This window comes from Gimesia sp. (assembly GCF_048262075.1).
GTDB lineage: Bacteria > Planctomycetota > Planctomycetia > Planctomycetales > Planctomycetaceae > Gimesia.
The window spans coordinates 1-115,343 of sequence record NZ_JBLXFK010000003.1 but is presented as its reverse complement, the minus strand read 5'-3'; the positions used below and the strand labels follow the sequence as shown (position 1 = coordinate 115,343).

Here is a 115,343-nt window from a genome sequence, read left to right as displayed (position 1 = left end):
TACCTGTTGATATCGGCTCCATTGGTAAACCTGTTTCTCTTCCCCGGGCTGAGATGACTGTGCTTCGACGGGAATTTCACGTACGTAGACGCGCCCGTTTCCTTTGTAGGCCTGGAACAGCAGAAATGCACCACCGGCGACCATCAAGATTGTCCAGATGAGTGTTGATTGCTTCATTGATGCAGTCCCTGTTTTCGTTCCCAGAAATAAATCACATTACCTAAGAATATCAGGCTGATGAGCAGGACATGTGCTACCAACTGAGGTCCCATGCGAACCAGGCCTTCCTTGGCATTTGGGTTACTCGCCAGTTCGGGGTAGGCATTGATTATGGCTTGTTCGTATTCGGCGGCTCCTTTGATGGCGGCAAGCATGCCAGTCAACTGATCAGGAATGTAAGGCAACATGATCGGGGCCTGAACTCCAGTGCAACCGACGACCGTCGGTATGTCAAAGGGAGAGGAGCCATAAAGAACCCACTCCTGTGAACCGGGATATCCGGCGCTGACATTACATAACAGGTCGACCTGCTGAATGTTTTTGAGATTCTTTGTGAGGGGGATATTATCCAGGTTCGTTCCATGAATGTCTGTAGAATAGGATTTTTTTAAATCTTCGACAACGAGTTTGATCACGCCTTCATTGCCGGCCCGGAATCCGAGGTTGACGTATTTCGTTCCGTATTTACCTTTGTATGTCTCAGGGTATTCATCCTGCAGGATGTCGATCGACTTCTGGATCATGGAAATCCCCTGAGGCCAGAGGGTCATGAAGTAGATGTTATGTTTTTTGATGGCGCAGTGTCTTGCGAAGGCAGATGCCATGGGCTGAAGTTCTCCCTGGCTGGCAGGGTCATAGTCTAATGCCATCACGACATTGGAGCCATCGGGCAGTTTGTCGACTGCTTCAAAAACCGCCATCACCTGAGCAGAGGGTACTTCAGGAAAGGTCGTACCCATAATGAGAGGGACAGCGACGGCGATAAACATCATTAAAAAGATCCAGCGACGATCCAGGTGTTGTAGAAAGTCCAGCATTGATTACGCCTCCTGATCCGAGCCAAGGTAAGAACGGTCAACGCCTAATAAAACTTTCAGCGAAGTGGAAGCTACCCCAAGTGCAATTCCAATCTTGATCGCCCGCATCCCCGGAGTCGTGAAGTCTTCCATAATGGTTTCCGATAAATTCTGCAGATTAAAGTCACTGTATTTGATACCACTGTCGCCAATGATAAATTCATCCGGAAACCAGCCGGTCAACCACACACTGGCATAAGTGCGTCCCAGCAAAATGATGACGGCAATGATCAAGAGGATTGTGGCTTCCGTATTTTTGGCACGAAAGGCTCGAAAGGCGGCGGATGAAATATAAAACGCCAGCAAGGCGAACATCGTGGCAGAGAGAGGAGTGAATATATACTCGAACAGCCACCAGAAGGCGCCATCTTCCTGCAGGTAATCTCCCGACCAGGCAAATTCAGGAAATTTTATATTCGGGTGTACGCCGACTTTTGCCAGTCCCACAAAGAGGGTAATAAAAAATGCAATCAAGGTGACTGCGGCGTAGCCCCAGCCTGGTTGCTGTGCTGAGATTTTCTGCAATTGCATCTTAAGCAGGTTGCCTCCACCGAGAATAAAGGCAAACGCTGCGAGCAGATTGAACCAGGCCATCGCAATATTTCCCCAGTCAACAAAACGGGGGATAAATGCAGTACCAATCAGTACAAAACCGGTAATAGCAGAAATCAGCAGGGGGATGGTTCGCTTCATTATTAGAAACCTCCTTTACCGAGGATATTCTCTATGATGTAGTTCGATGCCGTCTGGAAAAATGTCGGTTCCTGGTTTTCGGGAGCAACTCCCCGTGACTGGATCGCGGAGAGTGTCACGAGAAGGCAGCCGGCAATCAGTACCAGCCCCCCGATCAGTTTTCCGAAGTCCTGTCCTTTCAGGCTCCCCAGTTGCTGTGGTTCACCAGACAGATATGCGGAGGCGGCAAAGAATTCTTCTCCAATCAGGGTGAAATCACAGGCGGCGACGAAGAAGGGGAGCTGGGTGGGCATCGCGGTACCTGCGACCTGGATGGCACCGACCGAGTTACCCGTCTCCGCCAGAATCAGTGACTCGGCATAAAAGGCCCCCATGTAAAAGCAGGCCGCCGGTTTATCACGGACCATTTTTCCCGTGACGCTGGCAACATATCCGAATTGTTCGTCGGTGATGTAATAGATATCGTCTTCGTTGTATTCATCGGGTCTACCCGCTGACAGATAGGCGGCTTCTACTGTGTCGCGGGCCGTCGTCATTACGAGCGAGCGGGAAGTAGGAACTTCCAGTTGGGCACGATAGTCTGCCGTTGTTTCCGCTACCTGTGCGAGAATGGTGATTCCGGCGACAGTCTGGATGTCATTGATATCCTGAATTCCCGGGACGAACAGGCAGGAACGCCCCATTTCTGTCGCGCGGCCTACTGCGTCGTTAATCGCTTCCAGACCTGCAATTTTTCTGACTTTCAGTTTTTTGCCGCTACGCGCCAGTCGGATGAAAAAGATGACTGAGCCGCAGATTAATACGACAAAGATCGCAAACCAGCTGCGCTGCAGGTTAAACCATTGCAGCGTCGCGATGACTGGTTCTTTGATGACGACAGGGGGGGAAGTCATGCTCTCCTGCCCGACGGCTTCAATACGATAGAGATAAGGAGTGCCGGTCTCGCAGTTCGAATCACGAAATGTGTTAACCCGATAGGTGGGTTCGCCGATATTCACGAATTTGGCATCTTTGTCGTCTACTGCTTTACGGTAGATTACATATCGTAAGACCTTGCGCGGTTTGAGATCCGGTTTGTCATCCGGGGAGAGTGTCCAGAACAGATCAATGGCCGTTCCTGCATCTCCGGGAACATCCTCGGCCCGGAAATCCGTAGGAGGGGCAGGTGGTTCTGCTGCGGGAACTTCTGATAATCCGTAAGAGAAGATCAGTAGCAGTAGTATTTTCAGCCACACCTTATTAATCCAGTATTGCATGAATGGTTATCCTTCGATGAGTTCCACGTTGGCACGGGGAACAATCACGTTTTCTCCAGTATCCAGAATGACTTCGAGGACGCGTGACAATGATCCTGATTCGAGTGTCCGCAGTTCTGTAGGCATTTCACCTACCTGCCCCAGCAGGCCAAAATAAGGGTCGCGAATGATCCGCACGGGGACACCCGATTCCAGTATACCCGCTGAAACTGTCTGTCTGGCTTCTTGGCCTGCAGAGGGTTTATCGTCCAGGGGAATGACAATTTCCGGACGCAGAACACCAGCACGGATCTGGGTCGTCCCGTTGACCGCGGCTTTCGCTCCTTCCTGTTCTTTCAGCAGGTTGAACGTGCGGTCTGCCATCGCGATATCGCCGAAGCCTTCCGTGATAATCAGGGTCGTGCCAATATGTTCTGATCCGGTGACAGCCACGCCCAGATCGTAGCCGAGAATTTCTTTCAGGTCTTCGTCGTCGATTCCCCCTGAAATCATCGCCGCGACACCAATCTCGATTCCCCGCATCACCGCTTTGCCGGTCATGCGGGCACCGCCGATGACGATTTTTCCCTGCATCGATTCATCAAGCAGTTCTGCCGTCAAAGGTTGCTGTTTATTTTCGCAGGCGAAGGTAATTCTTCCAAAGGCTTCGCCACCGATACCGAGGATTCCCTGTAAGAAAGCGACTTCCGATTGAATGACCACTCCCTGTTGGGGGATGACTTCTTTCACTGTCCCCGCCTGATAGGCACAAACCTGAATCGGCATGGGAGCGCCCCGTAAAATGACTTGCCCGGTCACGTGAGAGATGGATTCAATGGTCCCTGCGGTTTTGGCTTTTGTTTCTGATTTGAAGAATCCAAAAATCCCGTTACTGCGTGCGAGTATGTCTCCGACGTGTACGTCACCTCCTTCTGCAACGAGCATACAATGAGGAACTTCGGAGGGTGCCACTGAAATCTGATTGGCAATATTAATCGGAGTGACATCACCGGGCATAAAGGTCTGGGCTACGATTTGATCCGCAGTAACCCGATCCCCCTCCTTAACGAGTACATCACCAGGAATAGGGAGAATGCGCCTGCTGGAGTGCAGGACGCGCTGACTGATCTGTAACCCGGGGGAATATGCCTTCGCCATAATTCTTAAATCTCTGCTGGTTGAATCATACTTCAGTAAGAGCCGGTTCAGGATACAGCTGCAGTTCCTCGATCCAGCTGTTTAACTCGGTTAGATGGTCTTTTTCACTGGTGGGGACAACCAGTGGTCGCCCACGCGCGTCAAGAATCAGTCCCACCTTGCCACCGTGCGCCTCAAATACTTTCCGTTTACCGGAACCGTTTCCAAAATCGTAACCCCGGTTGGGTTCTACGGTGATCACCGCCTGTTCGTCTTCATCAAGTGGAAATAACTTCATCTCGCCACAGAGCATCTCACCAGACTCTTCGAGTGATTGGCTGCGGATGTGATAGCGAAAGCACGTTTTACCTGCACGATATACGCCACGTGGTGCAATACAGGTTCCCAGATAAATCAGGCAGTCACGTTCAAATACCTGAAGTGCTGCGCGGGGATGCACCTGTGCAAGGACTCCCAGATGAGGCATCATGAAAATACTGTCTTTTGCCAGCACGGTCATGCCTTCCGGTTCAAATGCATCGATCATCATCGCGGCTGTTTGATTCATGTTGGGGGCGTGTGAAAGTACCCCTCCCGAGGCGACCAGCAGATTGAGTTTCATATTATCGACAATGGATCCACCGCCGGAATCTTGACTGAATGTGTCTCCCACTGTTCGCTGTTGTTGAACTCCCTTGAGTGTGGTGGCGAATTCTTTGTGTTGAATGTAAGCCAGACGCAATGCCTCGCGGGCCACCGCCTGTTCGAAGACCAGCGCTTCCCTGGTCTGGGGAATGGTGGTGGGGCGGATCATCTTGTTCTTGATGTGATTACGCAGTTCACGCGGATCCATATCCAGATGCACCCAGCGTAAAATCATGGGAAGGGTCGCTGAGGCGCACACATTGGAAATGGAATAGCTCATTCCCAGATTGGCACTCACTGTGCGGTTGAAGGTCCCATCAAAAACACTGAAGACGTCAGTCGTTGCGCCACCTATGTCCACTCCGAGTGCGTTAATATTCTCTTGCTCTGCAATTGTCTGCAGGATATTTCCGACAGCGCCCGGGGTCGGCATAATGGGGGCATCGGCCCAGGAGATCAGTTTATTGTAACCCGGGGCATGTGCCATCACGTGTTCCAGAAACAGGTCGTGAATGGCGTCTCGTGCAGGAGCCAGATTTTCCATCTCCAGCACCGGTCGAACATTCGCTACCGTCATCAGTTTCACATCTTCGTCAAAGGCTTCTTCAACGAGCTTGGCTGCTTCCTGATTCCCGGCGAAGATGATTGGCATTTTATAGGTGCCGCCAAAACGAGGCTGCGGTTTGGCGGGGGCGATCAGTTCCGCCAGCTCAACGACGTGTTTCAGAGTTCCTCCGTCTGTACCCCCTGCCAGTAGAATCATATCAGGTCGCAGTTCGCGGATGCGCTGGATCTGTTCGTGAGGCAGTCGTTTGTCGTTGGAGCAGATCATGTCCATTACAATCGCACCCGCACCCAGCGCGGCTCGCTTTGCACTGGCAGCAGACATTTCACGAACCACGCCCGCCACCATCATTTGCAGGCCGCCTCCTGCGCTGGAGGTCGAAATATAAATGTCACAACCGGTTTCTCCCTGGGCCGGTCGAATGATTTCACCGTTGTCATCAATCAGTTTGCGACCAGCTAACTCACCAACTTCCGTGACGGCATTCACAACGCCTACCGTCACATCTGCAGCTGGTTCTTCTACGGTGGTGGGTGCTTCACCACGAAATGTCTGGCGGTACTCACCATTGACTTTTTCAATCAATATGGCCTTGGTGGTCGTGCTGCCACAATCGGTCGCCAGGATAACATTGATCTGATCGGGGTCGAGTTGTTTTGCTGTCATTGAGTTCATGTCTGACTCACCATCCGTGTCAATCTGAGAGCAGTTTAAGTGTCGTTCAGGCTGTGTATCTTTTATCAGGAATCATCATTCTTCAAGACAGGTAATGGCGCAGGGTCAACAGGTGGACCCTGGTCTTCCGGCTTTGCATTGCTTAAGAATTCCAATCGCTGGCACAGCCATTCAATGGAGCTTCGCTGTTCAAGAAAGTCAGCAAATACCTTCTGGGACCGTGGATCAACCAGGATTGACAGTAATGGGGTGAAGAAATGAATGGCCTGTGAACCGATGTAGTTCAGAGGGCGGCAGGTTTCCAGGGTGAGAATCGCCAGCGTCACCATTTCACGGCGGATGATTTCCTTACAGATGCGATCTGCAATCTGCTGCTGCTCGACAGTGGGAGTAAAATCTTCAGGGCGTTCGACCGCGAAGGCGTGCGCGAGCCACTTTTTGATCATGACCATCCTAGCCTGTATCCAGATCTACTGAGCGTTTTCAGAGTTACTTTCACCAAATCATAGTGTCAGTAAGCTGCGAGTTTTTAATGAACGCATTAATGTAATTCTGTTGTGGTTTCAATTGACGCAAGTTATTTCCACAATTGAACTAAGTCTAACAATAGCAGGATTGGATAAAAATGAAAGTATCCATCTGAAAGAAATAGGGATTCTGCAGAATCCCTCAAAAAACTCTTTTCAATTTCAGGTGATATTGAAGAGAGTTTTTGCATTGGCTGTGGTGATTTCAGCCATCTCTTCAGGAGTTTTCTGATGGAGCTCTGCCAGGCAGGCGCAAGTGTATTTCACAAACGCTGGCTCATTTCTTTTGCCACGCATGGGAACCGGGGCCAGGTAAGGAGAGTCCGTTTCGACCAGCAGTCGATCCAGTGGAATCTGTTTTGCTGTCTCCCGCAGTTCGTCATTTTTCTTGAAGGTCAGCATGCCCGCAAAAGAAATATGGAGGCCCAGTTCCAGGCAGGCGGCAGCTGTTTCCGGACTGCCACAGAAGGAATGCATGATCCCTTTCAGCGGTGCGCCTGCCGCTTCCTGTTGTAACAGTTCTACAACATCGGCTTCGGCTTCACGACAGTGAATGACAAAGGGGAGATCCAATTTGCGGGATAGATGGATGTGTTTGCGGAAATAGTCCTGTTGCAATTCGATCGGGGCATAATCCCAGTAACGATCCAGCCCTGTCTCACCAATGCCAACGACCTTATCAGCGGTCGAGAGTTTCTCGATCAGTTCCCAGTCATTGGGTTTCATTTGTGCGACGTAGTTAGGCTGGATTCCGACTACCGCGTAAACATTCTGAAAGGTCGCAGCCAGATCTACGGCTCGTTGACTGCTTTCTGCGGTAATGCCGATGGAGAGAATCGTTTCGACACCTGCGTCGATGGCGTTTTGCACTGTTTCCGGGCGATCGGGGTGAAAAGCTTCTTCATCCAGGTGAGCGTGTGTGTCAAATAACTTCATGGGGAAAATCAGATTTCAATGGTGTGATGATTACAGTTTCTTTTTGGGGGCGACTTTGTTTGCGTCGGTAGCAAAATTGATCGACTGGAAGCCGGCCGCGAGGCAGGTGTCGTAAGTGCGAATCATTTCACCCAACGGAACTTCTTCCTGGATGTCCAGAATCACTGGTATTTCTGGTGCGAGTTCCGCCAGTTCCAGCAATGTTTGTTTTAACTGGTCGAACTGAGCATACTCCCGCTCATTTAATTCTACAATAGTCTCGTTATCCTGCCATTTGAGTTTTAACCAGACTTCCCCCAGCGGTTGTTCTTGCGGAGTAGATTCGACAGATTCAATACTGCCGGTCGCGAGTTCCGTCGGTAGCAGAAATTCACGAATCTGGTTTGCTGAGGCACTGATGAAGAAGATCAGCAGCAGAAATACCACGTCAATCATCGGCGTCATGGTAGCCTGGTCCTGGATATCGGAGCGGCTGTTATGATGAGAAGGGATTTTCATGGCAAAGGGGCGCTACTCATTCAGGACAAGAAATTTAACGTTGGAAATACCTGCGCGGGCGCAGCTGAGTAACACGGGTTCAACAATGCGGTACGGTATCCGACGGTCTCCACGAATTCGGATTTCCATCTCGTGTCGTTTACTTTCGTCCAGAGTCTGAAGTTGTGCCTCCAGTTCCTCCGGGCTGATTTCATTGCCGCGCAGATGCAGTTTTTCATCCAGGGTGATTGTGATAACCATCCGTCGTGGCGCTTCATCCGACTCGGATTCGTTTTGGGATGCCTCGGGCAGTTCAACTGCTTCCAGCTTCTCATTCTGAGTCAGGTGAGTTGCGGCCAGAAAGAAGACAACCAGCAGAAAGACAATATCGATCAGGGGGGTGATGTTAAATCGAATTCCCGGCTGGCGGGGACGTGTCGGGACTCTCATCTGCTTTATCCTCCGGGAGGTGGTGAGGGTCGTGTTCCCTGCTGATCGGCGAGCCGCTGTGCAAGTTCATCTTCCGGCCGTTTCCGGAGTGGTTTACCCGATGGTTTCGCTGGAACCGCGATACTGCGTTTAAAATCAGCGAAAACATGTTCGGCTAAAAGTGAGGATTGAGCTACGAGCTCATCAATTCTGTTACGGAAGAAAGCAAAACTGGCGAGTGCGGGGACGGTGACACTGAGGCCGAACAGGGTTGTGATCAGCGCTTTGGAAATCCCGGGAGCCAGTTCAGCCACATCCGGGTTGGCTTTGGCAGTGAATTCCGAAAATGCCAGGATCATCCCCCAGACTGTTCCCAGCAGCCCCAGCATGGGAGAGAGGGTGCCGATCACTGACAGGTATTCGATCTTTCGATTCAAACGTGCCGACTGTTGCATGGCTGCATCTTCCATCGCTTTTTCAACGGCCCCGTACCCCAGTTGAACTTCAGCGAGTCCTGCAGACAGTATATAGGAAAGAAAGCTGGGGTTTGATTTGCAGACAGAATCCGCACTGCGATATTGTTGCTGAGTGATCAAACCGTGAACTTCTTCTGCCAGGCCGGGGGGCATCAGAGCGTTTCTGCGAATACTGATGATATGCTCTACGATTAAAGCGACCATGGCAATACTCAGGACTGCAATGATGATTCCAATCGTGCCTGCATCATCAACGAGTTGCCGGAAGTCGACTTTTGAGATGTCTGTCCCTGCGCTTGTCCCTGATTCTTCAGCAGCAAGGCAGAAAGTGGGGGCTGCCAGATAGAGGCAGGCGCAGATAAGACTGGCCCAGAGGTATTGGCTCAGCGATTTTCTTCGATCCATCAAATCATTCATTTCCAGAAAAAATTCGTGCTATTCAATTATCTTGTATTTACGGTTGCGAACTTGGTTGTGTGATCTGATCAATCATCTGCAGTGCCATTTGCCGTGCAGGTGATTTTGAATATCGTGCTGCGGTTTCCCGGTAAAGGCGTAAGGCGTTATTTGTCTGTCCCATCGCCAGTATCGAATCGGCGGCTTTCAGGCTGGCCTCCGCTGAGAGTTGCGGGTTTGAATTATCAGCTAGTGGTATCCAGAGAAAAGAAGCAGCTGCCTGTCCGTGTCGTTCCAGCATGGCATACCCGATTCCCAGTAGAAAGTGTGGGCCTGCTCTAAGATGTTCCGGAATCTGATTCAGGTTGCGTTCCCAGCGCTGCAGTTCCATCAGGCTGATATCACCGGCACGCAACCGGAGCCGCCAGAGTTGGCTGCGTGACAGTTGCTGGATATTGACGTGGGGACTTGTTGCCAGGGAGCGGAGCGCTGCTTCTGCCTGTGCCTGATAATCCGGCGCCGTTAATAGAATGCTGGCTCCTATGAGCTGTTTGACTTCATCCTGTTCTGTTAACCAGTTATGTGCCGCATTCCTGGCGGGGGACAACGTTTCTTTAATGTCCCAGTCGAGCGGGATTAAATCAAACGAACGGGCATCAGGCTCATTCTCAACCATGATTTGAAATCGATGTGCTGCTTTCAGGTTGTCGCCCAGCGCTAAAGCTGCTTTGGTCATCAAAGCCAGGATTTCACGTCGGACCCAGAGGCGGTTTTCTATATTCAGAGCTTCACTGAAAGAATCAATGGCCTTTTCGTATTCTTCATTATTTAACTGTTCCAGACCCTGCTGGTGCTGTTCTGTTTGCGGTGTGTGTACCTTGACGATTTGTGAACTGGGATAAATTTTGACAGTCCCGCTGGGCAGCAGCTTCACTTTGATCTCTGATTGAGTGAAATCCAGAATCGTACATGGAAGTGTGGCCTGACCGACATGGTGATCCGGACGAACTTCGATCTTATCCTGTGCGCAGGAACTGTCTGTATTTAGAAATACAAACATAATCGCCAGGTTGATCAACAGAAATGTTCGCATGGAATTCTTTCAGCGGGGAAGCTGGGTTACTCTGCAGCTGCAGAATTGGTTGGTTCTGAAACAGGTTGCTCACTTTTCTGATCAGTGGGATCCTTGGTGAAAAACCAGGAAAAGAGCATTAAGAGAGCTCCTCCCGTAATAGCCATATCCGCCACATTGAAAATACCGGTTCTCAAAGGGCCGAAACCGATGTTGAGAAAATCGATGACAATGCCGTTCAGGAAGACACGATCTATTAAATTACCGATCCCACCTGCCAGCAATAAGGAGAGCGCGATAAACTGCACCAGCGGCATCTGCCAGCGAAAGACCAGCATTCCCGTTACGAGAATCAAAAATGCGGCGTTAGCGACGACCAGCAGAAAAAAGCGAACCGGTTTCGACAGGCGGCTTCCTACACTGAGAAAAGCACCTGTATTCTCTGCATATTCCATACGGAATGTATTGTTCAGGTAAGTTACCGGTGGTTCAAATTTGAGTTTTTCGACGGCAATCTTCTTGGTGTACTGATCACAGCCAACGCAAAATAACAGGCAGGTTAACAGCAGTGTGTAGCGAGTCGCTTTGGAAACTGACGAGGACATTAAGCACTGGCTTTCTGAGTGAGTGACGTATATTTCTGTTGATCCGCAGGCTGCTGTCGCAAGCCCTTAGCGATGTTTGATAAATTTGCGGACATTATAGTATCGATAGCTGCCTTTATTCTGGCGGGCCAGTTTATCAAGAGAATTTCCTTCCTTGACTGGAAAACCCTCTCCAAATTCGATGCAATGTATCTTGGCTTTTCCAGCATTTCGTTCACGGATTTCATTGAGATCAGCACTGGATAACTGCGGGTGTTTTGCATCTGTCAGGAAGAATATGACATCCGGGTTAAAACTTAAAGCTCTTTTTAGGGCAGGTAGGTGGTCTGTGCCTCCATCTGGTTCGACACTCTGAATGAATTGACGGGCCAGGGTGCGATTGATGTCTGTAGCGTACAGCAATTCCGCCGACTTTCCCCGATGCTGCATGGCACGAGTGGTGGTATTGTAAAATATGATCTGGAACTGCTGGTGGTGATTTAATCCCGCCAGACTGGAAATCAGCTCTGATCGGGCTTTGCGGATGGGGGCTCCCTGAGGGGCGGCCATACTTCCGGAGCAGTCGAGCACGAATACAAATCGCTTGCCGGAATCTACGGCGTCGAAAAAATTGACATTCCCGGTACCCATCACAGGAGGTGCCAGAGCCGTGCTGGGAGACATTAACTGGTCAGCAGCCAGGTCGGCAGTAGGAGTACTGGGAGCCTGTGCCGGGCCAGCACCGAGCAATTTCGAATTCAATTCCGGAAGCAGGGGAGCGACCGGAGGCTGGTCCATTACTTCACTGATCTGTTCCTGGGCCTGTGAAAGCTGCTGATTTTCAGGAGATTCCAGAGGTTCCTGTTCCGAATCCTCAGTCTGCTCGGCTTCAGGGGATTGTTTGACATAAATACCCACACTGCGGAGCTCTCCTTCATCGCCTCCAGTCTGACCGCTGTCACAGCGATTCAGGCTGGAAATCAGAATAAGAATGATTAGAGAGTGTATTGCCAGCGAAGCAGCCCAACTGGGAACAAGGAGCAGAGGGGAATTCGTCTGCCATCTTGCGGTGCGTTGTTCCATCTCAGTGAATGCTGCTGGCATTAATTCAAATCCATGGCTGATAAATTCAGTCCGTATAAACTAGCTTAAGTCTCTATATTCTAGTGGATTATCGATTCTCGAACAGTCTGGATCCTGTAGAAGTCGACTGCTCAGAAGCAGACAGTGCACTTTCTGATGAGAGTTCCTGAATGGGGAGTACTTCTCTTACGTTATTCCTTATTCAACTGTTGAAGGTATTGTTTAGTAATATCCACTGGAAAAACGCCGTCTGGTGGTTCATACGCAAACTCCATTTCGGAGATGGGTGAATTCAGTGTCACTTTGCTAAAATTAAGCGTGACAATACTTTGCAGTGAATCCCCAGTCTTTTTCAAGTAGACAATTCGTCGAGGGAAGAGCGTGTCCTGATCCAGGTAGATTCTGACAGCATCCGGGACATAAGCAGGCAGTTCGACAGGGGCTGCAGGATCTCCCCCCTTCCATTGTGCCAGAAATTCATCTTTCCAGGTTCCATTCAAGACAGTTAAAGTCTTTCCACTGATGGTTCGATCTGCCACGCTGACGAAATTCATATTTTTCTGAATGGAAGCCAGTAATCCGGGAATTCCTCCCAGACCCAGATCTGCAACTAGCATGTTAGTTTGCAGTTGTGGATTAATCTGTGCCTGTTGCAGAATCGCCTGTACATCTCTACGTGTTACCCGCGAAGTTCCTTTAATAGTGTACTCAGTCCACAATACCTGGCCATCACAGATTTCGAGCAGAGTTCCCACTGGTTTTCCAGCTGGGTTCTGACTTTGCACCTGAAACTCGAGTCGAAGTTTCAGGTCTTTACCCTGTTTCAGGTCTTTTGCCTGCAGGTAATTTCCATTGATGATGAAAGGTTTGGGACCAATTTCGACTTTTTCGGTAATGTGGGTTCGAATTGAACTATAGGAGAGGAGCTTTTCCCGGGCTTTATTCAGTAAAGCCGCGGCATAAGCCGGATTATTTTTCAAATTCTTCTCGGTCTCATTGGAAGCATCATTTTCGTCTGCTGGCTTCTCCTGGGGATCTGCCTGCGCAAGAAGTCTTTCAGGATGACTCTTGCTATCCTCTTTCCTGATAATCCTTTGCGGCAACTGAGCCCAGGAAGAGATCGAGAAAAAATCATTCAGGACTGCGACGAGCAGGAGGCCTGTTGTCAGGGTTAAAATGCGTAACATGTTCTAATTGTTCGGAAAAAATCGAATTTATCAAAGAATCGGACCACAATAGTCCGAAAACAGATGTATGAGGCCATCAATGTGCCTCTAGCTGGCTGGAGTATTTCAGCCGGCAGACCGTTTAGCTCAGTGTAAGAGCGTTGAAATTTGGGACTGATCGCATTTTAACGTTATTTTGGGCTTTGGGTCGACCTGAAAACTGAGTCTTTTTTGAACCGAACGTCGACCGTTCCAATTTCCCAGGGATCGACGTCTTAGTTTGCGATGGACGGTTCTTCACTTAACAAGTCGCATTATTCGTCGTGGGTATTCGAACAAGGGGTCATGATGAAGTACTACTTCCTGGCTTTAGGAACATTGGTCGTTGTCTGTGTTGGCTGTGCAGCCGACGGACAACAGGTAATTAATAAGGGTGAGTACCATGCTCCACCAGCTGCAATGATGCAGCGACCGGGGCCTATGGTAGATGGGCCAGGTCCTGGCGTCCTGCAAATGCTGGGACCGCCACCCATGAGCGCCTACGCAGCTCGAACTTCACAGGTTCGGTTTGTAGGACCAGCGGGTATGAAGGTGGGCTGGCAGGTTGCAGAAGGCTATGCCGAAAATCAGATCACAGCTCCTGGACGCTACAACTTTAACCAGGGGGCAACCTACCGGTTAAAGCTGTCACACATTCCCGGACGCTCGATTCCTGCTCTGTATCCTTCATTGCAGGTGTATCCATCACATCCAACAACAGACGCTTACCTGTCGCATAACAGTATTCCTCTGGAAATTACTCCGGAAGACCTGGATCAGGTGGAAAGCAATAACTTCGTGACTAAAGTGATCTATCTGCCAGATGAAAAGTTCCAGGAACTGGCAATTGCCGGTGTGGAAACCCTGGTTTCTACCCGTCTGGATCCCGGTGTTGATCCGGTTGCTGAAGCAGATCGTCGTGGAACAATCATGGCTGTGCTGCGAATGGGTAACATGGATCTGGAAATGCCATCTGGTGATGATGGAAGTGAAGTAGTTTCTCAGGTTTCCTACGATGGTGACGCTGGAGCTCACATGGCTCCTATGCCAATCCCCGGTGAAGCAATTGGTATCGCTTCAGGTGTCCCCGTCCCCACTATGATGGGCGGCATGGGAGCACCCGGTCAACCTGCTTACAATCCAATCGCTGGAATGGGACCAACTCCTGCATGGGGTATGCCTATGACAGGGACTCCCATCGGACTTCCAGGCCCACCTCATATTCCATTGGGTGGACCAGCCAGCTTGAAGTCTCACACGATTCGGAACGTATCTAAAACGAATTTGCCAAAGCCAGTGGATCACTTCCTGATCGATGTGAAACAGGATCCGCCACCAAGCTTGCCAAAACCTGTTAAGTACGTTCAATACTCAGAAAGTCATCCGGTACACTCTCCTGGTCAGGTTTCTTACCCAAGAACCATGGCACCAGGTCCTGGATATTAAAAAGACTCTGGACCCACGTGACACTCCTGGTAATAACAGCCAGGAGTGTCACCCCTTGTCTTTTCAAGTTTCATCTCTGCTCTGCAATTACATTTCTTACGGCTAATTCTCTTCTGTCATCCCTCTGGACAACTGATCGTAGAAACTCTTAGTCATGACTAATTCAAATCGACAATACCGATCATGCTTATTAACGCTTCTGTTAATGACCCTGATCGTTTTTGTCATGGATATACCTGCTGCCAGGTCTCAAGAGATGATCGGCGGACGCAAGTACAATTCGGGGAATCAATTCTACCATCCGCTGAATCAACGCACTCCACCGGGGGTTGCCGGTCAGTGGGCAGCTCTGTCTGGCCAGGTTCAACCCGGATATATTCAACCCATGCAATTCAGCCTGCCTTCTACAGGAACCTTGACGTTTTATGCTGGCGGTCCTGATCAGGCAATTCAAAAAACATCACCGGCTTCCATCGGATTTGGGGTCGGTTATGTATATCGAGTGAAACTCAGTGGTATGCCGGAATTTCCCGGTGTTGAATTGTATCCCACCATTGAACTGATTGATCGTCTGCATCCGCCAGCCGGGCTGGAAGAGCAATATCCGGTTCCTGTCAGCTTTACAGCAGAAGACATTCAACTGGTGTTATCTGGAAGGATGGTGACAAAAGTCATTTATCTGGAACGACCTCAAACAGCCGTGCCTGCACAGTTTGATCGACAACCGACACAATCCATCACCGCTCAGAAAAACCTGATAGCCGAGGCTGATTTGCTGGGGCGTCCTATGCTGATTCTCAGAATGGGAGGCCGCCTGCCCTCCACACGTGGTGAAGATCCGGCATTTTTCGGGAATGGGGCACCTGTGCTTGAAGTAAATCCACCGACTGTCAAAAACTGAAGTTTCGATTAACCAAAGGAAATTCCGTGTCAAAATTGTCGTTTAGAAATCAAAGAGGAGCGTCGCATAAGCAGCGAGTCTGCTCTCTGGCGGCGATCATGCTGATGTCTGTCAGCAGCGGGTGTTCCAGCTTATCGCCGGTATCGCTTTCCATGCCTTGGGATAAGCCATTGATGAACCAGGTCAAGGACCCGGCACCGGCAGTTCAGCATGCCGACTTTGACAGCAGCGAGGGAGCAGTTACCTTATCAGCATCTGCCCGGCAGGTAGCTCCCGTTTCGGCAGTCCAGCAGGTCGCTTACTACCAACCTGCTCCTGTCTGCGAGCGACCTCCCTACTGTGAGTTTTCTCCGGCAGTGGGACGAGATTTTACACTGCCTGCAGGCACTGATCCTGCGATGGTGGAAATGTATCCGGACGAATATCTGTTCGATGGCGGTGATCGGGAAAATCCGGTTCATTATGACGACTACAGTCGTCTGGGGCTGGATACTGAAGATACAATAGTTGAATACCAGACACACAAAGGTAATCACGAAGTGAAAAAATCAAATCGAGTGGCAGTCTATGCTCCCCGGTTTGCCGCCATTCGATCCGCCAGCTCGCCACTCTCTGGTACTTCTGTGGATACACTGGCAACAACAGAAGATACCGTCCACGGTGTTGGTCTGGATGCACGTACTGTCATTACACAACATAAACAGCGTGAGCAGCTGGAAGGGATTCGTATGCGTTCCCGTGCCAGCGGAGTTGAAACCGAACAGCAACAAGGGGCTGTTGGCCAGACCGCATTTCTGGGCGCGCATACCAAACTCAACAAGCTGTTCCAGGATACCGGGACCGAAACGACTGGACAGTTTGAGCAATCTGATGAAGCACGAATCGCTTATCAGATTCAGGCAGCCGCCATCTGGTCGCGTACACAGTTTCCTGTCATCGCCATACGCCAGCAGTCAGCGCATTCCTCAAAGAGCGCCGTCAAACCTGAAGAATACGTTGGCATTGAAGACAAACGCAAAACAGAAGGTAATTTGAAGCTGGTCAAAATGGCCGACAAGAAGAACGCGGAACCAGGGGATATCATCACCTTCACAATTAAATACGAAAACATAGGTGACTTCGATGTCGAGGGCATCAAGATCGTTGACAACCTGACACCGCGACTGGAATATATACAGGACAGTGCTACATCTGATCGAAAAGGACGTCTGCTTGTTGAAGACAACCATGAAGGCAGCTTGATTCTGACCTTTGAAGTGGATGAAACCGTTCTTGGGCACCAGGGTGGTGTCGTGACCTTCAAGGCACGAGTTCGTTAGTCTGAAATCAAGGATGCCCTTTTCTTTATAGAATAAACTTTGTGGATTCCCGCGAATCCTGAGCCCGTTGTGCAGCATGCATGACGGGCTCATTTTTTATGTGGTTCGACTGTCTGTTGCCTTGAGAACCGGCAGCTTTGCCTTCTAGATCGCATCACATTTAACCATAGCGTCTCTCAATCTTTTATACTCGTTCCAAATGGCCTTGGACACGCTGTAGTAAAACTGGACACAGTCTAGTAGTGTTTTAAAATGCTACAGGTTGAGGTGTTTTACAGCAGTATTCTGGCTGAGGTACAGATGAATCGACGTCGGGCTAAATTACGATTTGGTTATAAGATGATGTTTTTCAGGTACTTATCAGTTTGAATACTGTAGCCCGATACATATCCGATTAATTCTATTGATTGGCATTATCAGTGGCACATCAATTGCCAATATCAGCCCTGGAATCTGTCAATGTGACGCGAAGTCATCCGCGGAACGCAGTTGTTCTTTTTCTTTTATTTGTATGACTGGCTTCGTGTCCTGTACGCTTTTTGAAAAGGGGAAAACGATGACGGTGCAACAGCAGGGAGGAATTCTCCAGGTATATCACTCAGGACCTTTATGTGTCGCAGGCTTTGGTGGTCGGGATGTTCTGGATACGTTCAGTGTGAAAGGGATTCGGGATGAATTACTGGAGCTTATCAAAGTTCAACAGTGTGAAACAGTGGCACTGGATCTGACCGGTGTGAAGCTGATTCCCAGTGGAATGCTGGGGCTGTTATCTTCAGTACGGAACCTCGGGGTTGAGATCCATCTCTACAACCCCTCTGCAGATATACGGGAAGTACTCGAGATCACCGGGCTGAACCAGTTCATGCAACTGCATGATGTAGAAATTCCTTATTAAATAAGTCTTTCAGTTTATGGTTAAGGCGAAAGTTGATTTTCTTCAGCTTTCGCTTTTTTTATGCTGTTGCCACAGGGCTCCTTTTCAAATACACGACCAGCGATTACTCTTAATTCCCGTCTCACTCTGATTCAGTCTTGGGTTTTATCTGGTAGAAAAGATGTCTCGCATTATTTCCGAACGCTGGCAAAAAGTTGAAAAACTGATTGATGAGTTCTGCCAATCCGATCAGGTTCCTGCTATTGCGATTCAGGCATCAGTGGGTGAAGAGTCCCGCAGTTATTTCAGTGGACGTCAGCGAATTGCTGATCAGGCAGAGACACTTTCTGATGACGCTATTTTTCTGGTCGCATCCATTACTAAACCGATTGTGGTTTCTGGTGTGTTAAAGTTAATGGAAGAGGGGGCGTTATTACTGGGAGATCGAGTCAAACGATTTATCCCGGAATTTGGTTGTGCTGGAAAGCACGGAATTACCTTACGGCATCTGATGACGCACACATCGGGACTGCCGGACATGCTTCCCGATAACCGGGAACTGCGCGCTGCCAATGCTCCACTCTCCGAATTTGTGAAGCAGATCTGTGAACTCACACCCGATGAACCTCCCGGCAGAATGGTACAATACCAGAGTACGGGAATCGCAATTCTGGGGGAGGTGATCTCGCGGATTACAGGTCAATCCTGCGCAGACTATTTGCGTCAGACTCTGTTTGAGCCTCTGCAGATGAGTGATACCTCTCTGGGGTTACCTGAAGAATGGATGCAGGGGGACAATCCCCGAGTAGCACGAATCACAGAAATCCGAATACCGGAAGAGCTGGATGTTGAACCACACTGGAACTGGAACAGTGCTTACTGGAGGCGGTTCGGAGCACCATGGGGAGGCCTGTTGACGACCCCTCTCGATCTGGGGAAATTCGCCAGAATGTTGCGACAGCGAGGTCGATTTCAGGATCAGCAGATTCTCTCACCTCAGACAATCCGAGAAGCAACACGCGATCAGTTACCATCGATCACCGGGTTATCTGCTGCTGCCAGGCAGGGGAAAGGCTGGGGGTTGGGCTGGCAGATCGTATCTGCTTCCAACAGTGATTATTATGGCGATTTACTTTCCCGGTCTGCTTTTGGCCATGGGGGAGCGACGGGAACCGTTTTCTGGGTCGATCCGGAACTAAATGCTTCCGCGGTGATCCTGACGACGGAGCCCCAGGAACCTCATGGACGATTTCTTTCCCGGATCACAAATCAAATTGTCGCCTCGATTGAACCTGAGTAGCAAATTCCATCACCGAAAGAGGAGAGGTTGCCTCTTTTTTTTGAATCGGATTATAATGCTCTCTCTAGTCTACAGAGGTAATTTTATCTGTATCATTCGTATCTGACGATTTATTTTGTCTGAATCATGATGAACCCAGAAGCTTCCGCCATCCTGACACTGCTGTTCTACCTGTTGCTTACATCAGTTCTGCTGATTTATCAGGCCGTACGTCTTCCGGATGGCTGGCGTGCCTGGATTTTATTCGCGATCACGCGGGTGTATGCACCTGGTATGTGGCGTGTTCGGCGGAATCGTCGTTGTCCGTTTCCGGGCGATTCCGCAGGCATTGTGATCGCCAATCACCGTAGTCCGACGGACCCGATCATCCTCTGGTATAATTCCCATCTGGGAAATCCACACAAGAAGATGCGCTGTATCAGTTTTTTGATGGCCCGAGAATATTATGAACTGCCAGGTCTGGTTGGCTGGATATCACGAGCCATGCATTCCATACCAGTTGACCGGAACGGTCAGGATGTTGTACCTGTTCGAGAAGCACTGCGACGTTTGAAAGCAGGGGGATTGATCGGGGTATTTCCCGAAGGGGGGATTCAGGAAACTCGCCCCATTGCCGATGCCAATTCCGGAATCGCGTTTCTGGCTCTGCGGTCAAAAGCTCCCGTGTATCCAGTCTATATCAACAATTCCCCACGAGGCAAAAATATGATCGAACCGTTTTATTCACGGGCCGAGACCTCGCTGGTTTATGGGGAACCCATAGATCTCTCGGATTACCATGAGAAGCATCTGACGCGTGAAGTCCTGGAGGAAGTTACTACTCTGATGATGTGGAAACTGGCTGAACTGGGGGATACGGAATACCTTGGGGGGCCACGGCCAGATTCTCAACCAGCTGTGATTCCGATTCCCACTGGTCGATCTCATGCAGGAAACTGAAATAGGACCAGGAAATCTTTGACGAATGTTATCGAGTCAATTTACTTCTTTCTTATTTCTGGTGATGACCAGGGCACGAACCGCTAAGTATCCCCAAGGGCTCTGGCCGACGAGTGTCTGCTTTCCAACAGATACCACAGCGACCAGAAGCACCCCCGGGGTTGCCTGCTTCCAAAAAACTGGAATAGTCAGTCAAAACTTGAACAAAAGCATCGCGGAAAGATTGGCTTATCTAGTATTCGTCAGCCTAGACAGGAATGCGACAAAAAGCTGGTTTTTGATACGAAAGAACCCTTTGTCTTAAAATACCGGACCCCTTTTCTGGAAAATCTGTGATAAATCAATAAGATGCAGTTGTTAATCAAGCGATTGCTGTGAACCATTTTCAGCTAACTCTGTCAAAATTGTATTTCAGAGATCTAATAGAAAGAATGTGAATCATGCCGGCTCTGGGTGTAAATATTGATCACGTCGCGACCGTGCGTCAGGCCCGTTTAACTTATGAGCCGGACCCGGTGTGGGCAGCCGTCCTTGCGGAACTGGGGGGAGCGGACGGAATCACATTGCACTTGAGAGAGGATCGTCGCCATATACAGGATCACGATCTCTATACGATGAAGAAAACAGTTCAGGTGAAACTGAATCTGGAAATGGCTGCCGAGGAAGAAATGACTCAAATCGCGCTGGAGGTCCGCCCGGATCAGGTCTCTCTGGTACCTGAGAAAAGAGAAGAGCTGACGACGGAGGGAGGCCTGGATGTGATTGCGAACGCTGAACGAGTGAGTCAGTGTGTTCATCGACTGCAGCAGGCAGGGATTGAGGTTAGTCTGTTTATCGATCCTGATCCGGCGCAGATTGCTGCTTCCAAAAAAGCGGGAGTGCACGCGGTCGAATTACATACTGGACGGTATGCGGATGCCTCTACTGCAGGAGAGCAGGAAGAAGAGTTGAATATTCTGCAGAACGCTTCTGCGTTCACGATTGAGCAGGGGATGAAACTGCATATGGGGCATGGACTCACCTATCGCAATGTAACGCCCGTTGCTGCGATTCCCCATGTGAGTGAATTGAATATCGGCCACAGCATTATCGCCCGGGCTGTACTGGTGGGAATGGAACAGGCGGTACGTGAGATGAAGGCACTTGTAAACGTCTGAGATTTTAGAGTCCGCGTAGTTAAGGACTCCTGTTCAGAGATTAACTTGAAGGCACTGTTTATTAATATCATTTAAATATCGGTCCTGACAGGTTTTGTTGAACCCTCCTGCTTCGCTGTTTTTACTAATCCTCAGAAACCGCAAAGCGGTATGCAGCAACTCATGTCTTGGCAATATTGTCAGGTTCTGATGAGAGAGATCTTACGCCTGACAGTAGATTTCTACCGCTTGATACGTTAAGGTGATTTTCAAACTAGCAGAGCACATCGCCCGAACGATTCCGTCAAATTCGAGTGTGGGTGTGTTTTGTGCCTGAGGGTTTCGGTATGGTTGCGAATTCCTGCAATCGCTGTTTTCCCAGCCGATCTACTTTTATCATGATGAATATAAGTAACCCGGAAAAGGTGAGTATTATTCCTGCAACCTGATACAGGTTTTCTGGTGTGGTACTCATGGCAAAACGAGTAAAGAGAAAAGCGTTCCAATATCTGAATCGTTTTGGTTTTTGAATGAATTGCTTGCACGTAGTCTGGCAAAAACTTTCCAGGCTGCGGTCTTTGCTTGAACTTATTTTGGAAATGATCGGTTCTTCGCAGGACAGGGTATGGCGGACCTCTTCACCTGCTGGTTTATTCAGAATTTATAGAGGAGCAAATTGCGATGACTCCCAAAGATTTTTTTGCTTTTGCAGAAAAAAATGGCGCAAAGATGGTCGACTTAAAGTTCACCGACATCTTTGGTACCTGGCAGCACTGTTCTTACCCCATCAGTACCTGGGATGAAGGTACTTTCGAAGATGGCGTCGGTTTTGACGGCTCTTCTATTCGTGGCTGGCAGACAATTGACAGCTCAGACATGCTCGCGGTGCCCGATCCGGCATCTGTGAAACTGGATCCTTTTTTCAAGCAGCCGACTGTGAGTGTGCTGGCTGATATCGTCGATCCGATTACCAAAGAGGATTACAATAAAGACCCGCGCAATGTCGCTAAAAAAGGTCTGGCCTACCTGCAACAAACGGGGATTGCCGATTCCTGTTTTATTGGACCGGAACCGGAATTCTTTATTTTTGATGATGTACGTTATCTCTCCAATCAGAGAGGTGCCATGTACGAAATCGATTCCTCTGAGGCCGCCTGGAATACTGGCCGTTCTGAAGAGGGGAACCTGGGACATAAAGTTGGTTACAAGGGCGGATACTTCCCTGTTGCTCCGACTGACACCTATGGTGATTTGCGTGCAGAAATGGTGGAAGAGCTTCAGAAAGTGGGCATCGTTGTCGAAGCTCATCATCATGAAGTTGCGACTGCAGGGCAGTGTGAAATCGATATGGAATTTTCACCTCTACTGCAGATGGCTGACCAGTTCATGTGGTATAAGTATATCATCAAGAATGTCGCCAAACGTAACGGGAAAACTGTCACCTTCATGCCAAAACCTGTCTTTGATGACAATGGTTCCGGCATGCATACACATATCTCGCTGTGGAAAGATGGCAATACATTGATGGCCGGTGATGGTTATGCCGGGCTCAGTGAACTGGCGCTGCATGCGATCGGCGGAATTCTGAAGCATGGTCGAGCTCTTATTGCTCTATCGAACCCGACTGCCAACAGTTTCCATCGTCTGGTGCCTGGATTCGAAGCTCCAGTGACTTTGGCCATGAGCCAGCGTAACCGTTCTGCTTCCTGCCGAATTCCCATGTACTCAGGAAGTCCCAAAGCAAAACGCGTTGAGTTCCGTTGTCCAGATCCAACAGCCAATGGCTATCTGAGCTTTACCGCTTTAATGATGGCCATGATTGATGGTGTAAAGAATAAGATTGATCCCGGAGAACCGCTGGATCGTGATATTTATGACATGACACCAGAGGAACTGGCTGAAACGAATGTGGCTCCCAAATCTCTCGACGAAGCGTTAATCGCTCTGGAAGAAGATAGCGCCTTCCTGACTGCTGGCGATGTCTTCAGTGAAGACTTGATCAAGGCATTCATTAAGTTCAAACGAACTGAGGAGTTGGATCCCATCCGTTTACGCCCTCATCCCTATGAGTTCGACCTCTACTACAATGCATAATCTGAATGATATTGTAGTTTGAAGAAATAGTTTAACTCGCAGTATGTCTTCTGATTTACTGCGAGTTTTTTTGTTTTGGTAGCAGTTATGCCTTAATGGCAGTTTTCGTGGTGGTGCGGAGACTGCCAAAAAGGCGTGTTTTGTTGGTGGCTAGATCAAATGTGCTTCAGGTATGCATCTCGTAGGTATTCTGTAAGTGTATGTGAATAAAATAGATATGGGAAAAGTGTGTTGGTTGTGCCTTAAATGGCATGGTTTATGCAAAAGGTTGTATCAGTCAAAAGAGGATAAAACCCTGGTGGGGTTTAAATAATTCAATCAATGTTGTTTCTGGATTTAAGGAGCAAAACCATGTTAAGCACACGTACTCACAAATTAGGATTTCCCTTTTCAGCAAATCTTCGTAACGAATTAGATGATGCGTTCAGCCAGATGTTTGGAAAGTCACTGTCTGGTCTGGAAGGGGCTTATTCACCGTTATCGGTTTGGGAAGAAGACAGCAAGTATTATATTGCGCTTGATGTACCGGGCATGAAAAAAGAAGAACTGTCTCTGGATATTCAGGATGGTCATCTGATTCTTACTGGAGAACGCAAAACCCTTGAAGAACGTGAATTCCTGCATAATGAACGACGTTATGGCAAATTCAAGCGAGTAGTGCAGTTGCCAGACTGGGCTGATCCTGCTTCGGTGAATGCGAACTTGGACTCTGGAGTTTTGACTGTCGTGCTGGATAAAAAACTGGAAATGCAACCGAAAAAAATTGAGATTCATGATGTAACTAAATCAGAATAGCAGTTGATTCGGTTTCAGATTTTGAAAAATCTTGTTGGTTGCTCTACCCTGGTCAGCTTCTCAAAGCTGGCCGGGGTTATTTATTTGTAACCAAGATCTGGAAGTAAACGTAAATCAGTTCCTTCCCCCTTTCCGTACCTGACTATTTCCTGAGCAGCATCGCTTAAATGCTAAGTCCTTCTCAGATGCTCATTATGAGGTCCCGGTAAAGATTTCATGGTTTTCCGATCAATCCTGCAAATTGACGCATGATTAATGTTCTTTAGTAATAAGGGCTTAGGTCATTGTTGGTTTATCGTGATGCCTTTTAGTGACCGGACTCCGGCACGACAATTGCGAAGTCCATGAATTATGTTTCTTAGAAATGCGCCAAAATTTCTTCAGCAGATGCTAACTGATATGAATTGTTCTCATGGTCAAATTGGATTTGAAAACTAAAAAGTCAATCCGCCTGTGAACGACAGGCATTATTCCAAGACCCGATTCAAACACTGATTTCTCAGTGAGCGCGCGCCAGCATCTGAAGATCTCCCCATGAGCCTCGACTCATTTTATTAATTCAAGGACTGAACGTGATGTTACCAGGATTTTTGATTGACATGGATGGTGTGATTTACCGTGGGACTGACCTGATTGACGGGGCAGTTGGATTTATCAACGAGTTGAAAAAACGTGATTTACCTTTCATGTTTTTAACCAACAACAGCCAGCGAACCCGCCGTGACGTTGTTACGAAATTATCCCGGATGGGGATAACTGTGGGTGAAGAGCATATTTTTACTTGTGCGATGGCGACAGCCCGTTTTCTGGCACAGAGTAAACCGAATGGGACTGCTTATGTGATTGGGGAAGGGGGACTGCTGCATGCCTTGCACAGAAATGGATATTCGATTGTAGACCATGATCCCGATTATGTGGTGGTCGGCGAAGGTCGTTCAATGAACTTTGAAATGATTGAAGCGGCTGTTCGCATGATTGAAAATGGTGCAAAGCTGATTGCGACGAATATGGATCCGAACTGTCCGACTCAGAATGGGCCGAGACCTGGCTGTGGCGCGATTGTCGCCATGCTGGAAGCAGCGACGAAAAAACAGGCCTTCAGTGTCGGTAAACCCAGTCCGGTCATGATGCGAAGTGCCCGGCAGGAGCTCGGTATTTCCTCAGCACAGACCACCATGATCGGTGACACGATGGAAACCGATATCCTGGGCGGGGTTGAGATGGGCTACCGTTCGGTACTGGTACTCTCAGGGGGGACTTTGCTGTCCGATCTGACGAATTTTGCTTATCAGCCAGATCTGGTTGTGGACAGTATTGCTGATCTGAATAATGACGAATTCTTTCAGTATGAACGGACACGATTTCATCAGGCGGAGCGATTACTGGCCTGAAATCTAACTGTCGTGGAACTTTGCTCGGTAATTACAGGGGAAATTCACTCTGATTGGTTCAGAACCCGTTCATGCGCGCATTGAGGTATTCCTGATGGTTCGCTACAATTCCTGAAATTATCACGATATTGTGATTCCGTACTATATTTACAGGATTTTGCAGGAACTTCGATGATCTGCTGTTTTTTATCCATCGAGAGAAAACAGCAGCAGGAATACTTGAATGGCACGTCTGACACAGGCCGATTTATCAGATCTGAATGAGTCGTTTGAAGAACGGACTCCCCTTGAGCTGATTCACTGGGCACAGGAAATGTTTGGCACACGGCTCGCGGCACTATCGTCGATGCAGCGTGCGGGGTGTGTAGTGGCTCACATGTTGAGTGAGCTTAGGGCTGACATTCCCATTCTGTTTGTTGATACCGGAGTGCTGTTTCAGGAAACTCTCGAAACCAGGGACCGTCTGATTCAAGAGTATGGTGTCAATATCGTCACGCTCGAACCTGCGAAAACAATGCAGGAACAAACAGAGGAACTGGGGATTCTCTATCTTTCCGTTGAAGGGCAGGAGCAGTGCTGTGATTTACGAAAGACCCAGCCATTGATTCAAGTAGCGGAGCAGTACGACGCTCTGATTGGGAGCCTGCGTCGTGCGGATGGTGGGCAGCGTGCTAATGTACCGATTCTGGCGATTGACCCCGCCATGAACTGTCTGCGTGTCAATATTCTGGCAAGTCTCTCCAAAGAAGAGTTTCAGGCTTACCTTGAGGAAAATCAAATCATTACCAACCCGTTACATCAGCAGGGATACCCTACCATTGGATGTAACCGGTGCACGACACCGGTAATGGAAAGTGAACCTGGTCGGGCGGGTCGCTGGCGACATCTAGGGCCCTGGTCTCAGTATTGTGGGATTAATCCTACTGATGTTGCCGGTAAGCACGCACCTTCGATTGAGCTGCCACAGGATCTGGTCGATCGGATTCTGGGACGTGAAACTGATTTCATGATCTGATGGAACTCACTCAGATTCTGTCGGTTCCAGGTGTAATCGGGATGTGGAACTCCCCCAGGCGGGAATGAAACCCGCAGCGCGGCTTTTCTGGAAGAACAGTTTGCGATCGGCTTTCGTGTCTGTATAACTAAGCGTGAATACCGTTGTAAAACCCTGCTTCTGGATTTGCATCATCGCGCGTTCTTTTGATTCGATCCAGTCACCGGTATGCGTGTAAGCAGATTCCCAGAGTAAACCGTCCGGGTTGTGAGGGTGTGTCTGTTGCAGATTCAGCCCCGGAACAAAGACGCCAGTGGCATCACCCACAAAGACTGACTGACCGATCAAATTCAGCCCTCGGTTTTGCATGATGAATTTTTCGGGTGCTACCGCTTTGATTTCCCGGATCAGGGAAACCATTGCTTTCACACTTTGTGCTCTACGTGGAACAGTCCAGGCTTTGTTTGAGATATATAAATCAACTGAATCAATCGTATCCAGAAACAGGCCATCGACTGGTTGTTGATAAATCTGCTGAACACGCTGAATCAGAAAATCGTGCCAGGCTGGTTGGCTGACATCCATATGCCATGACTGGAATGTCTCGTTTTTACGGAGCGTCAGGTCTGTCAACGAAGTTTGAGAGGCATGCCGTTTTAAATACTGTTGAAAATTCTGCTGTTCGATCTGTCCCAGTTCTCCCACACTGAGATACGCGATCAGTTTTGCGTTTACCAGATGTGCTTGATCAGCCAGCTTCTGAATCTGTTCCTTAGACAGGCCGCGGAGTTCTATTACTACCACCTGTCCCGGCTGGAATTGTTTCTGTAACTGATCTAATACTTGAGGATCGCTTCCATAGTACAGTTGAAAACCGCTTGGTTTAAATTTGACTTTTTCCTCACCAAACAGTGGCGATATTGTGAAGAGCATCAGGCAGAGTGCTGTTGGAATGATACGGTGAGATACGAGATTCATGGGTTCGGTTCCTGAGATGTAATTTGTATTTTCTCGGAGGCATCTGTTATTCTAAATAAGCAAACAGTTATATCGAAAGTATCCTCAGTTAAATTCTCTGGAAGAATACCATGAGTCAGAATCAGGTCCAGCACATCCATCGTACCAGATATAGAATAATCTCCCTGGTGTTCCTGGCTTCTTTGTTTGGGACGTTCGGGTTAAACGCAGCCGAAACACCCCCCAATATTATTATGATTGTCAGTGACGATCAGGGATATCACGATCTGGGGAGCTTTGGCAGTGAGGAAATCATAACTCCTCATCTGGACCGTCTGGCAAAAGAAGGAGCGAAGCTGACCAGCTTCTATGTCACCTGGCCTGCCTGCACTCCGAGTCGAGGTAGCCTGTTGACCGGCCGCTATCCTCAGCGAAACGGTATTTATGACATGATTCGCAATGAGGCACCTGACTATGGCCACAAGTACAAACCTGTAGACTATGAAGTGAGCTTCGAACGTATTGGGGGAATGGATGTCCGGGAAAAGTTATTGCCAGCATTATTAAAGCCGGCCGGTTATGTCAGCGCGATCTACGGGAAATGGGATCTGGGGATACATCAGCGGTTCTTGCCTCTCGCCCGGGGTTTTGATGATTTTTATGGGTTTACGAATACTGGTATCGATTACTTCACTCATGAGCGGTATGGCGTACCTTCGATGTATCGCAATAATCAGCCGACTGAGGAAGACAAAGGCACGTATTGCACGTACCTGTTTCAGCGGGAGGCCGTCCGGTTTATTAAAGCGAATCATCAGAAACCATTTTTTCTTTATCTGCCCTTCAACGCACCCCACGGTGCCTCCAGTCTGGATCCTCGGGTTCGTGGCGGTGCCCAGGCCCCTGAAAAATACAAAAAAATGTATCCGCATTTGAAGGATACTCTCGTTACGAAAAAGAAAACGGGACGCTATGAATTCAGGGAACGTCCAGATGGACCTGTCATTAATCAGGGAGTTTCTGCCAGCAAACGACGACTGGAGTATGTGGCTTCCATAACCTGCATGGACGATGCGATTGGCGAAGTGCTGGAACTGCTGGATAAATATCAAATCGCCGACAATACCATTGTCGTTTTCTTTTCCGATAACGGGGGGAGCGGTGGTGCTGATAATAGCCCCCTCAAAGGGAAAAAAGGAATGATGTTTGAAGGTGGGATTCGCGTACCCTGTCTGGTGCGGTACCCTGCGAAGATAAAACCAGGAACTGTGAATGATGAACTGCTGACATCTCTGGAACTGGTGCCGACGTTCCTCAATGAAGCCGGGATTGAACTGCCTGAAGACACCGTCATTGATGGCTACGATATGCTGCCTGTTCTGATGGGGAAGTCATCCTCTCCTCGCGACGAAATGTACTGGCAGCGTCGTGCGGATAAAGCCGCGCGGGTTGGGCACTGGAAATGGGTGGAGTCGGAGAAGGGGAATGGTCTGTTTGACCTGTCACAAGATATTGGCGAGAAACATGATCTCTCTCCAACCCGTCCTGAAAAATTGAAAGAAATGAAGGTCCACTTTGCGAACTGGAAAAAAGAGATGGCCGACGCAGAACCTCGGGGCCCGTTCCGTGATTTTTAAACCGCAGGGAGTTCGGATCAGGGTTTCGTGAGCAGCTTCTGTTTTTGGGAAGGTAGATCAACGATGGAATCGACTGGCAGGCTTTGCTCAATCAGTTCCAGACCACAAAGCAATGGTTCTCCCTTCTGGGCAGTCAGTTTCAGGTTCAATTCATTCTCCAGGTGGATTTTTGAAAACTCGCGTACCAGAATCTTTTGATTGGATTGAGTCTCCTGAAAAATATCAAGCTGCGTAATCAGGGGCTTTCCATCGAGTGCAATATCGAAGATCCGCTGTCCAGGGCTGGAAAACTCCGGTTCTCTGAAATAGAGCCGGACTGTGTAGTTTCCCTCTTTCAGTTGATTCAATCTGATCTCACGAACCCCTGTGATTCCGGATGCACCGACCCATGGCCAGCCACGCCCTCCTTCAATCCAGAGAGAATGTTCATAGAAAGGTTTGACTGACTTCGGAGAAACCTGCAGATCAAGCTTCGGAGAAGGGCCGCCTACACTGGGAGTATCCAGCCAGAGTGTGCCTTTGTCAGTCATGCGATCGCCGGGTGCGCCAAAGTTTAAGCCGACGCGGTGAACCTGCCGCACATCACTTTTTCCCCAGACCATCCATTGCTCGTGTGTCTCGGGCATTGAAATCATGGAGAGTCCAACTGGCAGGGGATAGCTGCAGGTGCAGCCCTGGAAATAATAGGGAACGTTCAATAAGCCATTGGCTGGTACGATGCTGTTGGTACAACCCGAGCGGGGACCGCTGATATGAATCGTCCCGCTTTCGACTCTCTTATCATAAAACGCTGCTGTTCCGGAACGCATGGTATAGACGTAGCTGTAGTCGACCCCTCCGTCGCAGCCGTAACTCTTGGGGAAAGCACGTGGTTCAGTTTTGCCTGTAAGTGGGTTGGTGCGTTCGCCAATCACGGGCGGAGCCGGACTCCAATCATTTTTCTGATAAGGGGGGCGATACTGACTGGGCTGTTTTTCCGTTTGGTCCAGCGTGGGTAATTCTGTCGTCAGCATTTCAGCTTGTGTGGCATCCAGCTTTCTTCCGGTATAGACGTCAGCAAATTGGGGGGCAAGTAATTTGTAGGGAGGACGAATCCCGGCGGGGTAGCCCTGCCAGTATTTCGAATGGGAAATCATCACCCCGTCTACAAACAGTGGTTGAGGAGCACGTTTAAAATTCCCCACACTGTCGTCATACCAGAGTACTCCGACAGGAGCTTTCACAAGTTCATCGGGGCTGGACCAGCCCCCGGTATAGTTGGATGATCCGGGGATGGCGCCTGCTTTTTCAAAGATCGAATAATCGTCTATACGTGAAATTTTAACCTGGGAGAGTGATTTAAACTCTGCCGCCAGTTTTTGATGATCCGCTTCAGAGCATTTAACGAGTAATCTGCCGCCATAAGGCCTGAGTGACGGGTAGAGCTGAGAGATCAGTTCTGAATAGGATTTCATTCCAGAATAAACGGGCTCCGCTGCGATAATCGTCTGGGCAAAGTATGCGGGGAGTTCGACTCTGTTCAGAGGATCCGAGAGAAACGCCAGTTTTGAACTGGGGTTGCCCTGAGCGTGGTATAACTGACGTAAGGATTTGATCTGTCCGTCGTGATTCTGAAGATAAATGATTTGCAGCTTTGGCTGACTCAATAATGAGTTGAGTAGCTTTACATCCGGTATGCCTGCCAGCAAGACATAACCGCCCGCTTGAAGTTGATCAGAAAAAATTGCTGGTAATTGGTGGGGTGGGGTCTGTTCTGATCCTGCAGGAGACTTTTGCAGTAAAGGGGAATCATACGTGACTGGCGTTGTCTTATCTGGGCCCAGACAATAAATGCTGCCTTCAAGCGTGACGGCAATCAAATGGTTCGAAGCGACTAGCAAAGAGCGGATTGTTCCATCTACTCCGGGAATGGCGGACTGGTATTTGATTTTTTGATCGCCAACCTGGATTTGCTGCCTGAGTCCCCGTTTGCCATCGGGGCCGTAGTTTTGACCATTTTCATGACGGGCTGAGTTCACGTCACGATCGAATTGCAGAGTGGGGGTGGCGGCTTCCGTTTCCCCTCGTCGCGCTGCTTTTCCGGCTGCAGTAAACCAGCCTCCCGGTGTGCGTCCCGGTTTAGGCAATTCAAACTCAATCAGTTTGCCCGTCTGTTTATTCAGGCGGGCCGGGAAAGCGGTACCACAGGGAACAATCAACTCGTTGTCTGAGATGACCAGGTAGCCCTGTGGAGTCACGCCACCAAAGGCTTCTGCAGCATGAGGGTGTTGACCATACAGGAATCCCAGGCGATCATTCATCCATTTAACTTTGCCGGTTGCTGTATCGAGGGCATAAACAAAAACGCCCTCGAAAGGCCAGACTCCTGCAGCAAAATAAACCGTGTCATTTTCAATGACAGGGCCTCCCCGTACAGGCCAGACAGAAATCAGTCGGCGATTTCCGAGAATCAGACGTTTGGAAGGCACTGCTCGGAATTTCCAGAGTAGCTTTCCAGTCTGCGCGTTAACTGCATAGAGACAGCCATCATCGGAGCCGAAATAAACAGAATCCTTCCAGGCAACCGGGGCAAAACGAATGGGGCCATCTGTGGTAAACTGCCAGAGCAATTTTCCTGTGTTCAGTTCAAGAGCAGTCACACTGTCATTCTGGGATGAACCATAAAACAGAATCCCATTTTTGACGATCGGTTCATATCCGGCGTCAAACTGCAGACGTTCATTCTTAAATGCCGGTTCCAGTTGTGGAAGTCGATGTATCCATTGCAGGTGCAGAGACTCGGGAAGTGTCTGTTCTGTTTGTGCCGAGCGGGCTGAATCCAGACGCCACATCGGCCAGTCGCTGGCTCTGACGGTTCCTGTTCCTCCCGTAAGAGAAATCAAAAGAATCAGCAGCGAGTATACTTTCAAAACAGAACAGTGCATTCAGCCAGTCCCTTTTCTGGATAGTGGGAAAGCAGGAGTGAAAACGCTTTCTTTCAGAGTACCAAACTATCAGGAGTGGGGGGCTGATTCAACTCTCATCCGACGGCGAGGTATCAGCTGATGAAGCCGAATGCTCCGGGCGTGACACCTGGTGACTGGCCCAGACTGCCGACAGGCAGCAGAGAACAAGTTCAAGCAACCAGAACAGTTGAGGCCATGGTGCTTGCAGAGTCGCAATTCCTGAAATACGATGTTGCAGATAGGATGAGATCGCCAGTAATTGTTGTTCTTTGTCCTGTCGGTCCTGCTTGGCAGCCTGAAACTGCTTCAGAACCTCATCATATTGTTTGCGGGATTCGGGATCGGAGGGAGGTTCGCCTTTCGCCAGCATACGATCTAGTACAAACGTTGTCTTGTCCATTTTGAATTGCTGTAATGTCGCTTCTTTATATCGCTGATGTGACAGATAGAGGACCAGCGACTGACCGAAAATTGTCAGGCAGAGAATCGAGACGATCAGCGAATGTTTGACAGGCACTCCCCGTTTAACAGCCAGGGTCGTCAGGACCCCACCGGCGATCAATCCGTAGATGACGGAAAAAACGAGTAATAGTTTCAGTCGTTCTGGCAGATGGACTGCGAGAATTGACAGAGCTGTAATCAAAATCAGTCCGATACAGAACCATTGAATGTATCCGGACCAGGAACTGGTTGGCTCAAGCCGGGATGCTGCAGGCTGCTCCGTCATATGGTCAGTTTCATTTCGCTAAGTATTTTGATCCCAGGCCACAGGCAGCCTGCACTCGATCCAGAACCTGTTTTCCTTTTTCTCTGGCCTTGCGGGCACCTTCAGCCAGAATGTCATTCAGGGTATCGGTATCTGCAGCAAGCTGTTCTCTCCGCTCTCTGGCTGGGCCGAAGTATTCGAGAGCAGCTTCATGTACGGCCTGTTTTGCTTCTCCGTAGCCCATCCCCCCCTCTCGGTATCGCTGTGCCAGCGCAGCCTGCTGTTCTTCATCAGCAAAGAGCCTGTAGAGGGCATAAACTGCACAGGTTTCCGGGTCCTTGGGGGCTTCCAGCGTAGCGGAGTCCGTTTTAATAGACATGACTTTTTTACGCTGTTTTTTCGGTTCCTCAAAGATTTCAATCACATTTTTATAACTTTTGGACATTTTTTCGCCATCAATCCCAGGTACTTTTGCGGAAGTATCAAGCACTCGCGATTCAGGTAGAATCAGAGTTTCACCAAACAGGGAATTGAATCGCTGCGCCAGGTCGCGCGTGACTTCGACATGCTGAATCTGATCCTGCCCCACAGGGACCAGATCACTGTCATACAGCAAAATATCGGCAGCCATCAATACGGGGTAGGTAAACAATCCTGCATCAGCGGCGATTCCTTTTTCTTTCTTATCTTTGTACGCATGGCATTTTTCCAGAAGACTCATCTGAGTGATTGTCATCAGGATCCATGTGAGATCGGTAATCTCAGGTACATCTGACTGTCGGAACAGGGTGGCTTTCTGGGGGTCCAGTCCCAGTGCCAGGAGATCGATGGCCGCTTCCTGTGTGTTTTGACGTAAGCGTTTGGCATCTCGGATCGTGGTCAGGGCGTGCAAGTCGGCGATGAAGTAGAAAGCCTGATCATTATCCTGAAGGTCGATATACTGTTTGATCGCACCAAAGTAATTTCCCCAGTGAAAGCGGCCCGTTGGTTGAATTCCTGATAAAACACGCATGAGACTATTTTCTATATTGTTTTTGAAACTGAGAGTACTTGGCCACGCAGCTCTGTTACCGAATCAGAAGTGTAAGGTGGGTTAACGTTCCGGATATTCCAGAGAACCCACAAGTTCACTGACTTGTGAGCATTTTTCGGAGACCAGAATCTCTTCCAGCTCATCAACCAGTTGTGCCGCGAGACCCGGATTGTAGAAGTTGGCGGTACCAATTTGAACTGCTGAAGCACCAGCAACTATGAATTCCATGACATCATCGATATTGGCTATACCACCTACCCCAATAATTGGAATGTCCACTGCACGGGCCACCTGGCAGACAACTCGTAAGGCGACCGGTTTTATCGCAGGGCCACTGAGGCCTCCAAAAATGCCTCCCAGTATCGGTTTTCGGCGGCGCCAATCGATCGCTGTTCCCTGTACGGTATTGATCAAGGAGACTGCATCTGCTCCGCCTGCTGTAGCAGCCTGGGCAATGTCAACAACGCTGGTAACGTTTGGCGTCAGCTTTGCGATGATGGGTAACTGACAGCTGTCAGTTACCTGCTTGAGCATTTTTTCGGTCAGCTCTGGTTGAGTTCCGTAGTCTACGCCTCCGCTGACATTCGGGCAGGAGATATTCAGTTCGAGAGCCGCAATCTGGTCTGAATATTGATCCAGCCGGGCAGCCATGATTGCCATTTCATCGATGCTGCGTCCGGCAATATTGACGATCAGGGCTGTTTCAAGTGAGGAAAGGTAATTCAGATGCTTTTCCAGAAAAAGATCAATACCGTCATTGTCCAGACCAATAGAATTGAGCAGGCCGGCACTGGTTTCCACTGTACGGGGGGGCGGGTTACCAATGCGTGGTTCCGTGGTAATCGTCTTGGGGATAATGCCCCCCAGGCGGGAAAAATCCAGGAAGGCAGCCATTTCTTTTGCATAACCAAAAGTCCCTGAAGCTACGAGGATGGGATTTTTGAGATGCAGGCGGTTCAGGGAAACCGCTAAGGGATCCGTTTGGGTTGGGACATTCATCAAATCAGGTCCAGGCAGCCAGTGGCTACGTGATCATTCTATTTAATTAAACTATGAAGCGTGTCAGGCCAGCTATCTGGCTCTGAGGTCTGTCCTCAAATCAAATACTGACACCTTGGGTGGGGAAATCCACTGATTCACATCTTAGCGTCCCCTGGGGATGAGAACCAGTTAAGGCGGTAAGTAAATCAGTGACCACCAAAGCAAGAAAAGCTGCCGGGAACGGGTTCCAGGCAGCTTCCAATATTTTCTATGCATCAGTCAGTTTGAATGGAGTCTATCCATTCAAACAACCTGCGATATAGTCCCTGTGCTACAAGTACTAAATGACACCACCGTGGGTACGGTAGGGGGTGGCCACATCCGGCATATCAAGGCCCCAGATTCGTTCCCAGATTTTAGGAATGTGCCGCATGCTTTCTGATTGGAATATCAATTGACGAGCACGATCATCTCGTGAAGATGAGTAGATAGGAACCACACATCCAACCTGAGTGAGGGACATTGCAATTAACATGCTGGCCAATAGGAACTTACGCATTTTTTTCTCCATGATATGGTCGTGCCATATTTGCTGGTCTTGATCCCAGGCAACGACCCCTTAATTCAAACCATTGAATGAAAGGCATCAAACCGATATCGAAGGGGTTAAAGTGCTGAATTGTAAAGAGAGGAGATTGGAGAGGCAGGATTATAAATACCGCTTTTAATTTCCTCTAGTTCGTTTTATCGACATTCAGATCAGGTGACTTTGGTAAAAAATGCGGATTATTCCAATTATTTTGGTATTCCGGTTGAAGCGGGTGATTTCCATTGGGAAATACACCGGATTCATACTGGATCCAGGTGACGATTTATCATGTCAGTTGACCAGATCGGTACGTAAAAAAAGCCGGTCTGTTTGTGTACCGCAAAACAGACCGGCTATGAGGAAGTTCATACCAGTTCTTTCAACAATAAAGTCTTTGGAGAGCAGGTCTAAGGTGTATGCTGAGATCCTGAACTATAGGAACCATTGTTGTAGGTACCCATAGATGGTGTTCCTGGTGTGGCACCTGGACTCGGAGGAGCCGGGGGTGGTGCCGAAGCTGCAGGAGGACTCACTGAAGGTTGAGAAGCGGCAGCATTTAAGCGGGCTGCTTCTTCCTCCAGATTGCGTACACGTTTTTCCATCTCCTTACCAGGCTTGAATGTAACGACGTATTTTTCTTCTACGTCCACACGATCACCTGTACGAGGATTTCTGGCTTTCCGCGCTGCTCGTTTTTTGACTTCAAAGACGCCAAAATTGCGAAGTTCAATACGCTTGTCTGTAACAAGAGTATCAACAATCGCATCGAACGTTTTTTGCACAATCTCTTTTGTTTTGAGTTGTGTCAGACCAATCTCTTCCGAAATCACTTTGACAATCTCTTTTTTCGTCACGACTGGGTTCTCCCAATTTTGAGAAGCCGTCGGACAGCTACGCCCTTCCGATGGGCACTCTAGAGCCGTCTCAACTGTAATGGGTTACACGACTTAGTGTCACAATAGATTATTTCCCACAATTGAACAGTAAGTCAAGACCGATCTTCGGTCGCAGCTTTGAAACGGTGTCTTATTAGACATGAATTCACTATTGAGAGGTAAAACTACAACAGCAGCTAAAAATGAACTCAGTCGGGAAGCTGACGGTGTTAATGATATGTAAGTCTTTATACCAAAGACTCTTAAGCTGATTGATTGTTTGTCGCACAGTGAGTTCAGGGAAAACTCGCAGACTTGTTATTGTTCCCAATTAATAACATGTATTTTTTTTCACAATCTTCAGATGAAATTGTAAAAAAAGGATCTGAAACTTCGAATCTGCGATGTTTCAGTGTTCCAAACTCTTTAAAAATACATACTTAATAAACGGCTTTTAATAGCGAGTCAGATTAAAACTCGTGTGACTGATTGTTGAAAATCAGACGTGAGTTCGATTTCAACAAGAGATATTCTGAGATCATCTTGAGAGATGAGTCTTACTTAACACGAATTTGTGACGTGTGTTATAAGTTGGTTTTTGCAGCCTGTATCTGGATCTCTTCAAAGCTGACAAAGTTTCCTTTACCTGCTCCAGGGCAGTCTGGAGAAAGTGACTCCCAGCTCTCACGGCTTTCCAGGTTTGAATTCCAGAAAGGCCAGGTTCTACATTGAGCCGGGCGTGCATCATAGACCGTACAGCATCGTTTTTCAGGATCGAAAAATGTGCAATCCCCATTGGCAAATTCAGTTAAGGAACGCCTCCCCCCGTAGAGACGCGTATGCATTAGCAGAACCTCTCCGGTAGATTTTCCTGTTACTTCTGCAATCGCCTTGATTTCCGACTCATCAACCCAGACGACTCCAGGAGCACCCGTACAACAATTTCCACACTGAGTGCAGGAAAATTGGAGTCCATCGCGATACCATGGCTCCTGTTCAGAATTTTGATCACTCATGATTCAGATCATTTCACTATAAGTTATTTAACTGAAACTAGTATGTTCATTTTGTAAGTGACTCAAGCGAGTATGTCAAATATAAACAGCCAGATCAAAGTCGGCGGAATAATTCTCTGTGGGGGCGACAGCTTGCGAATGAATTATCCGAAAGCATTGTTACCATTGGGGCAAGAGCTGATGTTGCAGCGCGTCATACGAATAGTGTCTGATGTCGTCTCTCCTGTGATTGTAGTGGCTTCCCGTGACCAGGTATTACCGGAAATTCCTGATTCAGTTCGTGTTATCTATGATGTAAATCCAGGAGCCGGACCTCTGCCAGCGATTGCACAAGGGCTCCGTGAACTGGAACTCGATTGTCAGGCAGCCTTTGTGTCAGCCTGTGATACTCCCCTGATACAAAAAAACATGATCCAGGCCATTCTCTCGAGACTGACAAATCATGATCTGGCCATGGTCAGAGAAGGGCAATGGTATCATCCTTTGGCTGCTGTATACCGGACATCGTTGGTGGAAATGATAGGGGAAATGCTGGCAGCAAACATTCAGCGTCCGATTGATCTGGCAGAGCGAGCCCACAGTGCGTTTCTGGATGTCGAAGAGCTAAGAAGTCTTGATCCCCAGTTACATGGGTTACGAAATATCAATACTCGCGAACAGTATTTTGAACTACTTCGTGAAATGGGGCTGGAAGCAACTACCCGTGTGCCCTTTGATGGGTGACTAAACAGACTATCTGATTATACAGTGCGGGCCTCAAGGGGAGAGCATGCCCCGATTGGCCTGCATTACAGCAGTCTGCCAGCGGGCGACATCTTCAGAGGTTAAATCATAATAGTTGATGGAATATCCCAGTTGGGCATCAGGTTCAAAAAACCTGAAAAACCCTAAGGCATCATGTTCCAGGTTATAGCGGCTGCCGTCCTGTCTGCGGAGTGTATACGGGCGCCCTTGAAGAATACTGGCGCTGATGGCATATTTCCCAGGGACTGGGCGGAATTCAGTGGGGAACTCATATTTGATGCCCAGTTCACCAGGGGGAATTGTGCCAAAATAAGCCAGCTTCAAGCCGTGAATCGGATGCTGATTAAGATAGTCCTGCAGCCGATACAGATCCTGTCCCCAGTCGATATTGGAATCGACCAGATGGGTGTCTCCCAGTTCTGGTCCCCCTGCCAGTTCATTAAAGTATGCCAGATGATCTGGTGCATAGCGCAGAGAGAGCGGGAGTGAAAGGATGGCAATGACAATCAGGTATGAAAGAATTTTATGTCGGACAAAATCCAGCTGATCAACCAAAGGTGCGCACAACAGAATAATGAAAGGGAAGATTGGCAGAACGTAGCGCAGGCCCAGCTGATTATTAGACAGGCTGGCTATGAATAACAATAATACAACTGGTGTCAGCAGAACAGCAAGAGTTCGTCGTGGGAATAAGTGAGGCGCTTTGAACCAGCTGTAAATTGCGATCACGATCAGGAACTGAAATCCGTGTGGTAATTTGTAAAGCATGGTATAGAGGTAGTATGACCGAAAACCATGTTCTTCCCACTGGTTGTCCAGAAAGGTGGGGTGGGATTGCTGCATGATAAAACGTTGTAGATCAAAGCCCATGAGATAATCGCGTGGGATCGGCAGCGGAATGATCTGCAGGAATTCTGGGAGTGATGTCAGCGCTTTTAACTCGGAGCTTTGGAACCGATAACCGCTCAGAGGCTGTAACGTATCACGGAACAGATAGCCGGCATTCAGGATGAACAGACTTGAGAGTATCAGCACTCCCCAGTGTAGTAGGACTGTTTTCTTCGCGGGCCGTTCCTGGATTTCTGAATTTTTATATCTCACCAGAAACCACTGCATCAGAAGCACGGGGACTAAAAGAATCGCGGTGTACTTTGTAAGTTGAGCCAGGCCAAGAACTATGCCTGTCACCAGTGCCAACTTCCCGGAGGGAAAGTGCGCAAACTTCCAGCCACAGTAGAGAGTGGCCAGAAAGAAGCCAGTGATTGCCAGATCCTGAGTTCCTAATGCGGCACTGGCCAGGATATTCGGACTCATCACCCACAGGAAAACCGCAAAACAGGCTGCCAGTGAACTAAACAACTCGCGAGTCCAGAGAGCCAGTAGCAATCCAGAGGTACACGCCAGTAACAGGACCATGCAGCGACCGAGAAAATAGTAATGCTGATAGTGTTCCGGATTCGCTTTCAGAAAGGCATCTCCATAATCAGCAGGATCAGGTGAACGGTCCGGAGATCCACTCTGGGCAGATGTCAGCAGTAATGGCAGAGCGGACCAGCTGCGAATTAACGGAGGGTTGAGCCGATCATAGTCGAAACGACCTGATTCCAGGGTCAGAAATCCGACTGGTAAATGCCAGTACTCATCGTGTGTAACACTCAGTTGTCTGGCTGAATATAGTCCCAGGCAGAATTGGATCAATAAGAGAAAACCAACGGCAGACCAGAAGACTGGGGGGCGTTGTATTACTTTCTGTAGTGAAGCCATAACTGTCCGAAGGCTGAGTTAAGAAGGATATCTGAAACATCTGGAAGTTCGATGATATCCTGCCCTGATTCGATACGGAAGTGATTTCACGACACTAGTGGTGGTCGATTGTAAGTTTTTAAATCGATAACAGAATAAGGTGGGGTACAGGAAGGTGGCTCACCCTCCAGCCAATTTAAGACGGGCGTCATCACTCTGGCTGGAGGGAAGCCTCAGTTTACATTGAGCGTCAAAAGAAGATTTTTATCAACTCGTCAATTCGACAGGCAATCTGTTGTATTGCAATGACTGTGCCAGTACTGAGAAATCTCTCGATTCGCAAAGTATGCAGTTTTCCGGCGAAGAAATGGCTTCAATGGAATTGACAGGCGATTCAGTTCAGGGGTAGGGTTGAATTAAGTGACAGGCCTGTCTGTTTTATCAACAGGAGTCAATGGCAGGCGAATTCAGTTCTGATTGATCCAGGTTTTGATATCGCGTTTGACGTCACGCATGATAATTTCCTGTTCTGGAATCGCCTGGTAAAAGTGCATTTCTGCCTGCTCGTAGTCTTGCAACGGCAGATTATTCGAAGCAATTTCCAGGATGCGATCTGCCATCCGCTGGATTTCCGCGTTCTTCTCGTGGGGATTGAAGGGAACCGCCATTGTCACGCGGAATGTAAGCGGGTTCTGCTGTTTTCCTTTGAGTCGTCCCCCTTCGACACGGGGGCGTGATTGGGGGAACTCTTTCGCCAGGGCATTTTGAGTGTCGGCGAATTGGTAGGTGTTAATCGTCTGAAAAACATATAACGATCCTGACATCAATAAACCGAAGATCAGCAGGCCGAGGACAATGGTTCTGCCTTTAAATATTCGGGGTACTGATTCAGGATCGTGCGTGTTCATAATTGGATTGGGCTGGAATCTGGGTCTGCTCAGTTTTCCAGTTTTGCTGCTGCTTTATTGATGGCCTGCAGATAAGCTTTGGCGCTGGATTCAATGATATCCGTACTGACGCTGCGGCCGGTAAACAGCTCGCCGTTGATGCGCACTTCTACACGAACTTCACCTTGTGCATCCTTACCGCTGGAAACGCTGCCAACATGGTATTGATCAAGTACTGCAGTGATGCCTGAGATGCGCTCCAGTGCCCGGAAAACCGCATCCACAGGGCCGTCCCCGGTGGCAGCGTCACAGTGAATTTTGCCTGTTTCATCTGCCAGTTCAATGGTCGCAGTTGCGATAGTGCCAGTCCCGGCTGAGGTATGGAAGCGAGCGATTTTCCATTTTTCCGGTGCATCGGAAGCCTGGTTTTCGATCAAGGCGACAATGTCGGAATCGTAGATTTCCTTTTTCTTATCAGCTAACGCGATGAATTCATTGAAAATCCGTTCAAAAGTCTCGTCGTCCAAGGTATGTCCCAGCGACTGGATACGATCGCGAAATGCATGGCGGCCACTATGTTTTCCCAGCACCAGGTTTGTGCCTACATAACCCACATCTTCAGGGGACATGATTTCGTAAGTCGTGCGTTCCTGCAGCATGCCATGCTGATGAATGCCGGCTTCGTGTGCAAACGCGTTTCTCCCTACGATGGCTTTGTTGCGTTGTACCGACATGCCGGTCACTGTCGAGACAAGATGGCTGATCGGATACAGGCGTTTTGTATTAATATTTGTATGTACGCCGTAATAATCTGCACGCGTTTTTAATGCCATTACAACTTCTTCCAGAGCGCAGTTTCCAGCGCGTTCCCCTAAGCCGTTGATGGTACATTCCACCTGACGGGCTCCCGCTTCCACAGCGGCGAGGCTGTTCGCAACAGCGAGGCCCAGGTCATTGTGACAGTGGGTACTGATAATGGCCTGGTCAATGTTTGAGACATTGTTTTTCAGCGTGGTGATGACATCATGGAAATGGGCGGGAGTCGCATAACCGACGGTATCGGGAATATTGACCGTGGTGGCTCCGGCTTCGATGGCTCGTTCTACGACTTCGCAGAGAAAGTCTTTTTCTGTCCGCGCGGCGTCTTCCGGAGAGAATTCGATATCCGGGCAGTAGTCCCGGGCACGTTTGACCATTTCGACAGCCGTCTCCACAATCTGTTCTTTATTCATTTTCAGTTTATGTTCACGGTGGATGGAACTCGTAGCGAGGAAGACGTGAATCCGTGTCTGTTTTGCTTCTTTTAACGCTTCCCAGGCCCGGTCAATGTCATCTTTCCGACAGCGGGCAAGCGCACAAATGGTCGTCTGATCACCGAATTCGTTGGCAATTTTCTGAACTGCTTCGAAATCACCGGGAGAGGCAATCGGGAAGCCAGCCTCAATGATATCGACACCCAGTTTGACAAGTTCCCGAGCGACTTTCATTTTTTCCGAAGTGGTCATACTGCAGCCAGGCGACTGTTCACCGTCTCTCAAGGTGGTGTCGAATATCTTAACTGTGTCATTGGACATTGGTTTTCTCCATGAGTCAATTTCCGCTCCCGATCAGGGGGCTAATGAGAGACCAGAATAGTACCAGCAGGCAAAATAAAAAACCCTGAGGCCAATCTGGTCTCAGGGTTTCGCTGATTTGATTAACAATCGTACAAAGAACCTAAGACCTGGCTTGTAGAAGCAGGTTTCGTAGCAGGCTCAGGTTTAGTAGATTGTGAATTTGCATTTTACTTTGATTTTTCATCTGGATTGTATTGGACGGCCTGAACCGCCTCATTGCTCTGATAATCTACCTGCTCAATCGGCCATGGTCAACCCGTTGTCAATTGAATTTGTCAAAATCAAAGACAGCTCAGGTGGTTTGAGGTTCAGCAAAGTTTCACCTGTTACTGAGTTTTTAGATTATTTTGCAGCCAGTCCCGCTTTCTCCTGTAGAGTTTCTTTGCCCATTCGATGGCAAAAATCTCCAAAGGATTCCCCATCCTGACGCTCCGATTTATAGAACTCCAGGAGAGGTGAAAGTCGACTGGTAATCTCGTTCATGGGGACCAGGTCATCATAGATAAACGACAGGCGATTCCCCAGTGAGTTGCCACCCAGGTACAGAGTGTATTTCCCAACTGCTTTACCAACCAGTCCGATATCGGGAACATAAGGGCGGGCACAGCCGTTCGGGCAGCCAGTCATATTGACGGAGATTTTTTCATCCTGGAGTCCCTGACGCGCCAGTTCCTCTTCAAATTCGGTGATCAGGTCTGGCATCACTCGTTCCGATTCGGTGATTGATAAACCACACATCGGCAATGCCGGGCAGGCCATCGAATAGCGACGGATCAAGCTGAGTTCGTCAGCTTTTTTCATGCCATGGTCAGTGAGAATCTGATCGATTTCATCTCGCAGTGAAGGATCGATGTCGCAGAAGATAATACTCTGTTTGGCTGTGATGCGTGTCTCAAATTTGTAGGTCTCCAGAATCTTTCGCAGACAGGTTTTGATGCGGAGATCGCCTTCATCTTTGATACGGCCATTCTCGATATTTACGCCAAGAAACAGTTTCCCATCCCCTTGTTCGTGCCAGCCCATATGATCTTCGATACCTGTGACTTCGATGTCACGGGGGGCATTGATCGTTGAGCCAAAGTGTTCAGCGACCTTTTCACGGAATGTTTCAATGCCCAGATTATCTACCAGATACTTCATGCGGGCCCGTTTACGGTCTTCACGATTCCCGAGGTCACGCTGTACTTTGAGAACCGCTTCAGCAACCGCCAGCACCTGGTCATTTTCAACGAAGCCCAGAGGCTTACCCAAAGCAGGATAGGTTTTTTTATTACTGGGGGTCACTCCCATCCCGCCGCCGACATAGAAATTGTATCCAACAATGGCGTCACTTTCGACAATTCCCAGCAGCCCGATGTCCTGGGTGTAGATATCAACGCAGTTGTCTTCCGGCAGTGCGATACCGATTTTAAACTTGCGGGGGAGATACGTTTTACCGTAGATCGGTTCCTCAACGGGTTGGAACGCGGCTTCGTTGGTTTTATTACCTTCTTCGTCTGTAATCCACAGGTCGAAGTATGCGGTTGTTTTGGGGCGGAGATGTTCTGCCAGTGCGTAGGCCATATCCTGCATGGAATCGAAGATGGCATTATTTTTATAGGGGGCAGGGCAGGCCATTACGTTACGGTTCACATCGCCACAGGCTGCCAGCGTGGTCAGCTTGGTATCGTTGATCCCTTTGATGGCTGCTTTCAGGTTTCCTTTGATGACACCATGTAGCTGGAAGCCCTGTCGGGTAGTCAGTCTGACGGTCCCGTCACCGTACTTGTCACACAGGTCCAGTTCTGCCAGGAACTGATCAGCGGTCACTTTACCGCCTGGCACGCGAGTACGGATCATACAACTGTATGATTTTCCCTTAGGAGTACCATCCGGATTCTTAGCTTTTCGGAGGTCACGATTGTCCTGTTGATAGGTACCATGATGCTTCAGCAGTTGGGTGGAATCGCCGGAGAATTCATCGTTGTCGTTCTGTAATTCTTCAGCGATGGTACCACGCAGTTGATGACTGCCTTCTTTGAGAATCTCCAGTTTGGAAAGCTTGGGGCTTTCTTGGGATGTCATATGATCAATCCTGGTTGATATAGTCGAATTGACATTCAGAGCCGCACTTCACCGGAAGCTTTTCTGAATGCCTGGGTAGGTTTTATTAGAATCCAATTGGAATATTTGAGAACTAACTAGTACGATCTAGGAAATCGAAACACGCGATCACGTAGATAGAAGCCGTTTTTCCTGAAAAAAAGATGCAGGGTGTGTGTTCCCATGTTCATTTTTCGCAGGATGGTCCGTACTTTTCAGAAGTATAAACGACTTCCATAATCTTGAATAGTGACTTTTCATTGACCTTCACAGCAGAGAATTTGCTGACCAGATATTTACCATAAATGAGAAACATCAAGAAGCAAACGATTCTACTGTGTGCCACTGGACTGGGGATCGGCTGGATTCCTCGAGCTCCTGGGACTTTTGGCAGTCTGCTGGGCCCCCCCCTGGTTGCTGGTCTGCTCTGGCTTCATCCAGCCTGGCCTGTCTATTTGCTGATTTCCGTGATCATCTTTCTGCTGGGAGTCTATTTCTGTGAACAGGGGGCTAAAATTCTGGGCATGGATGATCCCGGATGTATTGTCTTTGATGAAATAGGTGCTTTCACGGTAGTGTTGTTACCCGCTTTCCACCTGGAGCTCAATGTTCGATTCTTCTGGATTTCGTTGATCGGATTTCTCTGGTTCCGCCTGTTTGACATCTGGAAGCCTTGGCCGGTTCGATATTTTGATCGGATCCATGGGGGTTGGGGAATTATGTCAGATGACTATGTTGCCGCGATATATGCAGCGATTTGCCTTTACGTGTCATTAATTCTTTTGGGGTGGTTTTAGATTTGCTTTTGATGCGTTATCTTGTGAGCCAGTCAGGAAATTTCCCTATTTTGAAGGAATTGTCAGAGTGTCCGCAGAGATTATTGATGGAAAAGCACTTGCCGCTACATTTCGCGGACAAATTGCTGATGAGGTGAGTCAGCTCAAGACTGAAAACAATGTCGTTCCCCATTTAACGGCTGTACTTGTCGGGGATGATCCTGCCAGTGCCGTTTATGTTCGAAATAAACAACGGGCCTGCGAAAAAGCAGGTATCCAGAGTACTCTGAAACGATTGCCGGCTGAAACAACCGAGGCCGAATTGATCTCGATTGTTAAATCACTGAATGACGATCCCGGAGTGCATGGCATTCTTGTTCAGCTTCCTTTGCCGAAACATATCAACGAGACAGCGATTCTGGATGTGGTCAATCCATTGAAGGATGTAGATGCTTTTCATCCGGAAAATGTGGGATTGATCGTTCAAGGACGTGCTCGTTATCTGCCCTGTACTCCCTATGGAATACAGCAGATGATTCTCTCAACGAAAATGGAAACGGCTGGGAAACATGCTGTGATTTTGGGACGTAGTGAAATTGTGGGGAAACCCATGGCCATGCTGTTAATTCAACGGGGCCTGGGCGCAGATGCGACCGTAACTATCTGTCACAGCCGGACACAGAATCTGAACGAGATTGTAAAAACCGCAGATATTATTATTGCCGCAATCGGAAAGCCTGAATTTGTGACCGCAGACATGGTGAAACCGGGAGCTGTTGTGATTGATGTCGGGATCAATCGCGTCGACGACAGACTGGTGGGAGATGTCGATTTTGAGGGGGTTAAAGAAGTCGCGTCTGCAATCACTCCAGTGCCTGGCGGGGTGGGGCCAATGACGATTGCCATGCTGTTGAAGAATACATTGACAGCTGCTCGAATCCAGTCTGGCAGTAATTGATCTCCCCCCAATAGTTAAATAAAAATAATCAATCGTTTCTGCAGAGCTAAACTAAAAAAAGCCCTCCCGGGTAAAGGGAGAGCTTTTTGTGTTTTGGGCTGTCCCTAAAAGGGGCAGTCAGACTCGATTAAGATTAAGGAGTCTTAGGATCCGCAGGCTTTTCTTCGGCCTTGGGTGCATCAGCCTTTGGTTCTTCTGCGGCTGGTTTCGCGGGATCTTCAGCTGGTGTGGCTGGATCTTCTGCAGGTGCGGCAGCGTCATCTGCTGGCATTGCTGGATCTTCGGCTGGTGTTTCAGCAGGTGCTGGTTCGGGAGTTGGGGCAGGTTTATCACCACATCCAACAGCGAATAATGTCAGTCCCAGCAACGTAAAGAGTGTCGAAAGTAATTTCATCTCTGTTCTCCATTTCTCGATTAGTTTTCAGATCTGTCAGACTGAGAATCTCACAAATCGGGTTTAATTCAGTCATATTTTGAAGGAAACCCTGTAATCAGGCCGGTTTTGACTATTTAAACAAGCCCCCCTGTTAAACATAAGAGCCTGTCTGTCGCTGATTTATTCCCTGGAATTGTGAAATTTCTAGAAAGTTTTCAAATCGCTCCCTTAGTGAGGCCAATTTTCATTCAAGTGGTCAGGGCGAATCCTGGTAAGCGCAAAACCGTTCGATTGCAGGTCGCAGAGACAAAATGTCATATATTGACTTTCAAATAGGTCAGACCTATCGTGAGTAATGGAACGAACAAGTTATTGTTCATGAGAAATCAGCGAGCTGGTTACGGCCGTTGATGCTTGATACTCAACAGTATCTGTTGAACTTGAGTTGAATTTAATAGACTCAGTTTTCAATGCGTTGGTCTGTTTTTTACCTGCCGCCAAAACTCTCTCACGTATAACAGACTCAGCCGCCGGGCAATGTCAGTTCAATTCACGTTCTCCACAAGATGACTTTGTGATTGATCGGGCCTCAATCTTTGATAGTGTTTTTACAGTCCCCTGAAACGTTACCTTCAGTCTTTTTCTCGCAGGTTCAGTTGTTTGTTGTTGCCGGGACATAAATCCTGTATTCAACAAGAGAAAAAGGTGTATTCTCGATGGCTGTTAAAGACCCCACTGAGCGAAAAACTCATTTAACAATTCTTTATCAGAATCAGGATTGTTTTTTATTAACAAAAACGGGATCAAGCAGGATCGGCAAACGGCTGCGTCTTTGCGGGCTCGTGTATAAGATCGATCAGAAGGCTGCGGTTATTTTGATCGAACAGGTGTAAGCGATGATAAAATACATAAAACGAACTGGTGTCTTATGTGCATTTCTGGCAGTACTGGCTTTTAGCCAGGCTGATAGTTTTGCGCAACGGGGAGGCGGCGGACGCGGAAGTAGCGGTCACAGCGGCGGTGGCCAGCGTGGAGGAATGTCTCGAGGAAGTAGCGGCCATCACAGTGGAATGTCACGAGGGAGTTCTTCCCGAGGCAGCAGTTCAAGAGGGAGTTTACATTCTGGACGATCTTCACGATCGGTTCCTTCAAGAAGTCATTCTTTTTCTCAACACCGTTCTTCTGCACCACGACAGAGTGCTCCTTCGCGATCGTTGAATTCCTCCTCGAATCGTACTTCCAGATCGGCAATGAAACCCGGTCAATCATTTGATTTCTCAAGAGGAAGTCGCTCTGGTTCATCGCGCGATTCCGGTTCCATCACATCCCGTCAAAGAAGCGGAATCAGTAATCCTGGCTTGAGCCCTGGAGGTAGAAGTCGCGGTAGTTCTGGATTTTCCCATTTCAACAGTGGCTCTCATCACCGGGCAAACAATGATTCCAATCAACGGGGAAATAATCCAGGATTACGACCGGGAAGCAGTCGATTTAATTCCGGGAGCCAAAACCGTTTTGGAAGCCATCACTCCGATAGAAGTTCCGGTTTCAGTTCCAGTCGAAGTCATCAGGGATTTGGGGACCGTCACTCTGGTAATCCCGGGTTGAGACCAGGGGGGAACCGCCACAGTAATCGGGATCGTCATGTTTCTCGTGGGCCGGGGCTACGACCCGGAGGAGTGCATCGAAATGGTAGGAACCACGTACGGCATGGTAACAACCGATATAATTACCGACCTGGCTACTGGTCCGGGTATCGATCACGATATGCATTGGGAAATGGGTTCGGTTCGGGCTACGGATATGGATACGGTTACTATCCTTACTACCACTATCGCCGCTACGGTTATCGTCCCTGGGTCTGGACAACGTTCGGTGGTCTGTCTGCGTGGATTGGTTATAACAGCCTGAATCCGGTTGTATATGATTACTCGCTCAATGACGGTTACATATATAATAATGGCGTGCAGATGGCGCCTGTGACCGCTTATGAGTCTCAAGCTGATCAAATTGCAGACAGTGTACCACCACCGGACGATGCGACCGAGTGGATGCCTGTGGGAATCTTTGCCATCGTTCCCCAGGGAACAACGGAGGTCAATGTCACTGTGCAGCTTGCAGTGGGTAAAAACGGTGCAGTCGCCGGTACCTATTTTAATAAAGACGGGAATATTACTTTACCACTTCAAGGCGCCATAGATGAATCAAAACAGCGAGTCGCCTGGAAAGTGGGTGAGGAAGACACAATCACCATGGAAACCGGGCTGGATAGTCTGACCAAAGATAGGTCAACCGTGATCATCTATTTCACAGGTGGAACCTCTGAAGTCTGGGACATGCTGAGAATTGATGAACAGACTGCCAAACTCGCTCAACAGGAACTCCAGGTGGACGATTTGAAATACGAACTACTAAGTTCGTTTCAGGAACTGGAACAGACACTGGACGAGGCCTGGAAGGAGTATCTGGCACTCCCGGAAAACTTCTCTGCAACAGGACCGAATCCTTCAGTGGAAGAACTGGAACCGATTGTGCAAAATTATCAACAGATACAGCTTGATTCCAACTATCAGGTGATCACCCATCGCCAGGAATTCCAGAATACATATCGGTTACTGACTGATTATGTAAAAAGCCTGAAAGAGCAGCAGAAAGTTACAGTACAGAAAAAACTACCGGCGCCTCCTCAAGTGGCTCCGACAGTTAATTCACCCACGATACTGGAAGCACCAAAACCATTGGAGACGGCTCAACCCGTACCGTAATTCTCTATCTGGTAGTCCAAACTTAAAGAAAAACGTTCTGGAAACAGGACGTTTTTTTTGTGCCTATCGGGCACGCATTCACTGCGAAAGCGTTCAGGGAGATCGGGATGTATCAGTCTGTGGTCTGTTGAAGTTGTTTCGCAACCTGTTCCGCCTGACGCAGCACACGCATCAGATTCTGCCCCATGATCTGTTTAATCTGTTGGTCTGTGTAGCCTCGGTCCAGAAGGGCCTGTGTGATGAGGGGGTAAGTGGAGACATCTTCCAGTTGAGCGGGCAGGGTAGAAACGCCATCAAAATCAGAGCCGATGCCGACGTGATCCACTCCAGCGACTTTTACGATGTGGTCAATATGATCCACAACATCATGGATGGTTCCCGGCGTCATTTTGTGGCTGCTTTTCCAGCGATTGTATTCCCGGTTATAATCCGTTTCCTTCGGGTATTTCTGTTTCAGTTCTCGCCTGATATGAAACATTTCTGTCATCTGTTTTGCAGACTCAGGGACGATGAAACCGGAGAAGTAATTGACCATTACAACGCCGCCATTCTGTTTCACTTTGACCAGGATTTCATCGGGAACATTGCGTGCATGATCTGCGATGGCCCTTGCTGAGGAGTGTGAAGCGATCACAGGGGCTTTACTCACCCGCAAAACATCATCCATCGTCGCAGGAGAAACATGAGAAATATCGACCAGCATCCCCAGTTGATTCATCGTAAGGACCACTTCCTCTCCGAAAGGAGATAACCCGTCACTGATGGCGGTGTCTGTGGCAGAATCTGCCCAATCGAGGGATTCCGAATGCGTTAATGTCATGTAGCGTACACCCAGTCCATAGAATATGCGCAGCAGTGACAACGAATTTTCAATGGAATGGCCACCCTCTACACCGATCATGGACGCAATTTTGCCTGATTTATGAATCCGGTCGATGTCATCTGCGGTAGCAGCCATCTCAAACGTATCAGGGTATCGTTTAATCATGCGATGAATCAAATCAATCTGTTCCAGAGTGTAGTGTGCTGATCTCCGTTCTTTTCGTGTGTCTGAGGGAACATAGGCAGACCAGAATTGTGCGCCGACATTCCCTTGTTGGAGACGTGGGATATCTGTATGAAATTGAGGTTGAGACTCAGCGATATCAGCCTGTTTAAATGACGATGCTGCCTTTTCCCGCATGGCCCAGGGGAGATCGTTATGTCCGTCAATGACCAGACATTGCTGATGTAACTGCCGGGCCCGGTCTGTCAGGATGACCGGTTTGCGATCTGGTTCTTCACCAACTACAAATGTCAGGGCTAAGCTTACGACGGTCAGGGGCCACACTAATCTCCGGTTGAACTGCCTCAATAATCCAAAGATGATTTTCATGGTATAGATTCCAGTATCTGAATGACGAAACTCAGTCGCAGGGCACATAAATTACAGTCTGATGACCGGAGACTCTCCTGCGAAAATCAGAATTGATATTGATGTCAAAACCGATTCCGGTTAGCTTGGATCGGTGCAAGATTCACTTGTGACTGACTATTGAGCGCTCTCTGCGGTGGTAACCCCTGCAGGGATGGTTTGTCTGAGGATTATAATGATGAGTGATAGTTTGGAAACAGTGTATTCGACAACGAATGCAATGGAAGCGGAATTTATTAAAATGACGCTGGAAGGCGAAGGAATTCGATGTCTGCTCGAAAATGAACTGCAGGCAGGTCTCACCGGGGTCTTTGAAATAAAAGTGGACGTCATGAGCTCGAACGTGGATCGTGCCCGACAAATTATTGATGAAATTCGTGAGTCATCCGAGTCGGGTGAGGATTCACCTGAAGAAGAGTGATCCACTTCCTGTTTTCGAGCGGCTTTAGTGACTCTGGGCTTATATTCCTCACGTCGATCTGGAAACATAGAAAAATTTAAGAAGCGGTTTCTCACTCAAGTCTGGTAACTGCAAACAGGCGCGGAGCCTTCGTCGAATCTGAATGGGAGTAGATCCGCTGCGCTTTGAATTGTGTGGCCTCCAGCTGATCTAATAAAGAGGAAACAGCTCTGGTTTCTGCAGCGCCTCCCGGATGACCCGGATACGCCAGAATGGTGATGATGCCCCCTGGCCTGATCAGTGCGAGGGCTGCTTCGATTGCAGAAAGTGTCGAAGTCTCCCGGGTGATTTGCAAATGATCTCCTCCAGGCAGGTAACCCAGGTTAAACATGACCGCACTGATCCGGCATCGATGTTCGGAGGGAATCAATTCTGTGAGCAGTTGATGGTCGCCACAGATCAGTTCATAGTTTTTATATTCGAAATTCAGAAGCATCGCTGCAGTCTGGTCGAGAGCCTGCTGTTGAATGTCAATCGCAAAGACTTTACCGGACGGGCCAGCCAGCTGGCAGAGAAAGCGTGTGTCATGTCCGTTCCCGGCGGTTGCGTCGATCGCCGTCTCACCTGCTTTGAACACATTGGCAATCAGGGCATGAGCCTGGTCTGTAAGACGCATAATGGGAAGCTTTATTTTAAAGTTTGTGAGCGAGATCCATTGCTTTATCGGGAGTCGTCTTGCCTTCCAGAATATCAGCAAAATGATTTGCCATCCAGGGAGTCTGTAAACTTCCTTTCGAGGCAAAGCCGTTGAAGAATCCAATTTGAGGCTGCTGAGGATGCAGTCCCATGATCGGTAAACGGCCCCGGATCACTGGCCGGACAGCAGCGCGATGTTCAATGACTTCCACAGGGAGTTTCAGAAAATCTGACAGGCGATCACAGATTTCTTTTCGACCGGCGGGAGTCGGTTCACAGTCAAGCTGCGCTCGATCATAGGTAGAACCAGCACGGAATAGATCTTCTTTCCAGTGGGCTAACCAGATACCCCGATGAACTACGCGTCGCTCGTGCAACCCTGGAATTTTCAGGGTGAGTATTTCCCCTTTAGCACCTTCGAAGGGGATGGCTTTGAACCAGGGGTTGTGCTGACTGTGGATTCCTTCACAGAAAATAATCTTGTCAGCCCGTACATTCCATCTGGACAGTCTGACTGAATTCGCTTGAAATTCCAGGTCTTCAAGCGGGTCTATTTCTGCCTGTCGAAACGAAGAACGGGATTCGAAAAAGTGGCGTGATGCTTCCAGGTAGGCAGGCACATCCAGTTGCCCGCCGTTCATTTCAAAGCCTCCCAATGAGAGCTCGAAGAGACTCTCATCTGCTAACGGTTCGGGAATGGTGACCAGTTCCGGGAAATGTGTGCGTGACCGTTGCGCATACTGTTGAACTTCAGCGGGTGAAGCGAACAGCCGCAGCATTGGCTTAATTTCATAAAATTGACTCTTCGTTTCTTGTTCGATACTTCGATAAAAGTCGGTTGCGAATGAAAAGAACTCCTCAAGGCGCCAGGACACGACAAGCCGCATCCCGGTAATGGGGGTGATGAGTCCCGCAGCAATCTTCGAAGACGTGACTGGTTCGCATCGATCCAGTATCTGAACGCGATATCCTCTTCGAATCAAAGTCCAGGCTAAGGCCGTTCCTGCCAGACCCTGCCCTGTGATCAGATAGTCAACTGTTTTTAGTGTAGGCATATAGAAGTGTTCTGAAAGTAACAGGTAGAGGATGAGGGCTTAAATAGAGTTTGATGATTAAACAATATTTTTGAGTGTAGCTGAGGTGATAGTATGGATAGTGAGAATCCTGAAAGTTTGATATCGGATAGTTATTGCTGGTGTTTTTTAAAGTTTGTTAAGAGTGAGTTTGAGTTCAAAACAAAACAGTCTCATTTGAAATTCGTATTTGACATTTAAATAAAAATAAATGTAAGATGAATTTTTGGATTAGAAATTGTTTAGTCAATCACCTCTATATCAATTACTAATATCCTTTGCAAAATCTTTCAATTCAACTTTATTGTGTAAGTGGATTTTACGAGTGAATTCAACTTACTGTCGCTATTCAAATCTGAAAACAACGATATCTCAATCTCATTGCCCGAAGTAATAGTCGAGCACTTCTTAATATATAACGTCGAATTTTATTCCCCAGTTGGGGATTCAATTATTTCGAACTGTTTGGAACAGAATAATCATTCCGATTTTCCGTTTTCTTATTTAATTTGCAAGGAGAGAGAGTATGAGTTTAAGACGCTCGCTACACAGAGGTTTTACGCTGATTGAGCTACTCGTGGTGATTGCAATCATTGCTATTCTGATCGCGTTATTACTTCCCGCCGTCCAACAGGCACGAGAAGCTGCCCGTAGAAGTACCTGCAAAAATAATTTGAAACAAATGGGTCTGGCACTTCACAACTACCACGAAACCCACAACATATTTCCAAACGATGTATGGACCTATGATCCGGGTGGGGCAGGTGCAGCACCTCGGAATTATACCTGGATTACACTGATCTTACCGTTTCTGGAACAGGCTCCCCTTTACAACCAGATTAATTTTTCTACACCTATGCTCGGTCAATCAGGACCGGCAGGACCGATTCAGGCGACCAAAATTCCTGTCTTACACTGTCCGTCAGACCAGGACCATGATCCCAGTGCACGCGATGGCTTTGCGACGACAAACTATGCCGGTTCTCAAGGGTTTGACTGGTGGCGTCGGCCAAATCAGGTTCATACGGGCGTTTTCACATTGCAGTCCAAAGTTCGCATTCGTGATATCACGGATGGAACCACCACAACGATCGCAGTAGGTGAAGTTGCTCAAAATGGTCACGCTGGTGGCGGACGTACTTGTGGTGCTGGCCGATTACGAGATGGGGGCGGTGAAGCAGTCTATCGGATGGCATTTATTGCGCATACTCATCTCACAGTTATGAACGCATCCGGTTATAGTCTGTTGTTACCAGATGGCACTTCAGCTGGTGAAGGGGGTGAGTTCTATAAAACGGCACCCTACTCCTGGGGCCCGGTTTATATCGCTGCTCACTGCTTAAACTCTGATTGGCCCGGTCCAGGTTCTGTCCATCAGGGAGGGGCTCATTTCATGATGTGTGATGGTTCCGTACGATTCGTCAGTGAAAACATTGACTACCATGGCGACCATAATCAATCCACTGGTGCTCCCAGCCTTTGGATGTCTCTTAATACCATCGCTGGTGGCAGATTCGACAGTATCATCGGTGATTTTTAGTCTATGTGAAAGCTTCCTCTCTTGTGCTCGGGGGAGGAAGCTTTCTATCTATCTACGCCTTTCTGTTCTTGTTTGTTAAACGTGCTCTTTATCAAAAAGGTTTTATTGATGATACGATTAGGAAATCTCCTGATTTATTCCCTGTTGATTACTTTGTGTGGTTGTAGTGGGGGAGATGCTTCAGGTGACAAACGCACTGTAACCACAGTGCCCGCTTCAGGGGTTTTAACATTAGACGACAAGCCCTTCGGTCCAATCCATATTGATTTGTTACCTCTGCAAAAACAGGGCGACAATGTCCGGATGGCTCGATCTAATGTAAATGCTGATGGAACTTTTGTGCTGGGAACCTACGAAGAAGACGATGGTGCTGCTCCCGGCAATTATAAAGTCGTTCTGGGAAATATGGGGGAAAATATGATGGAAGCTCCTCCCGCAGTCGCTGATACTCAAGTATTAGTGCCTGAAGGTGGTGGAAGTGATATTAAGATCATTCTGAAATCAGCCAAGGCAGATACTGGAACAGGCAGTTTACTCGCGCCTGATCTAAAGAAAGAGAAATAAACTACAACTGTTTTACAATTACGATGGCTTGAGCAGTCGGTGTTCTTCACTGGCTGCTTTTTTTATTGACCTGACTGAAAGGAGAGTTTCAGCCAGCGTTATCGATCTGTTGCTTTTCCAGAAGCTGAGCTCTAGATCGCATCACATTTAACCATAGTGTCGTTCAATCTAATATACTCGTCTCATATTGCCTTGGAGACGCTACAGTAAAACTGGTCACAGTCTAATAGTTGGGTGAGATAATATTCTTTTTAAAGTCTTTAATTGAATTGGCGATTATATGTTCACATAATGTGTTCCGGTTAACTGTTTTTTTGTTTCCAGGAAGGATAGCCATGTCGTTTCGAGTTGAAAAATTAAGATATCTGTCCGGGATCACACTCTTATTGGCCTGTCTGTTGCCTTTAGTGGCGAAAGAAAAACAGGAACGCCCAGCGGAAGATGATTCCAAGATTGAGATGATGCGCCATCTACTTAATGCCTGGTCGATCCGAACCAAAGAGAAGCGTACAGAACCGCTCCGCTTCGTTCAGAAGCCGGTTATGCAGTATCAGGATCCAAGGTATAAAGTGACAAAGGGGGCCATCTGGCGTCTGGGTGAGAAGGGGAGGCCACGTGCCTATGTCGCCGTAGAGATGGATCATCCACAGGATACGGCAGGGCGTGCGACTTTTGAATTTGTATCCATGTCAGAAGGTCCCTTTCGCATCGAAGGGCAAAACGTCAGTTGGCAGCCCTGGGAAGTGGAGGCAAAATTCCAACCCTTTCCCGATGGTCCCCAACCCGCCTATACCCTGGAAGACCGGTTAGATCAGATGGAGCAGATGGCCATCCGATTTTCGGCAGAAGAAATGCTGGGAAGAGAGCTGATCCACCTGAATCTGCATCCAATACCATTCGACCGCTATCAGACCACAGAGGATAACAATTCAGATGCCGCTGTATTTTTCTTCGAACGCGGATTCAATCCTGAAGTCTTTCTCATCTTCGAGACCGATGGCAAGACCTGGAACTATGGTTGTGCCCGTCTGTCAGCTGCTGCGAACCTGGTAAAACTGGACGGGAAAGAAGTCTGGAGTTGTCCCAAGATCAGCGTGCGTCCCAAAGAAGATCAGATTCGCTACCAATGGACGAACGGTTATACCGCGAACCGTCATGTGTTTCATCTGCCCAGAGAGTTACGGTCATCGCAATTCCGGTTCGACCAAAATAAATTGGTTCCTGCAAAGAGAATTCCCTCAGAAACGAAGCCGCAGCAGGTGCCTGTTAAACCTGAGGTCGTAAAACCTGTACCGAAAAAAGCAACTGATTCTCCAAAATCAGACAATCAGTAAAATGCCTGTTATTGAACCGTTTCAGTTTTTATTTCCCAATGCAGTACAGGAATTCCTGTCGATTGCCTGATTCTCTGATGGCGGCCCGGTGGAAGATCTGGTTACCGCAAAGTGCAGGAGTGGCAAAGCACTCATCACCTAGCTGATTTTCAGCGAGTAGTTCGAACTGATCGGGGTTTGCCCGAAAGACGAATGTTTTACCCTGTTCGTTGGACAGATAAATATTGCCGTTCGCGAGTACTGGTGATGAGGAAACTTTTCCACCCAGTCGAGATTTCCACTGTTCTTTTCCCGTTTGTGCGTTCCAGCAGTAGGCGATGCCGTTATCATCGACCGCATAAAGATAACCCTTGTACGCCAGCATCGATTGCTCATAGCATTTCACTCGATTTGTCCAGACAATTTTTCCGGAACCGTCAGCTTTGACGGCCATCGTCCCTTTCAAGGGAAAACCGCCACTGGTGAAGACCAGATCTCGGTCCCAGACCATCGTCCCGCAACTGACGATCCACATTGCCGGGGCGGACCAGAGGACACGTCCGGTCTGGGGATCAAAACTGGCGACTTTGGCGTTGCCACTGAGCAGCATTTGATCGCGGCCCGCGATCCGAGCTACGATCGGGGGTGAGAAGTTCATTTTCTCGGGCCGGTTGATCCGCCAGACTTCGCGTCCCGTCTGTTGATCAAAGGCGGCGATAAACCCATTCTTCTCGTATTCTGATGTGACAATCACGGTTCCCTGATACAACAGGGGAGAAGGGGCATAGCCAAACTGATATGCCAATGGCAGATAACCGCCGGCTTTGATCTGCCATTTTTGTTTGCCCTCCAGATCAAGGGCCGTCAATTGAATCCGATCGAATTGCGGAAAGACCGCAAATACCATTTCTCCATTCGAGGCCAATGTTGGTGAAGCGTGCGTATTCTTCTGGTGAATCTTTGGGGCAAAATCACCTTGATTGACATCGGTTTTCCAGAGTTGCCGCCCCGTTGCACGATCAAAGCAGACTACCGATTGAACTTGTTTCTCTTCGTCTGCGGTGGAAATCAGAACACGGTCATTCACCACAATCGGCGATGAGTGTCCCCGCCCGGGAATAGCCGCCTTCCAGTGGATGTTTTGTGATTTGCTCCATTTAACGGGAGGGGTTTCCCCCTCAGCTGCGACATTATTCGCATTCGGACCCCGCCAGACACGCCAGTCATTATCTGCGGTTGCAATGTTGGTGGTTAGGCAGAGCATCAGAGTACAGGTTAACCAGTACTTAGGGATCGGAAGAGACATCTTATGACCTTTGGTTCCAGGAAATATCGTCGAGCTGCGGGAGGCTTGAGAACTTTCTCGGTTTATTGTGGTCGAGCTGACGACATGGTGCAAGCCGATTCAACGGTCTTCTTTGACTCCTGAAAAAAGAGAGCCCCTGATACAAAAATGTACAACCGTTGCGGGAGCAATCGTTCTTCGTTTCCGTTTGGCATTTTTATTTAGTACGTGACAGATTGACTTCGAGTTTGTTAGAATGAATTTGTTCAAGAATGCGTTGAGTATGCGCCAGCATTTCCAATCACAGTTCTGTGGTATCAACGCTTATTAAGCAAGGCAATCCATTCAAAACTGAAGTAGCGTTGTGACGATACCTGAAAATTCTGCTGAAATTTCAGGGGAGGCGGTATGCGCCTGTCGTGTCTCCGGGAAGCGGAAGTGAGGGCCAGGATGATTTTTGTCAGAGATCTTACGCGGGTTTTCGAATCCGGGAATGAAGATGTTCTTGCCGTCGATCGGGTTTCTTTTCACGTGAAACCAGGCGAAGTTTATGGATTGCTAGGCCCGAATGGTGCGGGTAAAACAACGACACTCCGCATGATCCTGGGGCTATTGAAACCCACCAGTGGTGATGCGGAAGTGGAAGGGTTCCAGGTTTCCACTCATCCCGATGAAATCAAACGTCGTGTGGGGCTGGTCTCAACCAGTGCCGGCCTGTATCAATGGTTGACTCCCCGCGAGATCCTGACTTTTTTTGCGGACGTGTATGGTGTCCCCGCGATGCAGGCAACCGATCAAGTGGAAAAACTCTCTCGTTTGTTCGGGCTAGCTGCATTTATGGATCGCCGGTCAGTCACCTTGAGTACCGGACAAAAACAGCGTGTGAATCTGGCACGTTCTCTGATTCATGATCCTCCCGTCATGCTGATGGATGAACCGACGCGAGGGCTGGATGTCGTGGGCAGCAAGGTAATTTTTGATTATATCGATCTGCTCCGTAATGAGGGAAAAGCTGTCATCGTCAGTACACATCGACTGGATGAAGCCGAACAGCTCTGTGACCGGTTTGGCCTGTTGCACAATGGAAAAAAAGATTACGAAGGCACTTTAGCAGAGCTGCAGCAGTGTACTTCCTGCCAGACACTGACACAAATCTTTCTGCAATTACTCGATGCGCCCGTTGAGAATGCAAATAAAGTACCCGCTGCGCAAAGGGAACTGATTTGATGGCGTCCCCCTATGATCAGGATTCTGATGACCGCATTTACACACCGACCAGATCTTTTCGATTTTCAGGACTGCTACGAAAAGAGCTGCGTGAAATTCTGCGCGATCGGCGGACAGTCATTACTTTAATTCTGATGCCATTGCTGGTCTATCCTTTACTGGGTTTGATGCTACAGAAGTTTTTTTTAAGTCAGGCTTCGCAGCTGAATGAAATCGAATATCGAATTGTTTTGCCTAATGAATCAGAAGGGCAAATGTTTCGAGCGCTGTTTGAACAGGGTGAGAAAATCTTAGCGGAGCGGAATCATTCCCTTACGAAACTGAAGCCGGTAAAAGAAAAGCAGTCTGATAATGCACTGGCTGCATTTCAGAATGTCAAACCAGTTGTGAAGTTCATGATTGCCGAATCTACGGGCGAGAATCACAACATATTAAAACTGGTTCGCGAAGGTGTCGTCGATGTGGGTGTCCGTTATTTTCCGATCGAAGTCAAAAATGAAAAGGCACAACAGAAAGAACATAGTGGGCGATTTCAGATAATTTATGGTGCACAATCTGCGCACAGTCGACGTGCTGCGGAGTATGTGGAAGAACGGCTCCAGGCTGTGCGTTGGAATTATCGGGACCAGATGCTGACCAACCTGGGAGAGAGTCAAACCGTACCTTTTGTCACATCAGTTTCTTCGGTGAAATCAGAAATGGGACAGGCATACTCGCTGGTGACCATCGTACCACTGATTTTAATTCTGATGACAATGACGGGAGCAGTCTATCCCGCCATCGATTTGACTGCCGGGGAACGTGAGCGTGGGACACTGGAAACACTTATTTCTGCACCGCTGCCCAGAATGTGGATCTTGTGTGCCAAATTTATTTCCGTGCTGGTTGTTGCAGTCATGACGGCATTGGTCAATATGACTGCGATGCTGGCAACTGCCTACGCCAATGGACTGGAAACAGTGCTCTTCGGCGAAGGTATGACACTGTTTGTGCTGCTGGAAATACTACTGTTACTGGTGATCTTCGCCGCTTTCTTTTCCGCGGTGCTGCTGTGTATTACCAGCTTTGCCCGCAGTTTTAAGGAGGCACAAGCTTATCTGATTCCGTTGATGCTGATTTCGATGGCTCCCGGAATTCTGGGGATGGTTCCCGATCTGAAGATGACGCCTATGTGGGCGGTGGTCCCACTGGCAAACATTGTGTTGTTAAGTCGGGACTTTCTACTACATGAAGCAGAACCGCTGTTATTTTTTATATCAGTGTTTTCTACTTTATTTTATGGCATTGTTGCACTCAGTCTCGCTGCACGGATTTTCGGAACGGATACTATTTTGTACCAGAGTGAAACTTCATGGTCCGATTTCTTTAAACGATCCCGCAAGACTCATCAATATCCCGCATTGAACAACGCCATGCTTTGTCTGGCAGTGATGTTTCCTGTCTTTATTCTGTCCGCTGCATTTGTGGGGCGTCTCAGGGAGCTGACAATTTCACAGCGACTACTGGTTTCCGGAGCGTTGACTTTTTTTCTGTTTCTGTTGATTCCACTGCTGTTTGCCTGGTTGGGCGGGGTAAATCTGAAGACCGGATTTCGTTGGATTAAACCTCGCCTGATACCCTGTCTGGGGGCAGTACTCCTGGGATTTACTTTATGGCCGTTTGCTTATGAAATAGAAATATTTGCGTTAACCGATGCGAGAATTGAAACACTTTCTCGTCTGTTTGAATCAATGAAAATCGAACTGGCCGCCGTTCCTTTATGGGTTAAGCTGATGTCACTGGCTGTCATGCCGGCTGTATGCGAAGAACTGTTTTTCCGCGGGTATCTGTTAAGCGCACTACTGCATCGCTTTTCCAGTTTATGGGCGATCCTGTCCTCCTCAATCCTGTTTGCGTTATTTCATGTCATTGTCCGCGATTCCCTGTTCATCGAACGTTTTTTTCCCAGCTTTTTCATGGGGCTTTGTCTGGCATACGTGAATGTACGGTCCCGCAGTGTCATTCCTGGCATTCTGTTGCATATGATTCACAATGGCCTGTTGATCACTCTTGCCAGTTATCAGAATTACTTTGCTGACTGGGAAATCAATATTGAAAATCAGAAACATTTACCTGCCAGTTGGCTTGTCGGATCTTTTCTGGCTGTGGTCACAGGCTTTGCGCTGGTACGTCTCAGCACTCGAAAACCGTCACTCCCTGCAACTGAAACGCCTGCTGCAGAGATGGCTGCCAGTTGACTGAGATCCGGCTTGTCGTTTCAAAAAACTGACCTGTCAGTTTCATTCCAGTCTGAATACTCTTAGGATTGAGAGGAAGATTTTATTCCTGAATAGACTGGCTTTCTTAGAAGAAAAATGTATTCATCCCAAGACTGGAGAGATAATGTTCTCGAGATCTGTCCTTTGCCTGCTGTTGATTATTACTCCTGGATTTCTATTTGCAGCACAGCCATCTCAACCGAATATTGTGGTGATTCTTGCGGATGATTTTGGTGTGGGTGATATTCAGGCTCATTATCCCAACAATAAAATTCCGACGCCCTGTCTGGATCAACTGGTTAAGCAAGGGATGAGTTTTACAGACGCCCACAGCGGTTCTGCTGTCTGTTCGCCGACCCGTTACGGGTTATTGACAGGTCGGTATAGCTGGCGAACCCGATTGCAGGAATGGGTGATCGCGGCTTATGAGCCTCCTCTCATTTCTGAGGATCGACTGACTTTGCCGGGCTTGCTTAAGTCTATTGGGTACCAGACTGCGTGCATCGGGAAATGGCATCTGGGCTGGAACTGGCCTGGGCCACAGTCGAGTCAGATGCTGGAGCAGAAAAATGGCCAGTGGAAATATGAATGGGATTTTACGAAACCGATTCAGGGAGGGCCTACCGATCGGGGATTTGATTATTTCTTTGGAGTCGATCTCCCAAATCTGCCTCCGTTTACCTTCATCGAAAATGACCATGTGCTGGTGCAACCAACGGCCGAATTTAAGCTGGATGCCAGTGAAGGCATTGTTTTACCGCGGGCATTCGTTGGAGCTCCGACTGCGCCCCACTGGCGAATGCAGAATATATTGCCCGAAATTACTCAGCGCGCGGTCAACTATATCGGGCAGCAATCTCAAAAAGAATCTCCTTTCTTTCTCTATTTTTCCATGACTTCTCCCCATGAGCCAGTCGTGCCTTCAGAAAAATTTCGAGGCAAAAGTGGAATCGCTCCAATAGCTGACTTTGTCATGGAAACAGACTGGTCAGCAGGTCAGATCATCCAGGAAATAACTCGGGCAGGTATCAAAGATAATACCATTATTATATTCACAGCAGATAACGGACATTCCCACTACACCGGTTGGAATGAACTGGTGCAGGCAGGGCATCATCCGAGCGGCCCCTATCGAGGTCATAAAGGAGATATCTGGGAGGGAGGGCATCGTGTGCCTCTCGTGGTAAGCTGGCCGCAACATATTCAAGCTGGCAGCAGTAGTCAGCAGATGGTCTGTCTGACGGATATACTGGCGACCTGTGCGGAAATTGCGGGAACGGACCTACCCCTGAAGGGCGCGGAAGACAGTATCAGTTTTCTCCCCGCCTTATTGGGAGCAGCGAATAAAGGTTTGCGTCGGACCCTGGTAAGCCATTCTAATCATGGCGAATTTGCTTATCGTGACGGACCCTGGAAGCTTGTGTTCAAATTGAGTGGTCGAAATCTGGAACAGTCGCGCGGTAAGCCGACGATCGTCGAACTATACAATCTGGATTCAGATATCGGTGAAGAACAGGATCTAGCAGAAAAATGCCCTCAACGTGTCAGTCAGATGGCCGCTGATTTTAAGCAATTAATCGAGAGAGGCAGCAGTCGGGCAGGGCAGAAAGCCGCGAATGACACACAGGTTCGATTCGACGTCACCCAGAAACAACGTTGGGCACCTACAGTAAAAGAGTGATCTGTTCTGAGTACCTGGAGCACATCACATTATAGCATAGCGTCTCGCGAATTATTATACTCGGCCCCACTGCTTCTGGAGAAGCTACAGTAAAACTGGACACGGTCTAAGGCGAAGTTTCCTCCTGGGAGTCCCCGTTGGAAATTCGATTGCCTCGGATTATGGAATCACTTCCAAAACGACTGGCTATCTGATCCTTAACCTGATCCAGACGCGAGAATTTCTGCTGATCTTCTTCATCAAATAACGATTTCTGTTGCTGCGAACCGCTTTGAAATCCTGTCACTCCGACACCAATGAGCCTGATGGACAGGGGCCGATCGGGTAACTTCTGATCCAGCAATAGTAAGGCAGATTCTTCAATTTCTCTGGTAAGGTCTGTCGGTTGAGCGACTGTCATCGACCTCGTAAAGGTGGAGAAATCATCATAACGGATTTTCAGCTGAATGGTTTTACCACGCATTTTATTTTTGCGCAATCGACGCGCCACATCGTCGACCAGCCCCATCAAAATGGTTCTTAATATTTCGAGATCATTGACGTCGCTGGAGAATGTCGTTTCGTGGGAAATTGATTTGGCCTGTTTTTCCGGAACGACAGCCCGGTCGTCCAGCCCTTGCGCAAGTTGCCACAAGTGAGCACCCTGTTCGCCAAACAGCTCAGTCAAGACTTTTAGATCTAATCCTCTCAGTTGCGCAATGGTCTGAATGCCGCAACGGTTAAAACGTTGCGTAGCCACTTTTCCGATCCCCCAGACTCGGGAAACAGGCAGTGGGTCAAGAAACTCCTGGATCTTATCTGGTTCGACAACGACCAGTCCGTCAGGTTTATCAGCATCGCTGGCGATTTTGGCCAGAAATTTATTGGGGGCGACACCGACCGAGGCAATCAACTGCAAACTCTGTCTGACTTCCTGTTTGATCGCGGTAGCAATTTCTCTCCCGTTCCCGAAGAGAAGTTGGCTGCCAGTGACATCAAGGAACGCTTCATCCAGTGATAGTGGTTCCACCAGTGGGGTATATCTACGAAAGATCTTCTGGATTGATTGTGAAACCTCAGCATAGGCACTCATTCGAACAGGAAAAAAATGTGCCTGGGGACACAGCTGTCTGGCTGTTTTCATAGGCATGGCGCTATGTACTCCAAATTTTCGCGCCGGATAATTGGCTGCGGAAACGACGCCCCGGTGTTCGGCCCGACCGCCTACGATGATGGGCAGACCCTGCAGTTCCGAGTGATCCCGTTCCTCGATTGATGCGTAAAACGCGTCCATGTCTACGTGTAGGATTGTTCGCATGGTGAAAATCGCCGCTGTTCTATTTCTTAATGTCACTTATAAACGAATCGCTTACAGTCTGATGTTGCTTTACGATGTTTCTGCTGGGGGGGGCAGTCACCTTCCTATTCCGCAATCATGTTTTTCCAGCTTTCATTTTAGCAAGAAATTTCTGTGAGACGTACAGAAAAGAAAAAGTCAAATCAGATATAAACGCAGCTTGATCTTTGCAATGCTGTTTCCCTGTGCCTTATAATTGCTGCATATCAGTCTTGTTCCTGCCTGAACGCGATTCACGGATGTGAATTGTTGTTTCAATTCTTAGTTAATAAGGAGTCTTCCGTGAGTAATCATAAACAGAATCGTCGTGACTTTTTGAAAACTTCGGGCGCTGCCATTGCTGGTAGCAGTCTTCCCTTCTGGTTCCATATAGATCCCGCCAGTGCATACAAATTTAAAGCAGCCAATGATCGTCCCCTGGTAGGTTGTATCGGAACAGGCAGCCGCTGGAATGCAGTGGGACCGAGTGCGATGAAGTACGGAGACGTCATTGCGGTTTGTGATGTGGATGCCGCCCATGCTAATAAGGCTCACGATAAAGTGAGAGATATTCAGGGTAAAAAAGGAAATAGTAAGGAAGTTGCGGTCTTCGAAGATTACCGGAAGATCCTGGACAATCCCGATATTGATATTGTTACGATCGTGACTACCGATCACTGGCATACCAAGATCGCGATTGAAGCGATGAAAGCTGGTAAAGATGTTTACTGCGAAAAACCTTTAACGCTGACCATTGATGAAGGGAAGCAGATTATCAAAGCATTGAAAGAAACGGGACGTGTCTTTCAGGTGGGAACACAGCAGCGCAGTGAAATGGGGCAACGGTTCCTGAATGCGCTGGGGGTCATCAAAGAAGGTCGTCTCGGTGATATTACTGAAGTCGAGTGTGTGATCGGCGGTGTGGATCCCAGCGGTTCGATTCCTGTTGCTGATGTACCCAAGACTTTGAACTGGGAAAAATGGCTTGGTCAGGCCCCGCTTACTGATTATCGCTGGAAGGCGGGAGAAGGGGAGAAAGGCAGACCCAAGACTCGTGGTCATTACGAATTCCGCTGGTGGTATGAATACTCAGGGGGCAAAATGACGGACTGGGGTGCCCATCACGTAGACATTGCCCAGTGGGGGATTGGCATGGATCATTCCGGACCCACTCAGGTGATACCAATTTCCGCTGAGCATCCGATTCCATTGAAAAATGGCATGCCGACCAAAGACGATGCTTACAATGTTGCTTCCAAGTTTGAAGTTCAGTGTAATTTCCCGAACGATGTCAAGATGACGATCAAGAGTGAGGGACGTAACGGCATTCTGTTTAAGGGAACGAAAGGACGCATGTTTGTCAGTCGGGGTGACCTGACAGGTAAGCCTGTTGAAGACCTTAAGGACAATCCGCTCGCGAGTGACACCATCAAGAAACTCTACAAAGGCCGTCAGCCAGGCGATCATATGCGTAACTTCTATGAGTGCGTTGACGCACGGGAACAACCCATTTCTGATGTAATGACGCATCATCGTGCCATTACTACCTGCCACCTGGCAAACATTGCCATTCGTCTGAATCGATCTCTGGAATGGGATCCGAAGACAGAGCAGATCATTGGTGACGACGAAGCCAATCAGTGGCAAAGCAGAGAGCAACGTAAAGGCTACGAAACCAACGCGTAGACGATCGTTGTGATTTAGCAGACAAAGCGCTCGGCCTGGAGGGGGATTCGTTCCCCTTCAGGCTATTTTTATAGATTGCTGTAATTCGTCCTGTTTGATTTCGATGACGAGTTATTTACTGTTCAAATCAAAGGCGAAATGATTTTCCTCACCGGAGCTGACATTGATATCGAGGGTGCTCTTCTCGTTATAAGCCGCTGGTAAATATTGTTCCATCGCAGGTTCTTTACCTGTTCCCTCTGCGTTATCAACCATTTTATCTTTGGACTGCCTTCGTGCGGTAATCTGGACTTTCCAGTTACCGGGTTGCATTTCTGTACTGAAGTCCCCCTCCTTCACGCTGGCAAAGTACGATTTATTTTCGCCTGAAGGATCCTTGAAAAGAATACTGGCATCTGGCAGAGGGGAACCATCAAGTTTGACGGTCCCCGTTACTGTCTCCAGGGGGGGACCTTCAGGACTACTGTTGCATCCTGTAAATGCTGTAGCGAACAGGATGACGGCAAGTGAGTAAGATGTGAAACGAAGCATCATGGTTTGCAAACTGTCTCTTAGAAATTGAAATTGTCGATCGACGTGAATTATCCGTATCAGGTCAAAAATTGATTCAGATGATGTTGGTTATTAAAACTCGCCGAGGACTTCCTGCCCGGCACGAGTCGAAAGTGCCTGCCAGGTTCCCAGATCGATATTATTTGAGATAAAGCGTACCGCACCATCTGCGAGCAGAATATGCACTCCACCGACGTGAAAACTGCGGGAATAGGTTCGCCTGGTTCCCGTACATGTAACAGGTCCCGCATTGGTACCTGCACAGGGAAACTGGGCCATGTCATAATTGGCACATGAATAGTTGCAGTCTGGTACAGGAGAGTTGGGAGGTTCTGCGGTATTAAAAGCACTGCCATGATGTGTTGAGCCGCCACCCCAGTAGTTTCCCACTTCACCCCAGGGGGTGCTCGCACTGGGACCATTCGGGCGTGCTACACCTTCCCCTCCCATAATTGTATTTGAAGTTCCATCAGTTACATCGCGGAATTTCGTTTTTGAATAACGATAGAACATGCCATCACCAGTTGCACTGCCCCAACTCTCATTTGTTTTGCCTGCACACATTCCATAATTACCTCTGAACGCAATAGAAAAATTCGCGCTTGGATTTGAAGGACATACGAGAGCCGGGATGATTGAAAATCGATGCGAGGAGCCATGCGTGTAAGCAAAATCTTCCTGGATATAAGCATTGTAAAGTGGTGCCTGATCAATATAGGGAAGTATCTGCTGCATCCAGGTTTCGCGGCTTCTGGTGTAGGGGCCATAGCCGGTATCCCAGGCCCAGCCGTAAGGGAGGACACTGTGGGTATCAAGATAGTTGTGCAGGGCCAGGCCAATTTGTTTAAGATTATTTTTACAACTGCTTCTGCGGGCGGCTTCACGTGCCTGTTGTACGGCTGGCAGAAGCAGGGCAATCAGAATCGCAATAATTGCGATGACAACCAGAAGTTCAATCAGTGTGAAGCCACGTTTCGCTTTATTTGGCTGGAGTTTCATCGGGCATTCTCTTCTTCGGAACTAAAAATAAATTTGTGGTGTATGATTATTTTTGCGCAGGCAGGTAGAGTGCTGGAATTTAGGGTAACACGATGGAAATAGGTGAGCGTTTTGATGAATTATTGAGCAGGTCAGATTCTGATTATTCTCAATAATTGATAGTTCAGTAGCAAGCATATCCTGTGCCAATCCTGATTCGAGGAGAGTCGAAGTGAATCGGAATTACTGGCAGGAATATCTGGTTATTTCACATCCAGAGGTGGATTCGAGACTGCAAATCTTCAGATAACCTTTTTTTGACCGCATTCTGAACCTGGTTGTCGTGATAGCGCGTGCTGAAGTGTGCCAGAATAATCAATTCATTCTGAAATCGTTCTGCGCGTTCGACAATATCATCCAGGTGCATGTGTCCGAACTTATGGATTTTCTCCCTACGGTGTTCGGGGCGGTAAAAAGTCATTTCTGTAATCAGTACCTTGGATTCATACGCGGTTTCGAAATGATCCAGTCCGGCAGGGGCGGTATCTCCCGTGTAGCAGACCAGGGGGACGCGAAGCTCTTCGCTGACCTCAATACCTGAAATGCGCGCATCTCGAATCTCTGTTTCCGGTTTCCCTTGAAATTCAGCTTTCAACTTTTTTCGGCAGTCCCAGACCTGAAAACCAAGTGAAGGAACCGTATGTTTGGTTTGAAATGCGGTGACAGCGTGTTCCCTCGAAAGTTGTACTTCTTCCCCATCCTTTAAGCCTACCAGGTCACACTCCATACGCCCCTTGTCGAGTTTTTGCCAGCTTTTCAGCATTCTCCAGACAGGGTCCACCACTTCCTCCGGCAGGTAAATTGTGGGCGGGCTCATTTTCATCATACGCCGACGGGCAACAAAAGCAGGGAGTGCCGCCATGTGATCGAGGTGCGCATGGGTAATGAAAAAAACGGCTGTCCCCATGAAAGACCAGGGACTGCCACCGAGGTCAAAGCCAAGTTTGAGTTCAGGGATTCTCCAGTAGCTTTGAACGGCGGCCCGTGAGTAGCCCTCAATGGTGAAGCCTTTATATTTCACAGATTGCAGAGGCAGATTTTCGAGCATAATCGTACTGGTGAATTCAAAACTTATTGATGGCTCTGAAACGGGATCGGAATCGTGTTGATTCTCCGATTGTTGTTCAGGCGGATATAAGTCTGTTTTTTAAATGGTCAAATTGAACTTCAGAAATTGAAAGACTGTCAGGTTAACCCAATTCTTTCCGTATACCAATAAATACACCGCCGGAATTCGCAAAGCGTTCGAGATTCGGCGGTGAGTTCTCGGTTATATTGACCTGACAGGCAGTGATGACACTTATTTAACGGGTATGGATCGGCCTGTTTGAATACTTTTTGCTTCGGCGTAGCAGATTTTCAGGGCATCTCTGGCCAGTGCGCCTGATAATGCCTCCGGTTCGACGCCACTTTCAATTGCATCGACGGCTGCCTGTAGTTCCAGTGTGAACGCTGCACACCAGGCATCTCCCCCTTTAAGTTTCGGGTGTTTGAGTTGCCCATTTTTGGTAATCAGAGTGAGGGGTTGACTGACGACCCACTCCTTATTTTTGCCCACTCCCATCGTACCAGCACCGAATAGAACGGTTGCATCTTCAAAGTAGAGTTCATAACCATGTGCAAATTCCAGCCCTCGAGTAGCAATTCCTCCACTGACGCAGCTGACTGCCAGATTCGGGTCATCATAATCGTAAACAGTGTGTACGTGGTTAATGAAGCCTTTGTTTTCGATTCCTCGTGAGGTGACTTTGGTCGGCACACCACACATTAGGCTGATCAAGTGGTTATCATGTATGTGCAGGTCAATCCCCCAGCCGCCAAGTTTCTGGAAGTCCTCGATGTTTTCAGACCATTTGGGGGGAGCCATCACTCGACGGAAATGGGCCGCCAATAACTTCCCATATTTATTACTTCGCACGCATTCGACAGCAAACTGAAATTCCGGGAAAAAGGGCAGTACCTGGGCGACCATGAATTGCACCCCGGCTTTTTCTGCGGCTTTTACCATCTTATTAGCAGCTTTCAGATCGATGGCAATGGGTTTTTCTACCAGGGTGTGTTTTCCAGCCCGGATGGAATCCAGTGCGACCTGTTCATGCATTTGAGTCGGTAGGCAGATGTCAACGAGGTCTATCTCGGGGTCCGCCAGCAGCTCATGGTAATCGCTGTACTGCTTCACTTTGGATAAGTCGACCTGAGAACCTCGAGGGCCAAAATTTCCTTCAATGCTGCTCCAGTCTCCTGCCAGTTTTTTGGAATCCCGGGTTGAAATCGCGGTGATCTTCGCTCCTTTGAGTTTTCTGGCTCCTTCAAAATGAGCCATTCCCATAAAACCGATGCCGATAATTCCAATACGAACCATTATGTTCCCCTGGTCATGTGGTCGAAAATCTGAGTTAGTTAATGCGGTTTCTAAAGACTGACGACCGTTGCTGAAATCGTCAAGCTTTTCACGAGGGGTTTTTCAGCTTCTTGCTCTATCTTTCAGATTGACTGATGTGACTGGAAGAAAAAGTGAAAGAACTCATTGTTGATTTCACAGGCTAGTGCTTCATCAGGCTTGGAATTGAGGGTGGGATTACGTGCTCCGCTGTCGCACTCTCGTGATATTTATCACCCCAAATTTTAAATATGACACTCCACTGGTGTGTTGGCACCTTGCTGATTACGAGCCTGCCTGTCCGGTATATTGGAAAACAGGTGTGTTGATATTCGATTGGCAGGGTTCAGCTGATAGATTTACGGCTTTTTATTGCCTGTGTTTTAAGCAGTGGGGTGGTTGCGTAATAAATAAGCACTAGCTTGGGGTGCGTGAGTGGTTTGGGTTGTTTTGTAAGGGTTGCAGGGGTTGGTTTGGTAATTTTTCAGTCTGGGCTAGACATCGGAAAGCGAAAAGTGTTATCATACTGATGTCGACGTCGTAGTGATGGCAGTTTGCTGAGGGGGAGAAGGCCTTTTTAGCAAATTTCCTAGATGAGTACTCTTTAACTACCCTCATCCTGCAAGTTGCTTCGACCTTATTTAATAAGGTAACAGGGAAGTATGAGGGACCAGACAACGAAGGATTCGAAAAGAAATGCTTGTATTATCACGAAAGCCCGGTGAACGAATTCGTATTGGCGATGATGTAACATTGACGATTGTTCGAATCGGCCCGAATTCAGTCAGATTAGGCATTGATGCACCACGCAGCATGAGTATTGTGCGCGAAGAGCTGTGTATCGATTTTTCGGATCTGCCAGAAAAAGAGCAGTTTACAAAAGAAACCTCTTCACCTTAGGTTTGCTGTCTGTCCGTTCTCACATCCTGGAGCGTTCCGTCTCCTTGATCGCACACTCGTCGCAGATCTGAATTGTATTGTTCATACATCACTCTTCCCTCTTTTGTAAAAGCGGTCGATATGTCTGCTGAGTCAGAGCAACTCGATCCACCTGTGCGCATTACCCTGCGCGCGATTTATCATGGACGCGTGCAAGGGGTGGGGTTTCGCTATCGGACGACGCGACTTGCACAAAAGTATCCAATTACCGGATATGTAAAAAATCTGCCCGATGGCACGGTAGAGTTGGTGGCCCAGTCACAGGATAAGCCCGTTCTGGAGCAGTTTTTTGATGATATGATGCTCATGTTCGCGGCAAATGTCACAAATGTTTCCATCGATGAAATTGACTCTGAGCCACATTTTCTGCAGTTTCAGGTCGAGCGCTAAACACGATGCAATTGAGCAGTGTCAGGTTGGTGTAAAGCCAATTTGGCAAATTATAGCGAACATGCCTTCCAGATTGGGGAAATCAGGGCTCGAATGACCCTGTATTCTTTACTTTCCCCACCTCTTCTCGGTAAAGTGATCAGTGAACTACGGGCTGTTGGTAGCGGTTTCGGGTATAAAAGCCTTTAACGAGACAAGTTTAAAATAAAACCAACATCCAGGTAAATTAAATCGTACATGACAGGGGAGAAGCTGCGCCTGGGATAGATACAGGCAGGTTCTTTATTGTGGACTCGATACATTATTATTAACTGATTGGTGAATGAACGATGGAAAGCCTCCTGGTTTTTTCAGCAGAAACAGCTGACTTGACGTTAACGGTTCAATGGTGGTTGACCGGAGCAGGTGTCTTGCTCTACTTGGTACTGCTGTTTGGGGTGGCTTCTTTTACTCAGGCAGGCGTCATTGCCAGGGCGACCACAAAAGAAGCAATTCGCCAGCCGGTTTTTCTATTGTTGATGGCCATGGGGCTGCTGTTGCTGCTGCTGAACACGTTTCTGCCATTCTTCTCCATGGGAGATGATGTCAAAATGTTGATGGACTGTGGCCTGGCAACGATTTTAATTTGCAGTCTCTTACTGGCAGTCTGGTCTGCCAGTACCAGTGTTGCAGATGAAATTGAAGGCAAAACAGCAATGACTCTGCTTTCCAAGCCAATCAATCGTCGGCAATTTATTATTGGGAAGTATCTGGGGATTCTTAAAGCGGTCGTCTGGCTGATGTTGCCGATGGTGATTACTTTCCTGCTGCTGGTTTACTTCAAAGTCGGGTATGACGCACGTGAAGCTTCGCAGGACGCACCGACCCATGCTGAAAAAATGGCCGCGGTCTGGTTGATTCTACCTGGCATTCTTTTGATTTATATGGAAGTCGCAATTCTGGCTGCCATCAGTGTCGCCATTTCAACCCGACTACCGATGATGGTGAATATGATTATCTGCTTTGGTGTCTATATTATTGGTCACCTTACTCCTAATCTGGTGCAAGCTAAGTCAGAGGGGCTGGAATTTGTGAAATTCACCGGGCAGCTGATTGCCACAATTCTACCGAACCTGGATAACTTTAATATGTCGCCAGCGGTTGCAACAGGAACTGTGGTTCCGCCAGTCTATATTGGTCATTCGGCATTAAGCTGTCTGCTCTATTCCGGAATAGCGATTCTGGTTGCTTTTATTCTTTTTGAAGACCGTGACCTTGCCTGAGTTGCAGCGAGCGGACTTCTTACACTCATGAATTAAAACAGATTCGGTGGGTCCTGTGTCAAATCGTCAGCCCAACGCATTTCATCGTGCTTTCCCCGCACGGGAATTCTTTCGTGGATCTGCCAGGTCGGTCCTGTTCTGGTCGCTCGTCAATGGCCTGCTGCTCATTCTGTTGCTGGTCGATCTGTTTCTGATTATTGATCTGCTCGACCACCGGGGACGAATTACACTCCATGGTGAGCAGAACGTCAGAATGTTGCGGGAGTTGAGCGCAGTTCCTGCTGCTGTGAACCTGCCTGCAGGAAATGAACAGGAAGAAACAGTTCCAGAACCGGCGCACGTTCAGGCAGAGGCAAAATCTTTAGAGCCAAAGTCCGTGCCGCAGCCGGAAGCATCCCCGCCAGCGGAAATGCCCCAACTACAGATGGTGAGTCTCAGTGACTCCGGGATTTTGCCTTCAGTCTGGTGGACGTATTCCAAATATCAGATAGGTCTACTGCCACAGTTATACCAGCGGGTTCCGCTGCTGCAGGAAAATCAGTCTGCGCTGTTTACATTGATCTGTTTTGCTTTGGTGGTTGCCAGTATTCGCGTTTTGATCCGTTGGAGATCACGGCAGAAGAGTTTGAAAATTTCGCATCAGGTTTCGATGACTTTGCGAAATATGATTCATCGACAAGCTCTGCGCCTGGGGCCAGGTGACCTGTCAGGTAAAGAAACGGAACAGGCATTTCAATTGTTTATTCGGGATGTGGGTACGGTCCAGCAGGGGGTGTTTCAGTGGGTTTATGGCCTGTCGCGTCATCCGATAACTCTGCTGATGTTACTGTTGTTTGCGGTTTCGATAGACTGGAGACTGTCATTACAGTGTATGATTCCGCTGGTAGCAGCCTGGTACTTTTTGTTGCAGCATCGTAAAAACTATGAACAGGAGCAGGCAAAAACAGTGGTTGCGATTGAGTCGGAATTGTCTTTGCTTGCTGAAAACCTGCGTAGCACCCGACTGGTGCGCGGCTTCGGAATGGAAACGGCGGAACATGACCAGTTTCAAAAACACCTGCAGAAATATACTGATAACATCGCGACGCTCAAACGCGTTGAGGGGTGGGGGCATCGGGTGGCGCGAGGACTGGCAGTGTTCTGTTCATGCATGGTTCTATTCCTGGTCGGGTATAAAGTGCTGGTGAGTCCAGACAGCCTGCCTCTGTCCGCAGCTGTTTTGATGACGGGGATCTTTGCTTTTTTCTATCTGCCGGCAAATGGCTTATACCAACTGATTCAGACTCACGATGAATCGAACATTGCAGCGAGTTCGATCTATCGATACCTCAATCAGATCCCCGCTGTAGGACAGGCTGTCGGAGCCAAGTTTCAGGAACCCCTGTCGCAGGCGCTGCAATTTGAAAATGTCAGTTTCCAGTTAAATTCCAATAGCCCTCCATTACTCAAAGGATTTGATTTAAAAATTCCCGCAGGTACCAGTACGGCCCTGGTCTCTCTGGAAAAACTGGCTCCACGTGCCGTGAGTTATCTGATACCCCGGTTTATCGAACCTCAGTCGGGTCGGGTTTTGATGGATGGTGACGATACAGCCTGGGTGACTTTGGAATCTTTGCGAGCAGAAGCAATCTTTGTGAGTGGAAATGATCCCTGTCTGACGGGAACCGTTAAAGAGAATATCCAGTGTGGAGATGAGCGGTACTCTCTACAGGAGGTAATTGCAGCTTCCAAGGAAGCACACGCACATCAGTTTATTCAAAATTTATCTCAGGGGTATGAGACCTCGCTGGGACAGCATGGTGAAGAGTTGACTGTGGGCGAATGTTTTCGTCTGGGGCTGGCACGGGCACTATTGCGAAAGCCTGCATTGCTCATCATAGAAGAACCTGAAGAGATGCTGGATGAAGATACCAAAACTCTTCTTGATGATGCCTATTCACGAATTTTTCAGAATCGTACCGTCCTGGTGATCCCTTCCCGAATTACAACGCTCCGCCGTGTCAATCAGGTTGTTCTAATACATGAAGGCAAGGTCGAAGCGGTTGACAGCCAGTCAAATCTGTTAAAAAAATCTGCCCTCTATCGCCACTGGGAATACACGCGCTTCAATCAGTTCAGGCATACTCAGGAAACTTCGAACGAACGTTGAGTTAAAGAATCAGTTATGGATACGCTTCATTCACCTGTAGTCGAACATGCGATTCGGCTGGCTGCGGTGGCTCATAAGTCTCAAAAACGGAAGTCTTCCGGCATTCCTTATATCGCGCATCCCATGAGTGTCTGCCTGATCCTGATGAAGGCTGGCTTCGATGATGAGTCGATTCTGGCAGCTGCTGTTCTGCACGACGTTGTAGAAGACACGGATCTGTCCATTGAAGATCTGGAAGCGCATTTTTCAGAGGACGTTGTGCAATACGTTCAGGAAATGACAGAAGAAAAAGAGACGGAAGAAGGGGAGAAACGAAGTTGGCCGGATCGCAAGCAAACTCACATTGAAGTGATGCAGCAGGCAGCACTGGGGACAAGAGCCATTGAACTGGCGGACAAGCTTCACAATCTGGAAGCGATGCTGTTTGACTTGCAGACGGAAGACCGGCAGGAATTCTGGGGACATTTTGGAGCCAGTCCCGATGAAATAATACAGTATTATCGTTCGATGATTGAAGCTGCAGGCCAGTCCGATTTTGAATTGAAATCACTGGTAACGAACTGTAACACCCGACTTGAAGAATTGAAAAAGTATCTGCCTTCAGCATGAAGAAGTATGCTGGCACTTTCGGTGTTGCGATGTCTGTTGTTTAATACAGTTGTGTCGACTGCGCTTCTACTGTGATGATATCAGTGACTGGGCAGTGTCTACTGTGTAAAATAGAAAGCGAATGAACCATGCAAGGCAAACAGGAGTATCCCGACTGGTTTCTGTGGTTATGGGAAAAGTGGTTTGTTCTGTTTTTACTGTTGGGAGCTCTGTCTCTGGTTTTTATTGGTGGAGCCGTTTATCTGGATAATCGATTTTCGCAGGTTCAGAATCAGCTTGAGTATGTACCCCCACGAAGTTATCAGCCACCGGATCTTAAAAATTATCAGGCTGACAAATCAGATCTGGAGAAACTGACACGAAGCCAATCTCTATATGTTCCCTGCTATTCACACATCTATTATCACGGCGGCGCTCCGTTTCTGCTGGAAACCACATTGAGCATTCGAAACATTGATCGCAATCAGACAGTCTACATCACTACTATTGATTATTTTGATACCGATGGAAAACTGGTTAAAGCTTATCTAGATCAGCCTATCAGGCTCACTCCGTTTCAGACGATCGAATTTCTGGTAGAAGAGAAAGACAGCACTGGAGGCTCTGGCGCTAATTTTCTGGTTACCTGGAACGCTGGTGAAGGTGTGAACCAACCCCTTGTTGAAACTGTGATGATCGGTACCTCCGGACCTCGTGCGATTGCCTTCAGCAGAACTGCGACACAAATTTCACAAGACGAGGAATGAGTTCTTCTGCAGAATTTGTTTTTCGATAAAACTGGATTTACAGATTTCGTTCCGAATCAGGAATAGAAATTATGATGAGATCGTTGAGTTCTCTTACGCGTTATCTATTGAAAACTCTAATTCATTTCTGAAACGACAAATCCCGAGAGAAGAATCATGCTGCGACTGACTCTGACTGTGTTGATGACTGTGTTGTTAAGCCTGGTGAACAGCAAGGCCACTGCAGAACATCCAAATATCATTGTGATTATGGCGGATGATCTGGGGTACGGTGATGTTTCCTGTTACGGTGCCACAGAACTGAAGACTCCGCATATTGATCGACTGGCTGCAGAGGGGCTGCGGTTTACCAGTGGCTACTGCTCTGCTTCGACCTGTACTCCCACACGCTATTCCTTTCTTACCGGCACTTATGCTTTTCGTGGAAAACGTACCGGAATCGCGCCTCCTAATGCCCCTGCGATTATCAAGCCAGAAACGGAGACCGTAGCATCCATCCTTAAACGTGCGGGCTATACCACTGCCGTGATCGGCAAATGGCATCTGGGACTGGGGAGTGAAGCTGGTCCGGACTGGAATGGACAGCTGAAACCGGGGCCGCTGGAAATCGGTTTCGATACCTGTTTCCTGCTGCCGACCACGAATGATCGGGTGCCTCAGGTCTATGTCAAAGATCATCGAGTACTGAATCTTGATCCTGCTGATCCTTTATGGGTGGGGAGTAAAAAGCCGAGTCCCGATCACCCTACCGGACTGACGCATCGAGAGACGCTAAAGATGGACTGGTCTCACGGGCATAATTCAACTATTCACAACGGTATCAGTCGCATCGGCTTTTATACTGGTGGTCACGCTGCCCGATTTCGTGATGAAGATCTGGCTGACAAGTGGGTAGAGAAATCAGTCGAGTTTATCGAACAGAACAAAGACAAGCCATTCTTTCTGTTTTTTGCCTCGCATGACATTCATGTTCCACGGATGCCTCATGAACGGTTTCAGGGAAAGACGAAACTGGGATTCCGCGGAGATTCCATCTTGCAACTGGACTGGTGTGTTGGTGAATTGATGAAAACGCTGGATCGACTGAAGCTGTCTGACAATACGCTGGTTGTGTTTTGTTCCGACAATGGCCCCGTTCTTGACGATGGCTACAAAGATGGAGCGATCGAAAAGATTGGAACTCATCGCGCAGCGGGACCTTATTCAGGTGGAAAGTACAGTGTTTACGAAGGGGGAACACGAACGCCGTTCATTACCCGCTGGAAAGACCGCATCAAACCAGGAGTGAGCGATCAGATGGTGTGTACGATCGATCTGGCAGCCAGTCTTGCTGCTCTGACAAATCAAAAGCTGCCACAGGAGGGAGTTCTCGACAGTATGAATCGGATTGGAGCCCTGCTGGGAGAACCGGGGGCTACCGGAAGAATCACTCTCATTCAACAAAATAATGGCAATAACGGGACATACGCGCTCCGAAACGGAAAATGGAAATTGCATCGTTACGATAAGCATCAGGCCAGAAATATTATCGTTGAAACGGAACTGAGTAATACATCGGTTCCCCGCTATCAACTGTTCGATCTGGAACAGGATCCGGCTGAAAAACGGAATGTCATCGAACAGAATCCGAAACTCTCGGCAGAGCTAAAGCGGGAGTTGGATGACTTCATCAGTCGGGGTAGCAGTCGGCCTGGCGCAATGGTAAATTCCACAAAATGACTGTAGCATGCGGACAGCTATGAGGCAGAACATTCGATGTCGTTTTAAAACAGTGGTGTCTTCATTTGTGAATTCAGTTCATTCCTGCGTGTTTGCAACTCGTTTAATTTGTCTATCTGCTCGGTAGAGAGATTCCTTTTGATCTTTGGCGAGGTTTTAAAGTTCCCAGACTGGCTTATCGCAGTTCCCGCGCAGCTGAACGATCTTCCATTCACCGCTACGAAGTGCGGTGCTGCGGCCCTGTCGCCAGAAAAAATCAGAGTTTGGTAAGTCCATTTTCTGTTTCAGCAGGAACGGAACGAGATGACAGCCATCCAGATTATGAGGGAGGGGGCACCGGCGAGTGTCGCACAAGTAGAGAAAATATCCAAACTGCTGACTGGAGCATTGATTGTCTGTTTTGACGCGCGTGTGCCTGTCCAGCGCATCAGAAAGGGGACACGCAATCCTCCTTCATACATACTGCCTCTTTCGCCTCGTAAGGGGAGATTACTGGAAGTCAATTCCCGGGTGGGGCTACCATTATCGCTGAGGAAGATAATGAGCGTTTTTTGCTCCAGACCCAACTGTTGAACCTGTTTGAGAATCTTTCCGTTACTTTGATCCAAAGATGAGAGCATGGCTGTAAAGATGCGTCGATGGATGTCTTCGATCTGTGTAAAACGCTGCATGTCTTCCTTTTTCCCCTGCAGTGGACTATGAACGGCATTGTAAGCGAGATACAGAAAAAGGTTTGCCGTGGTGGCGGTCAATAAAACTGACGGTCTCGCGTGAGAAAGCATCAGTCAGATATTCGGATTCAGTTTCAGGCTGTCCGTCTCGAATGAGGGGATTGTTGGCATCATAATCGGGCTCGTCGGTAAGGAACGCGATGATGTTTGGTGGCTCTGCTGCAGGCAATGTGTTGAAATTGAAGATCAGAACGAAGTAGAGGGCGAGTAATGCAAGTGGTTTCATAATTGTTCCAGCATTATATGAATGTATTTAACAGAATACACAAACTGAGAAATGAAATTCAGATTCTTGATAGTGATTCGCAAAAGGAAGATTTCCACGAATATAGTTTAATTCGACAGGACTCGATTTACGGAGTGGGGGGAGTGTTCTGGGCTGTGACTGGAGAGGTCATCGCTGAGAGCTTATACTGATTTCCGTTAACCGAAGTATTTAGATCTCATTGAAACGAATCAATCGATACTGGAACTGAAACATGCCTTTACTGGGAGCACACCAGTCCATTGCTGGTGGATACTATAAAGCCGTCGATACGGCAGCCACATTTGAAATGGATTGTGTCCAGATCTTTACGAAAAATAACAATCAATGGCGGGCCAAGCCGCTGACTGACAAGGATGTTAATCTATTTCGAGAACATCTGGAGACGACTGGAGTCGGGCGCCCTTGTTCTCATATGAGTTACCTGATCAATCTGGCCAGTCCGAAAGATGAACTTTGGAATAAATCGATTGATGCCGTTGTTGTGGAACTGCAACGTGCCGAAGCATTGGGACTGGAAGGTGCTGTGATGCATCCGGGGAGCTTTGTGACTTCCAGTGAAGAAGAGGGGCTGGCTCGCATTGTGACCGCCCTCGATCGGATCCACGAGGAGACCGAGGGATTTCAAGCACAAATCTGGCTGGAAACCACAGCCGGCCAGGGATCGAACCTGGGCTTCCGATTCGAACAGCTGGCCTATATGCTGGACCAGGTTCAGGACAGGGAGCGACTGGGAATTTGCGTAGATACCTGTCATATCTTTGCTGCCGGATATCCGCTGATCAAAAAGTCGGAATATAAGTCAACCATGACTGAACTGGACGAGATTATTGGCTTTGATCGTATCCGAGCCTTCCATTTAAATGACAGCAAATGTGAATTTGGCAGCCGCAAGGACCGCCACGAAAATATTGGTCGTGGTTTTCTTGGATTGGAACCGTTCCGTCATCTGTTAAATGATCCTGTATTTCAAGACCGTCCGATGTATCTGGAAACCCCTAAGGATGAAGAAGATGGGGTGCCTCTGGATCAGATCAATATGGATACACTGCGTTCACTTTGCAAAAGCTGATCGATTTCTGAAAAGACTGGTAAATTCCAAAATACCCTCTCATGCGATTAAAATCGCCCAGTCGATATAGGGTAACAGGCAATTGGTCGAGTGCTGTTGCGCGCTCGATGAATCAGCTTCCCTGAACCTCAACCCCCCATTGAGGTTACTACCCGCGACCCAAGCAGAAGATCGGTCCTCGTCTAGATCTCTGCAAGCAGATGACAGGATTTGTCGTTGTGAAGATCGGCCTACTAAATCAAAATCTACCAACGGTATCTTTTTCTCTGGTACTGTTGAGTTGCATCACCGCTGGTTGCCTGAGTCAATCTGCAGAAATGATTTCACAGCAAAATGGGAAAGCAAACGAGGCGCTGGTCGCATCAAAATCCAGCAGCAGCTTTAACTATTTTGCGCTAAAAGAAGATAAATCAAAGGAAGAAGTGTCTGCAAAGGTTAAAATCAGTGGCACTTCCCCCGTTGATGAATTAGAGGATCCTACCCCAATAGAGCTGACGTCACACTCAACCCCTGCAGAGAAGCAGCAGGCTGAAGGAAATTCATCACAGCAATCTTTACACAAACCTGTCACCGGTCTCTCAGAAAACTGGCGATCAAAATCATTAATTGCATCGGCAAAACGGTATCCAGCTGAGATTGCCAAAAAATTCGATCAGAAGACCGAACGGCTCAGACAGGCATCCAGTTCAATATCTCAGGGAATTAGTTCGGGAATTCAACATATTTCGAACGAAGCGCCTGTGGATAAAGTAGCAGAGCAGGATCAGTCTCAAGGGTCGTCCACGGGGAGGAAAACGCAGAACAACTCAAATTCTGCTAATACACTTGCTAATGCCAAAGAAGTTGATCGCCTGCTCGCGGAGTCAAATCAACAGAATATACGAGCAGAACTGACGGAATTGGCAAAAGATCTGCATCAGGATCTGGATCAGACCGCGCCTGCTTTTGAGGATGTGAACCAGGAAATGCGGAGATTGCAAATTAACTCCATTATGGATCGCGCCCGACGTGAACTGGGTGAGAAAAACTATGAGTATGCAGGATTTCTGGCAACGCAGGCATTAGAGTCGAGTTACCGGGGGCATGTTGCCTTTGGCCTGGATGAAGAATCGCCCCAAATGCTGCTGGAGAAAATTAAAAAAGAGGTCAGCTCGATTCCACCGACTGAAGTAAAACGTGTTGAGCATGCAGAACCGGGAGCAAAATCGAACAGTGGTCAGTCGGTTCCTAATTTTCAATTTACTCCATCGCGTGTTCATCCCTTAAGACGCCGGGCAGCGAATCAACCTGAAATCCAGGAAACTCAGCCGAAAGTCAAAACTGGTGGCAGCGATGAACTACCTCTGATTGTCCCTCGAAATCTGGGGCTACAGCCTCAGAAAATTCAGATCCAACCACGTCAAGCTGAAATCAAACAGAAAGCACCTCGCTCTGGCGGTATATCACTGGAACCACCCTCTTTTGATTCTCAGCCCGAAGTAGAACTCGACGTACCACCTGTAAAGAGAATTGAGCAGAAAAAAACCGATACAGTGGGCTCTGCTCCTGCTTTAAAGCTGGAACTGGAAGATGTTCCCGATGAACTACCAGCTAAAATTCAACTGAGTGGACCTGAGGCGATGACTGAACAACCAGTTATTGAAGAGAAGAGGTCGACCGGCCCACAGTTGATGTTACCCAAGCTGCCTGCGGTGCCAGGAGATTTAACTTCACATGTCACACCCGGGCGGGATACCTCTGCTGCTCCTGTGAATTTTCGTTCAAAAATTCAGGGAGCCCGTCAGGACCAGACATTAAAGAATCTCCAGGAACAAAATTCCAGTGGAGTGCGTTCTCAGGCTCAGACCAGCCTGACTTTAGATGAGATCGAGTGGGATCTGGAAGAGCGAAAGAGGCCGAGTCGCACAGCTGGTTGGTGGGGAATGCCCGCACTCTTGATGATTGCTGGAGGTGCAATCATTTTACTGCTGTTGTCTATTATCGTCATCCTGCTCAAACGCGGAACAGGTTCCAGCTGAGTAGCATGGAATCTGGACACCCGCAAACAGTGGAAGAAGTATTGGTCTGAACAGAGATCTGTATCAGGTTAATTTTCTGGCTTCGTGATGAACTCGCCTCCGCTGATAAACATTCCGTTCTCACACGGGGTGCACCACATGATTTGCACACGATACTCAAATTCGCGTGTTTCACTGGCCAGCTTTACATTGACTTCACCCGGATTCAGCATGCCTTTATGCAGCAGTCCAAGTCCCTGACGGCTGATTTCCCGCGTCATGGCTGAAATGGTATTGCCACGCGCTGTTTTGACTTCAGCTGGTACTGAGAGCTCCAGTCGATCTACATCGCGAATGTTAACGGAATCGCTCTTACCAAAACTTTCCAGTACATGTTTCAGGTCGTCCATCGTGGGACGGCTCCAAGGGGTTTCTTCCATTGAATCTACTCCTGCTATGAAGTCATTTTTCAAGTGTTGATTCGTGATCTGCTTCGAATCTGATATTGAAATATAGAATATAAAAATAATTGAGGAGTTCCTTAGTTTCAGATTCCCGGTGGAACTCGATTCGGAATGGGCTCTGGTGAAACGTGTGGGGGTTCGTCCAGATTCGGCGATTGTGATAGTTAAACCCTGACAGTTATAACGCCAGGCGAACTCACAGAGGGTCAGCAATGCGTAGGTGTTGTAGTGGTTATCCACCCTGTGAAGGTGCGAGTTGTAACAGTCATTCCAAAGGCACCAGCTGATTCTGCTATAACGCCTGAGGATTGGAAATTCCGAATGACGCTCTATTCGTTGGCGGTTCGATATTAAACTGTGATGGTCGCAGTAATTAATAGTTCTAATCAAGGTGGCCGTTTTTTTGTATTACTTCCAGTGATCCATGAACGTGTGCGGACCATTGATTTCTTAGAAATGTGTACTTGAACTGACTCAAGCAAGAGAAAGCAGATTGATCTACCAAACCTTATGATGATCTCTTCCTTCTATAAAAAATACAGCAGGCAACTAATCTGGGGCGTTTTTTGTACGCTGCCGATTCTGACATTTCTGGCAGAGTTATTGCCTTCGAATAATGATATCGAAACCTGGTTGCCTAAAGATTCCGATGTGCGAATCGTCTATGATCGATTCAAAGCAGAGTTCGGAGCGGAAGAAGTTGTGCTCGTTGCTGTACAAGGCGGACTGGGTCAACCGTCACTGGTGGAAGCGACGGCCGGTCGTATCGAAGCGTTACCAACTGTCAGACAATGCTGGACCCCCGAGCGACTCAAGACGATCCTGAACGAATTTAAGGTGGAGCCAGAAGAAATTGATCATCGGCTGAACGGGCTGTTGATGAATTCCGAGAAGAATGTAGCAGGCATTCTGGTGCTGCTTTCTGACACAGGAATTAAGAACCGGGCCGGGACGGTACAGGGGATTCGCGAAAAGCTGGAATACAACCAGTTAACCGGAAACGAAGTTCAACTGGCGGGTGCTCCTGTTGTGATTGCAGAACTGGATCGGCTAGGGAGTCAGAAGAACAATAAAAAGTTCTTTATCATCACGTTACTGATCAGCCTCGGTCTGTTGTATTATTCTTTCCGGGAGTGGAAGAAAACACTGGCAACCCTGGGATTAACTATCTGGGCCATCAACCTTACAACTGCGATGATTTATCTGGGCGGTGGAGAAATGAATTTCATTCTCGGTGCCCTGTCAGTCATGGTAATGGTCTTTACACTGGCGATCTCAATTCATGTGCATCACTATGTTGCCAGTTGTATCGACGATCCAGATCCCTTGTCGGCTGCGTTAAAAATCGCCTGGAAGCCCTGCGTACTGGCAACATTGACCACGACGATTGGTCTATTTTCCTTAACTGTCAGTGAAATCGGGCCTGTGATTCAGTTTGGGTATGCTGCCTCAGTCGGGACATTTGTGTCGCTGATTACGGGGCTGGGACTGACACCCGCTGTATTAACACTGTGGCCCATAGACCCGAAAACGGTTCACGCTGGGGAACAACGCTGGAGTTTTCATCGCTGTGCAAACTGGCTGATCGACCATTCCGGACGCGTTTCTTTCGCGACAATTATCCTGGTAATGATTACGGGAGTGGGGCTGTTCAGTCTGCGAACGAAAATCGATCCGCTGGATTTTCTGCCAGCAGAGGGACGCGTTATTCAGGATGTGCGTGCTGTTCAAAATAACCTGACGGAACTCGATTCCATCGAAGCGATTGTCGACTTCGGGGATGCAGAGATTCCTTTCATCAAAAAAGTAGAGCATATCTGCAAGCTGGAAGCACTTATTCAGCAGCATCCCGCTGTACGACATACAATGTCTTTGGCCAGTTTTTTTCCGAAGCAGTTTCCTGAGAGTCCCTTCGAGACCGCCCGACTGTTATCTCATGCACAGTCGGCTCATGGAGACAACGATTTCACTTCAGATGGCGAACGACTCTGGCGGATTTCAGCGCGAATCAGCAGCGACGCCGATCTGCCACAGGATCAGGTGTATGATGAACTCGCCGTCATGATCGATGATCCCAATGTGATTTTGACAGGAGTAGCACCCCTGCTGAGGCGGGCACAGAACCAGATCTTTACCGGGTTCTGGGAAAGTTTCTCGATGGCGTTTGTGATCATTACTGTGGTGATGATCGTTTCTCTCCGGTCCATTAAGGCCGGGCTCGTGGCAATGGTGCCGAATCTAACCCCGATTTGTATCGTGTTTGGTATACTGGGCTGGTATCAGATTCCCATTGATATTGGCATCATGATGACAGCCAGTATCGCGTTAGGGATTGCTGTGGACGGTACCTTCCATTTTCTCGTACGTTACCAGAGTCAGTATCGTCTAACCGGAAGTTCAGCGCAGGCATCACGGGATTCTCTGCTGATGACAGGCGAACCGATTTTTACAGCGGCCGTCATTACGGGAGCAGGTATGCTGGCCCTCACGTTAAGTAATTTTGTTCCGACCGCCCGATTCGGATATATGATGACGTCTCTACTCGTAGCAGCTTTGGTCGGTGACCTGGTATTACTTCCCTGTCTGCTGGCATTGCGACCGGAAAAATCCGAGGATCAGAATGATACTGATCACACAGACAGGGAACAATCTTTTCAAGGTCAGCAGCACGCCCCTCATTTCCTCAAGCAGCAGCTGGAAACGAAAGATCAGTCTGGGAAAGCAGTTGCATAATTTCTTTTCCTGCCCTGGTTCAATTGCTGGGGTAATCTGATGGCTTTTCCTGACCCCTAGATTGATATATGAAGACAGTTCATTATCATTGAGGGTCCCTCGACCCAAGGCGGGTTCGCTTCTGAAGAACAGCAGGTCCATTCAACTTCTTTTTTCCTGAATTGATCTACGAGATCGTACACTCAGAAGCATTGCAGACACCAGTTATAACATCACGACTCACTCTAACTTTCAGATCACAGCGGAATACAACATGGGATTTCATCTGATTACAGGTGCTACAGGATTACTAGGCAGATATTTAATTCGAGACCTGGCTTCTGCAGGGGTTCCGCTTGCTGTCCTGGTTCGTCCCACGCGGCGAATGACCGTCGATCAGCGTATTGACATGATTATGGCGTTCTGGGATGAGCACCTGGGGCGTGAATTACCTCGCCCCATGGTATTGGAAGGTAATATTAATGAAGAAAATCTCGGGTTAAGTGCTGAGCATCTGGCATGGGCGACAGAGAATGTTGATCGCATTCTTCATTCAGCAGCCAGCCTTTCCTTTTACAGCACCAGCCATGAAAGTGAGCCCTGGCGCTCCAATGTAGGGGGAGTGCAAAAAGTTCTCGACTTCTGTAAGACGGCAAATATTAAAAAATTTGACCATGTATCAACGGCGTATGTCTGTGGTCTACGATCCGGTAAGATTATGGAATCGGACGTTGATGTCGGACAGGAATCCGGGAATGATTACGAGCGAAGCAAGCTGGAAGCAGAGCTGATGGTACGGAGTGCAGAGCATATTGAATCTCTCACCGTCTTTCGTCCGGCGATCATTATTGGTGATTCCAAGACTGGTTTCACCAATACGTTTCATGGTTTTTACGCTGCCTTGCAACTGGGGCACACATTAACCCAGATGCAGTCACCAGATGAAACCGGACGCTATTACGCGAAATCACGTTTTACATTGAATGGGGATGAGTCCAAAAACCTGATTCCCGTAGACTGGGTTTCTGCAGTGATGTCTCATATCATTACTCACCCCAAGCTTCATGAAAAGACATATCATCTGACACCACTGCATCCCGTGCAATCTCGTCTTGTGCATGATGTTCTGGAAGCGACCTGTAATTTCTATGGGTCAGAATTTGCCGGTGCAGGGGTTGAACTGGACGATCCTACCGAAGCAGAACGACTCTTCTACGACCATATCCGCGTCTATAATTCCTACTGGCGGGATGATCCCGTATTTGACAGTACGAATACTCAAACAGCGGCACCCCATCTGCCTTGCCCGCACGTGGATCGCGAGCTGTTGACGCGCCTGTCACAGGCCGCCATTGATATGAACTTCAGCTGGAACGACCGCACGCCACACCGTTTTGAGGTCAAGTAGCCCAGGGGTTATTCATACGGGGCTTCGGATTGCTTGGCGGTTCAGGCGATGGAACTTCTTCCGTTGGGACTTCTATAGCCTGTGGTTGGGGAGGAGGCAGGGGTTCGTCTTTCCGTTGAACCACTTTGTCCAGGATGCCGTTTACAAACTGAGAAGAATTCGCGCTACCGAATTCTCGTGCCAGCTCGACTGCTTCATCAATTACAACCGGAGTAGGTGTGTCCGTGTGTAACAACTCGTAAGAGCCCAGTCTGAGAATATTTCGGTCAGTGACCGCCATCCGTTTGAGGGTCCAGTTTTCAGCAACTCTAATGATATGCTCATCAAGTTGCTGTTTGTACTCCATGACGCCTGTAAACAGCTCCCATGCGAAGGTGCGTGTCGTTTTATTACGTCCATGCTCTTCGATCATCTCGCGGATCTCATTGATAGAGATATCCGGGTTCAGATCGATCTGATAGAGCATTTGAACGACTAAGAATCGCGCCTGTTTTCGCAAGGACATGGGAATTTCGCTAGTATAGAAAGAGGATGTTATTTAGGTCATTAAAAGTCATGTCGTCAGTGACGACAGAGTGGTGTCTGCAGTTTTTCTTACGCCTGGCTCTGATCAATTGATTGTAAGAGATTGACCATTTCAATGGCAGCCAGGGCGGCTTCTCCACCTTTGTTACCAACTTTTCCACCAGCACGATCCATCGCCTGTTCCATCGTCTCGCATGTCAGCACACCAAACAGCACGGGCACACCACTTTCCTGGCTGCTCCGCATGATGCCTGCTGCAACCTGATGATTAATATAATCATGGTGCATTGTGCTTCCCTGAATCACGGCACCCAGACAGCAGACAGCCTGGAACTTACCACTTTTGGCCAGTCGGTCCGCCACGAGGGGCAGCTCAAATGAGCCGGGAACCCAGAGTACAGTGATATTTTCTTCGGAACCGCCATGACGACGAAACGTCTCCAGGGCGCCTTCGAGCAGTCTGCGCGTAATCAGCTCATTCCAGCGGGAAACGACAATCGCGAAACTCGCTTCACGAACCAGTAAATCGCCTTCAATCAGTTTATGCTTCATCGGGGGGGTAACTTATCAATCTTCAGTAAAAACAGCGGTCAACAGAACGGGGAGTGTCAGTCTTTGAACCGGAAATTCGGTCTTCCCGCGGTTCAATACTGACTAAGATAACAACGTACTTATGAGTCTCAACAGACTGTACTCTGCCGGCAGCAGATTAGCCCAGGTTCATACTCAATAAAAATTCTTCATTTGTCTTGGTACGACGCATACGGGTGGTGAGCAGCTCCATGGCATCTACCGGGTTCATATCATTGAGTACACGTCTGAGTATCCAGACTCGGCGAAGTTCTTCCTCATCCATCAGCAGTTCTTCGCGGCGTGTTCCCGATTTATTGACATCAATTGCCGGCCAGATGCGTTTTTCAACCATTCTGCGATCCAGATGCAATTCGGTATTACCAGTTCCTTTAAACTCTTCAAAGATGACTTCATCCATGCGGCTACCAGTATCAACCAGTGCAGTCGCAACAATGGTCAGGCTGCCTCCTTCTTCCACATTCCGGGCTGCACCGAAGAACCGTTTGGGATGCTGTAATGCATTTGCATCCACACCACCGGAAAGAATTTTTCCGGAGTGCGGGACTTCGGTGTTCCAGGCACGGGCGAGACGGGTAATCGAATCGAGGAAGATGACAACATCTTCGCCATATTCCACCATGCGTTTGGCTTTTTCAATGACCATTTCCGATACCTGAATATGGCGGCTCGGTGGTTCATCAAAGGTACTGCTGACGACTTCGCAGCGATCGCCGCCTACCTGACGTTCCATGTCGGTCACTTCTTCAGGGCGTTCGTCAATCAGTAAAATGAAAACATAGGCATCGGGGTGACTTCCGAGCACGCATTTTGCCATTTCCTGCAGCATGACAGTCTTACCGGCACGAGGAGGCGAGACAATCAGGCCACGTTGTCCCATACCGACGGGAGCAATCAGGTCCACGATTCTGGTACTCAGATTGCCTGCAGACGAGGAAAGTCTGAGACGTTCTTTAGGATGCAGCGGAGTCAGATCATCGAAGAAGACCTTGGTTGTCAGGATCTCCGGATCACAGCCATTCACGGCTTCTACCCGCAGCAAAGCGAAATATCGTTCGTTCTCTTTGGGAGGTCGAATCTGGCCGGCAACGATCGCTCCCGTTCGCAGGCCAAAGCGGCGAATCTGGCTGGGAGAGACATAAATATCGTCGGGACAGGGGAGGTAGTGATAATCGGGGCTGCGAAGGAAACCAAAACCATCCGGCAGGATTTCCAGAGTTCCTTCTCCAAACATCAGGCCATTGACTTTGGTCCGCTCTTTCAGGATTTTGAAGATCAGATCCTGTTTTTTGAGTCCCGTATATTCTGTGAGGTTCTCTTCTTTCGCCAGCTGCATCAGATCTTTCATCGTCAGTTTTTGCAGGTCGGCGATGTGAATCTCACTCTGTTTGATTTTCTCGTACCGTTCATCTGCTGCTCTGGTAATGGCAGATTCGCGCTGATTCCGCGTGACTGGTTTTTCCCGTTTGGAGTCTTGATCCAACTCGCTGATATTTTTTGAAGCCACTGTTCCGTCATTTTCAGATGTCTGAAGTTTTATGGATTTGGCCATAGTGAATGCTTTCCGAATTACAAAATTTAGTGAGATGAAGTCGTGTGGAGTTCTGGAATCAATATAGATGTGTTGAACGCGAAGATTAATAAACCTCTGGAAAGGTACTCTGACTGAAAAGGGATCAGTGGATGTTTATGAATTCATCAAGGATGAGTTTTCTTACTTTTAGTACGGATACTAACCAGAGATGTTGATGAGACACTTTCAGTTCGTGATTTAATCTGTCATTTTCTGATTTAGAATGGAATCGATGAATTTCGAAAGCTCAAGACCAGCAGATTTCAGGTCCTGTCCATTATGGATCACACCATTTGCCAGATTACGTTTTTCTGAGAGAGGCAGTTGGTGTTTCTCCCGATTTATTAACTCTGTTTCTGACCAACCCCGGTTTTCAGTGACTCGTTTGAGGCGTTGCTCGAAAGGGCAGTCGATATATACGATTTGATCACACAACTCTCTCCAGCCCGCTTCTATGATCACGGCGGCATCGACCAGGATAACATCGACCTGATTCAGAGACCGGGCCGCTTGAATTTCCTGTTCCAGCCTGCGATGGATTACAGGGTGGACTATGGATTCGAGTTGTTTTAATGATTTTTGATGTTGTTTTGATTCTCCAAAAACAAGTCTGGCTAGTTCAGATCGAGAAATCTCTCCCCGAGCATTGAACACCACAGATCCAAACTGCTCTCGAATTTTCTCTTGAATATCAGGTAATTCAAGTACCTCATGTCCAATCCGATCTGCATCTATGACGAGAGCAGGCCGAAGCGATTTGACTTTATTGGCAACCGCACTTTTGCCTGATCCGATCCCTCCAATCAGGGCTAATGTGGGAATGAATGTATGACGAGACACAAGATGGTTGTGACAACTTGCAATGGTGGAAAATGGTTTGTTTACACATTCCTTCGCAACAGAAACTTACCACACAGGATGTTTATGATTGCTGAATCCCTTAGCAACTGGTAGATGAGACACATAGGCGTGCATTAATATCGTTACCGATGGCGTACAGGTTGTCAACAAAAAAAAGGAAAGAACACTACTTTACACTTAAATTTTATATTTCAGTCGGACAGGTCTCAAATCCTCAATCAATGCTCCCAGTTCTGTTGAATATTCCGCTCAAAATTTAAGTTATGTTCAGTAATTATTACGGCTGGGTAATTTGCAGGGAGCTCTGTTCCAGCCAGTTGAGTCCGCTAGACATATCCACAATCAGAGGAACTTCGAGGTCCATGGCTGATTCCATCTCTTCCCGTACGATCAGGCCCAGAGTGTCCAGCGCGATGAGCGGAACTTCGAATACCAATTCGTCGTGGATCTGCATGAGCATGCGGCCTGGATGCTGTTCCTGTTTGATGCGATCGCTGACATTCAGCATTGCCTGCTTAATCAAGTCGGCGGCAGATCCCTGAATAACGGTGTTGATCGCAGTTCTTTCGGGCATGTTGAGCTGTTTCTGTACGCCTCCCCGGACCCCCTGGATCTCTCGTTTTCTGCCACAGATCGTGCTCACGAAATTATGTTTTGCACAATCTTCGAGGATCTGATCCAGAAATTCTCTGACACCCTGGTACCTGGCAAAATAGTCTTCGATGAATCCAGCAGCTTCAGATTGAGGAATACCAATGGCTTCTGACAAGCCAAATGGGCTCTGACCATAAATGACACCGAAGTTGACGGCTTTCGCGGTACGGCGCATGTCACTGTCAACCTGTTCGTGGGGAACACGAAAAATGTCGGAGGCAACGGCGGTGTGAATATCCGCGCCTTCGCGGAACGCCTGGCTCAGTGCGACATCTTGACTCAGGTGAGCCAGGACCCGGAGTTCAATCTGTGAGTAATCGGCACAGAGCAGCCTCCAGTTCTCATCCTGGGGGATAAATGCTTTGCGAATCTGTCGTCCTTCTTCTGTTCGAACCGGGATGTTCTGCAGATTGGGATCACTCGAACTCAGTCGGCCTGTGGCGGCTACGACCTGATTAAAGCTGGCATGAATTCGACCTGTTTCTGGATTTACAAGATCCGGCAGCGCGTCCAGGTAAGTGCTCTTCAGCTTGGAGAGATGTCGATGTTCGGTGATTTTGGCGGGCAGCGCATGCAGCGGTGCGAGCTTCTCCAGTACGCTCTGATCCGTACTGGGGCCGGTCTTTGTTTTTTTGAAAACGGGTAAATTCAGTTCATCGAATAACACCGTGCGAAGCTGCAGTGGGGAAGCAATGTTGAATTCATGCCCCGCCATTTCGTGGATTTCGCTGATCAGAGTCAATAACCGTTTCTCAAGCAGTTGGCTCTGCTGCTTCAGCTCTGTAATATCGACTTTGATTCCGGTAAATTCCATTTCGGCCAGAATGGGAATGAGCGGACGTTCGAGGTCCCAGTAAAGATCCCATAATCCAGCGTGTTTGAGTTCTTCCTGCAGGATTCTGGAAAGCTGCCAGGCGATTTCCGCATCTTCGACAGCATATTCGGCAACTTTATCGACATCGACTTCGAACATCTTTTTCTGCTGTTTGCCGGAGCCAATCAACTCGGAGATAGGGATCATGGTATGGTTGAGATACCGCTCTGACAGTTTGTCGAGACTGTGTCCTCGTTCCCCGGCACTGATCAGGTAGCTGGCCACCATGGGGTCGATGCTGATTCCCTGCAGGAAGACCCCTGCACGCATCAGTACGACCATGTCATATTTAATATTCTGATTAGTGATCAGGATTTTGGGATCTTCCAGGATCGGTTTCAGATGTTCCAGAACATAGGAGGGATCCAGGGCCGACTGGCCTGAGGGGCCTTCGACAGGAATATAGAATCCGCGGTGTCTTTCCCAGCTGATAGCCCAGCCCACAATATCCGCTTCTGCCGGCTTTAATCCTGTCGTTTCCAGGTCAACACAGAATTCGTCCTGTTCTTTGAGCAGTGTAAGGAATTTCTCAAACGCGGATTTACTGTCGATAGTTTCACGGACCCGTTCCACAGGTTCCGCGGGGGCTTTGGTCGAGGGCTCTTTCTTCACCTCTTCAGCGAAGCGGCGGAATCCAAAATCAACGAATAGCTGATGTAACCGTTCGCGGTCAGGGTGTGTCAGCCGGGAGGCTTCCCAGTCGATATCGAGGTCCAGTGACTGATTCAGCGTAACCAGTTCTCTCGACATGCGGGCCTGATCGGCGAATTCTTTCAAGTTTTGTTGTAGTTTCGGCCCTTTTGCTTTGTCCGCATTGGCCAGAACACCTTCCAGGGTTCCAAACTGTTCGATCAAAGTTTGCGCCTTTTTGGGACCAACCAACGGTACTCCAGGGATGTTATCTACACTGTCGCCGACCAGAGATTGGAAATCAATCACCTGGTCAGGTCGGACGCCCCAGTCGGCCTGAACCGCTTCCGCATCCATAAACTGATTTTTGCGTATATTGTACAGGCGAATGGCTTCATTGATGAGTTGTCTGGCATCTTTGTCATTGGTGACGATTGTGGTTTCAATCCCTTTTTCATTCGCCAGACGGGCAATGGTCGCAAAAACATCGTCCGCTTCCCAGCCGGGACATTCGATGACGGGGACCTGAAACCCTTTGACGACGTCCATGATATGGGGGATTTGCGGAACCAGATCTTCAGGCATCGCAGAGCGATTGGCCTTATATTCCGGATAGAGATCGTTACGAGTGCCTGGCCCACTGGAGTCCATGGCAAAGATTAAATAGTCGGGTGAGTGCGTTTTGATAATGTTCAGGATATCGCGGGTGATGCCGAATATGGCATTGGTGGGCTGTCCCGTGGGGCCGGTCATTGCCGGCACAGCATGAAAAACCTGAAATACCAGAGAAAACGTATCAATGATGTAAAGTGTTTCTTTCATAAAGATTTAGCTTTACCTGAAATTTTAAAAAGGGATTGCCGAAACAGGAAACATGCAGATGTTGTATTTTCAATGAGGAGCAGATGCGGTTGAGTCAGTCAGCGACTCTGCGGCCTGCCCGGTTCATTATTGGTGAGTGTGGCGCTGACCGCCATCAACAGACCAGTGGAACTCAAAACTCAATGAAATCTTTTCGTCTTGTTGCCAGAGAACTCCGGGTTACTGGTGTTTTGTGTAGTCTATGAGAGGACAAGTCAGAGGAGAAGTGCAAGAACGAATTCTCTGCACACTAAGTAGAATCAGAATGCTGCTTGACACTGGTTTTTCTGCATTTAGAATAAAGTAAAGCAGGATGCTGGTTTTTCAATTTTTCAGAATTATCTCTACACCGGCTCTCCGAGGCTCCTCAGAGCCTGTAATGGAGCATGGCTGAAAATCTTTTACACATCAGACGCGAACCGCCAGGGTGCTGAACTGCACCAGATTGTCACTTTGAATATCCTTAAGGTTTTAAAACATGGCTGCCAGTAAACCAACTGCTGTTCACTTTTCATTGATCTTTTTTGTCATGACCACCCTGATTGGTGGTGTGGCTGCTTATCTGGGGTATTCAGATCTGGCAGAAGCGAATGTGAAACTGGATCAGGCTCAGAAAGATTCGCAGCGCGATGGCGTTGCCGTTCGCAAGCTTGATGAAGAACTGCAGGCTCTCAAAAAGCTGATCGGTAACGAGCAGGAAGATGTGGGGCTGGATAATAAAACTCCCAACACAGTGATTGGTGCCACCGAACTGGATATTAAAACTCATGCTGACGTTCTGGCCGAGCCCACAATCAAGAATACACTGATCAAGCTTTCTTCCCAGTTGAACCAGACCAAAACCGAGCTGGCTGCCGAGCAGAAAGCGAAAAATGATCTGGAAGCCGCTTTGCAGCAGCTCAAGAGCAATATGGACAAGAAGGTTGATGAGCACCGCAAGGCCCGTGACAGTTCTGAAAAAGACCTGGCTGACACACAGAAAGTCAAAGAAGAAGAAGTCGGTGCAAAGGATCAGCAGATCGCTGCCCTTCAGAAAGAGAATGAAGAAATTCTGATCGAGCTGGATCAACTGCGCGAAACCAATGCGAAAACCATTAAGGATCTGGAAAACAAAAACAATACCTATGCCAGCCTGATTGATACGCTTCGCAGCCGTCTGGACCAGGTTCAGAAGCACAGTTTTGAAGTACCCGATGGCGTGGTTCGTACCGTTGATAATAGTACAGGAGTTGTCTGGATCAATCTGGGCGAAGCTGATCGTCTCCCCAAGCGAATGACTTTCAGTGTTTATCGCAAAGCACATCAGGGAATCGGTCGCGGTGAAGAAGATATCATTGGTGCCATCGAAGTGACCAAGATTCTGGGGCCTCACTTGTCGGAAGCCCGGATTGTAGGCGATGACATTTATCAGCCCATCAGCCCTGGCGATCCCATTTATACGCCACTCTGGGGAGTCGGACGTCCGGAGACCTTTGCCATTTCAGGGATTATTGATCTGGATGGCGACGGTAAATCTGATATGGATCTGTTGAAACGCGTGATTGAGAATGCCAATGCCAAAATTGATAATCAGGTTACTGAAAATGGAGAACGTATTGGTGACGGATTGACCGTGCATACGAAGTTCCTGGTCATCGGTCAATCACCAGATGTCGAATCAGCTAAAACTGACGAACAACGTGATAAAATGCAGGACCTGCTGGCCAAGATGAAGGAGATTCGTGAAGAAGCCCGTTTGAAAGCAGTGCGTGTGATCGGGATCAATGACTTCTTAAGTTATATCGGTTACAAGCCACAGCGACGTTTGTTTGTGCCGGGCTCCGGAGTGAAATCTCCCCTTAAGCAGGGGGCAAAAGTTACCGGTGTGAATGACTCTTCTTCAGGCTCAGTCTCTCAGGTCTTCACTCGAAGTAAGCGTCTGAAACAGCAGACTTCTTCAGGTCAGACATCCAAGGCATTTGGAACGGGCAAATAAACCTGTTTCAAACGAGTTGATATTCAGATGAAAAAAACCGCGGTTGCCTGATAGCGACCGCGGTTTTTTTGTAGCTGTTACCCTGACTTTCAGGCTGCAGTCAGAGTTTACGCTTTCTGCTGTCTGGGTTTCCCCTTTGATTTGAAACGCTTGCGTTTCGGGGCACCTGATTCAGTCTGATCAAATCGGGAGATACGTAACTGTTGTCCGGAGACCCAGACGTTTTTCAATGCCCGGAAGATATCACGAGGCATCCCTTCCGGTAGATCAACCGTACTGTACTCATCAAAGATATTGATGCGGCCGATGTATTGGCTGTCCAAATTAGCTTCGTTGGCAATCGCGCCAACAATATTACCCGGTTTGACGCCATGGCTGCGTCCGACCTGCACGCGGAAGCGTTCCATGCCTTCCTCGGGGGCTTCGTTGGTTGCTCGTTCCCGTTTAGGAGCGAACACTTTCTCCTTCGTGAATTCTTTGTCCTTCGAGAAACGGCGTTCCGAATTGAACTGAGGTTTACCGGAATTATCCCGTTGTCTGTTTGGAGTTTCACGACGTGTCGTTTCTCTCTGTGGCGTATCTTTGAGAAACAGCGGACGTTTTCCCTGGAACATACAGGCCAGGGCAGCGGCGATATCGATCTCCGAACGTTCTGATTCTGCTTTGAATTCACTCAGCATTTTCTGGAACTGCTCGAAATCTGGGCTATCCATGGCTTTGGTAACAGACTCTTTAAAACGTTCTGTACGTCGCTTATTGATTTGATTGATGGAAGGCAGTTCCATGCGTTCAATTTTAAGCTTAATCGCCCGTTCGATACCTGAGAGGGAACGTTGCTCACGCGGTGAGACGAACATAATGGCTTCACCTGTCCGGCCTGCACGCCCCGTACGGCCGATACGGTGTACGTAAGCTTCGGAATCACCAGGCAAATCGTAGTTGATCACGTGGCTGATACGGTTAACGTCCAGTCCTCGGGCGGCGACGTCAGTTGCAATGACGATATTGACGTGGCCGGCTTTTAACCGTCCGACAGTGCGTTCGCGTTGTTTCTGCGGGATATCACCATTCAGAGGGGCGGCCAGAAAACCGCGCGCTTCCAGTTTTTCCGCAAGTTCGGTGGTGATGCTTTTGGTACGAACGAAAATGATGACCCCATCGGTTTCTTCTGCTTCCAGGATCCGGGTCAAGGCGTCCAGTTTGTGATGTCCCTTAGCCAGCCAGTACCGCTGGCGGATGGTATCAGCAGTTCGAGTTTTGTCTTTGACTGTAATTTCCTGTGGCGATTCCAGGTAGTTACCGGCAATGCGCCGAATCGCTTCTGGCATGGTTGCTGAAAACAGTGCCGTCTGATGGTTGTCCGGAGTCTGCTCCAGGATCCATTCTACATCATCGATAAAGCCCATTCGCAGCATTTCGTCGGCTTCATCCAGAACCAGGCAACGCAGGTTATCCAGTTTCAGTGTCCCACGACGCATATGGTCCATCACGCGGCCTGGAGTCCCCACAACGACATGGACACCTCGTTTTAAAGGCTGTAATTGTCCTTTGAAATCAGCTCCCCCATAAATCGGCAGAACCTGCAAGCCTTTGAGTTGAGAACCGTATTCTTTGAACGATTCGCCAACCTGAATGGCCAGTTCCCGTGTGGGAGCCAGAACCAGAACCTGTGGGGCTCTGAGTTCCAGATCTATTTTAGAAAGTAAAGGCAGGGCAAATGCGGCAGTTTTACCGGTTCCTGTCTGGGCCTGACCTACCAGGTCCTTGCCTTCCAGTAGATGGGGAATGGTCTGAGCCTGAATTGGCGTGGGTGTGTCATATCCAAGTTCAACCAGCACATCCAGGATGGGTTGGCAAAGAGCTAAATCCGCAAATTTTGCCTGCGTAGAGACATCCGTTAACATACATCAACCTTTCGACGAACCTTCAGCCAGTCAGGCTGTACGTACTTGTCGTGTAATAGAGAAAAAATGGGTCGTGCAAATATTTAGAAACAGGTGAGAGTCGGCCATTCCGGACTCAGGGTTCATTTTCAGGGACGATGCCTGAAAAGAGTTCTCCTTGAAGCTCTGCTTCGTATCACCCTACTGCTACTGTTCGAGAGCGGAAACCATAAAAGGTTCGGCAAATGTAGCTTTAACAACACGATAAAGATCGGCAAACAGCTGATTCTTTAATAAAGAGATTCTGGAGATCAGCCGTAAAGTGGTCAGGTCGTTTCTTACAGGTACCTGACATTTAGGGCTACTCAACGCGGGGATTATATCACTGGAGCGTTTTAATTGCACGTCCTGAATTGTGAAAATCCTAGAATATCTGGGTTCGTACTCAGTTCTCAGGAAAAGCGAACAAAAAGCATTCAGGCACTTAAGTCGTGTACCTGATATATTCTACAATACCTGAAAACTTAAAAAATCAGTCCTTTTTCACCGGAGTTGTTTTATGGATTCACTGAATCATCCCTCAGAAAACAGGAATAAAGCAGAAGCGGCCGCTGAACAGTCATTACTCTGGCTGGAGGAGATTGAGGGTGAACGCGCTCTCGACTGGGTGAAACAGCAGAATGCGTCAACTTTGGAAGCGCTGACCAGTGACCCACGGTTTGAAGAGTATCAAAGTGAAGCGTTGCAGATTCTGACTGCCTCTGACCGGATTACTTACGGAACACTGCGTGGCGATTTCGTGTATAACTTTTGGCGCGATGAGGAGCATGTACGTGGCATCTGGCGGCGGATGTCTCTGAAACAATTCAGAAGTGAATCACGGCAGTGGGATATACTGCTGGATGTAGATCTGCTGGCGGAGTCAGAAAAAGAGAACTGGATTTATAAGGGGGTCGACAGCCTGGGGCCCGCGCATGAACGTTGTATTATTGAGCTGGCACCCGGGGGGACTGATACCGCAGTGTACCGTGAGTTTGATATTTCCGCGCGTACGTTTGTTAAGGATGGTTTCAACGTTCCACTGGCCAAAACCAACCTCTGTTGGGAGAACCGCGATCAGCTACTGATTGCGACTGACTGGGGCGAAGGAAGTCTGAATACTTCAGGTTATGCACGCATACTGAAACGCTGGAAGCGGGGAACCCCTCTTTCTAAGGCAGAAACACTACTGGAAACTGATGTCGAAGAAACCTTTATCTATCCGATCGATTTAGAGCATGCAGGGCAACGCGTCTGTTTCGTAATGCGGGGACATGATTTTTATCATTTCAGTTTTTACCTGGTGAATTCTGCGGGAACATTAAGTCAATTGCCGCTGCCGCGGAAGTGCAGTCTGTCGGGGCTGTTTAAGGGACAGTTGCTGGTAGAGTTAAAAGAGGAATGGCGTGGCTTTGCAGCAGGCTCGTTGATCAGTTTATCGCTGGCAGATTTTCAGAAGACCAGTGAGATCGGTGAGGTTCTGACGGTGTTCGATCCGGGGGAGACAGGGACGGTTTCACAAGTGCGATGTACGCAGGATGCCGTTTATCTGACAGGAATCGAACATGTTTCCAGTCAGATTCGAGAATTTCGACTGCAGGACAATCAGTGGCAGGGCCGTCTGGTTCCCTGGGGTGAGAATGACGTGATATCGATCAGTTCGTCAGACAGCAGCAGTAATGACCTGCTCCTGGCTCGTGATGGATTTCTGCAGCCGAGTAGTCTGTATTATGTCAATTTTTCTGAAGGGACCGATGAGAAGCTGCAATCAACACCCGCGCGGTTTGATACCAGTGGGCTGACGGTTGAGAGACACTTCGCCATCAGTCATGACAAAACGGAAGTGCCTTATTTCATTGTCTATCGAGAAGGGATGAAACTGGATCATACTGCGCCCGTTCTGCAATACGGGTATGGCGGGTTTGAAATCTCGATTCTACCTCATTACAGCCCGATTATGGGAAAGCTCTGGCTGGAAAAAGGGGGCGTGTATGTACTCGCCAATATCCGCGGAGGCGGCGAGTATGGCCCGCGCTGGCATGACTCCGCGTTACTTGAGCATCGCCAGCGGGCGTACGACGACTTTTTCGCTGTCGCGGAAGCGGTGCAAAGTAAAGGTTTCAGTTCTCCGAAAAACTATGGTGCCATGGGACGCAGCAATGGAGGGCTACTGATGGGAGTCGCTTTGACACAGCGTCCTGAGCTGTTTAATGCGATTGTGTGCGGCGTACCCCTGCTGGATATGAAGCGTTTTAACAAACTGCTGGCCGGAGCCAGTTGGATGGCAGAGTATGGAAACCCGGATCTTCCCGAGCAGTGGGAGTACATTCGTCAGTATTCGCCGCTTCATAATTTAAAAGCTGAGCAGGCTTACCCCAAAGTCTATTTTTTCACTTCGACAAAAGATGATCGCGTTCATCCCGGGCACGCGCGGAAAATGGCGGCCCGCATGGATCAACTGGGCTATGAGTACTTTTATTATGAAAATATCGAAGGGGGGCACAAAGGGAATGCCAATCAGAAACAGGAAGCAATGCTCAGTGCCCTGGAATATCTCTATCTGATGCGGCAGCTTACCTGATCAGTGATTGACAGTTGAACCCGGATGTGTTTCGATAGTTTATGCTATCTGAGTCGCTTGCCTGAACGTTTCCTACTCGATTACTACTCCCTTGAGGTTCATTCCGATGAGTAACCGCCAGCCTTGTCTCTGGGGCATTCTTTATTGTTTGATCTGTTTCACTTGGTATATCCCCGTGACTGCGGCCGAAAAGCCGGAGGTCAAGCGACCGAATATTCTTTTGATCACAGCTGACAATCTGGGATATGGTGACCTGGGCTGTTACGGAAACCAGGTAATGAAAACCCCGGTGCTGGATCAACTGGCGTCAGAGGGAGTCAGGTTAACCGATTTTTATACCGCTTCTCCCACCTGTACCGTCTCCAGGGCCACACTTTTGACAGGCCGCTATCCTCAGCGAATTGGTTTGAATCATCAGTTGAGCGCAGACGAGAACTATGGAGATGGCTTGCGGAAAAGTGAGAAACTGATCCCTCAATATTTGAAACCACTGGGATATCGAACCGCCTGTTTTGGTAAATGGAATGTCGGGTTTTCACCTGGCAGTCGGCCTACCGAGCGGGGATTTGATGAGTTTTTTGGCTTTGCAGCAGGAAATATCGACTATTATCATCACTATTACGCTGGTCGTCATGATTTATGGCGTGGTTTGAAAGAAGTTTTTGTCAAAGGATATTCAACAGATCTGTTCGCTGATGCAGCCTGTCAATATATCGCTGTCGAGAGTGATCAACCGTTTTTCATCTATCTGCCTTTTAATGCTCCTCATTTTCCCAGTCAGCGTAATAAGCAGCCGGGACAGGGGAATGAATGGCAGGCACCAGATCGTGCATTTGAAAAATATAGTTATGATCCAGGGACCAAAAATCCACAGGAGCGATACCGGGCTGTAGTGACGGCACTCGACTCAGCCATTGGTCGCGTCTTAAAACAACTGGATGCAAGTGGTTGTCGCGATAATACGATTGTGATCTGGTATTCTGACAATGGGGCATTCATGCTCAAAGACCGGGGACTGGAAGTTGCCAGTAACCAGCCCTTGCGCGACGGAGGTGTCACATTGTGGGAAGGGGGGATTCGCGTTCCGGCGATCATCCGCTACCCCGGTCATCTCAAGGCGGGGACTCTCAATCAAAGTCAGTTGATCAGCCTGGATATTCTGCCGACTCTGGTGAACCTGGCGGGAGGTCAGCTTCCTGCAGGACAGGTCCTGGATGGGCAAGATATGCTACCGGCTTTGACAGCACAGACTGCGCCCGAGCCGCGTACTTTCTTTTTCCAGTATCGAAATTATAGTGCAGTCCGCAGAGGAAAATACAAACTCGTGCGCATCAAACCTAATCAGCCTTTTATGCTGTTTGATCTGGCGCAGGATCTGTCAGAAACGACTGATCTGGCAGAGCATCACCCGCGGTTGTTGGCTGAGCTACAGCAGGCCTATGTGGAGTGGGAACGCAATCTCAGTGAGAAATAAACGCGGTGCAAGCAAGTTGAAGAACTGAAGTTAAGCCACCGATTACATCAGCGGTGGCTCTTCTCCGTTTTCCAGATCATGATTGAGCGACTCTTCAAAGAGCAGCTGGCGGTCAGAGAAGCCTTCGTCCAGCGTATGCCAGTAGGTCACATCATCTTCGCCGGACTTCCAGCAGAGATACACTTCCTTGCCATCCCGGAGTGCAGGAAAGTTGACGACCCCAAGTGCAGGGTCTTCCAGTTCTACGCCCAGTTCCCGGAGTTCGGTGATATAAGTCTCCAACTGCTCGGTATCATTTTCGATATCGAGTTCAGCCTGCAGAAGTTCTTCGCTGTAGACAGAGTCTTCGTCTCGCGCAGAAGCACCGGGCAGCCGTTTAATTTCGTTGATGCGTTCACGGCGGTCATGCAGGTTCTGGTACAACTCGACGATGTCTCTGACGATCACCTGGATGAGTGGAAGTCGAAGGTTGGCCTCTTCAGGTGTGAAAATCAGCTTTCTTTGTGCTTCAGCATTCATGATGAGACCTTTATTCCTTTTTGACAGTCTTCAATTCAGTCAGGTGGCGACGTCACATCACTGCTGATGACTGTAACTGGTTTGTCGTAAGTTTTGGGGAATTATAAGAGGATGTTCAGATTCGGCAAGTCAACACTGTTGAAGTCGTTCTGAATTCTAATATCTCCTGTTCAATTTCAATTGTTTAATTCCTCAATAATCTTACTGGTAAACTTGATGAGATGTTTGAGTTTTTCAAATACTTTTCCCTCATCGATCAATCGAGCGACTTTTTGAACAGCTTGCTCCAGATTTGTAGCTTGTTCCGCTGCCAATAAGGCAGCTGCGGCATTCGCAACCACAATATCACGAGCAGGTCCCTGTTCACCATTCAGGATCTCAAGAATGATTTGTGCACTTTGCTCTGAGGAGTTGACGACCAACTGACTTACGTCACATTCTGGTAATCCGAAATCCGCAGCAGTCCATTCATAATGACGCAAATCTGCGCCGGTTATTTCAAAAACGGCTGTTTTTCCCCAGAGACTTACCTCATCCAGTTCTCCGTTGCCACAGACAACCAATGCATGTTTTCGACCTAATTTTAACAGGGCTTGAGCTATTTTTTCAGCTGCCTGTACAGAATTGGCCCCCAGTAACTGGTATTCTGCCTTCGCCGGATTGGTTAAAGGCCCGAGGTAATTGAAGATCGTGCGGATCCCCAGTTCACGCCGAACAGGAGCTACATATTTCATCGCGGAATGTAACAGGGGAGCGAAACAGAAACCGATTCCAGTCTCTTTAAGGCATTGCCCGATTTGTTCAGGTGTAAGTTCCAGTTTCACACCCAATGCCTGGAGGACATCTGAAGAACCGCTGGAGCTGGAGACACTGCGGTTGCCATGTTTGGCGACCGGGATACCTGCTGCGGCAGCCACGATGGCGACGGCTGTACTGATATTGAATGTATGCAACTGATCGCCGCCTGTTCCACAGGTATCCAGCAATCCCGTGCAATCGGTAGGAATCGCCAGGGCACGTTCCTGCATGGCCCGTGCTGCTCCGACCAGCTCATCTGCTGTTTCCCCTTTCATGCGGAGTGCTGTCAGCAGTGCTGCAATCTGCACTTCACTGCATTCACCCTGCATGATCGACGAAACCGCTTCGTAAGCAGCTTCGCTTTCCAGGTTTTCTCCCTCAAGGATTCGATTCAGCATTGTGCTGAGTACGGTTGGCATCGATGTATTTCCAGATTCTCAAAAGCGGTCAGTTCCAGTCATGAAGCGAATTATAGCAAATGCTGCAGCAAGAATCAGCCAATGAAGTGTTTGATTGCCAGAAGTAATCTTATTTCAAGTCATTTTCATTCTTGAATTCCCAACTGGAATCACGGGAAAAATTGCTGACTTACTTGTTGGTGCCGGAATAAAACTGGTACAATTTGATTCCATAGACGTCAGACACTCCAGTTGGTCTTCCAGTTCGCGGGAGATCATATTACGAAACGATATCCATCGGGAGACTCCCATGCAGCGAAGCCGTTTTCTTTACTGCCTGTTGTTCCTGTCCACCACTTTGACTTCGGTCAAAGCTGATGACGTCGAGCAGCAGATCAAGCAAATCAAACAGGTTCAAAAGGAAGGTCAGGGGAATCAAACCGCTTCCCAAGCCGTCCAGCAGCTTTCTAAAGCAGACGCTTCTGCTTTAATACCGATTCTCTCCAGTTTTGAAGGAGCCAATCCCCTGGCTGTCAACTGGCTGTGTGGTGCGTTTGAAGCTGTGGCCGCGAATGCGATTGAGCAGAAACAGTTACCGGCTGACAAACTGGAAGCATTCGTGCTGGACAAATCAAAAAATCCCCGGGCACGACGTCTGGCATATGAAACATTAATCAAAGTTGATCCGGCAGCGACCGACCGGATTATCCCTGGCATGATCAACGATGCCAGTGTCACTTTAAGACGCGATGCTGTTCAGCGTTTAATCGATGAAGCGAAAGCATTGGAAAAGGCAGACAAGAAAGATCAGGCAAAACAGATTTATCAACAGGCTCTGAGTGGTGCGACTGATGACGATCAGGTGAAAGCCATTGTCAAACCTCTGCGTACTTTGGGTGAGAAGATTGATTTGCAGAAACATTTTGGATTTCTATCGGACTGGCAGATTATCGGTCCTTTCGATAATACAGAGAAAAAAGGCTACGATACGGCCTATGCCCCCGAAGAAAAGCTGGACTTTTCAGTGGCTTTCGAAGGCAAAGAAGGGAAGGTGAACTGGAAGTCAGTCAATACCGATGATGACTATGGGATCTTTGATATCGCCAAAGAGATCTCGCCTTACAAAGGGGCGGTCATGTACTCTGCTGCCGAATTTTACAGTCCCGATGAACAATCTCTGGAGATTCGACTGGGCACGCCCAATGCCTGGAAAATCTGGGTGAACGGCAAATTGTTATTCGCCCGCAATGAATATCACCGCGGGATGGTGATGGATCAGTATAGCGTCCCGGTCACTTTTAAGCCGGGTAAGAATGTCATTCTGCTCAAGCTCTGCCAGAACGAACAGACAGAAAGCTGGGCACAGCGATATCAGTTTCAACTGCGTATTGCCCGGCCTTCGGGAACGGGTGTGCTTTCGGAGAAACCGGAAGCGACCACCCAACTGTCACGCTGAAGTTTCCCATTCCTGAAGTTCTGTAGTCTGCTTTCCTGAAAAGGATGAACTCATGAAAAATGAATCGATCAAATTATTAATTCCGGTCCTGGCTGTCTGCTTGTGTTGCGGAGCCGACTGGCCTCAGTTTCGCGGACCTATGACAAATAACGTTTCGCTTTCCGATGCACCTCCAGCGAAAGTGGATCAGGAAAGCATCGCCTGGACCGCTGATTTAGAGGGCAGAGGCGCATCAGGGCCGATCATTGTGGGAGACAAGGTCTTTTTGACCAGCACGACCGGGTTCAAACAGGATCAACTGCACGTATTGTGCTTTGATCTGAAGACCGGCAAGCAACTCTGGGACCGCCAGTTCTGGGCCACAGGCCGGACGCAGTGCCACAATAAGATGTGTGTCGCGACTCCGACTCCAGCCAGTGATGGCCAGAGAGTGTTTGCGACGTTTTCCAGTAATGATGTTGTCTGTCTCGATCTGGATGGAAACCTGATCTGGATACGTGGCCTCTCACATGACTATCCTAATGCCAGTAACAGTCTGGGTATGGCATCCTCTCCCGTCATAGTGGGCGAAACGCTGATTGTACCGGTTGAGAACGACGACGATTCATTCACGACCGGACTGGATGTGAAAACGGGAATCGCCCGCTGGAAAATCAAGCGGCCCCGTGTTGCCAACTGGACTTCTCCTGCAATACTAAGAGCATCTCCTGAAGCAGAACCCCTGGTTTTGCTGCAGTCGAGCGAAGGGGTTGATGCGATCTACCCTCAAACTGGTGAAACTGCCTGGCAGTACGAAGAAGGAGCAGGACGCATCCCCTCTACGACAGTGGGTGACAATACACTCTTCGTGCCTTCCAATGGATTGACTGCTTTGACTCCTGGTTCCAGCAGTGAGCCTCCTAAAGTATTGTGGTCGGAACAGAAACTGTCTCCTGCCACTGCCAGTCCGCTGGTCTATCAAAAGAAAGTATTTACTGTAAACCGGGCTGGTGTGCTTACCTGTGCCAACCCTCAGACCGGAGAAGTGATCTGGCGACTGCGTTTAAAAGGCCCGTTCAGCGCCACTCCCATCGCAGCCGCGAACCATCTTTATCTGGTCAGCGAGAAGGGGTTATTACAGGTTGTTCAACTGGGGGAAGAGCAGGGTGAACTAACCGGAGAAATTGATCTGAAAGAAACTGTTCTGGCGACTCCGGCGATTTCAGATAACGCGCTGTTCCTTCGCAGTGATAAGCATCTCTGGAAAATCTCTTCCAAGTAATTCGCTTGTAATCTGGCAGAAATCAGACTGAATAAAGGATACACGGGTGTCACAACTGCTGGCTGTCGGACTGGGTGGTTTTTTCGGAGCAATTGCACGTTACAGCATTACGGAATTCATGTCGCGGAAGTATCCCGGGTTTCCGGCTGGTACCCTGGTCGTCAATGCCACCGGTTGCCTGTTGATCGGGATTCTGATGGCGCTGGTGACACATAAGCAGTTCCACACTTCCGAACGGATTCATGAGCATGTCAGCCTGTTTTTAATTACGGGGCTTCTGGGATCTCTCACGACTTTTTCCACATTTGGACACGAAACCGTCAGCCTGATCAGGAACTCCGAGTTGCATCATGCCTTCCTGAATATATCGGGCAATCTGATTGTAGGTTTCTTTGCCGTCTGGCTGGGCTGGACTTCGGTCATGTTCTGGCTGCAAAAATAGCTGAGATCCGGGGGGGAACTGAGATTTCGCGGTTCGAGAAGCCTTAGACATCCGCATTTCACCTCATAAAGCCAGGTCTGTCATTGATTGTCGTCAACTTTTCAAATGTTAAGATTTTCTGATTATAACGATTAAGGTCGACTCCAAAGCCAGCCGATATAAACCCTAACGGGGGGAATTCTGCCTGACCTGATTCAGGCAGGCAGAATCTTTTTTCCCCTTGTTTTCAGGTTATAGCGGAGTTCGTTACGATATGTCCTACTGGCTTCGACCTCTGCGCTTTCTGGCAGGTGCCTTCAGTGGCGCCTCTTCTCCCCGTCAGCTGGCTCTGGGGTTCAGCATGGGGATGATAATAGGCCTGGTTCCCAAAGACAATCTGACGTCAGTGCTGTTGCTGTTTCTGTTAGCCAGTCTCAAAATCAATCTCAGCTCCGCTTCGCTGGGAACTCTGTTATTTTCCTGGCTGGCTTTATTACTGGATCCATTGAGCCATCTGATTGGTCGCAGTCTGCTGCTGGCTGTGCCATTACAGGGACTTTGGCGCTGGTTTTATGAACTGCCTTTAGCACCCTGGACCAATTTCAACAATACGATTGTGATGGGCAGCCTTTTACTGGGACTGTTGCTGTTTTATCCCGTATACCGTTTGACGCGTCCCCTGTTTGAAAGATACACACCAGTACTTTCAGAGAAGCTCTGTAAATATCGGATCGTGCAGATACTCTGGGGGACGGAAGTTGGCGTTGTTGCAGGGGATGTCGCATGAAATGGAATTATCTGCTCCCTCGATTTGCGCTGGCCGCCATCATCTGGAGTTTTTTCGCGTTTGCCTTCGACCCCATGGTACGATCGGCTCTGATGCAGGTCGGAAGTACTCTGGCTGGTACGCCGGTTGAAGTCTATGATCTGGAGACCGGTTTCTTTCCCCCGTCAATCCAGACTGGTCCAGGATGTATTGTCAGTCCCCGGGATGATAAAAGTTATCTGATCTGTTTTGATCAAACGCAGTTAAAATTTTCCGGCAAGCCTTTACTGCATCGCAAGCTGATCGTCGAAACGGCGTCCGTCTCTGGTGTGGAATTATCTGTTCCCAGGGATTTGACAACTGAAACGACGGTACAGTCTTTCGATTCAGAGAAATCTGGATCCCATGTGAATTTCAGCAGGTTTCGTCGGATTTCGAGTCAGTTGGGTAAATCCGGATTGGATATATTAAAAACTACTGCTGCAGAACAACTGGATCCCGATCGTCTGGAAACCGTGCGGGTTTCCAAAACCATCCAGGGGGAATGGAAGCAGCGTTTTCAAGCGTATGATACACGTCTCAAGCAGGTCAAACAGGAAATCGACTCTGTTGAAAACTCGGTGAAAACAGCTGAAGGCAAGACGCTGGAGAAAATTAAGACGTATGCCCAGTCAGCCGAACGTGTTGATCAACTGGTTAACCAGGGGAAGCAGATTCGCAGTGAATTGAATTCACTGCCTCAAATTGCGCAGCAGGATTATCAGCGAATAGAACGGGCCAAAGAACAGGATCTGGCAAGCCTGGACCAGTTGCTGGAATCTGTCTCACCTGATCCTCAAAAAATTCTGCATACGCTGATAGGGGACGAGTTGTCCCAGCAGATTGAGCAGGTCTTTGGCTGGACGAACTTCATGTTCCAGACAGTCCAGTCTATGCAGGATGAGCAGGAACCGGAACGAGTACAGGGAGAATGGATCGATTTTCGCAGCGATGTAACTGCCCCTGATATTTTGTTTAAAGACATTCGACTATCGGGGTTTGCACGCAGGGACGAGGAGCAAATTCCCTTTCTGGCGGTCGTCAAATCGCTTTCATCCACTCCAAAACAGTATCGACAGCCGATTCGGATTCAGGCACAGGTTGATGGGGAGGCTGAGATTAAGTTTGCGGGAGAATTAAAATTCTACGAGGCTGAGCCAACCCACGAATTCGTTGTGCACTTCAAATTACCTCAACAGAAAAAAATCAGGATTGAAAATTCAGACAGGATTTCGCTGGCTCTGGTAGCAGATCAGACTGAGTGTCGCTCTCATTTATCCTTTCGTGAACATGATTTCCAGTGTCAGATCGAGTTCAGTCAGACCCCCATTCGTTTTCAATTTGACAGTTCTCGAACTGAAGCACAAACTATCACCAGACTCTTACAGCAGTCCCTGTCTTCAATTGATTCACTATCAGTGAAATTGCATGGTTCCGGATCCTATGACAAACCGGAGTGGCGGATTGAATCCGCTTTGGGTGAACAGGTTGCCCGTGGACTGACTGTGGCGTTCCAGGCGGAGCTTGCCCGTGGAAAACAGAAACTGGCTGCAGAAATTGAACAGCTGGCAAGTCGGGAACGCGAAAAACTCATCCAGGAGCTGAATCGCGATTATTCCGCGATCCTGGCAGAGCTGGAAGCGGAAGAGTCCAAAGTACAGTCTGTAATCCAAAAAGTGTCCGGCCGTCCTCTGGGCCTTCGCAGCTTGCTCCGTTAATTGCCGGTAAAGGCCTCCCCAGAGCCAACAGTCTGACGAGGACATTTTGACTCATCACTCACTGTCGCAGGAAATTCCCCTTGATTTATCTTCATTTCTGATATGATTAATAGCAGGGAACGGAGAGAGTTGCAGGACGCTGTTATACTTCTTTATTCGCCTTTTCTGGCTGCAGACACCTCCTGTCCACTACTTGGATTTCACCTCTTTATCGGTCTGAATAATCTGCTGAGATGAATTGTGTAAGCTGAATAGGGGCATTCTTGTCCTTGTTTCTCGATAAACACTTGACTTCAGCAAATTTCGATACAAAACTCAGTATTTAAATCTACATTCAAACATACGTATTTAAGAGGGTCAGTTGCGTGTATTTGAGATGTCGTTAGTAATAGTTTAAACGGGGAGTCGTTTATGACCATCGTGGCAGTGAATGCTCATGCACCAATCTCTTCAGGAGAAATCCCCACGACAGACCCCCGGCGTGCAACTGATGTCGAACAAAAACAGCAGCAGATCATTGCGATTCTGGAAGAACTGGATCTGGATGCAATTCTGCTGCAGTCCCCCGAGAATATTGCCTGGTTTACGACGGGAGCAGATTTAACGCGTGCCGGTTCTAACGAAAGCTGTGCAGCCGTTTTTATTACGCAGGATGCGCGGCTCATCGCCTGCAGTAATGTAGATGCGAATCAGATTTTTGACCGTTCTATTCCCGGACTGGGGTTTCAGATTAAAACGCGTCCCTGGTATGAGCCCTTATCTCAACTGATTCGGGATCTCTGTAAAGGACGCAAAGTTGCCAGTGATACCGGGGTTGAGTCGACATTAAATCTGTCCGAACGTTTCAAAGCTTTACGGATACCCTTCAGTGAACTGGAAGGCGAACGGATTCGGGAATTGGGGAAACTGGTTTCCCACGCGGTCGAAGCAACAGCACGGCGCGTTGAACGTGGACAGACAGAGCAGGAAATTGCCGGCTGTCTCTCCCATCGACTGTTGAAACATGGTGTCGCCCCCAAACGTCTGCAGGTTATGGTGGACGGTCAAAGCATCCGCTACCGTCACTGGGGGTATGGCGAAGATCGACTGGAACGTTATTGTGTCATCTCTGCTGTAGGATCCCAGAATGGATTGCATGCAGCTGCTACCCGAACTGTTTCGCTGGGCAAGCCTCCTTCCAGCTTCATTAAGTCACATCATCTGGCTTTACTGATGCAGGCGACCGGGATGTATTTTTCGCAACCCGGGTGGGCTTTCTTTGATACCTGGAATCGCGTGAAACGCATCTATGAAAAATACGAATGTCCTGATGAATGGCAGCATTCTGACCAGGCTGACATAATTGGTTACGTACCCGCTGAGACATCGATTCTCCTGAACAGTGAGTTTAAACTGCAGTCGGGAATGGCTGCTTTCTGGCACCCTTCCGTAGGGCCTGCCATGACCGGGGATACGATTTTGATTGAAGAAGACCAAACCATCATGATCACCCCCATGGAACAATGGCCAAGTGCTAAAATCATGGTCAAAGAGCACCAGCTTAACCTGCCTGACATTCTGATTCTGCCTGATGAAGCCTGAATCTAACCTGCAGGTTCTTTCAGTTATGTAGAAAACCAGGGTGAATTTTCGCTTCCTGGGGAATGTCACTTGTCAAATCGTGGTATTCGAATCAAGATTACCTGAACGGCAGGTCCGTGTCTGTCTTTCCTGCTCAGGATCGCTTCGGGCCGGAAATGGATTCAGTTTCTCTTTGTGTTGTCTGATTAATGGATATGACAAATTCCTCAGGAGATTCAGGGGCATCGTCCAAAGGACCCCTGCTAGATGTGTTTCCAGAGCCTCTGGAAGTCTCAGAGGATGTTTCGCGCGTCCGCCGACGTAGAACCAGGCGATTATTCAAAGTTGCCTGGCTGGGAATTGCAGTACGACTGTTTGTGATCGTCATGGAACTTGTAGGCCTCTGGTTTCTAGGCCACTCGGTTCTGCTGGTGGATGCTTTGGCCAGTAGTGCTGATGTATTGACGTCACTGGCAATTTTGTTTGCCATTCGACTGGCTGAACAGCCTCCTGACGACGATCATCCATTTGGACATGGTCGCTACGAACCATTGGCAGGTTTCCAATTAGGAATCCTGATTCTAGTAGTGGGAGCTGCGACATTCGGGTACCAGCTGTTTGCAGCCATCAGTCATGCTCAATCTGAAATCATAGGCTGGGTGAGCTGGACGATCCCTCTGTTCGCTGCAATTTTACTTGAGGTGACCTGTCGTATTGTGCTCAGGATGGCACAACAGGAGAAGAGTTCAGCGATGATCGCAGAGGCCTATCATTACCGGGTCGATGCCATTACCAGTTTCGTAGCTGCTTTCGGCTTGATCGTCGCCAGTCAGCTTCCCAGTTATGGGCATCTGATCGATCATATCACGGCAATGATTCTGTCTGTGATCATGGTCTATCTGGGCTGGGTGGCAGCCCGGGAAAACCTGCATGAACTGACAGATAAGGTTCCTCACCAGAAGTATTTTGACCAGGTAAAAGCCTCGGCCATGAAGGTGGAAGGTGTGCTGGATGTAGAAAAGGTGCGTATCCAGACAGCGGGACCGGATGCACACGTTAATATTGATATCGAGGTGAATCCGAACGAAACCGTCGATCAGGCCCATTTAACCGCTCAGCAGGTGAGATATCAGATCCAGCTTGATTGGCCGACAGTCCTTGAGGTCGTAGTCCACGTCGAGCCTTATTACGAAGCAGACCACTGAGTCCCAGATAACATGCCGGGGTTGAGACTGTGACCAGTCTAGAAGCGGATGATCACATCGCCGCCCAGCAAGACCTGGTAATCCGACTGGAAGTTACGATAAGGTCCCTGAACATTGAGCAGGTTTGATCGGGTATCAGACCAGTCAAAACGCAGTTCAGGTCGAACAGTGACACAGGGGTGAGGACGCCAGTTGGCTCCCACGGTCAGTTCATAATAATTGCCGCCGGAAGCCACGAATTCCGGAATCTGCAGAACACGAGAGAAGTTCTGGTCACGGAAATATTCAAATCGGGCTCCCCAGGCAAATTTCTCTGTCACATCGTAGTACAGATATTGATTGAACGAGTACCACTTTGCCGGGACAATCTGAAATTGATTGTTGATGGTACCATTATCCTGAATGCCAAAATCACTCTGGAAAACATAGGTCAGGCAGTCAGTAAGGTTATGTGAAAGTACGAAGCTGACGAGGGTACGGTTGGCTGTGTTACTGACTCCATTGTCCTGATCACCTGAAGTCAGGGTCAGGTTAATGCTGGTGTCTTTGTCACTGCTGTTCCAGCCGATGCCAGCCAGCAGTTCGGCATCATCATTCGGGTCTTCCCAGGCATCCCAGCCACGAGCAACACCAGCGAGCAACTGTAACTGTTCCGTTACTTGAAAGGTGGTCAGAATCCCTGTGTGAGTGAATGGTTCTCCATACTGCATCGTGTAGGAGTGGGAATAGAAGAAGTTGTCGGGCGCGGTTACTTTTTCATATCCGATCGGGGTGTAGAAGTGACCGGCTTTGATGCTGACGCCATCCAGCCATGGCACATAAAGCTCTGCATAGAGCTGAGGCATCGCCAGGCCGTACATCGCATAAGTGTTGCCGCCGCTGGTACGGGGGCCGTTTCCGCTATTCCAGTGCGGTGACCCGTCAGATTCGGTTTCCAGACCGAGTGCTGTGGTATAGAAATAGTCTGTACCGTAGAGCAGGTCAGCCCGAAAACCCCAGTCCAGTTCATCGCCACCATAATTGACCTGACGTTCCATGAACAGGTAAAGTTGATTCATCTGGTATTCATTGGAGCGGTCGTTAAACGTGACAGGCAGATTGAAATTGTTGGCTGGTTTCTGAAAGTTGCCTGTAAATCCCTGATCCAGCCATCCACCCACTTGGACGCGATTGGATTTCATCGATGGATAAACGGGGGAATGACTCATCAGGAACTGGTCCAGAAAATTGCAGCACTGGCATTCCGGCAGACACATTTCATTCACACAGTTTGCTGTGCCAGGATCAGTGATCTCACAGCCTGGTGCCTCAGACAGATTGAGCGACACAGGCTGGTATGAGCTTTCCGCCTGGATTTGTGTTCCGACCGATGCGTCAGCTGTTTCGATCTGGTTTTGTTGTCCAAATCCGGTTGCTGGCAGGCTGATCGCCAAGACAACTGCAATCCATTGTGAGATTTTATTTATTCGCATCTTATTCCAACTCGTGCGATAGATTGGCGATTAGGCAAACACTTGTGTTCAATTGTTTTGATTGTCCATGTTGCTTTGTGTGAGGAGTCTCCACCGGCTGGCATCGGATGACTCAAAATAATATGGACAATCGTTTACAGGGAACGTTCTGGTACTTATTTGAGATCTTGATAGACCTCTTTTAAGCGGAAACACGCTTCCTCTGTCTTTTTCGGCTTTCCTGATTGAACGATCCGAACCTAATTATTTGTTAAGTAACTACCTGGCACTGATTTTATGGTTTAAACGCTACTCTCACCTGTTATTTACCTATATTAATGACTCACATGTGGATAAATGGACTAAGGTTTAGTTTTGTGGCTATGAGGTTGATGAAACCGTGCATCTTTGAGATGAATGATTCAGGCCTGAGATGCCGGTTCGACATCGTATTTCAGCTAAATATCACTAATGAGATGTTTCATAACTTATACATATACGTTGACTTGAGGCATCATCTCTATCCAATCCTGTTACTGAACAGAATAAGATTTTCTGGCCTGACCATTCTGACAGTCCTATAATCCGAACCAGGTTTCCTAAACGTCGCAGATTGCCATTTTATTAATTGCAATTAGTACAACCATAGGCAAAGATATTCCATTAAGTGCATTAATATCTGCGATCTTGAGCCAATTTCTCGTACTCAAAAAAAGTATTCCTTTTAATGAACGAGCAGTTGACTGTTAGGTTTAATGCGTGCAATCGTCAAATTGAGTGTCTATTTCGACAGTGCATACCTTAACTGATCACCCAGTTGTTAGCTGACTTCTACCAAAAACTGTTACGGGTAAAAAAATACTATGAATAGCCTGAAAAGATTGTTTGGCCGTAAAACTTTTCGTAAAGCAACTCGTCGTTTACCATTTCGGATCTCTCGTCCCATTGGTTATGCGAGCCATGTAGAGAGGCTTGAAGATCGAACATTGCTTGCCAGCAATATTCTGGCCTCTCTGGAAAGTTCTGTGAATCAGCCAAATGTTTCTACAGATTTAATTTTGAATATCGGACCAGGCAGCTCACCGACACTCGGTTTTGAAGTGCATGCGACTGCGGGTTCTGCTTTCAATCCTGCTGCGATTCAAATCATTAATACCAGCACGAATGCAGTGATTCCGCTAAATCTGGCAGAAAATGACCATGCCGGAACACTGAATTCGCTCACACTGGCCACACTGGCTCCCGGTGAATACTCGCTTAAGGTGTACGGTCAGACTGCTGCCACTGGCGGGTTTATTGTTGATGTATTTTTACCCGGTGACACGGATGGCAGTGGATCTGTAAATGATACAGAATACCAACATGCTCTGGCGGCATCCTACCAGCACATGTTTGGTTACAATCATTTTACGACACAGTTCCTGATTCAGCAGTTGGGGCTCAATCCAAACACCAACTTCTACTCCCGCGAGTTAGACGGTGACATGGATGGAGATGTGGATAACACTGACCTGCAGATGATGAACTCCAACCGGAATATTCCGCCAATTCAACTGGAACTGATTGGGGACCAGGATGCTCCCGACGTCGTGGCAGGCCTGCAGGTTGATTCGGGTGACTCGGGCTCAGATGGCGTGACGAACGAATTGACGATTGTGGGGACGGTTACTGATGAAAGCCTGATTACCCAGTTTAAAGTAGCCCTGGATGGGGGCAGCTATCATAATATCTTCGGAAAGCTTTCCGGTGGTGCCAATGGCGGTTCTTTCACGCTGGATCGCACTTTTCTGGACAATCTGGATACCAGCAATGGTGGAACTGGTCTGGAAGGGGGCGTCCACACGCTACACTTTATGACAGTTGACGAGCACGGCAATGTCAGTCCTGCCGGTGCCTTTGATGTTTCATTCGAACTGGATGAGACAGATCCGACATGGATTTCCTCACTGACTGAGATCGATCTAATCGAAGACATAGGTGATGACTTAGGATTGTTATCTCTCTATTTCGACGCGCATGGAGGGACGCCGCTTCACTATGAGTTTGAGAAAGATTCAGGGACATCGGTTGTCACATTTGATTTTTCAACAGGCAATCTTCTAGTAAATCCAATTCAGGATGCGTTTGGCGAAGGCGATTATATACTCAAGGCGATCGATCTGGCCGGCAATGAAGTCTCCACGACGATCCATGTAACAGTCAGCGCGGTTAACGATGCCCCCGTTGCCGTGAATGATGCCGTCTCAACCGATGAAGACACTGTGTTGACCACCGGTGACGTCCTGGCTTCGAATCCCGATACACCTGATTCCGATGTCGAAGGTGACCCCCTGACAATTACGGCAGTGAACGGCAATGCTGGTGATGTGGGGACTCCCATCTCCATCGGAGCGGGAGGTCTACTGACTCTGTATGCAAATGGTACTTTCACATTTGATCCCAATGATTCCTATGAAAGTCTGGCAGTCGGGGAAAATACAACTGAAACATTCAGCTACACGATTGATGACGGGAACGGCAAAACCGATACGGCTACCGTCACGATTACAATTCATGGTGTGAACGATATTCCGACCGTTGCCGACGAAGCGATTGCTGCGACGGAAGATGCTGGCACGGTAACGACAAGTGTGCTGGCTGGAGATGTGGACAGCGATGATAATGCCGGCTCACTGAATTACACGATCACGGCTCAACCCAGCGAAGGCTCTGCCAGTTCCAACGGAGATGGCACCTTCACATTTGATCCTGGAAGTGCCTTCCAGGATCTGGCGCTTGATGAAACCCGCGAGGTCACATTCACTTATACGGCGACCGATACCCATAGTGGTGTGAGTACGGTGGGAACCGTGACGGTGACCGTGACAGGTGTAAATGATAATCCCACGGCGGCCGACGAAGCGATTGCTGCGACGGAAGATGGTGGCACGGTAACGACAAGTGTGCTGGCGGGAGACGTGGACAGCGACGATAATGCCGGCTTGCTGAATTACACGATCACCGCTCAACCCAGCGAAGGCTCTGCCAGCTCCAACGGTGACGGTACATTTACGTTTGATCCGGGAAGTGCCTTCCAGGATCTGGCACTTGATGAAACCCGCCAGGTGACATTCACTTACACGGCGACTGATACTCATAGTAGCGTGAGTACGGTGGGAACCGTGACGGTGACCGTGACAGGTGTGAATGATAATCCCACGGCGGCCGACGAAGCGATTGCTGCGACGGAAGATGGTGGCACGGTAACGACAAGTGTGCTGGC

At 48.5% G+C, this 115,343-nt stretch carries 96 protein-coding genes (1 of these 96 running past the window's edge); 46 read left to right on the top strand and 50 right to left on the bottom strand.

The window, feature by feature from the left end; all coding sequences use genetic code 11:
• The 15 genes from ACN0YH_RS07890 to ACN0YH_RS07820 all read right to left on the bottom strand — a co-directional run.
• Positions 1–177: the beginning of a hypothetical protein gene (locus ACN0YH_RS07890; RefSeq protein ID WP_417379026.1), read on the bottom strand. Its footprint begins 717 nt before the window's first position; only the first 177 of its 894 coding nucleotides appear in the window; it begins with the start codon at positions 175–177; the stop codon falls past the left edge of the window.
• Positions 174–1,037 carry a hypothetical protein gene (locus ACN0YH_RS07885; protein ID WP_417379025.1) on the bottom strand — a complete coding sequence of 288 codons (864 nt, stop codon included), beginning with the start codon at positions 1,035–1,037 and terminating at the stop codon, positions 174–176. Before ACN0YH_RS07885 ends, ACN0YH_RS07890 begins: the two co-directional genes overlap by 4 nt.
• A 3-nt stretch (positions 1,038–1,040) precedes the next feature.
• Entirely contained in the window at positions 1,041–1,769 is a 729-nt protein-coding gene (locus ACN0YH_RS07880; protein ID WP_417379024.1) for a hypothetical protein, read from the bottom strand.
• Between the two features lie 2 nt (positions 1,770–1,771).
• Positions 1,772–3,025, bottom strand: coding sequence for a DUF6754 domain-containing protein (locus ACN0YH_RS07875; RefSeq protein WP_417379023.1), 1,254 nt, complete (start codon positions 3,023–3,025; stop codon positions 1,772–1,774).
• Between the two features lie 6 nt (positions 3,026–3,031).
• A complete protein-coding gene (locus ACN0YH_RS07870; RefSeq protein ID WP_417379022.1) occupies positions 3,032–4,162 on the bottom strand; it encodes a hypothetical protein in 1,131 nt (376 codons plus the stop codon).
• Positions 4,163–4,187: 25 nt separating this feature from the next.
• Positions 4,188–6,026 (bottom strand): glutamate mutase L, encoded by a 1,839-nt coding sequence (locus ACN0YH_RS07865; protein ID WP_417379021.1) that lies wholly within the window; start codon positions 6,024–6,026, stop codon positions 4,188–4,190.
• 65 nt (positions 6,027–6,091) lie between these two features.
• Positions 6,092–6,478, bottom strand: coding sequence for a hypothetical protein (locus ACN0YH_RS07860; protein WP_417379020.1), 387 nt, complete (start codon positions 6,476–6,478; stop codon positions 6,092–6,094).
• A gap of 237 nt (positions 6,479–6,715) precedes the next feature.
• The gene (locus ACN0YH_RS07855; protein ID WP_417379019.1) at positions 6,716–7,489 is read right to left on the bottom strand and encodes a TatD family hydrolase; all 774 of its coding nucleotides are present in this window, start codon (positions 7,487–7,489) and stop codon (positions 6,716–6,718) included.
• A gap of 30 nt (positions 7,490–7,519) precedes the next feature.
• Positions 7,520–7,987, bottom strand: a complete 468-nt coding sequence (locus tag ACN0YH_RS07850; protein WP_417379018.1) for an ExbD/TolR family protein — start codon at positions 7,985–7,987, stop codon at positions 7,520–7,522.
• 12 nt (positions 7,988–7,999) lie between these two features.
• Positions 8,000–8,416 carry an ExbD/TolR family protein gene (locus ACN0YH_RS07845; protein WP_417379017.1) on the bottom strand — a complete coding sequence of 139 codons (417 nt, stop codon included), beginning with the start codon at positions 8,414–8,416 and terminating at the stop codon, positions 8,000–8,002.
• Between the two features lie 5 nt (positions 8,417–8,421).
• The gene (locus ACN0YH_RS07840) at positions 8,422–9,276 is read right to left on the bottom strand and encodes a MotA/TolQ/ExbB proton channel family protein (protein WP_417379016.1); all 855 of its coding nucleotides are present in this window, start codon (positions 9,274–9,276) and stop codon (positions 8,422–8,424) included.
• 49 nt (positions 9,277–9,325) lie between these two features.
• The gene (locus ACN0YH_RS07835) at positions 9,326–10,360 is read right to left on the bottom strand and encodes a tetratricopeptide repeat protein (RefSeq protein WP_417379015.1); all 1,035 of its coding nucleotides are present in this window, start codon (positions 10,358–10,360) and stop codon (positions 9,326–9,328) included.
• Between the two features lie 26 nt (positions 10,361–10,386).
• Positions 10,387–10,944, bottom strand: a complete 558-nt coding sequence (gene lspA, locus ACN0YH_RS07830) for a signal peptidase II (RefSeq protein WP_417379014.1) — start codon at positions 10,942–10,944, stop codon at positions 10,387–10,389.
• Between the two features lie 66 nt (positions 10,945–11,010).
• The gene (locus tag ACN0YH_RS07825) at positions 11,011–12,027 is read right to left on the bottom strand and encodes a hypothetical protein (RefSeq protein WP_417379013.1); all 1,017 of its coding nucleotides are present in this window, start codon (positions 12,025–12,027) and stop codon (positions 11,011–11,013) included.
• 170 nt (positions 12,028–12,197) lie between these two features.
• The gene (locus ACN0YH_RS07820) at positions 12,198–13,193 is read right to left on the bottom strand and encodes a LolA family protein (protein WP_417379012.1); all 996 of its coding nucleotides are present in this window, start codon (positions 13,191–13,193) and stop codon (positions 12,198–12,200) included.
• A 324-nt stretch (positions 13,194–13,517) separates the two neighbouring features.
• Between ACN0YH_RS07820 and ACN0YH_RS07815 the strand changes: the two genes are divergently transcribed.
• From ACN0YH_RS07815 to ACN0YH_RS07765, 11 genes are all read left to right on the top strand, one after another.
• The gene (locus ACN0YH_RS07815; RefSeq protein ID WP_417379011.1) at positions 13,518–14,657 is read left to right on the top strand and encodes a hypothetical protein; all 1,140 of its coding nucleotides are present in this window, start codon (positions 13,518–13,520) and stop codon (positions 14,655–14,657) included.
• Between the two features lie 205 nt (positions 14,658–14,862).
• The gene (locus ACN0YH_RS07810; protein WP_417379010.1) at positions 14,863–15,558 is read left to right on the top strand and encodes a hypothetical protein; all 696 of its coding nucleotides are present in this window, start codon (positions 14,863–14,865) and stop codon (positions 15,556–15,558) included.
• A gap of 26 nt (positions 15,559–15,584) precedes the next feature.
• A complete protein-coding gene (locus tag ACN0YH_RS07805; protein WP_417379009.1) occupies positions 15,585–16,877 on the top strand; it encodes a hypothetical protein in 1,293 nt (430 codons plus the stop codon).
• Between the two features lie 556 nt (positions 16,878–17,433).
• Positions 17,434–17,772, top strand: coding sequence for an STAS domain-containing protein (locus ACN0YH_RS07800; protein WP_417379008.1), 339 nt, complete (start codon positions 17,434–17,436; stop codon positions 17,770–17,772).
• A gap of 160 nt (positions 17,773–17,932) precedes the next feature.
• Positions 17,933–19,051: a serine hydrolase domain-containing protein gene (locus ACN0YH_RS07795; protein ID WP_417379007.1), complete on the top strand. Its 1,119-nt coding sequence runs from the start codon at positions 17,933–17,935 to the stop codon at positions 19,049–19,051.
• 126 nt (positions 19,052–19,177) lie between these two features.
• Positions 19,178–19,990 (top strand): lysophospholipid acyltransferase family protein, encoded by an 813-nt coding sequence (locus ACN0YH_RS07790; RefSeq protein ID WP_417379006.1) that lies wholly within the window; start codon positions 19,178–19,180, stop codon positions 19,988–19,990.
• A 440-nt stretch (positions 19,991–20,430) separates the two neighbouring features.
• A complete protein-coding gene (locus ACN0YH_RS07785; protein ID WP_417379005.1) occupies positions 20,431–21,147 on the top strand; it encodes a pyridoxine 5'-phosphate synthase in 717 nt (238 codons plus the stop codon).
• 660 nt (positions 21,148–21,807) lie between these two features.
• Positions 21,808–23,220, top strand: coding sequence for a type I glutamate--ammonia ligase (gene glnA / locus ACN0YH_RS07780; RefSeq protein ID WP_417379004.1), 1,413 nt, complete (start codon positions 21,808–21,810; stop codon positions 23,218–23,220).
• A 321-nt stretch (positions 23,221–23,541) separates the two neighbouring features.
• Positions 23,542–24,015: an Hsp20/alpha crystallin family protein gene (locus ACN0YH_RS07775; RefSeq protein ID WP_417379003.1), complete on the top strand. Its 474-nt coding sequence runs from the start codon at positions 23,542–23,544 to the stop codon at positions 24,013–24,015.
• Between the two features lie 575 nt (positions 24,016–24,590).
• Complete coding sequence (locus ACN0YH_RS07770) at positions 24,591–25,406, top strand: HAD-IIA family hydrolase (protein ID WP_417379002.1); 816 nt, start codon at positions 24,591–24,593, stop codon at positions 25,404–25,406.
• A 223-nt stretch (positions 25,407–25,629) separates the two neighbouring features.
• Complete coding sequence (locus tag ACN0YH_RS07765) at positions 25,630–26,421, top strand: phosphoadenylyl-sulfate reductase (protein WP_417379001.1); 792 nt, start codon at positions 25,630–25,632, stop codon at positions 26,419–26,421.
• 6 nt (positions 26,422–26,427) lie between these two features.
• Here ACN0YH_RS07765 and ACN0YH_RS07760 read toward each other — a convergent pair whose 3' ends face one another.
• Entirely contained in the window at positions 26,428–27,378 is a 951-nt protein-coding gene (locus ACN0YH_RS07760; protein ID WP_417379000.1) for an endo alpha-1,4 polygalactosaminidase, read from the bottom strand.
• Positions 27,379–27,488: 110 nt separating this feature from the next.
• Here ACN0YH_RS07760 and ACN0YH_RS07755 point away from each other — a divergent pair, with 110 nt between their 5' ends.
• Positions 27,489–28,994 carry a sulfatase-like hydrolase/transferase gene (locus ACN0YH_RS07755; RefSeq protein WP_417378999.1) on the top strand — a complete coding sequence of 502 codons (1,506 nt, stop codon included), beginning with the start codon at positions 27,489–27,491 and terminating at the stop codon, positions 28,992–28,994.
• 17 nt (positions 28,995–29,011) lie between these two features.
• Here ACN0YH_RS07755 and ACN0YH_RS07750 read toward each other — a convergent pair whose 3' ends face one another.
• The 6 genes from ACN0YH_RS07750 to ACN0YH_RS07725 all read right to left on the bottom strand — a co-directional run bounded on the left by ACN0YH_RS07750 (position 29,012) and on the right by ACN0YH_RS07725 (position 37,139).
• Entirely contained in the window at positions 29,012–31,918 is a 2,907-nt protein-coding gene (locus ACN0YH_RS07750) for a PQQ-binding-like beta-propeller repeat protein (protein ID WP_417378998.1), read from the bottom strand.
• Between the two features lie 88 nt (positions 31,919–32,006).
• Positions 32,007–32,666, bottom strand: coding sequence for a hypothetical protein (locus tag ACN0YH_RS07745; protein WP_417378997.1), 660 nt, complete (start codon positions 32,664–32,666; stop codon positions 32,007–32,009).
• 10 nt (positions 32,667–32,676) lie between these two features.
• Entirely contained in the window at positions 32,677–33,657 is a 981-nt protein-coding gene (gene trpS, locus ACN0YH_RS07740; RefSeq protein WP_417378996.1) for a tryptophan--tRNA ligase, read from the bottom strand.
• An 81-nt stretch (positions 33,658–33,738) separates the two neighbouring features.
• The gene (locus tag ACN0YH_RS07735; RefSeq protein ID WP_417378995.1) at positions 33,739–34,677 is read right to left on the bottom strand and encodes a dihydroorotate dehydrogenase; all 939 of its coding nucleotides are present in this window, start codon (positions 34,675–34,677) and stop codon (positions 33,739–33,741) included.
• A gap of 978 nt (positions 34,678–35,655) precedes the next feature.
• On the bottom strand, positions 35,656–36,102 hold the full coding sequence (locus ACN0YH_RS07730; RefSeq protein ID WP_417378994.1) for an HU family DNA-binding protein: 447 nt from the start codon (positions 36,100–36,102) through the stop codon (positions 35,656–35,658).
• Positions 36,103–36,707: 605 nt separating this feature from the next.
• Positions 36,708–37,139 (bottom strand): YkgJ family cysteine cluster protein, encoded by a 432-nt coding sequence (locus ACN0YH_RS07725; RefSeq protein ID WP_417378993.1) that lies wholly within the window; start codon positions 37,137–37,139, stop codon positions 36,708–36,710.
• A gap of 72 nt (positions 37,140–37,211) precedes the next feature.
• Between ACN0YH_RS07725 and ACN0YH_RS07720 the strand changes: the two genes are divergently transcribed.
• Positions 37,212–37,862 carry a molybdenum cofactor guanylyltransferase gene (locus ACN0YH_RS07720; RefSeq protein ID WP_417378992.1) on the top strand — a complete coding sequence of 217 codons (651 nt, stop codon included), beginning with the start codon at positions 37,212–37,214 and terminating at the stop codon, positions 37,860–37,862.
• A 33-nt stretch (positions 37,863–37,895) separates the two neighbouring features.
• Here ACN0YH_RS07720 and ACN0YH_RS07715 read toward each other — a convergent pair whose 3' ends face one another.
• From ACN0YH_RS07715 to ACN0YH_RS07700, 4 genes are all read right to left on the bottom strand, one after another.
• On the bottom strand, positions 37,896–39,647 hold the full coding sequence (locus tag ACN0YH_RS07715; protein ID WP_417378991.1) for an ArnT family glycosyltransferase: 1,752 nt from the start codon (positions 39,645–39,647) through the stop codon (positions 37,896–37,898).
• A gap of 446 nt (positions 39,648–40,093) precedes the next feature.
• The gene (locus ACN0YH_RS07710) at positions 40,094–40,450 is read right to left on the bottom strand and encodes a hypothetical protein (RefSeq protein ID WP_417378990.1); all 357 of its coding nucleotides are present in this window, start codon (positions 40,448–40,450) and stop codon (positions 40,094–40,096) included.
• A 113-nt stretch (positions 40,451–40,563) separates the two neighbouring features.
• Positions 40,564–42,087, bottom strand: coding sequence for a 2-isopropylmalate synthase (locus ACN0YH_RS07705; protein WP_417378989.1), 1,524 nt, complete (start codon positions 42,085–42,087; stop codon positions 40,564–40,566).
• A 384-nt stretch (positions 42,088–42,471) separates the two neighbouring features.
• Positions 42,472–44,193 (bottom strand): NADPH-dependent assimilatory sulfite reductase hemoprotein subunit, encoded by a 1,722-nt coding sequence (locus ACN0YH_RS07700; RefSeq protein WP_417378988.1) that lies wholly within the window; start codon positions 44,191–44,193, stop codon positions 42,472–42,474.
• 323 nt (positions 44,194–44,516) lie between these two features.
• Here ACN0YH_RS07700 and ACN0YH_RS07695 point away from each other — a divergent pair, with 323 nt between their 5' ends.
• Both ACN0YH_RS07695 and folD read left to right on the top strand, forming a co-directional pair.
• The gene (locus ACN0YH_RS07695; protein WP_417378987.1) at positions 44,517–45,008 is read left to right on the top strand and encodes a phosphatidylglycerophosphatase A; all 492 of its coding nucleotides are present in this window, start codon (positions 44,517–44,519) and stop codon (positions 45,006–45,008) included.
• A gap of 67 nt (positions 45,009–45,075) precedes the next feature.
• On the top strand, positions 45,076–45,945 hold the full coding sequence (folD, locus tag ACN0YH_RS07690) for a bifunctional methylenetetrahydrofolate dehydrogenase/methenyltetrahydrofolate cyclohydrolase FolD (protein ID WP_417378986.1): 870 nt from the start codon (positions 45,076–45,078) through the stop codon (positions 45,943–45,945).
• 133 nt (positions 45,946–46,078) lie between these two features.
• Here the strand turns inward: folD and ACN0YH_RS07685 are convergent, their stop codons facing one another.
• From ACN0YH_RS07685 to ACN0YH_RS07675, 3 genes are all read right to left on the bottom strand, one after another.
• Complete coding sequence (locus ACN0YH_RS07685; protein WP_417378985.1) at positions 46,079–46,339, bottom strand: hypothetical protein; 261 nt, start codon at positions 46,337–46,339, stop codon at positions 46,079–46,081.
• Positions 46,340–47,275: 936 nt separating this feature from the next.
• Positions 47,276–47,623 carry a hypothetical protein gene (locus tag ACN0YH_RS07680; RefSeq protein ID WP_417378984.1) on the bottom strand — a complete coding sequence of 116 codons (348 nt, stop codon included), beginning with the start codon at positions 47,621–47,623 and terminating at the stop codon, positions 47,276–47,278.
• Positions 47,624–47,866: 243 nt separating this feature from the next.
• Positions 47,867–48,091: a hypothetical protein gene (locus tag ACN0YH_RS07675; protein WP_417378983.1), complete on the bottom strand. Its 225-nt coding sequence runs from the start codon at positions 48,089–48,091 to the stop codon at positions 47,867–47,869.
• Between ACN0YH_RS07675 and ACN0YH_RS07670 the strand changes: the two genes are divergently transcribed.
• A complete protein-coding gene (locus tag ACN0YH_RS07670; protein WP_417378982.1) occupies positions 48,091–49,083 on the top strand; it encodes a hypothetical protein in 993 nt (330 codons plus the stop codon). The two genes, ACN0YH_RS07675 and ACN0YH_RS07670, sit on opposite strands and share 1 nt — an antisense overlap.
• A gap of 112 nt (positions 49,084–49,195) precedes the next feature.
• Here the strand turns inward: ACN0YH_RS07670 and ACN0YH_RS07665 are convergent, their stop codons facing one another.
• Entirely contained in the window at positions 49,196–50,458 is a 1,263-nt protein-coding gene (locus tag ACN0YH_RS07665) for a dipeptidase (protein WP_417378981.1), read from the bottom strand.
• A 214-nt stretch (positions 50,459–50,672) separates the two neighbouring features.
• On the opposite strand from ACN0YH_RS07665, the gene ACN0YH_RS07660 reads away from it, so the two are divergent.
• Positions 50,673–50,918, top strand: coding sequence for a putative signal transducing protein (locus ACN0YH_RS07660; protein WP_417378980.1), 246 nt, complete (start codon positions 50,673–50,675; stop codon positions 50,916–50,918).
• A 91-nt stretch (positions 50,919–51,009) separates the two neighbouring features.
• Here the strand turns inward: ACN0YH_RS07660 and ACN0YH_RS07655 are convergent, their stop codons facing one another.
• Both ACN0YH_RS07655 and ACN0YH_RS07650 read right to left on the bottom strand, forming a co-directional pair.
• A complete protein-coding gene (locus ACN0YH_RS07655; protein ID WP_417378979.1) occupies positions 51,010–51,573 on the bottom strand; it encodes a class I SAM-dependent methyltransferase in 564 nt (187 codons plus the stop codon).
• A 16-nt stretch (positions 51,574–51,589) separates the two neighbouring features.
• The gene (locus tag ACN0YH_RS07650) at positions 51,590–52,648 is read right to left on the bottom strand and encodes an NAD(P)/FAD-dependent oxidoreductase (protein ID WP_417378978.1); all 1,059 of its coding nucleotides are present in this window, start codon (positions 52,646–52,648) and stop codon (positions 51,590–51,592) included.
• 544 nt (positions 52,649–53,192) lie between these two features.
• Here ACN0YH_RS07650 and ACN0YH_RS07645 point away from each other — a divergent pair.
• The 3 genes from ACN0YH_RS07645 (at position 53,193) to ACN0YH_RS07635 (ending at position 56,104) form a co-directional block, all read left to right on the top strand.
• A complete protein-coding gene (locus tag ACN0YH_RS07645) occupies positions 53,193–54,206 on the top strand; it encodes a DUF1559 domain-containing protein (protein ID WP_417378977.1) in 1,014 nt (337 codons plus the stop codon).
• A gap of 108 nt (positions 54,207–54,314) precedes the next feature.
• Positions 54,315–54,770 (top strand): hypothetical protein, encoded by a 456-nt coding sequence (locus ACN0YH_RS07640; RefSeq protein ID WP_417378976.1) that lies wholly within the window; start codon positions 54,315–54,317, stop codon positions 54,768–54,770.
• 335 nt (positions 54,771–55,105) lie between these two features.
• Positions 55,106–56,104: a hypothetical protein gene (locus ACN0YH_RS07635; protein ID WP_417378975.1), complete on the top strand. Its 999-nt coding sequence runs from the start codon at positions 55,106–55,108 to the stop codon at positions 56,102–56,104.
• Positions 56,105–56,132: 28 nt separating this feature from the next.
• Here ACN0YH_RS07635 and ACN0YH_RS07630 read toward each other — a convergent pair whose 3' ends face one another.
• Positions 56,133–57,389, bottom strand: a complete 1,257-nt coding sequence (locus tag ACN0YH_RS07630; protein ID WP_417378974.1) for a PQQ-binding-like beta-propeller repeat protein — start codon at positions 57,387–57,389, stop codon at positions 56,133–56,135.
• A 429-nt stretch (positions 57,390–57,818) separates the two neighbouring features.
• On the opposite strand from ACN0YH_RS07630, the gene ACN0YH_RS07625 reads away from it, so the two are divergent.
• The 3 genes from ACN0YH_RS07625 to ACN0YH_RS07615 all read left to right on the top strand — a co-directional run bounded on the left by ACN0YH_RS07625 (position 57,819) and on the right by ACN0YH_RS07615 (position 62,534).
• Complete coding sequence (locus tag ACN0YH_RS07625; protein WP_417379353.1) at positions 57,819–58,595, top strand: ABC transporter ATP-binding protein; 777 nt, start codon at positions 57,819–57,821, stop codon at positions 58,593–58,595.
• A complete protein-coding gene (locus tag ACN0YH_RS07620) occupies positions 58,595–60,832 on the top strand; it encodes an ABC transporter permease subunit/CPBP intramembrane protease (RefSeq protein WP_417378973.1) in 2,238 nt (745 codons plus the stop codon). Before ACN0YH_RS07625 ends, ACN0YH_RS07620 begins: the two co-directional genes overlap by 1 nt.
• Positions 60,833–60,977: 145 nt before the next feature.
• Complete coding sequence (locus tag ACN0YH_RS07615) at positions 60,978–62,534, top strand: sulfatase family protein (RefSeq protein WP_417378972.1); 1,557 nt, start codon at positions 60,978–60,980, stop codon at positions 62,532–62,534.
• A 106-nt stretch (positions 62,535–62,640) separates the two neighbouring features.
• On the opposite strand, the gene dinB is transcribed toward ACN0YH_RS07615, so the two are convergent.
• Entirely contained in the window at positions 62,641–63,831 is a 1,191-nt protein-coding gene (gene dinB, locus ACN0YH_RS07610; RefSeq protein ID WP_417378971.1) for a DNA polymerase IV, read from the bottom strand.
• 321 nt (positions 63,832–64,152) lie between these two features.
• Between dinB and ACN0YH_RS07605 the strand changes: the two genes are divergently transcribed.
• A complete protein-coding gene (locus ACN0YH_RS07605; protein ID WP_417378970.1) occupies positions 64,153–65,535 on the top strand; it encodes a Gfo/Idh/MocA family oxidoreductase in 1,383 nt (460 codons plus the stop codon).
• A gap of 111 nt (positions 65,536–65,646) precedes the next feature.
• Here ACN0YH_RS07605 and ACN0YH_RS07600 read toward each other — a convergent pair whose 3' ends face one another.
• The 4 genes from ACN0YH_RS07600 to ACN0YH_RS07585 all read right to left on the bottom strand — a co-directional run bounded on the left by ACN0YH_RS07600 (position 65,647) and on the right by ACN0YH_RS07585 (position 69,487).
• Complete coding sequence (locus ACN0YH_RS07600; RefSeq protein WP_417378969.1) at positions 65,647–66,069, bottom strand: DUF1416 domain-containing protein; 423 nt, start codon at positions 66,067–66,069, stop codon at positions 65,647–65,649.
• A gap of 90 nt (positions 66,070–66,159) precedes the next feature.
• A complete protein-coding gene (locus ACN0YH_RS07595; protein ID WP_417378968.1) occupies positions 66,160–67,086 on the bottom strand; it encodes a DUF1559 domain-containing protein in 927 nt (308 codons plus the stop codon).
• A 247-nt stretch (positions 67,087–67,333) separates the two neighbouring features.
• Positions 67,334–68,173, bottom strand: coding sequence for an MBL fold metallo-hydrolase (locus ACN0YH_RS07590; protein WP_417378967.1), 840 nt, complete (start codon positions 68,171–68,173; stop codon positions 67,334–67,336).
• A 252-nt stretch (positions 68,174–68,425) separates the two neighbouring features.
• Positions 68,426–69,487 carry a Gfo/Idh/MocA family protein gene (locus ACN0YH_RS07585; protein WP_417378966.1) on the bottom strand — a complete coding sequence of 354 codons (1,062 nt, stop codon included), beginning with the start codon at positions 69,485–69,487 and terminating at the stop codon, positions 68,426–68,428.
• Between the two features lie 714 nt (positions 69,488–70,201).
• Here ACN0YH_RS07585 and ACN0YH_RS07580 point away from each other — a divergent pair.
• The 7 genes from ACN0YH_RS07580 to ACN0YH_RS07550 all read left to right on the top strand — a co-directional run bounded on the left by ACN0YH_RS07580 (position 70,202) and on the right by ACN0YH_RS07550 (position 77,319).
• Complete coding sequence (locus ACN0YH_RS07580) at positions 70,202–70,405, top strand: carbon storage regulator (RefSeq protein ID WP_417378965.1); 204 nt, start codon at positions 70,202–70,204, stop codon at positions 70,403–70,405.
• A 120-nt stretch (positions 70,406–70,525) separates the two neighbouring features.
• Entirely contained in the window at positions 70,526–70,834 is a 309-nt protein-coding gene (locus tag ACN0YH_RS07575; protein WP_417378964.1) for an acylphosphatase, read from the top strand.
• 329 nt (positions 70,835–71,163) lie between these two features.
• A complete protein-coding gene (locus ACN0YH_RS07570; protein WP_417378963.1) occupies positions 71,164–72,096 on the top strand; it encodes an ABC transporter permease in 933 nt (310 codons plus the stop codon).
• A 55-nt stretch (positions 72,097–72,151) separates the two neighbouring features.
• Complete coding sequence (locus ACN0YH_RS07565) at positions 72,152–74,245, top strand: ABC transporter ATP-binding protein (RefSeq protein ID WP_417378962.1); 2,094 nt, start codon at positions 72,152–72,154, stop codon at positions 74,243–74,245.
• A 15-nt stretch (positions 74,246–74,260) separates the two neighbouring features.
• The gene (locus ACN0YH_RS07560) at positions 74,261–74,854 is read left to right on the top strand and encodes an HD domain-containing protein (protein ID WP_417378961.1); all 594 of its coding nucleotides are present in this window, start codon (positions 74,261–74,263) and stop codon (positions 74,852–74,854) included.
• 128 nt (positions 74,855–74,982) lie between these two features.
• Positions 74,983–75,600, top strand: a complete 618-nt coding sequence (locus tag ACN0YH_RS07555) for a DUF3124 domain-containing protein (RefSeq protein WP_417378960.1) — start codon at positions 74,983–74,985, stop codon at positions 75,598–75,600.
• 156 nt (positions 75,601–75,756) lie between these two features.
• On the top strand, positions 75,757–77,319 hold the full coding sequence (locus ACN0YH_RS07550) for a sulfatase family protein (RefSeq protein ID WP_417378959.1): 1,563 nt from the start codon (positions 75,757–75,759) through the stop codon (positions 77,317–77,319).
• A 284-nt stretch (positions 77,320–77,603) separates the two neighbouring features.
• Here the strand turns inward: ACN0YH_RS07550 and ACN0YH_RS07545 are convergent, their stop codons facing one another.
• Complete coding sequence (locus tag ACN0YH_RS07545) at positions 77,604–78,101, bottom strand: sulfatase-like hydrolase/transferase (protein ID WP_417378958.1); 498 nt, start codon at positions 78,099–78,101, stop codon at positions 77,604–77,606.
• On the bottom strand, positions 78,016–78,276 hold the full coding sequence (locus ACN0YH_RS07540; protein ID WP_417379360.1) for a hypothetical protein: 261 nt from the start codon (positions 78,274–78,276) through the stop codon (positions 78,016–78,018). Before ACN0YH_RS07540 ends, ACN0YH_RS07545 begins: the two co-directional genes overlap by 86 nt.
• Before the next feature lie 253 nt (positions 78,277–78,529).
• Between ACN0YH_RS07540 and ACN0YH_RS07535 the strand changes: the two genes are divergently transcribed.
• Both ACN0YH_RS07535 and ACN0YH_RS07530 read left to right on the top strand, forming a co-directional pair.
• On the top strand, positions 78,530–79,387 hold the full coding sequence (locus tag ACN0YH_RS07535; protein WP_417378957.1) for a deoxyribonuclease IV: 858 nt from the start codon (positions 78,530–78,532) through the stop codon (positions 79,385–79,387).
• A 218-nt stretch (positions 79,388–79,605) separates the two neighbouring features.
• Entirely contained in the window at positions 79,606–81,405 is a 1,800-nt protein-coding gene (locus ACN0YH_RS07530) for a hypothetical protein (protein ID WP_417378956.1), read from the top strand.
• Between the two features lie 68 nt (positions 81,406–81,473).
• Here ACN0YH_RS07530 and ACN0YH_RS07525 read toward each other — a convergent pair whose 3' ends face one another.
• Positions 81,474–81,824, bottom strand: coding sequence for a PilZ domain-containing protein (locus ACN0YH_RS07525; RefSeq protein WP_417378955.1), 351 nt, complete (start codon positions 81,822–81,824; stop codon positions 81,474–81,476).
• A 534-nt stretch (positions 81,825–82,358) separates the two neighbouring features.
• Here ACN0YH_RS07525 and ACN0YH_RS07520 point away from each other — a divergent pair.
• Together ACN0YH_RS07520 and ACN0YH_RS07515 are read left to right on the top strand one after the other, a co-directional pair.
• Positions 82,359–84,581 (top strand): efflux RND transporter permease subunit, encoded by a 2,223-nt coding sequence (locus tag ACN0YH_RS07520; RefSeq protein ID WP_417378954.1) that lies wholly within the window; start codon positions 82,359–82,361, stop codon positions 84,579–84,581.
• A gap of 253 nt (positions 84,582–84,834) precedes the next feature.
• Positions 84,835–85,968, top strand: a complete 1,134-nt coding sequence (locus ACN0YH_RS07515) for an SDR family oxidoreductase (RefSeq protein ID WP_417378953.1) — start codon at positions 84,835–84,837, stop codon at positions 85,966–85,968.
• Here ACN0YH_RS07515 and nusB read toward each other — a convergent pair.
• The 5 genes from nusB to polA form a co-directional block, all read right to left on the bottom strand.
• The gene (gene nusB, locus ACN0YH_RS07510; RefSeq protein ID WP_417378952.1) at positions 85,961–86,473 is read right to left on the bottom strand and encodes a transcription antitermination factor NusB; all 513 of its coding nucleotides are present in this window, start codon (positions 86,471–86,473) and stop codon (positions 85,961–85,963) included. The two genes, ACN0YH_RS07515 and nusB, sit on opposite strands and share 8 nt — an antisense overlap.
• 89 nt (positions 86,474–86,562) lie before the next feature.
• Positions 86,563–87,045, bottom strand: coding sequence for a 6,7-dimethyl-8-ribityllumazine synthase (gene ribE, locus ACN0YH_RS07505; protein ID WP_417378951.1), 483 nt, complete (start codon positions 87,043–87,045; stop codon positions 86,563–86,565).
• A 157-nt stretch (positions 87,046–87,202) separates the two neighbouring features.
• Entirely contained in the window at positions 87,203–88,636 is a 1,434-nt protein-coding gene (rho, locus tag ACN0YH_RS07500; RefSeq protein ID WP_417378950.1) for a transcription termination factor Rho, read from the bottom strand.
• A 219-nt stretch (positions 88,637–88,855) separates the two neighbouring features.
• Positions 88,856–89,497, bottom strand: a complete 642-nt coding sequence (gene coaE, locus ACN0YH_RS07495; protein ID WP_417378949.1) for a dephospho-CoA kinase — start codon at positions 89,495–89,497, stop codon at positions 88,856–88,858.
• A 298-nt stretch (positions 89,498–89,795) separates the two neighbouring features.
• Positions 89,796–92,498, bottom strand: a complete 2,703-nt coding sequence (gene polA / locus ACN0YH_RS07490) for a DNA polymerase I (RefSeq protein ID WP_417378948.1) — start codon at positions 92,496–92,498, stop codon at positions 89,796–89,798.
• A 517-nt stretch (positions 92,499–93,015) separates the two neighbouring features.
• Between polA and ACN0YH_RS07485 the strand changes: the two genes are divergently transcribed.
• Positions 93,016–94,512, top strand: coding sequence for a hypothetical protein (locus ACN0YH_RS07485; protein ID WP_417378947.1), 1,497 nt, complete (start codon positions 93,016–93,018; stop codon positions 94,510–94,512).
• Positions 94,513–94,619: 107 nt separating this feature from the next.
• On the opposite strand, the gene ACN0YH_RS07480 is transcribed toward ACN0YH_RS07485, so the two are convergent.
• On the bottom strand, positions 94,620–96,416 hold the full coding sequence (locus ACN0YH_RS07480) for a DEAD/DEAH box helicase (RefSeq protein ID WP_417378946.1): 1,797 nt from the start codon (positions 96,414–96,416) through the stop codon (positions 94,620–94,622).
• A 538-nt stretch (positions 96,417–96,954) separates the two neighbouring features.
• Between ACN0YH_RS07480 and ACN0YH_RS07475 the strand changes: the two genes are divergently transcribed.
• On the top strand, positions 96,955–99,015 hold the full coding sequence (locus ACN0YH_RS07475; RefSeq protein ID WP_417378945.1) for a prolyl oligopeptidase family serine peptidase: 2,061 nt from the start codon (positions 96,955–96,957) through the stop codon (positions 99,013–99,015).
• A 175-nt stretch (positions 99,016–99,190) separates the two neighbouring features.
• Complete coding sequence (locus tag ACN0YH_RS07470) at positions 99,191–100,489, top strand: sulfatase-like hydrolase/transferase (protein WP_417378944.1); 1,299 nt, start codon at positions 99,191–99,193, stop codon at positions 100,487–100,489.
• Positions 100,490–100,531: 42 nt separating this feature from the next.
• Here ACN0YH_RS07470 and ACN0YH_RS07465 read toward each other — a convergent pair whose 3' ends face one another.
• A complete protein-coding gene (locus ACN0YH_RS07465) occupies positions 100,532–101,008 on the bottom strand; it encodes a DUF2203 domain-containing protein (RefSeq protein ID WP_417378943.1) in 477 nt (158 codons plus the stop codon).
• 176 nt (positions 101,009–101,184) lie between these two features.
• A complete protein-coding gene (gene trpD, locus ACN0YH_RS07460; protein ID WP_417378942.1) occupies positions 101,185–102,225 on the bottom strand; it encodes an anthranilate phosphoribosyltransferase in 1,041 nt (346 codons plus the stop codon).
• 289 nt (positions 102,226–102,514) lie between these two features.
• Between trpD and ACN0YH_RS07455 the strand changes: the two genes are divergently transcribed.
• The 7 genes from ACN0YH_RS07455 to ACN0YH_RS07425 all read left to right on the top strand — a co-directional run bounded on the left by ACN0YH_RS07455 (position 102,515) and on the right by ACN0YH_RS07425 (position 110,630).
• Positions 102,515–103,660 (top strand): hypothetical protein, encoded by a 1,146-nt coding sequence (locus ACN0YH_RS07455; protein WP_417378941.1) that lies wholly within the window; start codon positions 102,515–102,517, stop codon positions 103,658–103,660.
• 52 nt (positions 103,661–103,712) lie between these two features.
• Positions 103,713–104,921, top strand: coding sequence for a PQQ-binding-like beta-propeller repeat protein (locus tag ACN0YH_RS07450; RefSeq protein WP_417378940.1), 1,209 nt, complete (start codon positions 103,713–103,715; stop codon positions 104,919–104,921).
• A gap of 46 nt (positions 104,922–104,967) precedes the next feature.
• Complete coding sequence (crcB, locus tag ACN0YH_RS07445; RefSeq protein WP_417378939.1) at positions 104,968–105,363, top strand: fluoride efflux transporter CrcB; 396 nt, start codon at positions 104,968–104,970, stop codon at positions 105,361–105,363.
• A gap of 253 nt (positions 105,364–105,616) precedes the next feature.
• Positions 105,617–106,129 (top strand): TIGR03546 family protein, encoded by a 513-nt coding sequence (locus ACN0YH_RS07440; protein ID WP_417378938.1) that lies wholly within the window; start codon positions 105,617–105,619, stop codon positions 106,127–106,129.
• Positions 106,126–107,865, top strand: a complete 1,740-nt coding sequence (locus tag ACN0YH_RS07435) for a TIGR03545 family protein (protein ID WP_417378937.1) — start codon at positions 106,126–106,128, stop codon at positions 107,863–107,865. Before ACN0YH_RS07440 ends, ACN0YH_RS07435 begins: the two co-directional genes overlap by 4 nt.
• A gap of 411 nt (positions 107,866–108,276) precedes the next feature.
• On the top strand, positions 108,277–109,446 hold the full coding sequence (locus tag ACN0YH_RS07430) for a M24 family metallopeptidase (protein WP_417378936.1): 1,170 nt from the start codon (positions 108,277–108,279) through the stop codon (positions 109,444–109,446).
• Positions 109,447–109,640: 194 nt separating this feature from the next.
• Positions 109,641–110,630, top strand: a complete 990-nt coding sequence (locus ACN0YH_RS07425; RefSeq protein WP_417378935.1) for a cation diffusion facilitator family transporter — start codon at positions 109,641–109,643, stop codon at positions 110,628–110,630.
• Positions 110,631–110,668: 38 nt separating this feature from the next.
• Here the strand turns inward: ACN0YH_RS07425 and ACN0YH_RS07420 are convergent, their stop codons facing one another.
• Complete coding sequence (locus tag ACN0YH_RS07420) at positions 110,669–112,102, bottom strand: porin (RefSeq protein ID WP_417378934.1); 1,434 nt, start codon at positions 112,100–112,102, stop codon at positions 110,669–110,671.
• An 842-nt stretch (positions 112,103–112,944) separates the two neighbouring features.
• Here ACN0YH_RS07420 and ACN0YH_RS07415 point away from each other — a divergent pair.
• A partial coding sequence (locus ACN0YH_RS07415; RefSeq protein WP_417378933.1) for an Ig-like domain-containing protein occupies positions 112,945–115,343 on the top strand: 2,399 nt, incomplete at its 3' end.

Excerpts from the sequence above, each read along its gene's own strand:
- ACN0YH_RS07885 (WP_417379025.1), bottom strand. The coding sequence starts at position 1,037 with ATGCTGGACTTTCTACAACACCTGGATCGTCGCTGGATCTTTTTAATG.
- ACN0YH_RS07880 (WP_417379024.1), bottom strand. The coding sequence starts at position 1,769 with ATGAAGCGAACCATCCCCCTGCTGATTTCTGCTATTACCGGTTTTGTA.
- ACN0YH_RS07875 (WP_417379023.1), bottom strand. The coding sequence starts at position 3,025 with ATGCAATACTGGATTAATAAGGTGTGGCTGAAAATACTACTGCTACTG.
- ACN0YH_RS07870 (WP_417379022.1), bottom strand. The coding sequence starts at position 4,162 with ATGGCGAAGGCATATTCCCCCGGGTTACAGATCAGTCAGCGCGTCCTG.
- ACN0YH_RS07865 (WP_417379021.1), bottom strand. The coding sequence starts at position 6,026 with ATGAACTCAATGACAGCAAAACAACTCGACCCCGATCAGATCAATGTT.
- ACN0YH_RS07860 (WP_417379020.1), bottom strand. The coding sequence starts at position 6,478 with ATGGTCATGATCAAAAAGTGGCTCGCGCACGCCTTCGCGGTCGAACGC.
- ACN0YH_RS07855 (WP_417379019.1), bottom strand. The coding sequence starts at position 7,489 with ATGAAGTTATTTGACACACACGCTCACCTGGATGAAGAAGCTTTTCAC.
- ACN0YH_RS07850 (WP_417379018.1), bottom strand. The coding sequence starts at position 7,987 with ATGAAAATCCCTTCTCATCATAACAGCCGCTCCGATATCCAGGACCAG.
- ACN0YH_RS07845 (WP_417379017.1), bottom strand. The coding sequence starts at position 8,416 with ATGAGAGTCCCGACACGTCCCCGCCAGCCGGGAATTCGATTTAACATC.
- ACN0YH_RS07840 (WP_417379016.1), bottom strand. The coding sequence starts at position 9,276 with ATGGATCGAAGAAAATCGCTGAGCCAATACCTCTGGGCCAGTCTTATC.
- ACN0YH_RS07835 (WP_417379015.1), bottom strand. The coding sequence starts at position 10,360 with ATGCGAACATTTCTGTTGATCAACCTGGCGATTATGTTTGTATTTCTA.
- lspA (WP_417379014.1), bottom strand. The coding sequence starts at position 10,944 with ATGTCCTCGTCAGTTTCCAAAGCGACTCGCTACACACTGCTGTTAACC.
- ACN0YH_RS07825 (WP_417379013.1), bottom strand. The coding sequence starts at position 12,027 with ATGCCAGCAGCATTCACTGAGATGGAACAACGCACCGCAAGATGGCAG.
- ACN0YH_RS07820 (WP_417379012.1), bottom strand. The coding sequence starts at position 13,193 with ATGTTACGCATTTTAACCCTGACAACAGGCCTCCTGCTCGTCGCAGTC.
- ACN0YH_RS07815 (WP_417379011.1), top strand. The coding sequence starts at position 13,518 with ATGATGAAGTACTACTTCCTGGCTTTAGGAACATTGGTCGTTGTCTGT.
- ACN0YH_RS07810 (WP_417379010.1), top strand. The coding sequence starts at position 14,863 with ATGACCCTGATCGTTTTTGTCATGGATATACCTGCTGCCAGGTCTCAA.
- ACN0YH_RS07800 (WP_417379008.1), top strand. The coding sequence starts at position 17,434 with ATGACGGTGCAACAGCAGGGAGGAATTCTCCAGGTATATCACTCAGGA.
- ACN0YH_RS07795 (WP_417379007.1), top strand. The coding sequence starts at position 17,933 with ATGTCTCGCATTATTTCCGAACGCTGGCAAAAAGTTGAAAAACTGATT.
- ACN0YH_RS07790 (WP_417379006.1), top strand. The coding sequence starts at position 19,178 with ATGATGAACCCAGAAGCTTCCGCCATCCTGACACTGCTGTTCTACCTG.
- ACN0YH_RS07785 (WP_417379005.1), top strand. The coding sequence starts at position 20,431 with ATGCCGGCTCTGGGTGTAAATATTGATCACGTCGCGACCGTGCGTCAG.
- glnA (WP_417379004.1), top strand. The coding sequence starts at position 21,808 with ATGACTCCCAAAGATTTTTTTGCTTTTGCAGAAAAAAATGGCGCAAAG.
- ACN0YH_RS07775 (WP_417379003.1), top strand. The coding sequence starts at position 23,542 with ATGTTGTTTCTGGATTTAAGGAGCAAAACCATGTTAAGCACACGTACT.
- ACN0YH_RS07770 (WP_417379002.1), top strand. The coding sequence starts at position 24,591 with ATGTTACCAGGATTTTTGATTGACATGGATGGTGTGATTTACCGTGGG.
- ACN0YH_RS07765 (WP_417379001.1), top strand. The coding sequence starts at position 25,630 with ATGGCACGTCTGACACAGGCCGATTTATCAGATCTGAATGAGTCGTTT.
- ACN0YH_RS07760 (WP_417379000.1), bottom strand. The coding sequence starts at position 27,378 with ATGAATCTCGTATCTCACCGTATCATTCCAACAGCACTCTGCCTGATG.
- ACN0YH_RS07755 (WP_417378999.1), top strand. The coding sequence starts at position 27,489 with ATGAGTCAGAATCAGGTCCAGCACATCCATCGTACCAGATATAGAATA.
- ACN0YH_RS07750 (WP_417378998.1), bottom strand. The coding sequence starts at position 31,918 with ATGCACTGTTCTGTTTTGAAAGTATACTCGCTGCTGATTCTTTTGATT.
- ACN0YH_RS07745 (WP_417378997.1), bottom strand. The coding sequence starts at position 32,666 with ATGACGGAGCAGCCTGCAGCATCCCGGCTTGAGCCAACCAGTTCCTGG.
- trpS (WP_417378996.1), bottom strand. The coding sequence starts at position 33,657 with ATGCGTGTTTTATCAGGAATTCAACCAACGGGCCGCTTTCACTGGGGA.
- ACN0YH_RS07735 (WP_417378995.1), bottom strand. The coding sequence starts at position 34,677 with ATGAATGTCCCAACCCAAACGGATCCCTTAGCGGTTTCCCTGAACCGC.
- ACN0YH_RS07725 (WP_417378993.1), bottom strand. The coding sequence starts at position 37,139 with ATGAGTGATCAAAATTCTGAACAGGAGCCATGGTATCGCGATGGACTC.
- ACN0YH_RS07720 (WP_417378992.1), top strand. The coding sequence starts at position 37,212 with ATGTCAAATATAAACAGCCAGATCAAAGTCGGCGGAATAATTCTCTGT.
- ACN0YH_RS07715 (WP_417378991.1), bottom strand. The coding sequence starts at position 39,647 with ATGGCTTCACTACAGAAAGTAATACAACGCCCCCCAGTCTTCTGGTCT.
- ACN0YH_RS07710 (WP_417378990.1), bottom strand. The coding sequence starts at position 40,450 with ATGTCAGGATCGTTATATGTTTTTCAGACGATTAACACCTACCAATTC.
- ACN0YH_RS07705 (WP_417378989.1), bottom strand. The coding sequence starts at position 42,087 with ATGTCCAATGACACAGTTAAGATATTCGACACCACCTTGAGAGACGGT.
- ACN0YH_RS07700 (WP_417378988.1), bottom strand. The coding sequence starts at position 44,193 with ATGACATCCCAAGAAAGCCCCAAGCTTTCCAAACTGGAGATTCTCAAA.
- ACN0YH_RS07695 (WP_417378987.1), top strand. The coding sequence starts at position 44,517 with ATGAGAAACATCAAGAAGCAAACGATTCTACTGTGTGCCACTGGACTG.
- ACN0YH_RS07685 (WP_417378985.1), bottom strand. The coding sequence starts at position 46,339 with ATGAAATTACTTTCGACACTCTTTACGTTGCTGGGACTGACATTATTC.
- ACN0YH_RS07680 (WP_417378984.1), bottom strand. The coding sequence starts at position 47,623 with ATGAACCAGAGCGACTTCCTCTTGAGAAATCAAATGATTGACCGGGTT.
- ACN0YH_RS07675 (WP_417378983.1), bottom strand. The coding sequence starts at position 48,091 with ATGCATATCGTGATCGATACCCGGACCAGTAGCCAGGTCGGTAATTAT.
- ACN0YH_RS07665 (WP_417378981.1), bottom strand. The coding sequence starts at position 50,458 with ATGAAAATCATCTTTGGATTATTGAGGCAGTTCAACCGGAGATTAGTG.
- ACN0YH_RS07660 (WP_417378980.1), top strand. The coding sequence starts at position 50,673 with ATGATGAGTGATAGTTTGGAAACAGTGTATTCGACAACGAATGCAATG.
- ACN0YH_RS07655 (WP_417378979.1), bottom strand. The coding sequence starts at position 51,573 with ATGCGTCTTACAGACCAGGCTCATGCCCTGATTGCCAATGTGTTCAAA.
- ACN0YH_RS07650 (WP_417378978.1), bottom strand. The coding sequence starts at position 52,648 with ATGCCTACACTAAAAACAGTTGACTATCTGATCACAGGGCAGGGTCTG.
- ACN0YH_RS07645 (WP_417378977.1), top strand. The coding sequence starts at position 53,193 with ATGAGTTTAAGACGCTCGCTACACAGAGGTTTTACGCTGATTGAGCTA.
- ACN0YH_RS07640 (WP_417378976.1), top strand. The coding sequence starts at position 54,315 with ATGATACGATTAGGAAATCTCCTGATTTATTCCCTGTTGATTACTTTG.
- ACN0YH_RS07635 (WP_417378975.1), top strand. The coding sequence starts at position 55,106 with ATGTCGTTTCGAGTTGAAAAATTAAGATATCTGTCCGGGATCACACTC.
- ACN0YH_RS07630 (WP_417378974.1), bottom strand. The coding sequence starts at position 57,389 with ATGTCTCTTCCGATCCCTAAGTACTGGTTAACCTGTACTCTGATGCTC.
- ACN0YH_RS07625 (WP_417379353.1), top strand. The coding sequence starts at position 57,819 with ATGATTTTTGTCAGAGATCTTACGCGGGTTTTCGAATCCGGGAATGAA.
- ACN0YH_RS07620 (WP_417378973.1), top strand. The coding sequence starts at position 58,595 with ATGGCGTCCCCCTATGATCAGGATTCTGATGACCGCATTTACACACCG.
- ACN0YH_RS07615 (WP_417378972.1), top strand. The coding sequence starts at position 60,978 with ATGTTCTCGAGATCTGTCCTTTGCCTGCTGTTGATTATTACTCCTGGA.
- dinB (WP_417378971.1), bottom strand. The coding sequence starts at position 63,831 with ATGCGAACAATCCTACACGTAGACATGGACGCGTTTTACGCATCAATC.
- ACN0YH_RS07600 (WP_417378969.1), bottom strand. The coding sequence starts at position 66,069 with ATGATGCTTCGTTTCACATCTTACTCACTTGCCGTCATCCTGTTCGCT.
- ACN0YH_RS07595 (WP_417378968.1), bottom strand. The coding sequence starts at position 67,086 with ATGAAACTCCAGCCAAATAAAGCGAAACGTGGCTTCACACTGATTGAA.
- ACN0YH_RS07590 (WP_417378967.1), bottom strand. The coding sequence starts at position 68,173 with ATGCTCGAAAATCTGCCTCTGCAATCTGTGAAATATAAAGGCTTCACC.
- ACN0YH_RS07585 (WP_417378966.1), bottom strand. The coding sequence starts at position 69,487 with ATGGTTCGTATTGGAATTATCGGCATCGGTTTTATGGGAATGGCTCAT.
- ACN0YH_RS07580 (WP_417378965.1), top strand. The coding sequence starts at position 70,202 with ATGCTTGTATTATCACGAAAGCCCGGTGAACGAATTCGTATTGGCGAT.
- ACN0YH_RS07575 (WP_417378964.1), top strand. The coding sequence starts at position 70,526 with ATGTCTGCTGAGTCAGAGCAACTCGATCCACCTGTGCGCATTACCCTG.
- ACN0YH_RS07570 (WP_417378963.1), top strand. The coding sequence starts at position 71,164 with ATGGAAAGCCTCCTGGTTTTTTCAGCAGAAACAGCTGACTTGACGTTA.
- ACN0YH_RS07560 (WP_417378961.1), top strand. The coding sequence starts at position 74,261 with ATGGATACGCTTCATTCACCTGTAGTCGAACATGCGATTCGGCTGGCT.
- ACN0YH_RS07555 (WP_417378960.1), top strand. The coding sequence starts at position 74,983 with ATGCAAGGCAAACAGGAGTATCCCGACTGGTTTCTGTGGTTATGGGAA.
- ACN0YH_RS07550 (WP_417378959.1), top strand. The coding sequence starts at position 75,757 with ATGCTGCGACTGACTCTGACTGTGTTGATGACTGTGTTGTTAAGCCTG.
- ACN0YH_RS07545 (WP_417378958.1), bottom strand. The coding sequence starts at position 78,101 with ATGCTTTCTCACGCGAGACCGTCAGTTTTATTGACCGCCACCACGGCA.
- ACN0YH_RS07540 (WP_417379360.1), bottom strand. The coding sequence starts at position 78,276 with ATGAAACCACTTGCATTACTCGCCCTCTACTTCGTTCTGATCTTCAAT.
- ACN0YH_RS07535 (WP_417378957.1), top strand. The coding sequence starts at position 78,530 with ATGCCTTTACTGGGAGCACACCAGTCCATTGCTGGTGGATACTATAAA.
- ACN0YH_RS07525 (WP_417378955.1), bottom strand. The coding sequence starts at position 81,824 with ATGGAAGAAACCCCTTGGAGCCGTCCCACGATGGACGACCTGAAACAT.
- ACN0YH_RS07520 (WP_417378954.1), top strand. The coding sequence starts at position 82,359 with ATGATGATCTCTTCCTTCTATAAAAAATACAGCAGGCAACTAATCTGG.
- ACN0YH_RS07515 (WP_417378953.1), top strand. The coding sequence starts at position 84,835 with ATGGGATTTCATCTGATTACAGGTGCTACAGGATTACTAGGCAGATAT.
- nusB (WP_417378952.1), bottom strand. The coding sequence starts at position 86,473 with ATGTCCTTGCGAAAACAGGCGCGATTCTTAGTCGTTCAAATGCTCTAT.
- ribE (WP_417378951.1), bottom strand. The coding sequence starts at position 87,045 with ATGAAGCATAAACTGATTGAAGGCGATTTACTGGTTCGTGAAGCGAGT.
- rho (WP_417378950.1), bottom strand. The coding sequence starts at position 88,636 with ATGGCCAAATCCATAAAACTTCAGACATCTGAAAATGACGGAACAGTG.
- polA (WP_417378948.1), bottom strand. The coding sequence starts at position 92,498 with ATGAAAGAAACACTTTACATCATTGATACGTTTTCTCTGGTATTTCAG.
- ACN0YH_RS07485 (WP_417378947.1), top strand. The coding sequence starts at position 93,016 with ATGGCTGCCAGTAAACCAACTGCTGTTCACTTTTCATTGATCTTTTTT.
- ACN0YH_RS07480 (WP_417378946.1), bottom strand. The coding sequence starts at position 96,416 with ATGTTAACGGATGTCTCTACGCAGGCAAAATTTGCGGATTTAGCTCTT.
- ACN0YH_RS07475 (WP_417378945.1), top strand. The coding sequence starts at position 96,955 with ATGGATTCACTGAATCATCCCTCAGAAAACAGGAATAAAGCAGAAGCG.
- ACN0YH_RS07465 (WP_417378943.1), bottom strand. The coding sequence starts at position 101,008 with ATGAATGCTGAAGCACAAAGAAAGCTGATTTTCACACCTGAAGAGGCC.
- trpD (WP_417378942.1), bottom strand. The coding sequence starts at position 102,225 with ATGCCAACCGTACTCAGCACAATGCTGAATCGAATCCTTGAGGGAGAA.
- ACN0YH_RS07455 (WP_417378941.1), top strand. The coding sequence starts at position 102,515 with ATGCAGCGAAGCCGTTTTCTTTACTGCCTGTTGTTCCTGTCCACCACT.
- ACN0YH_RS07450 (WP_417378940.1), top strand. The coding sequence starts at position 103,713 with ATGAAAAATGAATCGATCAAATTATTAATTCCGGTCCTGGCTGTCTGC.
- ACN0YH_RS07440 (WP_417378938.1), top strand. The coding sequence starts at position 105,617 with ATGTCCTACTGGCTTCGACCTCTGCGCTTTCTGGCAGGTGCCTTCAGT.
- ACN0YH_RS07435 (WP_417378937.1), top strand. The coding sequence starts at position 106,126 with ATGAAATGGAATTATCTGCTCCCTCGATTTGCGCTGGCCGCCATCATC.
- ACN0YH_RS07430 (WP_417378936.1), top strand. The coding sequence starts at position 108,277 with ATGACCATCGTGGCAGTGAATGCTCATGCACCAATCTCTTCAGGAGAA.
- ACN0YH_RS07425 (WP_417378935.1), top strand. The coding sequence starts at position 109,641 with ATGACAAATTCCTCAGGAGATTCAGGGGCATCGTCCAAAGGACCCCTG.
- ACN0YH_RS07420 (WP_417378934.1), bottom strand. The coding sequence starts at position 112,102 with ATGCGAATAAATAAAATCTCACAATGGATTGCAGTTGTCTTGGCGATC.